This window comes from Desulfospira joergensenii DSM 10085, assembly GCF_000420085.1.
Lineage (GTDB): Bacteria > Desulfobacterota > Desulfobacteria > Desulfobacterales > Desulfobacteraceae > Desulfospira > Desulfospira joergensenii.
Genome location: NZ_ATUG01000001.1, coordinates 1,208,378 through 1,322,934, shown reverse-complemented (window position 1 = coordinate 1,322,934; position 114,557 = coordinate 1,208,378). Strand labels below are relative to the sequence as shown.

Sequence of the window (114,557 nt, the reverse complement as noted above, 5' to 3'; positions counted from 1 at the left end):
TTCCTATCGATCCTTGAGGAAAAGTTCGTGATACTCGTCTTCGGAGAGATGGTTTTTCAGCATTTTGTTGACGAACATATAGATCTCTTCCAGTTCACCGTTGGAAAGCCTGGGCAGAAGCGCCGCCATGAAACTGTCCTCGGAAAATTTCTGGAGGTAGAACATCACGGTTTCTTCGTCGGTGTTCCGATCCATGCCGAAGGCACCGAGTCCCTTGTACTCCTGGATAAAATTATGGGTATCTTTTTTCATTTTGATAAATCTTCAGCCTCGGGGGTGCGGCTTCATTAAAATCTGTTTACGGGTTTTGTCTTGAGCCGGGCCATTCACTGCAGGGAAATTTCAGGCATCAGGATCCAATCCTTTGACGGTGATATAGTAGATGGGACAGGAGGTCCGGTATTTGCAGTAAATTTTCGGATCCTTGCAGTGGAGGCATTCCCGGCACAGATAAGTGTCATATTTTGCACATCGATAATTGGTTTCCCTGTGGGGATGTTTCCTGCATTTTCCCATTCGGTCTCCGGCATTCCTCTTACCCGTGTTTATCTCGGTCAGGAACGGATTTCCATTTAATACCGATTTTTTTACAGAGTTTCAATATGGGATTTTTTTTGTTTTGTCAAAGGAACCCCATTGTTGCAGAGGGGGATTCCATTTACAAACCGGAAATATTTTTTTATACTCAACAAATCAATTCTTAAATGATCCTAATCTGAATAGGCCGGGAGTTTCCATGGATTTTAAAGGTTTTGCAGCACGTCTGGGAATTGAAGAAGAGGATTTTCTGGAGCTGGTCGAACTCTATGTAATGACCTGCCGGGCCGATATTGAAAAAATCAGACAGGGAATCCTTTTGGGTGTTCCGGCAGATGCGGCGGCAGCGGCCCACTCCATAAAAGGGGCCGCCGGCAACCTGGGCTTTGAAGAGATGGCAGGACTGGCCCAAAAAATGGAAATTCAAGCCAGGGCTGGCAGCCTTGAAAATTTCAAGACCTATATTTCAGATCTTGAAAAACAGATAACCGGCCTGGGAAAGGGCTGATGCCGTCCAGGCAGGGAGATTGAACCATGGGAAAGTCGCAGGCCTATACCATACTGGCAGTGGACGATAACCTCATGAACTTAAAACTCATTGAAAAATCCCTTTCCAAGGAAGGGTATGAGGTGATTATTGCAGACAACGGGCCGGAAGCCAGGACCATGGTCGTGGAAAGGCGGCCGGACCTGATCCTTTTGGATATTGAAATGCCTGAAGAGGACGGATTTGAGGTCATCAGGAAGCTGAAGGACAACACGGCCACCAGTACCGTACCGGTTATCTTCCTGACCGGTATCAGTGAGGTGGACGCCAAACTAAAGGGATTTGACCTGGGGGCTGTGGATTATATTACCAAACCCTTTCACCCCCTTGAGGTCCTGGCCAGGGTCAGGATTCATCTCAAGCTCTCCATTGCCACCAATTCCCTGATCCAGGATCAGGCCGGAAGGCTCAGACAGATCACCCAGGCCCAGGCTGCCATGCTGCCCCTGCCCGGGGAATACCCCAATGCCCGTTTCGGTGTCTATTACAAGTCCCTGGAAGAGGCCGGGGGAGACTTTTACGATATCCTGAACATTTCCGAGAATATTACAGGATATTTTGTGGCGGATTCTTCGGGGCACGATATTGAGACCAGCTATATCACCGCATCTGTAAAGGCGCTTCTCGCCCAGAACTGCACCCCGGTTTACTCTCCCATGGAAAGCATGAAGATGATCAACGACGTCATGGTGGAGATCCTGCCGGAAAGCAAATACCTTACCGCCACCTACCTTCACCTGAACCGGTCCACCATGACCCTGACCATCATCAATGCCGGCCACCCGCCTGTGGCCTTTCTACCCCTGGCCGGAGAGCCCTTTCTCATCAAAACCGAGGGGGATATTCTCGGCATGTTCTCCGACGCCAGGTTTGCCAGCCACAGGATCCGGGTAAAGCCGGGGGACCGGTTTTTTGTCTATTCCGACGGGCTGGTGGAGTCGGCTGAAAAGCGTGTAACCTGGGTGAGCGGGGCGGAAAGCCTGGTCTCCCTCTATCCCGGGTTGAGGGGTGTTCCCCTGGACCAGGCCCCAAAGGCCTTGATCCGGGAATTGTTCGGCCCGGACAGCCTGCCCGAGGATGATATCGTACTGCTTTGCATAGAGGTCTAGATTCGATTTCTCCCGGAAGGGAGGAAAAATTAAAGCCGTGAAATATCCGGGTGATGGATATGGCAGATCAATCCAGAAAGATGAAGGTGGTTGAAAAAAGGAACACTCTTTTCATCGGGTTTTCTTCCTGCATGGAGAGCATTGATGAAGTGTGCCGGATCGCCGAGACCTATCTTAAGACAAATATTCCTGAAATTTCATCCCAGATGTTCGCCCTGAATCTGCTCATGCGGGAAGGATTGACAAATGCGGTCCGCCATGGCAATAGAAATGACTCGGGCAAGGATGTGGGGTTTCTGCTCAAGGTCACTGACAAGGCCCTTGTCCATATGGAGATCGAGGATCAGGGTAAAGGATTTGACTGGGGAAAGCAGGAGACTTCTCAGATGGAGGAGGCAGAGGACCATGGCCGGGGAATTCCCATCATGCAGAGCTATGCCACCTGGTACGGGTATAATAAAAAAGGCAATATCCTGTACATCCAAAAAGAGGTGACCCCCTGATCTTAACCTCTCCGTAACCATAATCTAACAAAATTCTAATCATAAAATGATACAAATGCCCGACATTCGATACGGATTAATAAAGGAGATTTCATGACGGCCCACCTGCAAAGAGCCATGCACAATATAAAAAAAGAGATTCTTTCTTTGGGTGCCATGGTAGAAGACCGCTTTAAAAAGTCCATTGAAGCTGTTCAGACGGAAAACCTTCAGCTGGCCCAGTTCATCATTGATACGGATTTTGAAGTGGATGAGAGGGAAATTGAGGTGGAAGAGGAATGCCTGAAAACCCTGGCCCTGTATCAGCCGGTCGCCACGGACCTCAGATTGATTGTGGCGGTGATAAAAATCAACAACGATCTGGAGCGGATTGCAGACTATGCCGTCAATATTGCCAGACGCTTCAGGACCTCCTGGGAGAACCCGAACAAGTTCAAGTATGATTACGCAGCCATGGCGGAACAGGCATCCAAGATGCTGAAAAAAAGCCTGGACGCCCTGGTCAGTATGGATGTGGATATGGCCCATGATGTCCGCAATATGGACAAAGAGGTCAATGCCATGAGAAATGAGGCCTATGATGCCATGAAGGCCAATATCCGGGACAACCCGGACATGGTGGCGGAGATCATAAACATGTACCTGATTTCAAGACATATCGAGAGGATCGGAGACCATACGACCAATATTGCGGAAGAGGTGATTTATCTGATTGAAGGGGAGATCATCCGCCATACCTGAGATATCCACAGGATATCCCTGCTGCGGATCATCCCGCTTTGAAAGACAGGCCAATTTGAAAGTCAATCGCCATGGGGCTCCTGGTTTGAGACGGGCTGTGGTGTATGATTTTCCCATGACAGGATGGAAAAAATGCTGAAAGAAACCATACTCATCGTTGACGATGAAGAAGACATCATTGAATTGATAAAATACAACCTTAAAAGTGAAGGGTACAATATCCTAACGGCCATTACCGGTGAGGAGGCCATCAAAATATCCAAACAGGCCCGGCCGGATCTCATGGTCCTGGATCTCATGCTGCCGGGCATTGACGGGCTGGAAGTGACAAGGTACCTGAGAAACAACGGGGAAACCAAGGATATGCCCATTGTCATGCTCACGGCCAAGGGAGAGGAATCCGATGTGGTCACCGGCCTTGAGCTGGGGGCCAACGACTATATATCCAAACCCTTCAGCCCCAGGGAACTGACCGCCAGAATCCGTGCCATCCTGAGAAGGCGCCAGCAGAAAGTCGTTGAATCCAGGACCCGGGTCAAGCAGGAAGGGGAGATGATCATTGACCAGGCCAAGCATGTTGTCACCATTGAGGGAGAGGTCATTGACCTGACCCTGTCTGAGTTTGAACTGCTCTCCTTTCTGGCGGATAAAAAAGGATGGGTGTTTACCCGGGGCCAGATCGTTGACGCCATTCACGGTGAGAATTATGCAGTGACGGAGAGAAGCATCGATGTTATCATCGTGGGGCTGCGTAAAAAACTTAAACAATACGCAGCCCTCATTGAAACCGTAAGGGGTGTGGGGTACCGGTTCAAAGAATAGATAATGTATACTAAAAAAAAATTGATCTGGCAGATTTTCCCGTCCTTTTTGATTATCATCCTTGTCTCCCTTTTTGTGGAGACCTGGTATTCCACGAATCATTTTAAAACCTTTTTCCTGGAGAATTCCGAAAAGGAACTGACTGTCCGGGCAAAGCTCATCCAGAGCAAATTCGCCCATTTTCTGATCCAGGAGAACCTGCCCAAGGAAGATATTGACCGGCTGTGCAAGGAACTCGGGGCCGATATCGAGACCCGTCTGACCGTAATTTCACCCTCTGGAGTGGTGCTGGGAGATTCCCAGGGCCGCGTGGAGACCATGGAAAATCATTCCGGCCGCCCTGAGATCAGGGAGGCCCTCAAGGGGAAAAAGGGGATGTCCATGCGCTACAGCTCCACCCTGGACAACAATATGATGTATATTGCCCTTCCCATCCTCCAGAACGGAAAACCAAAGGCCGTAGTCCGGACAGCGGTTTCCGTTTCCACCATTGACAAGAACATAAAGGACGTCAGGAACAAGATCCTGTTTGCCATGCTGATCACGGTCATGGCCGCGGCTGCAGCCAGCCTGTATGTCGCAAGAAGGATTATCCGGCCCGTGGAGGAGATGAAGAAAGGGGCCCAGGAATTTGCCAAGGGGAATCTGACCGGGCGCCTGGCTGCGCCGGATACCGAGGAGTTGTCCGAGCTTGCCAGGGTAATGAATACCATGGCCCGGAACCTGGATGAGAGGATAGAGGATTCCATGAACCGGCAGAGGGAGCTTGAGGCGGTCCATACAAGCATGCAGGAGGGGGTGATTGCCATTGACAACGATGAGAGAATCATCACCATCAATGCTGCGGCATCCAAGATCTTTGATTTTCCGGCCTCTCAGTTGAAAAAAAGAAATATCCTGGAGGTGGCCCGGAATTTTGAACTCCAGACCTTTATCCAGAAGGCCCTGGCCACCCACGAGCCCGTGGAGGATGATATCCTGGTTCAGCAGGAAAAGGATCATATCCTGAACATTCACTCCACAGCCCTGTACGATACCCAGGAAAAGCGCATGGGAACCCTGATCATCTTCCATGACATCACCCGGATCCGGCGACTTGAATCCATGCACAAGGCCTTTGCCGCCAATGTCTCCCATGAGCTGAAGACTCCCCTGACCACCATCAAGGGGTTTATTGAAACCCTCCAGGAAATGCTCAAAAAGGATGAAGAGACCCAAAGTTTTTTAAAGATTCTGGAAAAAAACGTCAACCGGATGATCGAACTGATCAACGATCTTCTGGCCCTGGCCAGGCTGGAACGGCTCCAGGGGACCGGGATCGAGTTTGAGGAACATCATCTGTCCGCCCTGATCAACGGGGTGGTGAATATCTGCCGGACCGGAGCAGACAAAAAAAACATCGCCATGGAGTATGCCTGCCCGGAGGATCTCACGGCCATGGTGGATCCCATTCTGATGGAACAGGCCCTGATCAACCTGGTGGACAATGCCGTCAAGTACAGTCCGGAAAAGACAAATGTTCATATTGAGGCAAAGGGAAGGGAAGACATGGTGGAGATCCGGGTCCGGGATACGGGGACCGGCATGGACAAGGAGCATCTGCCCAAGATATTCAACCGGTTTTACCGGGTGGACAAGGCCAGGAGCCGCCATGAAGGGGGGACCGGCCTTGGTCTTGCCATTGTCAAACACATCGTCCAATACCATAACGGCCGGATCGAGGTGCAGAGCAAAAAAGGAATGGGCACCACCTTTACCATCAGCCTGCCGGCCTGATCAATTCCCGTAAAAGATCTCTGCGTTTTTTCCCAGGACCATCTCTTTCTGTTCCCGGGTCAGGCCGGACTGATCCAGGTCGGCATAGTACCGGCCCGGCTTGAGCAGGGGATAGTCCGTTCCGAACAGGACCTTGTCCAGGACTCCGGCCCTTTCTGCCATGTCATAGATGGTGGAATCATAGAGAAAGACCGAGGCGGCCGTATCATACCAGATATTTTTCAGGTCGGCCTTTAATTGTTTTTTCATGACATGATAGAAAAAAATTCCCCCTCCCCAATGGGCCAGGATGATCCGGTTGTCCGGAAAAGTCCGGGCCAGATCGTTTATCTGCTCCAGGGTGACCGGGGTTTTTCCGGGATAGGCATGCCCCAGGGGCTCATTGGTGTGAATCATGCAGGGCAGGTTGCCCCTGGACCTCAGCACTTCCATGACAGGATCAAGGGCTTTCAGGGCAGCCCGGTCAATTCCGGAGAGATAAAAGGCCAGTTCCCCGACCCCGGAAAGTCCGGCATCAAGGCATCGTTCCGCTTCCCGGGCCGCTCCGGTCCAGGCGGTGTCAAAACAGGCAAGCCCCCGGATTCTGTCCGGATATTTCCGGACCGCCTCAATGATGACATCGTTGTTCTGCCTGGCAAGCTCAGGGTTCCGCCAGGGGAACCCCCCCCCCACTGAGATGTCCACTCCCTGCTCATCCATGGTCTCCACCAGCTCGTCGGCAACGGCAATGGAGGCTTTCGGCGAATCGTAGAGGAGTTTGAATTCAGGCTCGCCCTTAAAAAATTGGGACCGGTCTTTTTTGATTTTATCGGGGAATAAATGGACATGGGTATCGATGATCATACGAGGATCTCCCGGGTTCAAGTTGGACTCAAGTCTCAATAATGATTGAAAATCATACCGGATCAATATATATTAATTGTTTTGTTTGAACAAGGAAGAAAAACGATGAAATATTATCCGGTGTACCTTGACCTGAAAGAACGGGAATGCGTTGTGGTGGGAGGGGGCGAAGTGGGTGCCAGAAAAGCCCTGGGTCTTGAAGGCTGCGGAGCCAGGGTCAGAGTGATATCCTGTGAATTTTCAGAGAAGTTCTTCCCTGGAGAGGGATCCTCTCTTCGGCTTGAGAAGCGGCCCTATGAGAAAAAGGACCTGGAAAACGCCTTCCTGGTCTTTGCCGCCACCGACAATGCCGGCCTGAACCGGCAGATCCTGGAGGATGCCAGGCAGATGGGGATACTCTGCTGTCTGGCCGATGCACCGGAACTGGGTGATTTTATCCTGCCGGCGGTCATGGCCCGGGGGGACCTGGTCTGTGCGGTTTCCACTTCAGGGACCAGCCCGGCCCTGGCCAAAAAGATCAAAAAAGATCTTGCCGGAATGTTCGGGCCGGAATACGCTGTTTTTCTGGTTCTCATGGGGAATATCCGGAAACGGCTGCTGGCGGAGGGCCATGACCCGGACCAACACAAGAAGATATTCAGAAGCCTGGTGGAAAAAGATCTGCCGGGCCTGATCGCTGCAAAAGACCGGGAAGGGATCAATTTGATTTTAAAGGATTTGCTGGGCAGGGAATATGATTATCAGAGCCTGGCATCACAGGAGTCTTAAATGGATTTGGAATCAATAAAAATGATGCTGCAGCTGGCATTCGTGCTGTATATAACGGCAACAGCAGGGTATTTGTGCTATCTGTTCAATCAAAAGGACAGGATCCAGAAGGTGTCCTTTTTCCTGCTGGCCTTGGCAGTCCTGATTCATCTCGGGGCAGTGGTCTCCCTGACATCGGCCATCAAGGCTCTGCCCATAAACAACCTTGTACAGAGTCTGTCCATGGCTGCCCTGGCCCTGGGAATCATGTTTTTAATCGTTCAGTATAGATTCAACCTTAAAATCCTGGGTCTGTTTGCCTCGGCCGTGCTGACCCTGACCATGCTGGGGGTGATGGTCATACCGGATACCCCGGTGGCTCCGGACAGACTCCTGAAAGGGTTCTGGCTATACTCCCACATTGTCCTGGTCTTTACCGGGGAGGCTGCCCTGGCCCTGGCCGCCGGAGCCGGACTCCTCTACCTGATCCAGGAAAAGGGCATCAAGGGCAAGAACCCGGGTTTTTTCTTCAGCCGGCTGCCCTCCCTGGATTTTCTGGATAGCGTCAGCTATGCCTGCATCGGAACAGGGTTTGCCCTGCTGACATTTGGTCTGGTCACAGGATTTATCTATGCAAAATCCGTATGGGGGGTTTTCTGGAGCTGGGATATCAAGGAACTCTTTTCCGTAGGCACATGGCTGCTCTACGCGGCCATTCTCCATTTCCGGTTTTATTCGGGGTGGAGGGGCCGGAGGTCGGCCATCATGACCCTGGCGGGATTTTTAGTCATTGTTTTTACTTTTCTGGGTGTCAATATCTTTTTGGGGGGACACCACCAGGGATTTACCAAATAGAATAACCATACTGCCATAAATCTATGATCGCAAAATCAAATATCATTTTAATCGGTGCCAGCCATCAGACAGCACCCGTGGAGCTCAGGGAGAGACTCTCCTTTTCCCAGGAAGAAATCCGGCAGGCCCTTGACCGGTTCAAGCAGGACGGTAAATTAAGGGAAGGGGTTGTCTTTTCCACCTGCAACCGGACCGAGATCCTCTATGTGCCCGGAGGGAATCCGGACCCGGACCGGGACCCTGTGGAAGAGATGATTGATTTCATTGCCGACGCCAAACAGATCGATAAATCAGAGTTTAAACCGGCCCTCTATGTTCGCCGGGGAGATGATGCTGTCCGCCATCTGTTCAGGGTGGCATCCAGCCTGGATTCCATGATGGTGGGGGAACCCCAGATCCTGGGCCAGGTCAAGCAGGCCTATCGTGCCGCAGTGGAGTCCGGGGCATCGGGTGTGCTGCTCAACCGGATGATGCATAAGTCCTTTTCCGTTGCCAAACGGGTGAGAAAGGAAACCGGTATCGGGGACAACGCCGTATCCATAAGCTATGCCGCCATTGAGCTTGCCGGAAAGATCTTTTCAGATCTCTCCTCCAAGAGCGTTATGCTGCTGGGGGCCGGTGAGATGGCTGAACTGGCCGTGGAGCATCTCATCTCCAACCGGGTGAAGAAGATATTGGTGGCCAACCGGACCTTTGATAAGGGGATGATCCTGGCCCAGAAGTTCAGGGGAGAAGCCATCCGGTTTGAGGAAAGGGAGGAGGTGCTCAAGGATGTGGACATCATTATCAGTTCAACCGGAGCAACAGACTACGTTCTGTCCAGGGATCAGGTGAAAAGGGCCATGAAAAAGAGGCATCACCAGCCATTGTTCTTCATTGACATTGCCGTGCCAAGGGATATCGATCCAAAGATCAACGATGTCTCCAATGCCTATGTGTACGATATTGATGATCTGAAAAATATCGTGGAGTCCAATATCCAGCAAAGGGAAAAAGAGACCGTAAAGGCGGAACGTTTTGTTGAAGAGGCGGTCCTGAATTTTCGGAAATGGATGGACAGTCTGGCCGTTGTACCCACCATCAAGGCCATTAACGATAAAATGACCCGGATCGTGAACATGGAATGCGAAAAGACCCTGGCCGGGCTGGACCATTTATCCCCGGAGGATGTCAAGGCCATCCGCCGCATGACCCGGGCCATTGCCTCCCGGGCCATCCATGACCCCATACGATTCCTGCGCCACACCGGCGATCACCGGGACGATTCCCTCTATCTCAACGTGGCCAGACAATTGTTTAATCTGGACATGAAGGAAGAATGAGCCAAGTTTTGCTTTACTTTAGGAGCCAATCTGGTATAGTACCTTTTTGGAAGTTCCGCTAGATTTTAAATGAAGGACAAGGATCATGAAAAAAGAAGATCTGGAATTTTTTAAGTCGCTTTTGACGGACAGGCTGAATGAACTTCTGGTACATGCAGACAGCACAGTAAGTGGGATGACAAAACCCAAAGAGAATTTTGCCGATCCCACGGACCGGGCCTCCCATGAAGCAGAGAGAAGTTTTGAACTGCGCATCCGGGACCGGGAGCACAAATTGATCAAGAAGATAAAAAAAGCTCTGGTAAGAATCGATAACGGCAGTTTCGGCCTGTGCGAGGCCTGTGAGGAAGAGATCACCATCGAACGGCTTAAGGCCAGGCCCGTGACCACCCAATGCATTGACTGCAAGACCAGGGAAGAGGATATGGAAAAGGCCCTGGGTATCTGACAGGCGCTTGCGATCCATTGATTGACCTTCATATACATTCAACTGCTTCAGACGGTTCCCTCACCCCCCTGGAAATCCTGGCCCTTGCCCGGGACAACGGGATCAGGGCCATTTCCCTGACCGATCACGACTCCATAGACGGAATCCTGGAAATCCAGGATCAGATCCAGGACTTTCCCCTGGAATTCATCACAGGGGTGGAGATCTCCTGCGACCCCCCGGTTCAATTCAAGTCCGCCGGCAGCATTCATCTGCTGGGATACGGATTTTCCGTTTACGATAAAGGGCTGAACCGCCTCCTGGAAAGAGCCAAAATTTCAAGGGAACAGCGCAATCCAAAAATCATCAAGGCCCTGAACGATCTGGGAATTGAGATCAGCCTTGCCGAGGTTCAGGAACGGTTCGGTACCGATTTGACCGGTCGTCCCCATATCGCGGAACTTCTCAAGGAAAAAGGGGTTGTGGCCGATTTCCGCCAGGCCTTTGATCTTTATCTGGGCAAGGGAAAACCCGCCTATGTGGATAAGTTTAAAGTCTCCTGTGAAAAGGCCATCCAGGTGATCCTGGGTGCCGGGGGCATCCCGGTCCTGGCCCATCCCGGGCTGCTTGACCTGGGCTCTGACGAGGCCCTGGAAAATTTTATCCAGACCCTAGTTGAGTTCGGTCTCCAGGGAATTGAGGTCTATTATACGGACCACGACCAGAGAACCACTGCCCTGTTAAAATCCCTTGCCAAGGGGAAAAAATTGCTGGTCACCGGAGGATCGGATTTCCACGGCACCTTTAACGCTGGGGTGCACCTGGGTTCCGGGAAAGAGAACATCCGGGTGGAATACGGGCTTTTCAAGAGCCTCACAGACCGGGTCGCATCCATGCGGGCCCTTCATACCCGGCTGGATATACTCGAATCCAACCTGGAATATCAGTTCCTTGACCGGCAGCTGCTGGGCAATGCCCTCTGCCACAGATCCTATTTAAATGAGAACCAGAACACCTGCTCCGGTGACAACGAACGGCTGGAGTTTCTGGGGGATGCGGTTCTGGGCCTGTGCGTCGGTCATATTTTGATGAAGAACAACCCCATGAAAAAAGAGGGGGAACTTTCAAAGCTGAGATCAAGTCTGGTTTCAGAGCCGGCCCTGGCCGACATGGCACGGAAGATCGATCTGGGAAGATTCCTCCGGCTGGGAAAAGGCGAGGCCATCTCCGGGGGCGGAGATAAAAATTCCATACTCTCGGATGCGCTGGAGGCGGTCATTGCCGCCGTTTACCTGGACGCCGGATTTGACCGGGTTTTTGAACTGGTCCAGGGCCTGTTCGGTCCTGCCGTTGATGATGTTCTCTCCTGCCACGATATTCTGGATTACAAGAGCACACTCCAGGAATATGCCCAGGAGACCTGGTCAACCACACCGGTTTACATCGTATCCAGGGAGATCGGGCCGGATCATGACAAGACTTTTGAGATCCGCCTGGAACTGGCCGGACTCAATACAATCGGACTGGGGAAAACCAAAAAGGCGGCGGAACAGGATTCTGCCAGAAATGCCCTGGAACTGATCCGGGAAACTGAGAAAGAACAAGACCCGGGCAAAGTCTGAGACCGGGAACGGAGGGGCGGTTCCAATGGTTCTTTCGGTTCAGGCTTCCAATGCCGTTATGAACGAAAAAAAACCTCCTTTGATAATTCCCATTTTCATCCCCCATTCAGGATGCCCCCATTGTTGCGCCTTCTGCAACCAATCCATGATCACGGGACAGGGAAAAAATCTTCCCGATTCAGGGGAGATGGATCGTATTATCCGTGAGTACCTGGCATATAAAGGGAGCCGCTCCCGGGTGGAACTGGCCTTTTTCGGGGGAAATTTTCTGGGGCTTTCCCCCCGGGAGATTCTTTGGTTCCTGGAGAGGGTCAGGCCCTATATCTCGGAGGGGAGAATTCAGGGGATCCGGTGTTCCACCCGGCCCGATACCATTACCCGCCGGAACCTGGATATCATTGCCTCCCACGGGGTCTCTATGATTGAACTGGGGGTACAGTCCATGGATGATGCCGTGCTTTCCCGGGTCGGGCGGGGCCACACCAGCGATCATACCCGGCAGGCCCTGGATCTTCTCAAGGCCTACGCCATTCCGACCGGGGTCCAGGTCATGATCGGCCTCCCGGGAGAAACCGGAGAGGGAGTGATCCGGGGAATCCGGGAACTGGCCTCTTTTCAGCCCCAAACGGCCAGGATTTATCCCCTTCTGGTGTTGAAGGGAAGCCGGGTGGCAAAATGGCATGCCGCAGGAACATATGTTCCCCTGACCCTGGAACGGGCCGTTGACCAGGCAAAGCAACTCCATCAGATATTTACCCGGGCCGGGGTTGAGGTGATCCGCATGGGACTCCAGGCCTCGGAGATGATGGAGGATAAAACCCAGGTCCTGGCAGGACCCTGGCATCCGGCATTCGGCCACCTGGTCCTGTCATCGTTATTCTTTGACAGGGCCGTCTCCCGGATCCGGGATGTCAGGCCGGACAGGGGGGCCATGGTCCTTAGGGTCCACCCCAGGTCGGAATCCAGACTCAGGGGGGACAAGAATCAAACCCTTGAAAAACTGAAGAAAACATTTCCCCAAATTTCCTTTTCCATAGAGACAAACAGGGATCTGGCCCTTGACGAAATAGAGGTTTCCTGATCCCCCGGGGCATCTCCATGGGTTTGATTTTTCCGGTTTTCCCTCTTTTCCTTGACACCCTGCCGTCCCCATGTGCTAAACTCATTTAAATTTACATTTCGCGAATCAGTTTAGGTATCAGGATCGATCATGAAGAAAATCGGAATCTGTCTCCTGTGGTCTCTCTTTTTTGGGGGAGTCCTGTATCCGGGGCCTGCACCGGCGAATTCGTCCGAACCTCAATTATCCCCGATCCTGAACCTTTCCCCGGATCTGGTCCCGGGGCTGGACGCATTCCGGGCCAGAGAATATGACCGGGCCTATGATCTTCTTTTACGGGCTTTTGAAGCGGAACCGGGCAATTTTCTGGTCAACTTCTATCTGGGCCGGGCCGCTTTTGAGGCAGGCCACTACGAAATGGCGGTCATGGTCTTTGACCGGGCCATGATGCTTCGGCCCCGGGATCCCAGGATCAAGCTGGAAATGGCCAGGGCCTACCAGCGTCTGGGCCTGAACGACATGGCCCGGAGATACTGCCGGGAGGTATTGCTTGCGGATCCGCCCTGGGCGGTGAAGGAAAACATTGAAAGATTTCTGGCCTATATTGACCGTACGGAAAAACGCCATTTCTTCACCGGTTCCCTGGCCCTGGGATTTGACTGGAACGACAATGTATGGTCAAGCCCTTCCTATGAAACCATCAGAATCTTTGGCACGGAGATCTCCCTGGACGGTGTGGCGGCCGGGGAAAAAGAGGATATGATCTATTCGGCCCGGGCCGGACTCAACCATACCTATTCCTTTCCCTATTCCAGGTTAGCCTGGCAGACCCGGGGAAACGCTTACTCGGCCCTTTTTCATGAGCAAAAGGGCCTGAACACCCTTTACCTGGACATTGAAACCGGACCTGAAGTCTTAAAGGAAAAGGGAGTGGCCGGTTTCATGGTAACGGCCGAGTACCTGGATCTGGACCGGTCCAAGTACTCCAGCGCCCTGGGCGCCAGGGCCTATTACCAATTCACGGTTTCCCCTTCAATGGTTCTCATGCCCGGCATTGCATATCAGAGCAGGGCCTTTGAGCGGAATGCCGGCAGGAACTCAGACCACCTGGACCTGACCCTTGGCTCAGCCTTCCGGTTCAGGGGATTCTGGTGGAGCCCCTCCCTGGGATTTGAACATGAAAGTGCGGCAGATGATGAATACTCCTATGACCGGTGGCGTTTTGAGCTGGGGGTCAGCCGGGAAATCCGGGCGGGATTGACTCTCTTCGGGTCCTATGATTTCGAACATACCGACTATGAAGAAGAATCTATTTTTTTTACCCATGCCCGGGTTGACAATACCCATTATCTCGGCCTGGGAATCAGAAAGAGTCTATGGCAATCCCGGGACATGTCCCGCAGTATGAATCTGACATTGGGATATCGATACACCAAGGCAGACTCCAACCTGGATCTGTATGACTATGAGAAAAACAATATTTACTCTTTTATGGAGTACCGGTTCTGATGGGGGGCATATGAAACTCAGATTTTCCTATATGGCAGGGGGACTGATCCTTGGGGGTCTGATTCTGATGTATAGCCAGGTTCTGGGGAAGAGCCTGCCGGAGGATATCGCGGGCAGTGTCGTGGCCCTTCGGGGAAAAGCAACGGCAGCCCTGCCCGGATCTGCTCCGCGCCCCCTTTCCCTCAAGTCTCCGGTCTTTGTCCGGGACATCATTCAGACGGGCCGGGCCCGACTCCAATTGATGTTCAAAGACAATACCCTGATCACCCTGGGCCGGAACTCGGAGATGGTCATCCAGGAGTATCTCTGGAAGAGCGGATCCCGGGATTCCGCCATGCATACCCGGGTAAAGGCCGGCAGTTTCAGGATCATGGGCGGGGCCATCACCCGGGAGGCTCCGGAAAATTTTACCACCCAAACCCCGGCGGCAACCATCGGCATCCGAGGGTCCATGTATGCGGGGCTGGTCCGGGGAAATTCCCTGTCCGTGGTCTTCCAGGGCGGGAGGGGAATCTTTGTGTCCAACGGCCAGGGCCGGGTGAATATCGACATCCCGGGATTCGGCACCCGTGTGGAAGATCCGCAGCAGGCTCCGGAAACCCCTGAGAAATTTAATGAAGAGAGCCTCCAGGAAATCGAAGGAGACCTGGCCTTGCTGGATACCGGTGAGGAGGGGGAACAAAGCCCCGGATCAGAAGGGGAAGGAGAGTCCCTGGCTGCCGATGAAGGGGAATCCGGGGAGTCCGGCCTCCTCTCCTCTGTTCCGGACAGCCCGGATCCCCTTGAATCTCCCATTCCCACAGACATAGACCTGACGACCGACACCCTGCCTGCATCGGGAATATGGATATATAAGGGGAAGCTGACAAGCAATATCGGGGAGATCATCGATGAAACGATTGCTGTCTATATCAACTGGGAGAACCGGAGGGTCATGATCATTGAAAACGACCCGGATCTCGGTTATGGATCTTCCCAGGGATTTGCCATTGGAGAAATCTCAAAGGACGGAAAGATCACCATTTCCCGTATCATGGGGTCGGGTGTCTGGGAAGACATGGGGACGGTGGAGGCCATGACCGGGTCAGGCACGGGCAGTGCAGAGGGGTTGGATTACGGAACAATACAGATGGTTCTGGAAGGATATGACATCAACGTCCAGGACCAGTCTGACCCGTCCAAACAGCGTTTCTGGTCCGATACCCTGGCTGCCGTTGTCTATGATAAAGCAGAGGGGCCCGGCCTTCCGGATACGATCACCTTAAACGGTTTTTTCCTGGGCGTGGGAGAGGACATGGCAGATCCGAATACCGGGAGAACCGCCTTCATGAATTCAGATGCAACAGATTTTCAAATTACCATTGACAGGGTCTCCGGAACCCTTATCGGATCCATGGCCGGTGAGGACTGGTTTAATCCCTCCAACGACATGGACAATATCAGTCTGGGAGGAGACAAAACCAAGTCGGTTTATATCTCCGACGACAAGATGGCCGCGGTTATAGGAGGGTCGCTATCCATCTCTGCCTCCACTGCCGGACTGAAGCCCCACGGAAACTTCATGGTTTCCTCTGCTGAAGCTCCCCTGTCCCAGTACACCACCTGGGGATATTGGGAGATTGCCTATGAAGAACCGGGAAGCAATGAAGATTACCATGTCCATGTGCCCGGAGCCTTCTGGATTGCCGGGGAACAGACCCCGGTCTCAAAGGTGAGCCAGCTCATCGCGGATTCCACCACCCCGGATGGGGTGTATACGGGAAAAGCCCGGGGAGTCCGGTTCAACTCATCCTCACAGATGAGCCAGCTGACCAACGGCAAGACCCAATTGACCATCAAGTTTGATACCAGTGTGAGTAACCCGGTTTCAGGGTTTATCAAATTTGACCAGAAAAATCTTGCTGTTGAAAGCATCCCGGGGGATGTGTTCTCCGATGGAAGCGGGTTCAAGGGAACCGTCAGTACAGCAGGATCCTCCAGGGTGAGGGGCGCCTTTTTCGGAAGCGACGCCCAGGCCATCGGGGGAAATTTCGCTGCGGATATGCCTGACGGGTACAGCTATCAGGGAATTTTCGCCGGGAATCAATAATCCGACTGTGATTCAATTCAAACCATGAAAATCCGAAAAAACAGACTTTTATCCCTTCCCTTTGCGGCAGGATGCATCCTGATCCTGGGCTTTGCCCTGGTATTTTATCTTCTGGGCAGCCAAAAACCGGTTTTTCTTTCCGGTCTGGACAATAAGATCATGGATGTCATGTTCCGCATACGGGGCCCTGTTCCCCACTCCGGCCAGGTGATCATCGTGGATATTGACGAAAAAAGTCTGAAAATGGCGGGCCAGTGGCCCTGGCCCAGGGATATCATGGCGGATCTGATCCGGTCCATCCAGGACAGCGGGGCCAGGGTGGTTGGATTTGATATGGTTTTTCCCGAACCGGACCGGACATCGCCTTCACGTCAGCTTCTCGATCTGAAGCCTGTATTACGGCCCTATCTGTCCAATAAGATTTTTAATCAGATCCTTGAAAATCCGGGCCTGGATCATGATCTTATCTTCGGGGATGCCCTGTCCCGGGGCAGGGTGGTTCTGGGGTACGCCTTTCAGCTCAGGGAGGACAATCTCAAGGCTGTTTCCCAGGTCCCGTTTCCTTCGGCCCGGATCCGGCTGGTTCCTGAAAGTGCCTCATTTGAAAGGCTTGCCCTGATTCCGGCCTACCGCGCCCTGGTCAACGTAGAGGCCCTGGCCACGGCGGAGACAGAAGGCTTTCTCAACGTACTTCCGGACGATTCAGGAACGGTCCGTAAGGTTCCTTTGCTCATGAAGATGGACGGCATCCCCTATCCTTCCCTGGCCCTGGAAACCTGGCGTCTGGGAACCGGGAATTCAGAGCTCGTCATCCATACGGACAGCCGCATAAAAACATCCATGACCCCGGTCCTCGGGGTGGGGGCGGGCAACACCTTTATTCCCACCGGCAACAGCGGCCAGGTCCTGGTCAACCACCGGGGGCCGGTGAATACCTTTGAGTATATCCCGGCCTGGGACCTTTTGGATGGAAAAATCCACCCCGGACTGAAGGATAAATTCGTCCTGGTGGGCTCTTCGGCCACCGGACTGTTTGATCTCAAGGCCACCCCCTTTTCCAGTTCAATCCCCGGGGTGGAGATCAATGCCACCGTCATTGACAATCTGTTAAAAGGGGATCCCTTTGAGTATGATGTCTTTACCGAAATTGCCATGACCTATACCCTGATCCTGGTGGGCGGCATTCTGCTGAACCTGGTGCTCTGTTTTTCAACTCCCCTGCTGAGCGGGCTGGGGGCACTTGTTTTCTTTATCTCCATGTTTACGGGGAATTATTATTATTATTTTCTTGAAAACGACCAGGTCGGGATGAGTTTTCCCTTTCTCATCTTCCTGGTGATTCTGTTCACGGTTTCCATTTTAAACTACGTCAGGGAAGGAAGGGCCAAACAGTATATTCAGAGGGCCTTTTCCCATTATGTGGCCCCGGGGGTGGTAAAAGGCCTGTTGAAAAATCCGGACCGGCTTTCCCTGAGCGGTGAACTCAAGGAGCTGACCGTATTGTTCTCCGATATCCGGGGGTTTACCGGTATGGCCGAGAAAATGGATCCCCAGGTCCTCGGAACATTCATGAACCTCTACCTGACCCGGATGAGCCGGATCATCATGGCCAACAAAGGAACCGTGGATAAATTTATCGGCGATGCCATCATGGCCTTCTGGGGAGCTCCGGGTGAGGATCCGGACCATTCTGCCGGGGCCGTTCACACGGCCCTTTTGATGCAGGAGCATCTCCGGGAAATCAACCGGGATCTCAAGGATCTGGGTATCCCTGACATCTCCATTGGGATCGGCATCAATACCGGACCGGTAAGTGTGGGGAATTTCGGTTCCAGGGACCGGTTCGACTATACGGTCATGGGGGACAACGTCAACCTGGCCTCCCGTCTGGAGGGAATCAACAAGGAATACGGAACAACCATACTGGTCTCGGAGAGTGTAACCCAAAAGCTGTCCGGCCGGTTCTCCTTCCGGTATGTTGACCGGGTCAGGGTAAAGGGGCGGAAAGAATCGGTCCGGATATACGAACCTGGCCTGTCAGAGGTAATTGAATAGATCGCCGCCCCTGGTCTTTTCGCTGCTGTCGCTTCCCGGATCTGGCTTTCATGGGGACGATATCGGACAAATCCGCCTCAAAAGATGGAAAAACTGAGATTTCTTTAATAATATTCTCATTTTAAGGGGATACAGGCTTGATTATATCTGCCCAAGATTGTAAAAGGAAAATGTTATATTTGTGTTAAAACGGTGAATTAGGGGGGCTGATTTCACCGGTATCTGATAAAGGTGAAAAAAATAGTGATTCAGCGGTAGCGGAGCCGGTTTTTTCTTTGGGAGGACCGCTCCGGGTCCGGATATGCAGAAAAGGGATTTCACAGGCGGCATGCCCATGACCCTGTCGGGTTCAGGGAGAATTCACCAGGCCGAGTATGAGGAGAGAAGAGGAAGAAAGCGTGCAGCCAGATTATGAACCAATAAAACAGGTTAAGGTTTCGACATTGATTGTCGACCAGATCAAATCCCATATCGTTGGAGGGAATTTAAAGCCGGGGGATGTTCTGCCCTCGGAAAGGGATCTGATGAAGTCCTTTAACGTGAGCCGGTCTTCTTTGAGGGAGGCGTTGAAGATCCTTGATGCCACCGGATTCATCGAAATCGCCCAGAGGAAGCGGACACGGGTCAAATCCATTGTACCGGACAGCTTTATCGAGCCCATCCGCCCCCTGTTAAAGGAAAATCTTGAAACCGTTCTTGAGGTTCACGATGTCAGAAGATGTCTGGAGTCCTGGAATGCCTATTATGCGGCGGAAAGGGCCACCGAGGAAGATATCGAGGGGTTGAGGCGGAATATTGAATCCATGGAAAAGAAGATCAAGGACAATCAAAGCCTTGTGGACGAGGATGCCGACTTTCACCTGGCCATATCCTCGGCCTCCCATAATAAAATTCAGACCCATCTGATGTACTCCATCTATGCCCTTATCCGGGATACCGTGGGCATCTGCTACGAGACCGACGAAAGCCGGGATATATTGGAGGAGCATCAAAACATATTCAAAGCCATCAAAGACAAAAATTCCGAGCTTGCCCGCCGGATGATGAATGCCCATCTGGACAAGGTCCAGGCAAGGGTTCACCGGTTTTTTAACGATAGAAAAATTTTACATCCCCGCTAGGGCTTTCAGGAACAAAAACGGGAAGCCGATTTGATTTGCCAAAGCTTGGGATTAAAGGGCTAAATTCACGGGCAGTTCTTTTTCAGCCACAACCACGCCGTCTTCATCACAATAGATCCAGTTGCCCGGTGCAATGGTGATCTTGCCGAAATTGACGGGGACATCGATTTTTCCCCGGCCTTTTTTCTGACTCTTTCTGGGGTTGCTTCCCAGGGCCTTGATTCCGAAATCCATTTTCCCAAGGTCCCGGGTATCCCGGACCGCCCCGTTGATGACCACGCCGGACCAGTTGTTTTTCATCCCCAGGGCAGCGATCATATCCCCCATGAGGGCACAGAAAAGAGATCCGTTTCCGTCCACAACGAGCACATGGCCCTGGGCCGGTTCTTCAATGGTTTTTCTTAAAAGGACATTATCCCCATGGCATTGGACGGTTCGGCAGGGACCCCAGAATGCCCTTCGGCCCCCAAAGTTTCTGAACTGGATTTCACAGCTCTGCAGTTGATCCTGGAAATCGTCCATGAGATCGGCAGTTTTCATGGCCCCTCCTTGTTGGGTATCTATCCCTATTTTTTCTCTTCAAAAAAGTTGTGGGTCCGGGACAGGATCTTATCCAGATGCAGGTTCATCTCGCGCCGGGCCTGTTTCTGATCCCTGTCTGTGATGGCCCGGAATATATTTTCATGTTCCTCCAATATGTCCCGGCTTTCGTCGGTCTCGTAGCAGATGCCCACGGTATCCTGGATAAGGGCATAGATGGAGTACATCAGATGGGTCTGGATCTTGTTGTGGGCGGCGGCTGAGATGGCCAGGTGAAACGCGGAGTCCTCCCCGATGAGATTCTGGCCCCGGACCATCTTTTTTTCCATGGATTTCAGGTTCTGCCTCAACCCTTCGATATCCCCATCGGTTGCCCTTTCCGCCGCGTTATAGGCATTCCAGGACTCCAGACATCTTCTCACATCAAGGACTTCCACCACCGTATCAATATCTTCCTTGAGCAGGGGACGCAGGGGTTCGACAAAACTGTCCGGTACAATGGATTTGACCCGGGTCCTCTTTCTCTGGGCGATTTCCACAAATCCGGTGGCATCAAGGATCTTTAATGCCTCCCGCAGGGAGGATCGGCTCACGTTAAAGGACTTCATCAGATCCCTTTCCGAGGGAAGGGGATCTCCGGGTTTTAAATTGCCCTCAACGATGTGGGATTTTATCTGGTCCACAATCAGGGTTGAGATCTTGATCTGTTTGACTGGCTGATAATTCGGTTCTACCATATTATTCCAGTTTGTTTGATAATCGGTTACGTCATTCTCTTCGTGTCCGGGTGAATCCGAACAGGGCTCATAAAAAACAGGCATCCGGGGCAAAAACGGGATCCACCCCGGATGCCGGGATATTACTTGTCGTGTTCAGCCATTTTTTTCAATGTCTGGTACCGTTCCTTGACCTCTTCTTCCATCTTTGCCCTCAGCCTTGCTGACTCTTCGGGAAAGCTTTTTTCAAGGGAGGCGAACCGGTTTTCATCGGACAAAAATCCCTGGAGGGTTCCGTCCGGAGCCTTGGAATCCAGGATAAAGGGGTTTTCTCCCCTGGCCTTTAACCCGGGATTGTACCTGAACATGGACCAGAAGCCTGAATCCACGGCCAGCTTTGCCTCCAGCTGGGTTTTTCCCATACCCTTCCGGATGCCGTGGTTGATGCAGGGGGCATAGCAGATGATCAGGGAAGGTCCGGGGTGGCGTTCCGCCTCCACAAATGCATTTATGGTCTGCTGCTTGCTCGCACCCATGGAAATGGAGGCCACATAGGCATGTCCGTAGGTGATTATCATCCGGGCCAGATCTTTTTTAATGATCTTTTTTCCCGTGGCCGAGTATTTTGCAATGGCGCCGGTGGGCGTTGCCTTTGACGACTGGCCCCCGGTGTTGGAATAGACCTCGGTATCCATGACCAGGATGTTGATGTCGTCCCCGGAGGCCATGACATGGTCCAGCCCCCCGTATCCGATATCGTAGGCCCATCCGTCTCCGCCCAGGATCCAATGGGATTTCTTGACAAAGAGATCCTGATTTTCAAAAATATCTGTGAGCAGATCGTTTGAATTCTCCGCCTTGAGCAGGGTTCTGAGCTGGTCGCCGAACAATTTGGACTCTTCGGCATGGTTCATATTCTCAAGCCAGCCTGCAAGCGCGGTTTTGATCTGGGGAGAAATCTTTGTTTCAAGGGCCTTTCTGACCTTGTCCGCCAGGGCGTTTCTTCGGGTATTATAGGCCAGCATCATGCCGTAGCCGTATTCGGCAGCATCCTCAAAAAGAGAGCTGGCCCATGCCGGTCCGTGCCCGTCACTGTTCACGCAATAGGGTGAAGACGGGGCGGAACCGCCCCAGATGGAAGAGCAGCCCGTTGCATTGGCAATGGTCATTCTCTCCCCGAACAACTGGGTCAATACCTTGACATAGGGGGTCTCGCCACAGCCTGCACATGCACCGGAAAACTCGAGCATGGGTTTGTAAAGCTGGCTGCCCCGGACGGACTCACGTTTCATCAGCCCGGTTTTAAAGGGAATCGTCAGGGAAAACTTATGGTTGGGGACCTGTTTCTCCTTCTGGGTGGGCAAAGGTTTCATCACCAGTGCCTTGCTCTTTGAGGGACAGATGTCCGCACAATTGCCGCAGCCCAGGCAGTCCAGGGAGTTGACCTGGATCCTGAACCGGTATCCGTCGGAAAAGGCCTTTCCCGTGGCCTTGATTGTCTCAAAACTGTCCGGTGCGTTAGCAAGTTCCCCCTCTTTGGCAATAACGGGAATAATGGCTGCATGGGGACAGACAAATGAGCATTGGTTGCATTGGATGCAGTTTTCGGCAATCCATTCCGGCACGTTGATGGCCACGCCCCGTTTTTCGTACTGGCTGGTGGAGTTGGGAAAAAATCCGTCCGGGGAAAAGGCGGAAACCGGCAGGTCATCCCCTTTAAGGGCCTGGATCGGGCGCATGATATTATCCACGTAATCGGTGGCCTTTTCCGGCGGGGCGGGCCGGCCCGAGGCCGTGGCCCATTCCTTAGGGATCGGGATTTCCACAAGACCGCCCAGGGTGGAGTCCACGGCGTTGATGTTCATCTCCACCACCTTGTCTCCTTTTTTCCCGTAGATCTTTTTAATATCCTTCTTAAGGAGCTCAATGGCCCGTTCAAAGGGAATTACATTGGCCAGTTTGAAAAAACAGGTCTGCATGATCATGTTGATGCGGTTGCCCAGGCCCACTTCAGCGGCCAGTTTAACGGCATCGACATTGTAGAACTTCAATTCTTTGTCGTGGAGGATTTTTCTCATATCCCCGGGCAGCTGGGTGTTCATCTCTTCCGCACTCCACTGGGAGTTAAGCAGAAAGGTTCCCCCGGGTTTGATTCCCTCCAGGACCTCATAGATATTGACGTAGGTGGAGTTATGGCAGGCGATGAAATCCGCCTCGTTCACCGAGTAGGTCGACTGAATGGGGGCATCCCCGAATCTTAGGTGGGAGATGGTGATCCCGCCGGATTTCTTGGAGTCATAGGCAAAATAGCCCTGGGCGTATTTATCTGTATTGTCTCCAATGATTCTGATGGCGCTCTGGTTGGCGCCCACGGTTCCGTCGGAACCCAGACCCCAGAATTTGGCACTGATGGTGCCCTGGGGGGCCGCAGTAAATCCTTTTTCCACTTCCAGGGAGAGATGGGTCACATCGTCGGTGATTCCCACAACAAATTGTTTTTTGGGTTCAGCCGCCTTTATATTGTCATACACGGCTTTGACCATGGGGGGAGTGAACTCCTTGGAACTCAAACCGTATCTTCCGCCCAGGATGGTGGGAATTGTTTTCCCGGATTTGATAAAAGCGGCACAGACGTCCATATAAAGAGGTTCGCCCAGGGACCCGGGTTCCTTGGTCCGGTCCAGAACGGAGATGGAAGAAACCGTGGCCGGAAGAGCGTCCAGAAAAGCCTGGTCGTCAAACGGTCTGTAGAGACGGACCTTGACAAGCCCTACGGACTCCCCGTCCTTAACCAGCTTATTAACGGTTTCCTCGATGGTTTCGCATCCGGATCCCATGGCTACAATCACATGCTCTGCCTTGGGATCTCCCACGTAATCAAATAAGCCGTAGGACCGGCCGGTGAGTTTGCCCACCTTTTCCATACAGATCTTTACAATCCCCGGGACTTTTTCATAGTAGGTATTGGCAGCCTCCCGGCACTGAAAGTAGATGTCCGGGTTCTGGGCCGTTCCCCGGGTATTGGGGTTTTCCGGATTGATGGCCCGTTTTTTAAACTCTTTTATCTTTTCCCAGTTGACCAGGGTGGCCATGTCTTCATAATCAATGACCTCGATTTTCTGGATCTCATGGGAGGTCCTGAATCCGTCATAGAAATGCAGAAAGGGAACGCTGGCCTCCATGGTCGCCAGGTGGGCCACCAGGGCGAGATCCATGGTTTCCTGGACCGAGTTGGATGCCAGCATGGCAAAGCCGGTCTGCCGGGCGGACATGACATCGGCCTGGTCGCCGAATATGGAGAGGGCGTGGGCGGAAAGTGCCCTGGCCGTGACATGGAAGACACAGGGCAGCAGCTCTCCTGAAATTTTATACATATTGGGGATTTTGAGCAAAAGGCCCTGGGAAGCGGTAAATGTGGTCGTCACGGCTCCGGCCGTGAGAGCCCCGTGGACCGCGCCGGCCGCGCCGGCCTCCGACTGCATCTGCTTGATGTTCAGGACCTGTCCGAATATATTTTTTCTTCCCTTGGCTGCCCAGGAGTCTGCAATTTCACCCAAAGGGCTTGAAGGGGTGATGGGATAAATGGTGGCAGCTTCGCTCATTCCGTAGGCCACATGGGTCGCCGCCGTATTTCCGTCTATTGTCTGCATCTTTTTATTCATCAAACCACCTTTTGAGATAGATTAACTGCGCGAAGAACTGATGTTGGAGTGCCGGCCGGGAACCCGCAGCTTCGGGTCCAACCGCCCTTGCTGCCAGGAGTCAGTATCAACATTTTCAGCAGGTTCTGCACGAGTCTTTTAAAACCGTTCCCGGCCGGCACTTCATCTAGTCTGATTCACAGGGGTTAAACACTATGTTCCCAGAATTCAATCATCCGCTTTGCCAGAGATTCCCGGTAGGCATCCCAGTCGTGGATCGGTTTTCTGGCCAGTCCCTCTTCAACGGCGGCCTTGGCCACGGCCACGGCTTCCCATTCGATTACCCTGGGGTCAAAGGGCGTGGGCACGATATACTCTTTGCCGAAGGTGAACTGTCTTCCTTCGTAGGCATCATTGACCACCTGGGGAACCGGTTCTTTGGCAAGGGCGGCAAGGGCCCTGGCTGCGGCGATTTTCATCCCTTCCGAGATCCGGGAGGCCCGGACGTCCAGGGCACCCCTGAAGATAAAGGGGAATCCCAGGACATTGTTGACCTGGTTGGGAAAATCAGACCGGCCGGTTCCCATGATGATGTCATCCCGGGTTGCTTTTGCCACGTCATAGGAAATTTCCGGATCCGGGTTGGCCATGGCAAACACAATGGGATCCCGGGTCATGGATTTGAGCATCTCCGGTGTGACCGCATCTTTCTGGGACACGCCCATGAAAACATCCGCCCCGTCCATGGCTTCGGCCAGGGTCCGTTTTTCCGTGTCTGCGGCAAAGAGATCCTTATACTTGTTCATCCCCTGGGTCCGGCCTTTGAAGATGACCCCCTTGGAATCGCACATGATGATATTTTCCTGTTTAACGCCCATGGCCATGAAGAGTTTGGCACAGGAAATTCCGGCGGCGCCGGCACCGTTGAAGACTACCTTGACCTCTTCTATCTTTTTTCCGTTGATCTCCAGGGCATTGATAAATCCTGCCGCAGAGATGATGGCCGTTCCGTGCTGGTCATCATGGAAGATGGGGATATCACACATCTCGATGAGTCGTTCTTCTATTTCAAAGCACTCCGGGGCCTTGATATCTTCCAGGTTGATCCCGCCGAAGGTGGGTTCCATGGTTTTTACCAGGTCAATGATTTTTTCAGGGTCCTGGGTATCCAGTTCAATGTCAAACACGTCAATATCTGCAAAACGTTTAAACAGGATCCCCTTTCCTTCCATGACCGGCTTGCTGGCCAGAGCCCCCCGGTTACCGAGACCCAGGATGGCCGATCCGTTGGAAACCACGCCGACAAGATTTGCCCGGCTGGTGTACTTATAGGCTTCATCGGGATTGGCATCAATGGCCAGTACGGGATTGGCCACCCCCGGGGAGTAAGCCTTTGCCAGATCAGCCGCAGTCTTGCAGGCCTTGGTAGGCACAACCTTGATTTTTCCGCATACAGGTTCCGAGTGATACTTAAGTGAATCACATTCAAAATTACTCATTTTTCTCCTTATAGCTCTTCTTAAGAACTTAATTTCAATAGTCACATGTCAACTTGGGTTTCCGCTCCGTGGTACCGCATCTACATTAAATGCAGGGGAGAAAATTCCATTCATGTTTTAAAGAACGGCTGCTCGTTACAGACCAGCCCCTTCCATTGCCTTTGAACCGGTAACGATCTCGCTGATATGGCAGACCCGGGTACTCAGTCCTTTTCTTCGCACGCCGTGGGAGAGCTGAATCATGCAGGCCGGACAGGAAGTCACCAGAAAATCGGCTTCCGTCGAAGCCAGATTTTCCATTTTCCGGTCCAGCACCTTCATGGACAGTTCATAATGGGTCAAGGCGTATGACCCGGCTCCTCCGCAGCACCAGTCGGCTTCGGGCATTTCCCTGAATTCAATGCCGGGAATCCCTTTCAGGATTTCACGGTTTTCCTTGGAAATCCCCTGGCCCCTTACCGCATGGCAGGGATCATGATAGGTGACCACAACCGGGGTCTGGCGTTCCGGGGAGGAGCATTGGTTGGTAAAGAGAAATTCCACCATGTCCTGAACCTTGGGCATCTGGGTTTTGATCCGGTTCAGGTTGGCCTCATCTCCCTCAAAAACTTTTTCATAGTGCTTTAAAAATCCGGCACAACTTGAACAGTCTGTGACAATGACGTCAAAAGACTGGTCCGCCAGGACATCGAAATTTTTAAGGGCCAGTTTCTGTGCCGCATCAATGTCTCCGTATGTCCAGGGTGGCAGGCCGCAGCAGCAGTTGTTGAGAACCGTGACGCTTTTGCCGATACTCTTGAGAAGTTTGAAACTTTCTTGGCCGGCTTCCTGCTGGATGATATCGATCCCGCATCCCACAAAATATCCGATTTTAAGGGAAGCTCCCTCGCCCTTATACTCGCCGGGCTTAATCTGCCCCCGAAAGGGTTTGGTGGGAAGTTTTTCAACGATGTTCTCGGCCTTGTGCAGATCCCTGCCCAGAACCCGTAAAAGGCCGACGGCCTTGGCCACTTTGGAGAGGCCCGAGTTCTTTCCAAAGGCTGCGGCCCGTGCGGCCATGTGCAGACGGTTGGGATAGGGAAGCAACTGGTCAAACAGCAGTTTGTGAATGGGCTTTCTGCCCACTTTTTCCAGATATTCTGCCCGGCCTTTTATGATGAGGTCGGCCGTGGGCACGGCGCCGAAGCAGTTTGCCGTACAGGCTCCGCATCCCAGGCAGTTGAACAGCGGCTCTTCCAGTTCCTTGCTCCATTCGACACGATCCTCAATAATTCCCCTCATCAGTGCCAGTCGTCCACGGGCAACGCCGGACTCATGGCCTGTTGAGCGGAATACCGGACAGGCCACCTGGCAGAAACCGCATTTGTTACATTGTGAAATTGCGTCGTATTCTTTGGTAATATCCATTAGGGCATCCCCTCCAGTTGGTTTTAAATGTTCATTGCCCCGGTCTTGGGCATACGGCCGGGTGAGAAAAGAGATTCAGGATCCATGGCGTTTTTGATTTTGTGCATCACACCCCATTCCGGCCGGGCGACTTCTCCGTAAATATCCTGTTCCCGGCGGAAACCCTCCGGCGCCTTTTCAAGCTGAATATGGCCGCCCCAGGCCATGGCCTTTTGGGTGGTTGAGGCCCAGTCGCTTGTCCCCAGTGAATCCAGGCCGGCAAAGACCCTGGCGCATCCAAAATCCAGGATCCAGCTTGAGGGCATCAGGGGGGCAATTTCCTTGATCATATCCGGCATCTTCTGGGTGATGCCGGCGGCTTTTAAACCATAGGGGGAGGTTCCCAGGTCCTTGAAAGCCTCTTTCAGGTATCCGTCAACGAGATCATAATCCCGTGATTCCCCCGGGGTCAGCCCGGACCGGCCAAGCAGGCTCTGGCATTTTTCAACCTGGTGTTCGACCACCATGGAAAGGCCTTCAAAACCAACGACAAGTTCCCATTGGTCCGGGAGTTTGCCGGAAGGATCTTCCTTGGGCACCGCAGCGATAAAGGCGGGGAAGAGGTTGGCATTCATGAGTTCAAGGGCGGCATTGGAACAGGCATTCAAATTACCGGTTCCCAGTGCTGACCGGCAGAGTTCGGGCCGGGTACAGACTCTCCAGGTTACCTCGGTGATCAACCCCAGGGTTCCATTGCTTCCGATCATCAGCCGGGTCATATCGTATCCGGCTACATTTTTCACCACCTTGCCGCCGGCGGAGATGATCCTGCCCTGGCTGTCAATAAATTGAAGTCCCAGGGCAAAATCCCTGGGCGCGCCGTAAAACATCCGTTCCGGGCCGGAAACGCCCATGGCGGCAAGGGCCCCAATGGTGGAATCGGCATGGAAACCGGGCGGGCGGACCGGCAGCCACTGATTTTCTTTGGCCAGAAGAGCCTGGAGCTCGCTCACACTCATGCCCGTACCCACGGTGATGAACTGGTTGGCCTTGTCATATTCGATGATATCTTTCATGTCCAGGGTGGAGACCGGGGTCAGGTCCTTGTTTTCAAGGTTGCCGTAATGATTGAAGTGCCCGGCGCCCATGGCCATGACGGATTTCCCCGATGCCGCAGCCGCCTTGACGGCTGCCATGGCTTCCGGAACGCCTTTTCCCGATGCCCCGCCCAGGCGTTTTAAAACAGTGGGCTCACCGGGCGGTAAAGGTTGTCCGGGCGTTTTTCCCAGGGGGATTACCTTATTGGGATTGAGGATATTGTTTGGATCAAAGGCGGATTTGACCGCCCGCTGGGTGTTTAAATCGTCCCCGGAAAAGATCATGTGCATGGCAGGCTGTTTTTCCCGGCCGATGCCGTGTTCGCCGGAGATGGTTCCTCCCAGCTCAACACAGGCGTTCATGATCTCCCATCCGGCCTTGTGAACCTGTTCCAGTTCCTTTGGGTTTCTTGAATCAAACAGGAGCAGGGGATGGAGGTTGCCGTCTCCGGCATGAAACACGTTGCCCACCCTGCATTCGTATCGTTCGGCGATTTCCTTGACCTGTTCCAGGGCCTCGGGCAGACGGGTCCTGGGCACGCAGGCGTCGTTGACCAGGTAATTGGGGGCCAGCCGGGCAATGGCGCCGAATGCACCCCTTCTTCCCTGCCAGAGTCGATCCCTTTCTTCCTGGTTCTTGGCGGTTTTGATGCTTCTACAATTGGTGGCCATGCAGATCTCCTGGATCTGGTCTGCCTGTTCCTTGAGTCCCACGATCATGCCCTCCACCTCAATGATCAGGACCGCGGCGGCATCCGTGGGATACCCGCAGGGGGCATTGGCCTCGACGGCCTCGATAACCGTGGCATCCATCATTTCAAGGGTATTGGGTACAATGCCGGCGGAGATGATCTTGGAGACGGACTGGGCCGCAGACTGGATATCGTCGTAGACGGCCAGCATGGTGATGACGGACTCTGTCTTGGGCAGGGTTCTCAGGGTGAGTTCGGTGATAATGGCCAGCCCGCCTTCGCTGCCCACCATCAGGCCTCTTAGGTCAAACCCCGGAGGATCCAGGGCCGGACCGCCGATCCTTACAATTTCTCCGTCGGCCAGAACCGCTTCCATGCCCAGGATATGGTTGGAGGTCACCCCGTATTTCAGGCAGAGGGGCCCCCCGGAATTTTCTCCTGCATTGCCCCCCAGGGTGGATACCTTCTGGGAGGCCGGATCCGGGGCGTAAAAAGCCCCTACCTTGGCCAGGGCCTGCTGGACTTCCAGGTTGGTCACCCCGGGCTGGACAACGGCATACCGGCTTTCCGGATGAATTTCCAGGATTCTATTGAAACGGGATAAACAGATGACAAGACCCTCGGTAACGGAGATGGTCCCCCCGGACAGATTGGTGCCGAACCCCCTGGGGATAAAGTCCACCCCGGCTTTAATGGCTGCCTTGACCGCCTGGGATACTTCCTCTGTATTGGCCGGAAAGACCACGACCCCGGGATTCCCCTTTACCAGGGAGGCGTCATAGGAGTAGAGTTCAATACCGGTACTGGTCAGGGAAACATGAGATTTCCCGACGATGGATTCCAGTTCACGTATAAAATTTTCATTGACCATAGCTTTTCCTCAACTGGACAGGATGGTTTCACCTGCCTGGATTTTCTTAGAGTTTATTCCACTGAACCGCCAGGAATGCACCCTTGTCCGGGTGATTCCTATTTCCGTTTTCTTCAATTTTAGGGGCATCAGAAATGGAATCCTCCTTTTGAAAATGAATTGCCGTTTTTACGACAGGATCGGCTGGAACAAGGGAGCGCATTTCATCGGGAGATCTGAAAAATATCTCCTGAAACAGGGTATGCCCGTTTTTTGCTTTTTGGCGCCTGCGGTCAGCCCATGGGCTGAGACTGTTAAGGGTTGTCAATACGATGCACCCGCCTTTCCGGGTAACCCGGTTGAGTTCATCAACCGCCTTTTTTGCATCCAGGACAAATTCAATGGCCGTCATGGAGAGAACCTTGTCAAATATTTTATCTTCAAAGGGCAGGGCGCACATGTCTGCACAAATTCCGTTAAAGTTTTTTTCCATGGATCGGTCCACCGCCATCCTCAGCATGGGTTCGGAAAGATCGACTCCCGTAACCCTGGGCCCCCTGGCCATGACATCCCGGGTGAATATGCCGGTTCCGCACCCCACATCAAGTATGGTCTCCCCCGGAAGAGGATCAAGGAGTTCCAGGAGCAGCTCTGATTCGTATTTTTTGATCAACCTGCCCGGAGGAGTCTCAAACCAGGCGTCGTACTTGGTTGTCCATGAATCAAAGAGTGCGAATGATTTTGTTTCCGTCATTTCGGTCAGATGTTTCTCCACATCAGATTCAGATCGCCGCAGAACCCGATCTGCACCTGTGTTTAAGTAACTGAGGTGATTTTACTCTGTAAGGTGGCATTTTTGTCATGCCTGTCATCGATCTTCAGATCAACCACAATACGCCTGGCCCCTTCATCAAGGTGGGCCTGGCGCACTTTTTTGATCAAATCAAACAGGGAGTCGAGATCAGGGGTTTCAATGGCCGTGGAGAGTCCGCCCACACTGTAAGTATAGCCCGACTCCTTAATGACCTGGATCCCTTTTCTCACAAACCTTCCCAGGCTTGTTCCCTCTTCTCCCACCGGGTATACGGATACTTGTGATAAAATCATGATTCCTCGCTTTGGAATTAAAGAAAAAAGGTTTGTTTCCCTATTGGCTCATCCATATACGGATGAATAGTTTCAAGTTTAAGTAATCGGTGGCAGGACCCCGGTCCCAGGATTTCGGGGCCCTGCCATGGTCATAACCGTCCGGAGCTTAGGCGGATTCTGCCGCCTTGATTTCAGCCATGGTGTTCAGGATCTGCATGGCATTCTCATATACAGGGGTATCCACCATTTTGCCAAGATAGGTAACAGCAGCGGAGCCCTTTGCAATTCCCTCTTCCTCAAACACTTTTTTGACCCCTTCGGCCCATTCAATGGCATCGGCGGAAGGAGTGTAAATTTCGTGGGAAGGTACGATCTGGCTGGGATGAATGAGCATTCTTCCTTCATATCCCATCTGGTGGCCTTCTTCGGTGCTCACTTTAAAGGCTTCCTTATCCTGGAAGGCAACAAAGGGGCAGTCAATGGCAACGCATCCGGCGGCCCGGGCGGCAACGGCCGTGTAGAAACGGGCATAGAGCTGCTCCTGTCCCTCGGAGGTCAGGGTTACCCGCATGTCCTTGGTGTAGTCCACGGCACCGAAAATCAGGGAATTGACCCTGGGGCTTGCCGTTGCGGCGGCATGGGCATTGATTACCCCTTTGGCCGTTTCAATGAGCAGCTGAATGGAAACCGAACCCACGGGCATTCCCCTGCGCTGTTCCAGTTCTTCCAGTTTCCAGTCCAGGCGCTGAACATTTTCCGCGCTGCCGCATTTTGCCAGGCATACACCGTCAAGACCCGGATAGACAATGGCTTCAAGGTCGTCGTTGGTCATCTCGGTTTCCCAGTTGTTGATCCGGACATAGAGATATTTTGATTTCATTGAGCTCCGGCTGGAATCCAGATACTCCTTGATCTTTGCCCGGCCTTTGGCTTTTTCCGCCGGGGGTACTGAATCTTCCAGATCCAGGGTCAATATATCGGCTTCCAGTTCCACAGATTTACCGACCATTTTTTCATTATTGCTCGGTACATACATTACAGATCTCATAACTGCCATGATACGCGTCTCCTTTTTATTATGCGTTAATCAGTTCTTTAATTTTGGGGGCAATCTCTTCAGGACTTCCAACAATGTGGGCACCGGCCTCGGTCAATGCCTTCATCTTGCCCTGGGCCGTTCCCCGTCCTTTTTCAACGATGCTGCTGGCATGGGAAAACCGCATTCCCTCAGGGGCCCAGGCCCCTGCGATAAATACAACCAGGGGTTTTGTAAACTCGCCCTTGGCCACACATTCGGCTGCCTCTTCTTCAAGGGTGCCGCCGATTTCTCCGAAAATTGCCACGGCCCGGGTCTGCTCGTCTTTTTCATACATCTTGAGCACATCGGCCATGGTCAGTCCCAGCACAGGCTCCGTGCCGATGTGCATGGCCGTGCTGATGCCGAGACCGGCCACCTTGAGTGCCCAGGGCACGGTGCCGGATTGTCCGCCGCTGCGGGAGATAACCCCCACGGGGCCGGGATCAAACAACGCCCGGGCCCAGTCCAGGCTTCCGCCCAGCCAGCCGATGGCGGCCTTGCCCGGGCTGATCAGCCCCAGGCTGCCGGGGCCCAGAAGTTTGACATCATTGGCCAGGGCATACTGGACCATCTGAATAACATCCTGGACCGGAATCCGTTCCACCGGGGATACGATAAATTTGATGCCGGCGTCAATGGCCTCATAAACGGCGCTTTTCAGGGCCGGGCCCGGAATAAAGGTTACAGCGGCATCAATTTCTCCCACCTGTTTGATGGCCTGCTTGATGGTATCAAACACCGGGATTCCGTGGACCTCAGCTCCGCCGCGGCCCGGGGTCACCCCGGCCACGACCTGGGTACCGTATGCCTTCATGAATTCAGAACGCAGGGAGCCTTCCCTTCCGGTCAGCCCCTGCACGACAACCTTTGTATTTTCATCCAATAGTATAGACATCTTATCCCTCTTAATTTGTTCCGTGTCTCTGCCTGTAAGCGTCAAGTCCTTCGATGGGAGCCTCAATGGTGATGGCTCCGTTGCCCCTGAACCAGCATTCGTATTCGCATGCCAGGCATTCCGTTCCCTTGCGTTCCAGTTCTTCAGCGGAACCGTTTGCACAGACTTTGCCGTCTTTTAATTCAAGAATCCCTCTGCTGAAGGTTTTACAGGCATCCACACAGGCATGGGTGGTGCAGCCCTCACATTTGGATTCATCAATGATAATTTTTATTGTTCTTTCGTTAAATTCCATTTAATTATCCCCCTGTGATACAGACTGGTCCTTTTTGTATTCATCCACCAGGGCCTTGACCCGGCCTGCAATGAACGTGGCGTCATAGACCCGCTCCCGGTCGTAGATTTCAATCCGGGCGTCCAGATCGGCCAGCCCCTCTTTTAAGATTTCCTGGGATTCCTTTTCCTTGTTGCCGCACAGGAGCAGTACCGCCGGAAAGCCCGGTTTCTTGGGCAGCTCTTCCCTCAGGGCCTTGACAAGGCCGTGGGCGTGGTGCCATTGTTCCTGGTTGGCCATCATAAAGCCGGCAAGAAAATAGGCATCAATGCCCGGCTGGGACAGGATCAGCTTTGTGGTCCGGTAGACCTTGGAAGCCGTGGGGTTTCCTGAGGTGTCGGCATAGTCGGCGATCTTCAGTCCCACTTTATTGAGGGCATCCATTCCGATCATGGCGGCACCGCCGCCGATTCCGTGGTATCCCACATAACCGCCCTTGGCCACCACTTCAGGGGGCGTCATTTCAGCTACATAGCTGGTTCCCCTGAAATCGCTGGCTTCAAAGGACCATCCAATGAGATCGAACTCCGTGGGTTCTTTCAGGAATTCTCGACCGATTTTTATTCCCATTTCCGGGTGTCTGAAAAGGGCCTGGTCATCCACGGCCATGCGGCAGTCCGCCGCAATGACCCTGCCGTCGGCCGTCAGCACCAGAGGATTGATTTCCAGGGTCCGGCAGTCCAGTTTCTGGAACATTTTGAAGAGTTTAAAGATGATATCGGCAACCTGCCTTAGGGGCTTGCCCGCAACCCCCATGGAAGCGGCCATATTAAGGGTGTCGTAGGGCATCAGTCCCTTGACCACGTCCACGTTCAGTGTGGAGATCCTGTCGCTGGATACGGATTCAATGTCCATGCCGCCGTCGGGGCTGAACATCAATACCGGTCCGCGGACTTCCTGGGCAGAGTTGATGATGATGCCCACATAGAATTCCTGGACAATGTCCAACTGCTCTTCGACCAGGACCTGTTTCACTTCCAGTCCCTTTATGTCCATTCCCAGGATCTCCCGGGCTCTGGCTTCGGCCTCATCCGGGGTGTCGGCGAATTTGACGCCGCCGGCCTTTCCCCTGCCTCCTGCATGCACCTGGGCCTTGACCATGACAGGTCTTGCCAGTTTTTTTGCCGCTGCCTTTGCCTCTTCAGGAGTGCTGGCAACGATCCCCTCGGGGATGGGGATTTTCGACTGCTTGAAAAATTCTTTTCCTTGATATTCTAGAAACTTTGCCATTTAACCTCCATAACCAAAATATTGATTTTATCCTTGTTTGCTTTGTGGCTGATGAATAATTTGCACCATCCGTTTTTGTCATTGGCAATTTGGATCGATTTTCATCTGGTCTGACCTGATCAAATAAAAAAGCATATTCCCAAATCATTGTCAAATACTTTTTAAAAAAAAGCCAATAAATACCAATATTTTATTTAAAAACGAACGGTTGGATTTCCGGGTCTTCTCCTCCCTTGGTGGTGAGGGCCTTACGATTGGCTGGTCTTACCAGATGAATAATAAGGGGCGTGATCCGGCTTATTTTCCAAGCTCATCCCCCTGCCTGAGTCCGGCGTTTTCCATGAATTCCCGGGCCGGTATCTTCTTGCTTCCCCGGGGCTGAACAACCCTAACGCAGATAGATCCGTCTCCGGTGGCCACGGTGAAAGAGTCGTCCGAAATCAAGATCACCTTCCCGGGATTTCCTGTCCCTGTCCCCTTTCGGGCGTCAAATATCTTACATTTCTCACCTTTAACCCGGGTGACTGCCCCGGGACTCGGGTCGGAACCGCGGATGAGATCATAGATTTTCTGGGTTGAGCAGGTCCAGTCGATGACCGTATCTTTATCGCTGATGACAGGCTGGAAAGAGGCCTTGGTTTCATCCTGGACAAGTGATTTTACCTCTCCTTTCCGAATCTGTTCCACGGCCTGGGCCATCATCCTGACCCCCATGGGGTAGAGTTTTTCAAAATAAAGGCTTTTTACCGTATCATCGGGGGCGATTTCTACTTTTTCCTGGAGAATGATGGGTCCGGTATCCACTCCCGGATCCACAAAGTGGACACTGACCCCGGTTTCGGCTTCACCGTTGATGACGGCCCAGTTGATGGCCGAGCCGCCCCGGTATTTCGGCAGAAGGGAAGGGTGGTAGTTAATGCCGCCCAGGGGGGCAAGGTCAAGCATTTTTTCCGGAACAAAGGCGGTGACAAAGGCCAGCACCAGAAGATCCGGCTGAAGATCTTTCACCCAGGAGACGACTTCAGGCGGTTTGAGCAGCCGGGATTGAAACAGGGGCAGGTCATTTTCCAGGGCCCACTCTTTGACCGGGTTTTTATGGGCCGGGTTGGGGGAGTCGGGGATTGTGATCACCCCGGCGATCTCTTCTCCCTGTTTGATAAGTGCTTTTAGTACATCTCTGCCAAAGGGGGCCTGTCCGATAAAGACGATTCTCATGTTGACCTTCCTTTCTCTTCCTGGAGAATTAAAAACAAAGCCTTGGCAGGATTAATCTGACCAAGGCTTTGTTATCTGTTCTAATCCTGCATGTTAACGACTGCCGCCGGCAGTCCTTTAATGTCCGTAGACCAGATCCGGAAAGTAGGTGATGACGATGGGAAAGAGGACACAGATCGCAAGTCCGATACACTGCATCACCAAAAATACCAGGGAGGCCTTGAAGATGGTACCCATTTTAATATGGGGAGGGGTGACTCCCCGGATATAAAAGAGGGCGTATCCAAAGGGCGGGCTCAAAAAAGACATCTGCATGTTGATCAGATAGAGAACGCCGAACCACAGGGCGATCTGGTTGGGGTCTGGTCCGGGCAGACCAAAGAGTCCCGGAAAGGTAAGGGACTTGATAATGGGCACGAAAATGGGAACTGCCAGAAGCAAAATTCCTACCCAGTCCAGGAACATCCCCAGAATGACCAGAAGGATCATCATAAAGAACAGGATCCCGTATGATCCCAGGCCGGTGCCGAGGAGCATTTCAGTAATAAAGGCCTGGCCGCCCTGGAGAATGTAAAATCCTACAAATACCGAGGCGCCGAACATGATCCAGAGAACCATGGACGAGGCCCGCAGGGTCTGCATGGAAGCTTCCTTCAGGCCGATCAGGGACAGCTTCCCGGAAAGCAGGGCCACAAAAACCGCTCCGCAGGAGCCGATTCCCGCCGCCTCAACCGGAGTGGCAATCCCGCCGAACAGCAGGCCAAGGACCAGAAACACGAGGATGATGGGGGCAATGAGGCTCTTGAGAAGCTTTAATTTTTCTCCAAGGCTGATGCAGTCCTCCGGCGGAATGGCCGGACACAGATCTTTGTTCAGATAAGACCGGACCAGTACATAGGTGACGTACATACCGGACAGAAGCAGGCCCGGTGCCAGGGAACCGATGTAGAGCTCACCCACGGACTGCTGGGCAACCACGGCATAGAGAATGGCCAGAATCGAGGGCGGGATCAGGATTCCCAGGGTGCCGCCGGCCATGATGGACCCAAGGGCGATCTGTTCGTCATAGTCCCTCTGGAGCATGGCCGGAAGGGCAATGATGCCCATGGTCACGACCGCGGCTCCGATTACGCCGACCATGGCTGCAAGGATGGTTGACGCCACAATGGTGGCAGCAGCCAGTCCGCCCCGCAGGCCTCCCATCCACTTGTAAACCACGGAAAACATCTCTTCGATGATGCCGGCCCGTTCAAGCATGGAGGCCATGAATATAAAAAGCGGGATGGCGGCCAGGTCCGAGTTGGTCATCATGGGAAAAATCCGGCTGGGCAGGATATTGAGCATGGCCTGGTCGCCGACCAGGTAGATAAATACAACCCCAAGCCCGCCCGTAACAAATGCCAGGGGAAGTCCCATCATCAGCAGGATGAGCAGGCTGCCGAACATATACCAGGTCAGGTTGGCAATGTCATACCCGGCCAGCATTCCGGCTGTCCGGAAAAGGAATTTTTCATCTCCGTAGGGGTCGTAGAACATGATATTGATCATCTCCACGGCCACAACAAACAGGATTAGAATCGAGACCCCGTATACCACAAAATTCCAGAATTTTCCTCCGGACTTGGTTGCGGCTCCTAACTTGTTTTCTTTTTCAGTTATTACCGTTTCCATCTTATTCACCCCTGCCAAGTTGGTTAAATCGTTTGATATCCTTGTAAAGCTTGGATATGAGGGCCAGAAGCAGCAGGACCGCTCCAATGAACATGGTCATCTTGACCGGGCCGTAGTGAATCTGCCAGGTTTCGACGGATCTTTCTTTCATTAGGAGGGAGTCCATGGCAAATCGCCAGGAGGTCCCCAGGAGGGTGATAAAAAAGATAAAGGAGAACACAGAGGTGAAGATGTCAAGGCCGTGCTGCCCTCTCCTGGGAAGTTTGTTGTAAAGGATGTCCACGGCAACATGGGAACCATGGAGATAGGCATAGGCCCCTGAAATCAGATACTGCATGCCGAAGAGCAAAAAGCAGGACTCGTGAACCCAGATGGTGGGTTTGTTGAAAATATAGCGGGCAATGACTTCAAAACCGTATGCAAAAACGGCGTTGATGGTCCAAAATCCGACGAACATTCCGGTATGTTCGGATATCCAGTCGATGATCCGGGTGATCTTGTTGCTTGGTTCTGGCTCGGTATTTTCGTCCTGGACCGGGGCAGCTGACTGCTTGCGGGCGCACAGAATAATAAATACTATGGGCATCAAGCACAGCCATCCCCAGTAAAACCAATGGGGGAGCACAAACCCAAAATCTATGGTTTCGTTCATTAATCAAAATTCCTCTTTGGTGTTTCATGAAGAGGGGAACCGGGGATGAATCCCCGGTTCCCCTGGCTGGACGCTTTGTTTTTAGATGGATAGGCCCTTGATTTCGTCGGGAGTGACATATCCCATGATATCGTTCATCATGAAATCGAGCTGGAGTTTGAATACCTTGGCTGCTCCGGGGCTTTTCTTTGCCCAGTTGAACCAGATGGGTATGGATGTTCTACGGAATTTTTTCATATCTTCCTGGCTCAACCGGTTAACTGTGCTGCCGGCTTCCTTGAATTTTTTCAAGGCTTCGACGTTTCTCTTCTGGATGCCGGTGTAGTGCTTGTAAGAGTAAGAGCGGACCTCTTCTTCGACCAGGGTCTGCAGTTTCGGATCCAGGCGTTTCCAGGCACCGAGGTTTACCGTAAGGTCCATGAGGTCAACGGGCTGGTAAACGGACATCAGGCCTGGAGGGCCAAACAGGATGTACTTGGTGACCTGGGCAAATCCAAGGTCCCAGTTAACAGCCGGACCCACATAGTCGGCAGCGTCGATAACGCCTTTTTCAAGACCCGGGAAGATGTCTGAACCGGGCAGGCTGACAGTACTGGCCCCGAATGACTGAAAGACTTCGGCAACCATACCGCCGGGGACTCTCAGTTTGAGACCTTTGAAGTCCTCAAGGGTGCTGACCGGTTTTTTGGAGTGAATGATATTGGCGTCATGGTGAATGTGACCGACGTAGAAAAGACCGTGTTTCGCATAGATCTCCCTTGCCAGCCCAAGCATGCCGAGGCTGTCAAACATGGTGTCCCACTGGGCCGGCTGGTCCGGGCCTGCAGGATAGGAAGACAGGAATACCGAGGCGGGAATCTTGCCTGCCCAGTAAAGGGTAAAGGGGTTCATGCCTTGGAGTACACCCATCTTGACCGCTTCGAAAAGAGCGTTGTTGTCCGCTGCAACCGATTTTGCCGGAAAGGGTTTGACCACAAGGGCGCCGTCGGATTTTTCCTGGAATCCGTTGCACCAGCTTTCAAAAAGCGTATACCCGCTGGTGCCGGCATCCCAGACAGACTGGATCTTCCAGACAGTGGTTTTGGCTGCTTTGGCATTTCTGACAAAGGGTCCGACGGCACTGCCGGCGGCAAGTGCTGCCCCCGCAACGGCGGCATTTTTCAGAAAACTACGGCGATCTTTTTTTTCAGTGACGTTTTTTTCTGGCAGGTCCTTTTTCCGATCGTGCTCTTCCATAAATACACTCCTCACATTAAGGGTTTGTGTTTCCAACAACTTAGGCTGAACATATTGGTTGTGCATTCGTCTGTCAGTAAAAAACCAGGGTCACACCCTTATTCATCGCTTGGTCCGACCTGGTACCAAGTAAAATCATATAAAGAGATTCTTGTCAAATACTTTTTTGTGCAAAAACGCAACAAAAATTGAAAAACCTTTAGTGGCAGTGTGTTCGGATTTGAACCCAGGTCGGGGAAACAAAGGGTCATGGAGAAATTGATCTCTGGTCTTACCAATACTTAAAATGGGGAATGGTCTTATGGGAGAGGCCATTCCGTAACTATTGAGGCTGTAAATCTGGTCCAGTGGTTCTGGAATGAATTTATGCCGCCCTGGCACGGAGAACCGGATTTTCAAGATATAAATTATTTTTTAAGCCGGTCGAGAGTTCTTGACTATTTATGGCTCCCAGGTGATCCGACAGGCGGGTCAGAAAATCCCTGTGGTTTCTGCCCCGCCGGTAGACAGGCTCCCTTGGGGGGATGGGCAGGTATTCATCCATCAGGTCAAGGTTGGTGGATCCCAGGATGGAGGCACTGAAAAAGGCCAGGCCTTTAGACCGGTAGAAACAGGAACCGCCTATTTTCCGATTCTCCAGGACAAGGTCTGAAACTCCGTCCGTGTACAGGACAAGTCCGGTGGTCCTGTTCAATCCCCGGATCAGCCAGTTTGTACAGGCGTTGAAAAGGGTCTGTATCCCGCCGAAGCCGGAAACCGGAAAGGCAACGGATACAACAATGGTTTCAGGGTCAAGAAAGACCGTACATCCCCCGCCTCTTCTCCGGTATACCGGGACCTCGTCCCTTGCTGCCCGGTCCAGTCTGATTTCCCGGGAAAGGTCGGATCCTTTCCCGGCCACCAGGGCCGTGTGGGAAAAAGGGGCGCAAAACAGACGGGGGCCCTGCCCGGATTCAACAAAAGAGATCATGGGATCATCCAGGGGAAAGGGCATGGATCGGTCTACCATTACCGCCTCCTCTGTCCCAGATGGACCGAGCCTGTGGCGGCTGCCTCCGCCGCTTCCATCAGGGCCTCGGAAAATGTGGGGTGAGGCTGGATACTGACCATGAGATCTTCCAGGGTGGCCCCCATTTCAATGGCAAGGGTTCCCTGACCGATGAGCTCTGAAGCGTGCTCCCCGGCCATTCCCATCCCCAGAATCAGTGAGGATTCCGGATCCGCCAGGATCTTGACAAAGCCTTGGGTCTTTCCCGTGCTTTTTGCCCGGCCCAGGGCGGTCAGGGGAAACCGGCCCAGGGTAAAGGGGATCTTCTTTTCTTTGGCCCGGCTTTCTGTAAGCCCTGTCCAGGCAAGTTCAGGCCGGGTGAACAGAACCGCCGGGACGGCGACATTGTCAAAGGCCGAGGATTGGCCGGCAATGACTTCGGCCGCCACCTTTCCCTCCCGGGCGGCCTTGTGGGCAAGGGCAGGCCCCGGGGTGATGTCCCCCACGGCAAAGATATGGCCCAGAGAGGTCCGGCACTGGTCATCGGTGTGGATCAGACCTTTGTCATCCCTGTTCAGACCGATGAGATCAAGACCGATGTCATCGGTGTTGGGCCGCCTGCCCGTGGCGGCCAGGACCCGGTCAAAGATCTGGGAAATCGTTTTTCCGTCCTTTTCAAATTCGACCTCAAATCCCGGCCCTTTTCCCACGATGCGGGTGATCTTTGAACCGGTATGAATATCCTTAAAGTCTTTTTCGCACTGATGAAGGACCACTTTGACCAGGTCCGGGTCGGCTCCGGACAGAAGCCGGGGGTTGAACTCCACCAGGGTGACCTCACTGCCCAGGCCGGCATAGGCCTGGCCGATTTCAAGACCAATATAGCCTCCTCCGATCACCAGCAGGGATTCGGGAATTTCCGGCAGGGTCAGGGCCTGGGCAGAGGTCCACAGGTCAAGGTCTTTTTCGGACAGCAGGGACTCGGGAAGAGTATTGATCCGGGAACCCGTGGCAATGACGGCCTGTCTGAACCGGATGCTGGTGTTGGTTCCCTGGACAAAGAGTTTGTGATTTTCGATAAACCGGCCATGGCCTTGGACTACCTGGATATGCCGGTTTTTAAAGAGACTGGAAATGCCCTGGGACAGGTCCTTTACCGCTTCTCCTATCCACTGGCCCAGCCGTTCCGGATCAAACCGGACAGGATCATGGATCACCCCCATGGATTGGGCATCCTTCAGGTTTTCCTTGAGCCCCACGGCATGGATCAGGGTTTTGGAGGGGATGCATCCTTCGGTGAGGCAGACCCCGCCTAAGCCGGGCCGGGCTTCCACCAGCATGACTTCTTTTCCCAGATCGGCCGCCCGGATGGCTGCCGTGTATCCGCCCGGGCCTCCGCCCAGGACCACCAGGTCCGTATCATAGGTCAGTTCTCCGACAACCATCTGCTGCTCTCCTTAAAAGGGGTAAATCCTTCTGTTTAAATTTCCGTCATAAATGTTTTTGGGTCTTCCAGCATGGCCTTGAGTCTGCCAATAAAAAGGGCGGCGCGGACACCGTCGGCCAGGCGGTGGTCAAAACTTAAGGTCACGGGAAGACTTAAGCCCGGTCTGATCTCTTCATCCTTGACCATGGGAATTTTCCTCACCCGGCCCAGGCCCAGGATGGCGGATTCCGGATAATTGATGATCGGAAAAACATGGGTGCCGCCCACGGCCCCCACATTGGTCACGGAAAAGGTTCCCTTGGAAAGTTCTTCCGGGCTGATACTCCCCTCTTTTCCCTTTTGCGCCAAAGCCCGGATTTCCCGGGCCAGGGTGGCGACGCTCTTTTGGTCTGCCTGCCGGATCACCGGAACCATAAGTCCCCGGGGCGTGTCAGCGGCAAAGCCGATGTGATAGAATTTTTTGTAAATGATCTCCATCTTATGGGGATCCAGGCTGGCGTTGAATTCGGGAAATTCCTTGAGAAGAGCGGATACACCCCGGATGACAAAGGCCATGAGGGTGATCTTTTCCTCTTTTGCCCGATCCCGGTTACATGTCTGTCGGATGGATTCCAGCTCGGTAACTTCGATTTCATCCATATGGGCCACATGGGGAATGAGAAGGGAGGAAGTGGTTGTCTTTACGGCTGTTTTCCGCCTCAGGGACCGGATGGGCTCTCTTTCCACGGGGCCTGAATTTTCATAATCCGGCAAAGGCTGGATCTCAAGAAAGGGGATTCCAACTCCCGGATCGGTTGTGACTCCCCGGGGTGATCTTTCTTCCTGATCCTGGGATCCGTCACTGGTTTCCGGTTCACGGGTTTTTCCCGGTTCAAAGGCCTTCAGGTCCTCCCGGGTGACCCTGCCTCCGGGACCGGTTCCGGTTACCCGGTTGATGTCGATTCCCATTTCCCGGGCAACCCGCCTCACCGCCGGGGCTGCCACGGCCCTCTTTTTTTCAGAAGGAGTTTCGGGTTTTTCAGGGCTTTCCGGGGGTTGCTTGGGCGCAGGTTCCGGGGAGGGTGAACTCTCCCGGGACTCTTTGGGTTTTTGGGCCGATCCGGCCTCTTCCTCAATGACCACAAAGACCTCGCCCACCCGGATGATGTCCCCGGGGGAGCCGGTGAGACCGGCAATGGTTCCGGCCCGGGGAGAGGGAATGGTGACCAGGGCCTTGTCCGTTTCCATGTCGCAGAGGGGGTCATCTTCTTTTACACTCTGTCCTTGGCTCACATGCCATTTGATCAGTTCTCCTTCGTGGATGCCTTCGCCAAGGTCGGGAAGCTTGAATTCAAACATGGTCATCTCCTATTCATTGAGGGTATCCAGAACGGCCCGGGCAATCCTGTTTCTGGAGGGCATATAGAAGTTTTCCCGGCCGAAAAGAGGAACCGGGATGTCGTACCCGGTCACCCGGCGGACCGGGGCTTCAAGGTACATCAGGGCCTTGTCGTTGATCCGGGCAATGATTTCCGAGGCCGGACCCAGGGTCTGCTGGGCCTCCTGGACGATAACGCACCGGCCGGTTTTTTTCACCGATTCCACAATGGTCTGGGTATCCATGGGAAATATGCTCAAAAGATCGATGATCTCCGGGTGAATCCCCTTTTCCTGCTCCAGGTCCTTTACGGCCCTTAACACATCCCGGACCATGGCGCCCCAGGAGATGATGGTGATGTCATCTCCCGGTTTCAGGATCTCTGCCCGGCCGAGGGGTTTTTTCTCAGTGGTTTCGTTCACCTCTTCCCTGAAGGAGCGGTAGGAGCGTTTGGGCTCCATGAAGACCACGGGATCCGGGTCCTCAATGGCCGCCGCAAGCAGGGGGCCGGCATTGGACGGACTGGAGGGGATCACCACCTTGACCCCGGCCGTATGGGCATAATAGGCTTCCTTGCTCTCGGAATGGTGCTCCAGGGCCCTGACACCGCCTCCGTAAGGCATTCGGATCACCAGGGGAACGGTGAATTGTCCCCGGGACCGGGTTCTCATCCTTCCGGCATTGCCCTCCAGCTGGTGCATCATCAGATAGGAAAACCCGGAGAACTGCATTTCGATCACCGGCTTGAGCCCGGAAATGGCCATGCCGATGGCCGTCCCCAGGATGGCCGATTCCGCCAGGGGAGAGTCAATGACCCTTTTCCGTCCGAATTTTTCATAAAGTCCCTGGGTGACCCGGAAGACTCCGCCGTTGACTCCCACGTCCTCTCCCATGATCAATACCTTTTCATCGGCTTCCATGACCCTGTGCAGGGTCTGGTTCAGGGATTGTACCATGTTTATCTCAGCCATTTTCCGCCTCCTTTTTCATATCTTCCAGAAAGGCCTGGTGCTGCTCCTCAAGGTCGGGGTCCCGGTTTTCAAATACATAATCAAAGGGGGCTTCGGGTCTGAAGTCCTTCTGGGATTCGAATTCCTTTACAGAGTCGTCAATTTCCTGTTTCAACTCATCTTCCATGGCCTTCTGGCGATCATCGTCCCAGAGCTTTTTCCGGGTCAAATAGATCCTGAACCGGGTCAGGGGATCCTTTTCCTTCCAGGACTCCACCATTTCATCGTCCCGGTACCGTTTGGGATCATCCGCCGTGGTGTGCATGAGCATGCGGAAGGTGAAGGCCTCGATCAGGGTGGGACCCTGGTTGTCCCGGGCCCGGTCGGCCGCCTCTTTTACGGCCCGGTAAACGGCCAAGGCATCGTTTCCGTCCACCCGGATGCCCGGAATGCCGTAAGCTGCGGCCTTCTGGGCAATGGTGGGGGATCCGGTCTGGAACCGGGTCGGCGTGGAAATGGCAAATTGATTGTTCTGGCAGAGAAAGATTACCGGCGCCTTCCACACAGAGGCGAAGTTGAGGGCCTCATGGAAATCTCCCTCGGAGGTGGCTCCGTCGCCGAAAATGGTCAGGGCCACCGTATCCTTTTCCCCCTGGAGCCTGGACCCGTAGGCCAGGCCCACTGCATGGGGAAGCTGGGAGGCCAGGATAATGGATATGGGCAGGGTCCGGGCATTCTGGGTGTTGATTGCCCCCTCTTCAAATCCGTTATAGAGGCGGAGAAGATTCACAAGGGATTCTCCCCGCATGAGGCGTGCTCCGATCTCCCTGTAAGATCCCACAAACCAGTCGGTTTCCTTGAGGGCCAGAACCGGTGCGCAAAATGCGGCCTCCTGTCCCGTGCATGCCGGCAGGGTGCCCAGTCTTCCCTGTCGCTGGAGATTGAGCATCCTTGTATCTGCCATTCTGGACAGGGTCATCTGACGGTAAAGGCCTGTCAGTTCCTCGTCGGTCAGATCCGGTTCAAGCTCCGGATCCACTTTACCCTTTTCATCCAGGATCTGCATGTGAAGAATGGTGAACTTTTCAATTTCTTGTATGGGCATGGGTTTTCTCCTTATCCGCCGGTGTTGTCATTGGAGTTCCGGCGCTTTCCTTTGAACCGCCCCCTTAAATAGGGACCAAGGGGGGCGCAGCCATAAGATAACCATAGAACATAATTTGTAAATAATGAAATCTTAAGCCTTGACTAACAAAATTCAAGGATTAGTTTATTGTATACCGTGCCCGGTTATACAGGATTTTATTCAGCTTAGATTCGCAATATTTTCCGGATAATAGTTTAGACCGGTTCCTGTTTTTTCTGACACATCAACTCCGGGAAGGCTTTTTAACATGAGAACGAAAAATTGAAGGAAATAAAAATGAGCAATATACCATCAAGAGACATAAACGGCAGATGTGAAGGTGAATGTAGAAACCTGGTCAGGGAAGGCGAGGTTGAACGGCAGAACGAACTTAAGGATCATGAGTACAGCGGCAGCCCTTCTTCGAGTCCGGAGTGGACCCGCTCCCGAACCGAACAGCCCGGCATTTACGGCGGCCACGTATAAGCAAACGGCAAGCCCTGGGTGTGAGAGATGGGGCAAGGGGTATGAGAAGGGGGGATCTTTATATCCCGGTTCCCAAACCCCATGGACTCACACCCCAATTCTCCGGACCCTTCAGGATAGATTTATGGAGGGTCCGGAGTTCTATATCCCCTCTTTAAAAAGATCTTCCGAGCCTGTGACCGTATTGGGTTTGGGGGTATGCTCCTGGGGGATGGTACCCTCCTTAAAGCATTCAAAGATGGTTTTCTCTGATTCTTCAATGGGAAGGAGACCTGTTTCTGCATCGATTTTTGCAAATACGATTCCTTCGGGTACGTTAAATGTCCGGGCCGGCTTCCCCTCCAGGGCCTGGCTCATATAGTCCAGCCAGATGGGACTTGCCGCCCTGGAACCGGTTTCCCCTTCCCCCAGGGAGGCTTCCTGGTCCAGCCCTACCCAGACCCCGGTGGTGTACCGTGGGGTATATCCCATGAACCAGGCATCAAAAAGATTGTTTGTGGTGCCGGTTTTTCCTGCCACAGGCCGCTTCAGAGCCCTTATCCTCCATCCTGTTCCCGACTTTACCACACTTTCCATGATACTGGTCATGATATAGGCAGAACTCATGTCAATGACTTTTTTCCGGACCAGTTTGGCTGTTTCCAGTGTCTTGCCGTCCCGGTCAACGATTTTGGTGATGAACACCGGCTCAATAAGATATCCCAGATTGGAGAAGACCGAATAGGCATTGACCAGTTCCAGCAGGGAAACCCCTGATGAACCCAGGGCTATGGACAGGTCCCTGTTAATCTCCGAGGTGATTCCCAGTTTCCTGGAATAATCGATAACATAGTCGATACCGATATCCTGGAGGATTTTTATGGTAACCACGTTCCTGGATTTGACCAGGGCGTCCCGGAAAAGGGTGGGGCCGAAAAATTTTTCCTTGTAGTTGCGGGGCTTCCATACAAAATCCCTTTCCTTGTCCTCGTAGACCACAGGGGAGTCGATGATCACGGTGGCTGCGGTATATCCCTTGTCCAGGGCAGCGGCATAGATGATCGGCTTAAATGCGGATCCGGGCTGGCGCCGGGACTGGTAGGCCCGGTTGAACTGGCTGTCCCTGAAATCCCGTCCTCCGATCATGGTTTTGACATGGCCGGTTTCCGACTCAATACTCAAGAGGGCGGACTGGGCTGCGGGTTCCTGGAACAGGGTGAATTCATACTCATTGTCCTGGACGATTTCATTGACCACCTGTACCCGGATCTCGTCCCCTTGTTTCAGGACCTGGGAGGGTTTTCTGACCTTGGCATTAAAATAGGCAACCCTGGGGTTCGGCTCCCGGGCCCAGGCCATGGTCTCCAGACGGATTCTGCCGTGAAAATTCCCCACCCGGACCAGTACGGTTTTTTCTTCATCATCCACGTTCAGGACAATCCCCGGGTATATTCCGCCTTTTTCCAGAAGGTTTGAACCGATTTTTTCCGCGATGTCCCGGGAAAAGGATTCCACCTGGAGGGAGGGGATATTCCGGAAAGGTCCCCGGTATCCCATCCGCCGGTCCAGCTCGATCAGACCCTTTTTCACGGCTTTCCGGGCGATTTTCTGGAGTTCGATATTGACGGCCGTGTGAATCTGCAGGCCCTGATTGTACAGGGCATCCTCACCGTATATTTTCTCCACGTACCGCCTCACATGCTCGGTATAACAGGGAACCCTTTCTATGAACCAGTTTTTCCTGGGCTTGATGTCCAGCTTGAGATCAATGGCTTCGGTGACCTCCAGGTTGGAGATCATTCCTTCTTCCTTCATCCGGTTGAGGGTATAGATCTGACGCTGTTTGGCCCGGTCCGGAAATCGAAACGGCGAGTACCGGCTGGGCGCCTGGGGCAGGCCTGCCATCATGGCGCATTCAGCCAGGTTCAGGTCCTTGGCATGTTTGCCGAAATAGTTTTCCGATGCCGCTTCAACCCCATAGGCTCCGTGTCCCAGGTAGATCTGGTTCAGGTAGAGAAACAGGATCTCTTCCTTGGTGAATCGCTTTTCGATGCGGTAGGCCAGGACCGCTTCCTTGAGTTTTCTCTTATAGGTCCGCTCCGGGGTCAGGAGAAAGGATTTGGTGACCTGCTGGGTGATGGTGGAGCCGCCCTGGACAATGGTGCCTGCCTTGAAGTTTTTGATGGAGGCCCGGATAATGGACTGGATGTCGATTCCGGGGTGCTCCATGAACCTGGAGTCCTCGGCGGCCACAAATGCGTTGATGAGATTTTTCGGCATGTCCGACAGGGGGATGACGATGCGTCGTTCCTTGTAAAATTCCCCGATTTTCCGGCCGTCATCGGAAAAAACACTGGTGACCGTGGCAGGGCGGTAATCGTTGAGGGTGTTGATCCTGGGAAGGTCCCGGCTCAGGTAGATGTAAAGGCCGGCAAGGCCGCCGCTTCCGAGGATGGCCAGAAGGACCAGTCCCAGAAGGCCCCACTTTATAAAAGAGAGGAACAGGCTGGTCTTTTTTTTCTTTCCCCGGCTTTTCAGAACCTGGGACCTGGTTTTTTTATCTGTCATAGAAGCTATTTGTCATTTTATAATTTGAAATAGGTTCTTATCAAATTGCCTTTCATAAGGCAATAGAATAAGGCTGAAGATTATATTTTGGGATGAAAAACAGGAGGATAGGAGTTGACTTTTTAAAGGATATTGGCTAATTATAGCAGTTTTGGTGAATGGAAATTAAGGAAAGAGATTGGTCATGATATCGCTTGATTTTGAAAAAAACGGGGGCCTGATTCCGGCCATTGCCCAGGATGCCGACACCGGTGAGGTGCTGATGCTCGCCTATATGAACGAGGCTTCCTTTAATGAAACCCTGAAATCCGGAAAGGCCACCTATTACAGCCGTTCCCGGCAGAGTCTCTGGAAAAAGGGAGAGACCTCGGGCCATGTCCAGGTGGTCAGGGAAATCCGGGTGGACTGTGACCGGGACACCCTTCTTTTAAAGGTCGAGCAAAAGGGAGGCGCTGCCTGCCATAAGGGCTATAAATCCTGTTTTTTTTCCAAAGTGGACGGAAATGAATTGAAAATTACAGAATCAAAGGTGTTTAATCCGGAAGAGGTATATAGATAATGGAAAAAATTCTTAAACTGGGTATCCCAAAGGGGAGCCTTCAGAATGCGACAATCAATCTGTTCAAGCGGTCCGGCTGGCAGATCAATGTAGAGGGCAGAAGCTATTTTCCGGACATCAACGATGACAGCATCGAATGCGCCCTGTGCCGGGCACAGGAGATGTCCATCAATGTTGAAAGCGGCATCATCGACGCAGGCCTGACCGGCCTGGACTGGGTGGCCGAGCATGAATCCGATGTCCATGTCGTGGCTGATCTGATCTATTCAAAGGTCTCTGCCCGCCCGGCCCGGTGGGTCATTGCCGTTGCCGGAGATTCTCCGGTGAACACGGTTGAGGATCTGGCGGGGATGACCATTTCAACGGAACTGGTCCAGTTCACCCGGCGGTTTTTCCAAAAGAGAAATATCAATGTAAACGTGAAATTTTCCTGGGGAGCCACCGAAGCCAAAATCGTGTCCGGCCTGGCAGACGCCATTGTGGAAATCACGGAAACCGAGAGCACCATCCGGGCCCATAACCTCAAGGTAATCCACGAGGTAATGGAAACCAATACCCAGCTCATTGCCAATAAAAAAGCCTGGGAAGACCCGAAAAAGAGAGAAAAGATCGAGCAGATCGCCATGCTGCTCCAGAGCGCCCTTGTGGCAGACAAGATGGTGGGCATTAAGATGAATGTGCCGGAAAACAAGATCGCCAGGATCGTGGGACTCCTGCCCAGCCTCAACGGTCCGACGGTTGCTCCCCTGTATCAGTCGGACTGGTTTTCCGTGGAGAGTATTATTGATACCGGATATGTCCGGGATCTCATTCCCAGGCTGCTCAAGGAAGGGGCAGAAGGGATTATTGAGTATCCCCTGAACAAAGTCTTATAGGGGATTGAGCATGAAACCAGCCAAACGGTGCGAAAATATAACCCCCTTTATCGTCATGGATATCCTGGAAAAAATCCAGAAGATGGAGGCCCGGGGCATTGACGTGATCCACATGGAAATCGGGGAACCTGATTTCAATGTGCCTGAATGCGTGAACCGGGTCAGTATTGAGGCGCTTTCCTGTAACGAAACCTCCTATACCCACAGCCTGGGCGATCCGAGGCTCAGGCAGGCCATATCCGATTACTATCAGACCACATACGGGGTCGGGGTGGACCCGGGCCGGATCCTGGTGACCTCGGGCACCTCTCCTGCCATGCTGCTCTTGTTTTCGGCCCTGGTGAATCCCGGGGACGAGATCATTATTTCAGATCCCCACTATGCCTGTTATGAAAATTTCGTCCATTACACCCAGGGGGTTCCGGTCACCGTCCCGGTTTTCGAGGAAGAGGGGTTTGTCTATACCCCGGAGGCCATCCGGGAAAAGATCACTTCCCGGACAAAGGCCATCTTCATCAACTCCCCGTCCAACCCGACCGGCAACGTCATCCCAAAAGAGCGGATGGAAGAAATCGTTGGGGTGGCCCGGGAGCACGATCTCTACATTATCTCCGATGAAATTTATCACGGGCTGGTCTACGAGGGCCGGGAACACTCTATCCTTGAATTTACGGATAAGGCCTTTGTCCTGAACGGATTTTCAAAGCTTTTTGCCATGACCGGGCTGCGCCTGGGGTATCTGATCGCCCCGGAGGAGTTCATCCGGGCCCTGCAGGTGCTCCAGCAGAATTTTTTCATCTGCGCCAATTCCGTTGTCCAGCTGGCCGGGGCAGCCGCCCTGACCCATGCCGGGGAAGAAACGGCCAGGATGAAGGAAGTTTACAATACCCGGAGAAAATATATGATCAAACGGCTCAAGGATATGGGCCTGGGAATCAGTGTGGAACCCACCGGGGCCTTTTATGTGTTTGCCAATGTAAAGCATATTTCAATGGATTCCTATCACCTGGCCTTTGATATTCTGGAAAAGGCCCATATCGGGGTCACCCCGGGCGTTGATTTCGGGGCCAACGGGGAAGGGTATCTGCGGTTTTCCTATGCCAACTCCCTGGAGAACCTGACCATTGGCCTGGACCGCATGGAAGCCTATTTAAAAGACCATACATGAAGATTAAAAACGTCGAGTTCATAAAGAGCGCTGTCAAACCCTCCCAGTATCCGGAGCATGCTTTCCCGGAAATTGCCTTTGCCGGCCGTTCCAACGTGGGCAAATCCTCTTTGATCAATACCCTGATCCAAAGAAGGGATATGGTGAAAACCAGCTCCAAGCCCGGGTGTACCCAGCTCATTAATTTTTTCCGGGTTCTTGCGGATTCCGGTCGGGATTCCGGAGAAGAAATTTGTTTTGTGGATCTGCCCGGGTACGGATATGCCAAGGTTTCCAAAAAGATCAGGGACCAGTGGCAGCCCATGGTGGAGAGGTATCTCTCCCATAGGGAAAATCTCTACGGCCTGATCCTGCTTGTGGATATCCGGCGGGATCCGGGAAAAGAAGAGTCTGACCTGGTCCATTGGCTGGAGTCCCATTCCATGCCCTTTCTGGTGGTCCTGACCAAGGCGGATAAACTTTCAAAAACCCAGCAGAAGAAAAGACTGACCGCCATATGCTCCCAGATGAACCGGGAAAAGGACGGGGTGATTCTCTTTTCATCCAAGACCGGCCTGGGCCGGGAGACGGTCCTGGATGAAATCGTAAATCTAATGGAATGGTACGAGGGATAAAAAGATGCGATCCGGATTCGTAGGCATTATCGGGGCACCCAATGCAGGAAAGTCCACCCTGCTCAACCAGGTGCTGGGTCAGAAGATCTCCATCACTTCAAAAAAGCCCCAGACCACCCGGGACAGAATCGTGGGCATTGTCAACCGGTCCGAATCCCAGATCATATTCGTGGATACCCCGGGGATTCACAAGTCCACCACCCTGCTGAACAAGAGAATTGTGGATCAGGCCCTGCTCGCCCTGGAGGATGTGGACCTGATCCTGTTCATGGTGGATGTCGTATCCAGGAATTACTCTGCGGAAAAATTGATTATTTCCCAGTTACACAAGGTTTCCAAACCTGTAATCCTGGCCATGAACAAGATTGATCTGGCCAAAAAAGCAGACGTGTTCAAACTGGCCGAGGAGTTCCAGGGGCTTTTTCAGTTCCGGGCCGTGATCCCGGTGTCTGCCAAAGGGAATATCCAGGTGGAGAATCTTATCGAAGAGGTGGAAGTCTCTTTGCCGGAGGGGCCCAGGCTCTATCCCGAGGAAACTTTTACCGATATCTCTGAAAAATTCATGGTCAAAGAGATCATCCGGGAAAAGGTCTTCCGGCTCACGGGCATGGAAATCCCCTATTCTTCGGCAGTGACCGTGGACGCCTTTGATGTGGAGAAAAAACTCATTCTCATCCATGCCAGTATCCACGTGGCCAGGGATTCGCAAAAGGGCATCATCATCGGCAAAAAAGGGGCCATGCTGACCCGGATCGGCACCAAAGCCAGGAAGGATATGGAAGAGATGCTGGGGTCAAAGGTCCTTCTCAAGCTTTTTGTCAAGGTGACCAAGGATTGGTATAGCAGGGGGAGAACCCTGGACGAATTCGGATACAAATAGTTTTTGGACGAACTCTCACCCATCTGCGGCGTTGCTTCAAACTTTTGCAATCCTCATGTACTAAAGTACACTCCGGTTTCAAAAGTTCTTGCGCCTTGTATATGGGCAAGATTTCATCCAAAAACCGAGAGAAATTGAAAAGAGAGCAAGGTGTGGATCCTTTCATCGGTTTCATAGACGAAGCCGTCATAAAAAAAGAAAAGGCCAAGGCCAGAACCCTGAGGGCCGGACAGTGGTGGAAGCGGAAACGCTCCGCCGGGATCTGCCATTACTGCCGGAAATCCTTTGCCCCGGCGGATCTGACCATGGATCATGTCATTCCCCTGGCCCGGGGAGGAAAATCCGAGAAATACAATCTGGTTCCCTGCTGTAAGGCGTGCAACACCAAAAAGCGCCAGCTTCTTCCTGCGGAGTGGAAAGAGTATATGGACAGCCTGAATAAATAGGGCGGAAGAAGATCTTCTTCCGCCCTGAATCTTAACCGGAGGATAAGGAGGATATGGAAAAGATTATTTTTTGCTGCAAAGCCTGTGTACGGTCTGGGCATGCCATTCCCCGCGTCCGGAGAAAGTGGGCTGGCCCAGTTCGATGAGACGTTTGGCTACCTGATCAAATGTGGCGCCCTGTTCCCGCATGGAATTAATAATCTCCATGATCTCCTCCCGGCCCATCAGTTTGGTCTCTTTGGGAGTTGTTTCAGGCTGCTGGACAAGAATCTTTTTGGTTTCCGCTTTTTTTCGCCTTCTGAGCACCTGCTTGGCAGGTTTGCGCTTCCTGGGCGTGGGAACCACCGGCGGCTGCGGCTGGATAACCTCCTGAACCGGATCTTCCTCCATTTCATACGGATTTTCGGAAAAGCCCTGTTCCGGATAATTTTCCTCTTCCCTGGAGCTGATATAATGATTTTCAAATTCCTGGACAGGCTCGGTTTCCGGCAGGGGAGGCATGTTCAGGTGATTGACAATGCGTTCAATGGCAATGGCCTGGCGCTCGAGTATCTCAGAGGTTCTCTCCTGGACACCGGCCATGTATTCATGGGTTTTGACCAGGGTTTCAATGTGGCTGGTCAGATTCTCTATGGAATCGGCAAGCATGGCGGTCTCTTCCATGGGAAGCTGATTGCCGCCGCCCGGATGGGGCGGAGATGTCGGCTGCCTTTTCATGGGCGGCTGCTGCTGGTTCCGGGTATAATTGCCTCCATAGGGATGGAATCTGGGGCTGCTGGTATGATGATAGGGGTTGTCGTAGCTTTTTCGGGTTTTGGGTGTACGTTGTTTTTCTGATTGGCCGTTTCGAAGGCTCTGTAGAAAATCATTCATGATAAATTTATCCTCCTTAGGGATTTTGATCGTGGGTGGTCCGGGCCCATTGTTCGGACAATGTCTGCTCGCAAGTGAAGCTCGAGTCTGTTGCAGGTGAATCCGAAAGGATTCAAACGGTGACGCTCTGTGATAATAAAAAAAATTTTTGGTATTTATCCTTTGTTTTTAAGAGTTTGTCAAGACTTTTTTTGTAATGTGTCAACCGCGACAGCAGGGGCTTTCCGTCCCGGGAACCCTATCCCACAGGGTCTGAACTTAGGTTGTCAGACCCCGGCCTTTGTGATAAATTCCCCGGAAAAATGATAATTGCTAGAATAAAATTAAGGATAAACCATGGTTGAAAATAAAAATTATACCACCCCATTTACCATCGATGACCCCGAGGTGATCAAAACGGATCTGCTGGAACCCATTGAATATGCGTATAAATCGAAACGGAGCATTGATATCCGGATCCGCCAGCCCGAATATACCTCGGTCTGCCCCATGACCGGCCTTCCGGACAATGGATGCATCATTATCGAGTATCGGCCGGACCAGTACATCGTGGAGTTGAAATCCCTGAAATATTACCTGCTCCAGTACAGGAATGTAGGCATGTTTTACGAACATGTGGTCAATAAGATCCTGGATGATCTGGCAGGGGTGATCAAGCCCCTGAGCATGAAGGTCACCGGCGAATTCACGCCCAGGGGGGGGATCAGTTCCGTCGCCACTGCGGTTTATGAAAAGGAATGATCTGCAGGCCTGTCCTCTTCTTTTGGCAGGGATTGCCTGAAGGAGAGGATCAGCTCCAGGGCATGGGCCTGGGATTGGATTCCGGACAGTTCCCTCCGGAAGGAGGAGGACCCCGGCAGTCCCTTGACAAACCAGGAGAGTCTGCCCCGGAGCATTTTGCAGGCCGGACCTTCTCCGAAATATTCCACAACCATCCGGGTCAGTTCTTCCATCTTTTCAAAGATCTCTTTTGTCCCGGACCGGGGATATGTTCCGGTGGCCAGAAACTCGTCCACCCGGGAGGGGAGAAAGGGATCGGCCATGGCGGCCCGTCCGATCATGACACCGTCGCACCCGGTCTGGGATATCATCCGGGCGGCATCTTCAACGCTGTTGATATCGCCGTTTCCGATCACCGGGATGGAAATTTTCTCTTTGATCTGCCGGATCAGGTCCCAGTCTGACCTGCCCTTGAATCCCTGGGAAGCGGTCCGGGGATGGATGACAAGACCATCCACCCCCTCTTCTTCTGCCATCCGGGCCAGGTCCAGGGCCTGGCCACCGGACCGGTCCCACCCGGATCGGATCTTGATGGTAAAGGGCAGGCAGGTGGCCCTTCGGACGGCGCGGATGATGCGCCGGGAGAGTTCCGGCTCTTTCATCAAGGCCACACCTGCCCCCTGTTTGATGACCTTTTTGACGCTGCAGCCAAAGTTGATGTCCAGGATATCCGCACTGCCGGTCTGCTCCACGACCCCGGCGGCATGGGCCATGGATTCGGGATCTGCCCCGAATATCTGGACGGACAACGGTTTTTCCTCCTCGCAGGAGGCCATGAGGGTCAGGGTTTTTTCAGAATCGTAAAATATCCCCTTGGCGCTGACCATCTCCGAACAGACCACGCCGCAGCCGCAGCCCTTGACCAGCCTGCGGAAGGGCAGATTGGTAATCCCGGCCAAAGGGGCGAGAAAGGTCTTTCCCTCAATTTTCAAATTTTTTATTTTCATTGGATCCTGTTTTTTTCGTTCGCGTATCCATCCCCGTGTTCGCGTAGCAGAACAGACAATCATGGAAGCAGGGATGGTCTTCATATGAGCCGATGTCAATGGATTTAGTACAGCGGCATCCCAGCTTGGATCTCTGGCCGTAGTCCCGGGCCAGCAAAGGGTTTCCCTTGTAGATCCTCTTCAGGAGAGGGCCGTCAATGCAGGCGTTTTCTTCCATAAAAGGACCTGGACTCTCCTTTTGGTCCGGGACGTTTTCTTGCTTTTCGCTGATTTCCCGGAACAGGCCGGATTCGCAGCACAGGGAGAGCCTGATTTTTCTGGAGCCTAGAAAGGCGGCCATGCGTTCAAGGATCTTGATTTTTTCTTCCTGCCCGGGATCATGAAAGGTGATTTTGGGTTTTCCCCGGGAAATCATCTGGTTCACCCGTCTTTTAACCTTGGCATAGGCGTCATAAAAACTGGTGACGCATTTTGGAATGCCCAGATCGGCTGCTGCATCTGCGATTATGGGGAAGTCCTTAAGATTGTTCTCCATCCTGCCGTCGTCTTTTTTAAAAAAGCAGATGGGGTCAAATCGCCAGGCAATCCTGTCCGGGCCGAACCGCCCGGAGAGGCGGGCGAGCTGGCTCAGCCGCTCCCCAAGGGGAGGAATTCCCGGTTCAAGCACAGTGGATTGAGAGTTGATGGTAAAGTTAAAAAAAAGAGGATAGCCCAGGTCCGTCAGTATCCGGTCTGCCTCCCGGTCCAGGAAAGGTCCGTAGTTTTTTGACCAGAATACAATGGAATGGGTATTGTCCGGGGTGACGCTGACGAATCTTTCTTTCTGGTTATAGGGGTTTTTAATCCTGAAGCCCCCTTTCTGGATCCGGTCCATGAACCAGTCCGTATACCCTCCCGGAATATCGGTCCGCCTGGACGCTGAAATAATCTGATCCCCTGTCCGGCCCATGGAAGGATAAACGCTATTCCTGTTTTTTTTGAAAGTCTGAAAAGGAGATCACCCGGCCGTTCTCGTCCGGGGAGGCGTCCCGGGAAGGACTGTCTTTTTCAGGTTCCGGGTCCTGGGTCTCAGAATTTTCCGGGGCCGGAGAATCATTCATTTTACTGGAAAGGGGCAGTTCCTCCACCGGGCAGACTACTTTTTCCAGTCTCATTCTCTTCTGGTTCATCTGGAATTCCGTACCGTTGATATAATCATCTTTTAGAATCCATACCACGACCTGGAGGGGAATCTGGAGCATGAGCAGCTTGATCTGAAACCAGTCTTTCTTATGGTCCGGGAGAATGCTTTCGATCCTGGCGAAGGAGACAGGAGCATCTTCCAGGTATATGAGCACTAAATCATTGGGTTTTGCCATGGGGCCTCGTTGTTTTTTTCTTGTTAATGGGACAGATATAACATAATCTTTCCTGGACGGAAACCTTAACTCAAAGGCAGCTGTTCCTAAAATATGTCAAACAGGTTTGAACCGGGAAATAGAAAATGGCAGGTGTTTGGTCTGGTCGGGGTTTCGATTTTCATGTCCACCCTGGATTCCAGCATCGTCAATGTGGCCCTTCCCTATATCATGGATGATCTTTCCTCGGATGTCCAGACCATCCAATGGGTGGTGATCATCTATCTTTTGACGGTCTCCTCCCTTCTTCTGACCTTTGGCCGGCTTTCCGATATCCGGGGGCGACAGTCGGTTTATATTGCCGGATTCATGGTCTTTACCCTGGGGTCTCTTTTATGCGGAATCGCACCGGGACCCGGGTTGCTTATCCTGGCAAGGGCGGTTCAGGGGATGGGGGCATCCATGCTCATGGCCTGTTCCCCGGCCCTGATCGTGGATGTATTTGAGAAAGAAGAACGGGGCAGGGCCCTGGGAATGGTGGGAGCGGTGGTGGCGGCCGGGCTGACCACGGGACCCGTGGCCGGCGGTTTGATCCTGGAGTATTTCTCCTGGCGGGTTATCTTTTTTCTCAACCTGCCCATCGGCATCTTTGCCGTCCTGGCCGGATGGCGGATTTTAAACCGGATCTCCCGGGCAAAGGGGAATCAAGAACCCCTGGACAAGGTTGGAAGCCTTATGATGATCTGCATGCTCGGTTTTCTGATCACAGGACTTGCCCGGTCTTCGGACTGGGGATTTTTTTCTTTTAAAGTCGGATTGTGCATGCTCGGGGCCCTTGCCGGGTTTGCCGGATTTGTCCTGAATGAGAGGCAGTCCTCCTTTCCCCTGTTTGACCTGGGCCTGTTAAAGATCCGGCTTTTTGCCCTGCCCCTGGCTTCCGCAGCCATCCTGTTCGCCTCCCTCTTTGTCCTGATCTTCATGATGCCCTTTTACCTGGCCTATCCCTGCGGGTTTTCCGCATCCAGAACCGGGATGGTCATGATCGTCCCCTTTTTGTTTCTCCTGGTGGTTTCTCCGGTATCCGGGGCCATGTTTAACCGGGCCGGATCCAGGCTCCTCTGCACCGCCGGAATGGGCCTCCTGGGCCTATCCCTGTTCTTTTTGGGTTTTCTTGATCCCGGATCCGGGGTGATCCCCGTGCTCTGGCGAATGGCCCTGGCCGGGATCGGAACCGCCCTGTTTATATCGCCCAACAATACGGCCATTATGGGGGCTGTGCCCGCAGACCGAAGGGGAACGGCATCCGGGGCCGTGGCCACGGCCAGGAACCTGGGCATGGTATTCGGGGTGGCCATGGCCGGGGCCCTTTTTTCATCGGCCTTTCCCTTCCAGTCCGGAGGATTTGAAGGCTTTGCCCCCTCAATGATACCCGGGTTCATGGAGGGCTTCAGAAGGGTAATGGCCGCCGGCACTGCCATGGCAGGGCTGGGACTGGTGGTGAGTTTTTTGAGGGGAAGAGAAAAAAATAAGAATGGATAAGTAAGAATGACTTGCAAATTTTTGGAAGTTAGAGAAGGGGGAAAGGATATGACGCCAAAATTATTCAACTATGAGATCCTGGATCAGCCGGAAGTGGTTCAATTTCTTTTTCATCCCAGACCGGAACCGGGATTCAGGCCCCAGGCACCGGACAGGGAGGATTTTTCAATTCCCGTTGCAGACGGAATCGAGGTGGGGGCATCCCTTCATCTGTCGTCTGCCCAGGCCCCGACCCTTCTGTTTTTCCACGGAAACGGGGAAATCGTTTCCGATTACGATGATCTGGGCGGATTTTTTGTGGGCCAGGGCCTGAACTTTTTTGTTGCGGATTACCGGGGGTATGGCAGGTCCACGGGAATGCCCACGGTGTCCTCCATGATGGAAGACAGCCTAAAGGTTCTTGATTTTTTAATTCAAATGAAAAAGCAAAGAAACTTTATGGGAAAGATCTGCGTCATGGGCCGGTCCCTGGGCAGCGCTCCGGCCCTGGAACTGGCCCGTCTAAGGCAGGAGGGCATATCCTGCCTGATCATTGAGAGCGGATTTGCTCGGGTTTCCCCGCTGCTTGAAACCCTTGGCATCCGGCTGCCGGGGCGGAACCCGGAACCCGGGTCTGAGAATGTCCATAAGATAAAGAATTTTTCAAAGCCCTGCCTGATCATCCATGCGGAGTTTGATCACATCATCCCCTTTAGCGACGGTCTGGCCCTGTACGAGGCCTGCCCCTCCCCGGAGAAAACTCTTCTGGAAATCAAAGGGGCCAATCACAATGATATCTTTATCAGAGGAATGACCCCGTATCTTGAGGCGGTAAAACGGATCTGCCGTCCCTGACTACTCACCGGCCAGGGGGACAATAAAAACCGGTACGGATGTCCGTTTCAAGACCTTTCGGACCAGTTTCGAGCCCATGGCCTCTGCCAGGAGCCCCTTCTGTTTGCAGCCCATGACAATGAGGTCGCAGTCTTCGTCCACGGCAGTGGATACCACCTCATCGGCAATGGAGCGGCTTTCGGAGACCAGGATTTTGCCTATGGGAGACTCGGTTTCCAGGGGAGTTTCATCTTCCAGGAATCCTGAAATGGCCTGGCGTATCTTAAGGGCATCCACGTTTTTCCCGATGAGAAGGTTCCGGGCACCGGTTTTGTGTTCGTTTTTGATATTCTTGTACAATTCTTCGCCAAAGGCCATTCTGACTCTTTTTTCCGAACTGGAACTGGCCTCCTCCATGACGTGGAGAACGATGATCTCCGCTTCGGCGTAAACCGCCATGGATGCTGCATAATCAAACACCTGCTTCATCCCCTTTGACAGATCCGATGCGAAAAGTATTTTCTTGGGTTTCTGGATCATTTTAATTTTCTCCGATGGTTGTCGTAAATAGAACTATAAAATTAATATCCTACAGGATCAATTCCCAATGATCAATTCAATTCAACCGGGCAACCTGCCCGGAACTTCAGCCGGCTCATGAAAATCCCTTGGGCCCATCCGAGGCACAGGTCCCGATGCCGGCTCCCATGAAACTTGTGGCACTCATCTTTTTTTGAATGTCCCTGCTGCGGCAGTCCGGGCACTCTATCTTGTCCTTTTCACCGGCAAATACAAGCCTTTCAAACTCTTTTTTACAGGCCTGACAGCGGTATTCAAAAATCGGCATCTCCCCTCCCTGAAAATAATGGTTTGCGCTTTTCTATTTTATCCCCTCCTTGAAATCAGTATAAATGATGATCATTCTTTGGAAAATGTAAAGATAAGGGGGAGACCATGAAAGAACTTTTATATGTGGGCATTTTCATCGCCGTCTACCTGCTGCTTCAGATTGTCATCCTTCCCAGAATGGGAGTGTCCACCTGAATGCGGGATGCCTGTCAGGTGACGGGAAAAAAAGACAAGGCCGGAACAGCAGATATTTTCAACGGGAAAAAGAAAAATTGAAACATTTTAAGGGCTGTTTGGCGGTCTATGAATGATAGATCGGGTGCTGCAGAGGCACTTCCCCGCCATCCATCCGGGGATGGGTTTTGGGTTTGACAGACTGACCTCTCCGGGATATAGTGAAAAGTGTAAACCAACACTTAACACTTTTCAGGATTGGAATTTCAAAATCCATGGCAGATTCATCCCCTGTCTCAAAATCTAACCGGCCCATGCTCAAGATGAAGCAGTTGGTCGAAGCTGCCCAGGTCCCCAAATCCACCATCCTCCTCTATGTCGGCAAAGGCCTTCTGCCGGAACCGGTAAAGACCAGTCCCAACATGGCCTGGTATGATCCTGTCTGTATTGAAAGAATCCGTTTTATTAAAAAGGCCCAGGCCGAACACCGGCTTCCCCTGGCCGCCATTAAAGGATTGATCCGGGAAATGGACCGGGGCCGGGATATCTCACCCCTCCTGGAACTCCAGTCCCTGGTTTTCGGTTCTGCCGGGGAAAAAATGGATAAATCCGCCCTTTGTTCTGCATCGGGGCTTGATCCCGGGGCCGTGGACAGGCTCTGTCGTTTACACCTGCTGATTCCCGTTGAAGAGGACGTTTTTGACGGACATGACCTGGGGGTGGCCCTGTTGGTGAAACAGGGGCTGGATATGGGGATGGATCTCCATGATCTGAAATTTTATCCTGAATTTGCAGAAAAAATCGCCGACACCGAGATCCAAATGAGGGAAAAGTATACAAGGGATCTGGACTTTAAAGAGAACGCCTCCCTCACCCTGGAGCTGACACGGCTGGCCAGGGGGCTTAGGTCCTATATCATCGACCGGACCCTGCAGAAAAAACTGATTGAATTTAAAGGTCTGAAAAAAAACAAGAATCCGAAAAATAATTAACTCTTGGAGGTCCTATGACCGATCCTCTGTTCACCCCCGTTACCATCAATCAACTGTCCCTGGACAACCGGATTTACCTGCCGGCCATGCATCTGGGCATGGCCGTGGATTTTGAGGTTACCGACCAGATTGTCGACTTCTATGCCCGGCGGGCTAAGGGCCAACCTGGAATGATCTGCGTGGGGTATGCCACCGTGGACGATCTTTCCGGAAATACCCAGAACATCGGGGCCCATGACGACCGGTTCCTGCCCGGACTTGAACGGCTGGCCTCGGCCATCCAGGAGAACGGATCCAGGGCCGCCGTCCAGATCAACCATGCCGGCCGGTATAATTTTTCATTTTTCCTCAACGGAAAACAGCCTGTGGCCCCTTCCCCCGTTGCCTCCCGGATGACCCGGGAAATCCCTAGGGAAATGACCCCGGAGGAGATCCAGGAGACGATCAGGGCCTTTGCCTCGGCAGCCCTCCGGGTAAAAAAGGCCGGATTTGACGCCGTGGAGGTCCTGAGCGGCACCGGATACCTGATCAGCGAATTCTTATCCCCCCTGACCAACCAGAGAATCGACGCGTACGGGGGCAGCCTGGAGAACCGGATGCGGTTCGGCCTTGAAGTGATGTCCGCGGTCCGGGAGGCCGTGGGAGAGGACTTCCCCCTGGTCGTCCGTATGAACGGCAATGACTTCATGGAGGGGGGCAACTCCAGGGAGGAACTTAAGGCCTATGCCTCGGCCCTCTCCCTTGGGCCTGCGGATGCCCTCTGCATCAACGTGGGCTGGCACGAGGCCCGGGTTCCCCAGATTGTGGCCCAGGTTCCCCGGGGGGCCTTTGCCTACCTGGCCCGGGGGATAAAAGAACAGGTGGATGTCCCGGTGATTGCCAGCCATCGGATCAATGATCCGGAAACGGCCCGGGAAATGATCCGGGAAGGCTTTTGCGACATGGTGGCCATGGGCCGGAGCCTCATTGCCGATCCCATGCTGCCCCTGAAAGCCAAAGCCGGAAAGGAAAGGGAAATCGTCCACTGCATTGCCTGCGCCCAGGGCTGTTTTGACAATCTTTTCAGCCTCAAGCACGTGGAATGCCTGTGCAATCCCCTGGCCGGCCACGAATGCGGGGAGGCAAAAGAAAAAACCCCCCATCCCAAAAAGATCCTGGTGGCCGGGGGGGGACCGGCCGGCATGACCGCGGCCCTGACCGCCCGCCGCAGGGGGCATGATGTGGTCCTTTACGAGGCGTCCCGCCGCCTGGGCGGCCAGCTCCATCTGGCTGCGGCTCCTCCGGGCAGGGAAGAGTTTGCCCAGTTTGCCGGGGACCTTGAGGTTCAGACGGCCCTTGAAAAAATTCCTGTGGTTCTGAATACCCGGGTTGATCAGGCCTTGATTGAAAAAGAAAAACCCGACGCCGTCATCCTTGCCACGGGAGCCCGGCCCCGGGTCCCGGATATCCCGGGCATGGATCTTCCCCATGTGGCCGAATCCTGGGATGTGCTGACGGACAAAAGGATCACCGGCCGGAAAACGGTGATCATCGGCGGGGGAGCCGTGGGAGTGGAAACCGCACTCTTCCTGGCGGAAAAGGGAACTCTTCCCCCTGATGTGCTCAAATTTCTACTGGTCAACCGGGCCGAATCCTGTGAAGTTCTCCATGACATGGCGGTAAAGGGGAGCAAAGAAGTCATTCTCATCGAGATGATGGAGAAAATCGGCGCCGGCATCGGAAAATCCACCAAGTGGGGCATGATGCAGGATCTGGGGCGTTTCGGGGTGGAGACCCTCACCCGGGCACGGGTGACTCAAATCACGCCGGAGGGTCTGGAGTATGAGCAGGACGGGAAACTCATTTCTCTTACAGCCGATACCGTGGTTGTGGCAGCCGGCTCCGCCTCCCACAACCCCCTGGAATCCCTGGTCAGAAAGATGGAAATTGAGTGTGAGGTGGCCGGGGATGCCGTCAAGGTCGGCACGGCCTTTGATGCGGTTCACCAGGGGTATCAGGCAGCCTTGAACATATAGGGCCGGGCCTGGGAATCATCCTTTATCTTGATTGACGGGCAGGGGAAAATTATTCCAGAGGCCTTCAGGGCATGAATTCCGGGCAGGCCCTGAAAAATTCATCCACCCGGTCTGTATATGCCGTAACCGATGTGGATTTTAGTATTTTTTTCAAGGGTTTCCGGCTGTCCTTAAAGGAGGGGCCCAGAAAATTCCAGAAGCCCTTCATCCTTCCGATGAGATGGCCCGGACCCGAGAAGATCTTTTCATATTCCTTGAAGAGGTCTTCGTGGAATGGAGCCAGCCGGTTCAGCCGATCCGGATTTTCCGGAGCCGTTCCCCGGAGTTCCTCGGCCAGAAAGGGATTGGCCAGGATTCCCCGGCCGATCATGAACCGTCTGACCCTGGGAAACCGGTCCCTGACCCGGAAGAAAGAGTCCCTGTCCGTGATGTCCCCGTTGTAGGTGAATTCATGGCGGCTGCCTTCCATGGCCTTTCCAAAGGCATCCAGGTCGGCATCCCCCTGGTACATCTGGACCCCGGTCCGGGGATGGAGGATGATCTCCTCCAGGTCGTGGTTGTCGAACATGGCGATCAGATTGTGGATCTCATCTCCGGATTTCCGTCCCAGGCGGATCTTCACGGAAAGGGAGGTAGAAATATTGGGGATGATGACGGAAAGAAGCCGGTCAATCTCTTCGGGAAAGAGGAGCAGGCCCGAGCCCCGTTTTTTTTTTGCGATTTTTGAATGGGGGCAGCCCAGGTTCCAGTTGATGCGGTCATGGCCCAGGGCAGCCAGACGATCGGCAAGGAAGATAAAGTCCCCGGCCACATTGCCCAGGATCTGGGGAACCACGGGCAGGCCTGGGTTGAGTTTTGGGTCCACATCCCTGATCCGGGCGGGCTTGAGCCGCTGCTGCCCCATGGTGGATATGAAAGGAGCCACAGCTTCGTCCATGCCGGAAAAATGCCGGGCAAATGTATTTCTGAATATCATGTCCGTGAACCCCTGGAGCGGGGCCAGGATGAGGGTGAAACTTCTATTTTTCATGGTTTCTTATTTTGTCCGGTTTAATCCAGGGGTAAAAAAACTTTGACAAAGCCGGGGGCTATACACTATAGAGTCAAATATTTTGGCCTGATCCTATATACGAGATCCTTTAAGATTGCAAGGAGCATTTACCATTATGAAAGAGCTTTACAGGGAAGTCATCAAGATCAACCAGATGGAAGACAACCATGACAAGGCCGCCAGAGCTGAGATCTTTTTCAAGAAGCTGAATACAATGGCCCTGCCGGAAAAATTCAACTGGGCCAAGGAGATCTTCGAGGATCTTCACGTCAAAGAGACCCCTGACAAAGCCGCATTGATATGGAACGACATTCACACCGGAGAGGCCTGCTCCTTTACCTATCTTCAACTGCTCCAAAAGACCAACAAGCTCATCAACTTCCTTTCCGCCCGGGGGCTGGGCCATAAAAGCAATATGTATCTCATGGCGCCGGTGGCCCCGGAAATCTGGGTGGCCAGTCTTTCCTGCATCAAGGCCGGCATGGTCACCGTGCCCACGGCAACCACCATGACCCCCAGGGAACTGGAGTTCCGGTTCGAAACCTATAAGCCCGATGTAATCCTGGCCGATCCCGACTCTGCCGAACTCATTGACCAGGCAGCAGAGGAGACCGGCATCCATCCCAAGGTCAAACTGGTCCTGGGTGAAAAAGAGGGGTGGACCTCCTTTGAAGAGATCGAATCCGAATCGGATGAGGCCGAGGCTGCCGAAACCCTGTCCGATGAAACCCTGTTCTGCTTTTTTACATCCGGCACCACAGGACTTCCCAAGCGGGTGGGACATACGGCTTCATCCTATCCCGTGGGCCATCTGTCCACCACGGTCATGATCGGGGTTCGGCCCGATGACGTCCATCACAATCTGAGCGCTCCGGGATGGGCAAAATGGGCCTGGTCCAGTTTTTTTGTCCCCTTTAACGTGGGCGCCACGGTTACTGCATTCTATTTTACCGCCCTGGACGGGGAGCAGTACCTGGACGCAGTGGCCGCAAACCGGGTAACCACTTTCTGCGCCCCTCCCACGGCCTGGCGCCTGTTCGTAAACATGAACCTGGAATCCTTTGACCTTTCCTCCCTCCGGCAGTCCATCAGCGCCGGGGAGCCCCTGAATCCCGAGGTGATTACCCGGTGGAAAAAGAGTACGGGCACGGAGATCCGGGATTTTTACGGCCAGACCGAGACCACGGCCATGATCGGCAATCCTCCCTGGATGGCGGGGAATATGCGCTCCGGCTCCTTCGGCCAGCCCTCCCCCATGTACGACGTGACCCTGGCCGATGACGAGGGCAATGAGATCACAGAGCCTGATCAGGTGGGGCATATCGTGATCAAGCTGGAAAAATGGCGGGGCCTGGGCCTTTTTTCCGAGTACATCGGCAACCCCGAGAAGATGAGTTCCGTATTTGTGGACAATTTCTACTATACCGGGGACCGGGCATCCTTTGATAAAGACGGATACTGGTGGTTTGTGGGACGGGCCGACGATGTGATCAAGTCCTCGGACTATCGCATCGGCCCCTTTGAAGTGGAAAGCGCACTTCTGGAACATCCTTCCGTGGCCGAAGCCGCCGTGGTCGGGGCTCCGGATCCCAACCGCTACCAGCTGGTCAAGGCCTATGTCATCCTCAACCCCACCTACGAGGGATCCCGGGAACTGGCCCTGGATCTGTTCAAGCATACCATCAATATCCTGGCCAAGTTCAAGATTCCCAGGATCATTGAATTTGTGACCGAGGTGCCCAAGACCATCAGCGGAAAGATCCGCCGGGTGGAACTCAGGGATATGGAAACAGCCAAATCCGATGGTGAGTCCGGTATTAAAGAGTACTTTTACTGGGATTTCCCGGAACTGAGCTCAAAGAAATAAACCCACACGGGTGTAGTTAACAGGGGGGGATTGCGAACTTTCGTTATCCCCCTTGGTTTATTTTAAAAGTTGGTGGTTTCCCGTTCCCTGGTTTTCAGTTCGGATTGACCTTGGCTCTGCAAGCCCTTTTTTGTGCAATTATCAAAATTTTTCCTCAATTCTGAAATGTCTGACTCGGAGGGGCAAAAGCCTTCATTATCGGCCGGGGCGGACTACGTCTCCGCAGAGTGAAAAATTTTGAGAGCCTCTAAATTCCATTGAGCTGAAGGGGAAAAACTCACTCCGTTCAGACAATTTCCCCTTTTAACCGCACAATTACATTAAGAGGCTCTACAAAATTCCACTCGATGTCTCCGCCGCAGTCCGCCCCGGCCTTCCAGGGATTCGGGCTGTGATGATGATTTCGGATTTTTATAAAAAAAAGGATCGGTAAGATTGTGGACTTTCAAGTTGCCGGCACTCCATCCTCCCTTTGGCCGGTAGCGGTATCTGATCTTCAGTCTTTTTGCAATCGGCTGCAAATTTGGAGACACAATATAAAACGACAGAAAATATGGTAAAGTGTCCCCCCCCCCTTTCCAGGATTCACGATAAGGGTTTTTCCAGGAGAAACACCCTGAGTTCGTCAACCAGATCAATGGGATCATCCGGGATATGGGCAGGCGAGGCCCAGCTTTTCACGCGGCAAAGGAGATCCAGGATTTTCTGGTTATCCGCAGGGCCGGGCAATTCTCGGTTAAAGTCATATTCACACAGGTCCTGGATACTTTCAAAGGATGCTGTTACCTGGAAGTGATCCTCATTCTTTAATGTGAATCGACTGCTCCTGATTGCGGCCTCAGCTGCCTCCAGTGCCTGTGTTTCATCGTCGAATAAATTGAAAAACAGTTCGAACTCCCCTCTGGCATTGGGTTCCACCACCAGGACGTGATTGCCGGGTTTCAGGACCCGGAAGGCCTCTTCCAGAGCAGATGCGCTCTCCTGGTGGTGAAGGGAAAGGGTAAACAGGACTAGGTCAAAGCAGTTGTCCGGGAAATCCAGGGCCTGGCCTGTGCCGGTTTGGAAATTGATTTCAGTGTCCAGCTGTTTTGCCTGTGCAATGCCGGCCGGATCAGGGTCAACCGCAATATAGGAGCCGGAACCCTTGGCCAGGTAAGTGGAAACACTGCCATTTCCACAGCCGATTTCCAGGATGTCCTTACCTGAAAAATCTATCGCGCCGTGCATAAAACGGACTTGGTCTTTATTTTTGTCATATTCCAAGGCGGCTTCCTTTTATGATTTGGGTTTTTCAAAACGGAATAGTTTGTTTTTTCCAGCAAAGATTAGACATTAAAGCCATACTCTTTCATATTTTTTCCAGTATTTTGTTTTTTGTTGAAATGACGTTTAAGCAACCTGCCGGCCTACGCATTTTATATTCGGCACCGGGAGTGTCAGTAAACTATGTGATAATTCAGATTTCATAGTATTTTTTTACATTGCCTCTAATGACTTGAGATGGTTTTGTAAATTGAACGGCAAATTCACTGGCGCAAGATCACGCGCGTCCACATGAAACGCTTGGTTATGCTTTTCCCTTTAATTTCTAATGCGTTCACTCAAGGTGTACAATGAATTCACAACAGGAATCTCCTCTTCCAATTGCTTTAATTATTTCTGTTCGTACAACTCCTTTATGAAATGGAGTAAAAATACTTTCAAACATTCCTGCAGAGCAAAGGCAGAATGTAGGATTAGGTTCAGCCAACCCTGAATTGACTAAATGACAACTGCATTTCTCTAAATTAATTGATATTTTATCTCCCATCATTTTCCAAAAGTCGCTAAGTTTCAAGACTTCCTTTTTTCTTTTATTTATCGCTTCAATCATTTCATTTATGGATTTTGGAGTTTTACCAAAATATTCAATGGTTTCAGCGAGAAATTGCTCTGCACATTTATTACCTGCCGATTTCATGGCCCATCGACACAACTCATCATTACCTGCACTATTTAAGGCGTTGGTGACTCCACTGATCCAATCTTTATTTCGCTTTATTGCAGCATCATTTATTTTTGTTGTCATATTATCTCCTCATTGCAAGTGGGATCAATACCAAACAGTGGGCATTACAACACCATAAAATCGATTTTTGGATTGTCTGAATTTAGGGCACAAATTTCTCCTATGTGGAGATGAAGATGAACACCATTGTCCACACCCATAATCTTTTCGATTATTGTATACAGTTTTTTTACAATGGGAGCAGTTTCGTGTGATGTCATCCTTGAAGAATTCAACCATATTTCCGCAATCCTTACATTTTACATCGAAAATTGCGTCTGATCCCCATTCTTGTGTATTATTTCCTGTACATTTTCTCATATCTTTAATCCTCGATTGTTTAGTGCTCTTTATTTTTGTTCAGTTTAAATATGATCATAATGCAGATTTGAGAAAAACACATCGCCCGTTTGGTGGATATTTTGATAAAATATATAAAGCATAACGCCGCGGTTCACCTGGCGCAGGGGGTTCTATATTTTTCTAAATATTGAAATGTTTCGTTAACCCAAAATGTTTAAGATCGGCTCGGTCCCTGTGATCTGGAGGAATCGCTTGTTACACGATGGTTATTTTATAAAGCCTTTCGGCACATACAATTCGGAACTTGCCCAGGCAATGCCTTGGGCCCTATAGTAGGCACTCTCGATTTCGTACAATTTTGGTTTGTTTGGTGAAGTTAAAGAAACAACAGATTGATACCCGTATAAATAGACTAGAAGCACCATTAGGCCAGACATAGAAAATAATACATTTCCAAGGTTTGCCTTCTTGAAATTGATGTTTCTCTCGTGTTTGACGTCATTGTATTCGTTCCACCATGGTAGACTTTTGTCAATTTTGAAATTATTCCACGGTTCAAATGACAGGTTATACAACGGAATTTTCACTTGGGCCTTGTGAAAGTCCGGAAATTTAGAATTGATGACGCAACGATAAGTGCTCATATTTGGATCGCGGGAACCTTTAGTCTTATCAAATAAGGGAGAATCAGCTTCTTTACAGAGAAGCTTGGCAACCACATCGACTTCTGAACATATCGACAAAAATAGTTTCGCAAACTCAATCGAATAAACTTCGTAGTTATCTTCGCTCAACTCTACAAATCGAGATATTCCAACAAGCTCATCTTCAAGCAACAAGAAATAGTGCCAATGAGGCTGGTTCATTTTTCGATGTCCTGTGTAACATAGATTATATGTATTTACGCAATTTCCCTTTTTTGATCCTGTTCCCAAACCCCATATGTAAAACCTATTGAAAAGTCAAGGAATCTTGCTGATATTGATTATGCGTATTTACATATAATCAATATTTGAAAAGCGTGCGCTTTTATATTTCACGGACTAAAATTTGACGGGTTGGCAGGGACACACTTTGATACTTGTAGTAAACTCCCCAGTGCAACAATCAAAAAAAATCAAGGTCACGCACCAATGGGCACTATTTAAAATGGCGCGAAGCCACCACAATTGTTCATTGTCAATTATTAATTCTTAATTGTGAAGTACGCGGTACTTCAACAACAAATGCCCCCCCTCAATTTTCACCACATCCAGCAGCTCAAGCCGGTGGTCCAGAGCCTCGCTGAACAGGGTCAGGCCCCTGCCGAAGAGCCGGGGGACCAGGGTCAGATGGATTTCATCGATGAGGTTTTCCTTCATGAACAGGCTGTTGATCTTGGCCCCGCCGATCAGGGCGGCGGATTCAAATCCCCGCGCGTTAAGGTCTTCCAGGATCCGGGCCGGAGAGCGGTCCGTGAAGATGAGATCCTTGTCATTGCTTTTCCGGGTTTTATCCCGGGTCATGACGATGTTTTCCCGGCCGGGCAGGGGCTTTCCAATGGTGTCCCAGGTGTTGGAGCCCATGATCACCACCCCGGCCTGCCGGGTGGTCCGGACAAAATATTTTTTATCTGCCTTGCCGCTCCAGTCCACCGGGTGCAGGGAATCCTTGGCAATCATTCCGTCTGCCGTGGCTGCCATTAAGAGGATGAGTTTCATTTTTTTTCCTTTATTCCTTTGGGTATGGAGAGTTCTCTCTTTATATCCCTTTTGAAAATGCATGGCAACTTTCCGGAAAACCCCGGGCTATAGTCATTCTTAAAATATAATTCCGGCTGGTCCGGGAGGAGCAAAGATTTTGCGCTTATTCTCGAAAATCATCCATGATTTTCTCCGAGGAGGGATCCCTTCTCCAGCGGCGTCCTGCCGCCCGAAGGAATCCAATCCGCGAAAACCTCTGCTCCTCCCTGGGTCTGGGCATCCCATTCCCGTAAGAAAACCCCGGGGATGGATGTTGACAAAGCTCAAATCGGATTTAACTTTGGTTAAACAAATAAGGCAAACCTAATTTTGTTGGTTATGTTCAGGCAAAATCACTAAAAAGGAGGATCGATATGAAAGAGACGGAAAGAAGAGTCGCAGAACATAGATGCCGGATAAAAGAACAGACAGACCTGGTCGATGAGATGACCCAGTGTGATGAGTCATCCGATATCCTTGAAAGCAAGTATGAATGCTACTCAAGAAAAACCAAAACCAGCCGTGAAAGCAAGGCCTGCGATCTGTCCTGACCCTTAAAATTTTATCCCAAGATTTGAGGCCCGGAAACGGATGTTTCCGGGTCTTTTATTTTCCCGTCATCTTTGAAGGATCCACCCACTCATGAAAGTCTTTTTTTGAAACCAGCTTAAGCTCTAAAGCGGCCTGTTCCAGAGTCTTGTTCTCCTGGTGGGCCTTTTTGGCGATCCGGGCGGCATTTTCATATCCGATATGGGGATTTAAAGCCGTGACCAGCATGAGGGAGTGGGTGAGATGGGCCCTGATCTTTTCAGGGACAGGCTCCAGCCCGTCCAAACAATGCTCCTGAAAGGAGAGGGCCGCATCTCCCAGGAGCCTGGCGGATTCGATAAAGTTTTTAATGATCACGGGTTTGAATACGTTGAGTTCAAAGTGGCCCGAGGCCCCGCCGATATTGACGGCCACATCATTGCCCATGACCTGGGTGCAGACCATGGTCAGGGCCTCGGCCTGGGTGGGGTTGACCTTGCCCGGCATGATAGAGGAGCCTGGCTCGTTGGCCGGCAGCATCAGTTCCCCCAGGCCGCACCGGGGCCCCGACCCGAGAAGGCGTATGTCGTTGGCGATTTTCATGAGACCGGCGGCCAGGGTTTTCAGACCACCGTGGGCTGAAACCAGTCCGTCATGGGCGGCAAGGGATTCAAATTTGTTGGGGGCCGTGATAAAGTCAAGTTTGGTGAGCCGGGCCACCTGCCGGGCCACGTCTTTGGCAAATCCGTCCGGGGTATTCAGACCCGTTCCCACGGCCGTGCCTCCCAAGGCAAGTTCCTTAAGATGGGCCAGGGTCGCTTCCAGGGCGGCCAGCCCATGATCCAGCATGGAGACATAGCCTGAAAATTCCTGCCCCAGGGTAAGGGGGGTGGCGTCCATGAGATGGGTCCGTCCGATCTTGACAAGGTCTTTCCAGGCCCGGGCCTTGGCGGCAAGCCCGTCCCTGAGCTGCCGGATGCAGGGCAGGGTGTGGCCGGTGAGAAGGGTGAGGGCTGCGATGTTCATGGCCGAAGGGAATACATCGTTGGATGACTGGGACCGGTTCACGTCATCGTTGGGATGGATCCGCCGTTTTCCTTTTCCCAGTTCATTGCCCAGGAGTACATGGGCCCGGTTGGCAATTACCTCGTTGACGTTCATATTGGTCTGGGTTCCGGAGCCGGTCTGCCAGATCTTGAGGGGGAAGTGGCTGTCCAGTTTTCCTTCCAGGACCTCGTCGCAGACCCGGATGATCACGGTTTTTTTGTCTTCCTCCAGCCCCCCCAGTTCATAATTGGTGAAGGCCGCGGCCTTTTTGATGATTCCCAGGGCCCGGATGACCTCCAGGGGCATGGTCTGGTCACCGATTCTGAAATTGTTTAAGGATCTCTGGGTCTGGGCCCCCCAGTAACGGTCGGCCGGAACCCTGACCTCTCCCATGGTGTCGGTTTCTATTCGGGTCTCCATGCGCTCTCCTGATTTCATGCAAAATCCATTTCCACATCCACCTCCCCGCCGCCGGACCGGATGAGTTTGGCGTCCGGGTACTGGCGCTGGAACACGTTGAGCATTTTCTTGTTTTCCGCCAGGGTGGTGGCTATGAATTTTTTATAGTTGTTTTCCCGGGCAATGGATTCAAGGGACTGGAGCAGGAAGGTGGCAATTCCCATGCCGTGGAGGTCTTCCTTGACCAGGAAAGCCACTTCCGCCTCGTATTCCCCGATTTCGGCATAGGAGCCGATGGCCACGATCTGTTTGCGCTTGCCCAGCTGCATGAGGCCGATCAGGGTCATGTTCCTCTGGTAGTCCACCTCGGCCCACTGCCGCTGGAGCATCTCCCTGGAAAAGACCTTGCGCTTGTTAAAGAACCGGTAGTAGATGGAGGTCTCCTGAAGGGAGTAGTAAAAGTGGCGGGATTCAAATTCATCCGAGGGAAAAAGGGGCCGGAACTCCACATTCTTCCCGTTTGGAAGTTTCAGGGAATAGGTATAGGAATCCAGAAAAATCAGGTCCTGGGTGGTGGGGGGGAGTTGGTCCGGGAAGATATAGTGGCGTTTCTTGGCCTCTTCAATCAATCCCTTGCGGAATTTGGGATGGGCGATTTGGGCCAGTTCAATGACCCGCTGGTAAATGCTTTTCCGCCTCATTTCAGCGATGCCGTATTCCGTGACAATGATGTCGATGTCCCCCCGGGTGGTGGCCACGCCCGCCCCTTCACTCAGATGGGGCACGATTCTAGAGACTTTTCCGTCCTGGGCCGTGGAGGGGATGATGATGATGGAAAATCCCCCCTTGGACAGGGCCGAACCCCGGATGAAATCCACCTGGTCGCCGATGCCCGAATAAAAGAGATATCCCTTGGAATCGGTACAGGCCTGGCCGGTGAGGTCCACCTCCAGGGCCGAGGAGATGGAGATGAAATTGTCGTTTTTGGCAATGACATTGGGATCATTCACAAATTCCGAGGATTTGAAATAGAACATGGGGTTGTTGTCCACGTAATCGTACAAGGCCTTGGATCCCATGCACAAAGAGGCCACCACCCGGTCCTGGATATAGTTTTTCTTCCGGTTGGTGATCACCTTCTGCTTGAACAAAGGCAGAAGCCCGTCGGTGATGACCTGGGTGTGTAGGCCCAGATCCTTTTTTTCCGACAGATAGGGAACCACGGCGTCGGGAAGGTGGCCGAATCCGATCTGAAGGGTAGACCCGTCGTCCACCAGCATATTCACGTAGTGGGCGATTCTTTCCACAATGGTTTGATTTTTCAGAACGGACCGGGACTCCAGCAGGGGCTCCTCATATTCCACAATATAATCGAGTTCATCGATGTGGACCACTGAATCCCCCCAGGTCCTGGGCATCTGGGGGTTGACCTGGGCAATGACGATCTCGGCATTTTTCATGCCCGAAAGGGTGATGTCCACGGAAATGCCCAGAGAGCAGTATCCGTGCTCATCGGGCGGGGAGATCTGGATCATGGCCACATCCAGCCCGATCTCCTGGGTTTCAAAGATCCTGGGAATCTGGGAGAGGTAGACCGGGATATAATCGATTTTTCCTTCAAAGGCAGACTGGCGCATGAGAACGGAGATGAAAAAAAGCTTGATGGAAAACCGGGACAGAAAATTGGAATCATTGATATACTGCGCCAGGGTGGAGGAGAGCATCTGGTAGATCACGATGTCCTGGATGGTGCGATCTTCCACCATGGCCTTGATCAGGCATTGGGGCTCGCCGCATCCGGTGCCGATAAAGACCCTGGAGCCGTTTTTGATTTTTTTGACGCTCTTGGCCGGCGTGAGAAGCTTGTCCGGGCATTCCTGACTGAGATCCATGAATTCCTCTCCTGTGTAGACTGACAAGGGAACGATCCCCGGGCCCGGATGCATGTTTAAAAACCGATGCATTTGAAATCGATTCAGGGCCGGGGGCAAAACAGAGTGCGCACCCATTTTAGTAGATCTCTATCAAAGTCCCGGAAAAACGGCAATTTAAAATTTTGTTTTTCCGGCCGGATCAGGGTAAAGGGGTCTTTCCATTGTACAGGGTCACCCCGGGCGGGATCTTGTCCAGGGAAAAACCCTTGGGCTTGGTCATCCTGGGGTCCTCATGGATGCTTTTCATCAATTCCTCCCGATGATCGGGATGGGAGATGGCCGCAATGGCCAGGCCCTTGAACCCCATGGTCAGATCCCTGAGATCGGCAATCCCGTACTCCGTGACCAGGACGATTCCGTCATAGGCCGAAGCGGTCAGGGTAATGCCCGATGGGCAGGCCGGAACGATCTTGGCCTGGCCGTTCCTGGCCCGGGTCTTCATGGCAATGATGGGGGTTCCAAAGGACTTATATGCCAGGGCCCGGACAAAATCGGGCTGCCCCCCGACCCCGCCGTAATACTTCTTGGGATCAATGAAATCAGCCCAGACATTGCCGGTGAGATCCACGCCGATGGCCGTGTTCACCGACAAAAACCTTCCGCAGGCCTGGATGGTGTGGGCGGCATTGGTATACATGCAGGGCCTCATCTGGACCTGGGACCTTCCGTTTACATAGTCGTAGAGCTCCCTGGAGCCCATGACCAGGCTGGTGGTGGAGTAGCCGGTATTGATCTTTTTTCTCTTATTGTTGATGATACCCTTTTTCTGTAGATACATGAGGCCGTCCCCGTAGAGTTCGGTCTGGGCCCCCAGGTCCTTGTACCCGGATCCGGCAATCACCCCGACCACGGCATCCGGGATCTTCCCGATCCCGGTCTGGAGGGTCATCCCGTCCTCAAGAAAATGCTCGGTGATCAGCTCCCCGATCCGTTTTTCCTCATGGCCCAGATTTTCAAAATCCGGGGCGTCAAAGGAGTAGACCGGCTTGATCCCGTCTTTGATGATATAGTCGATGTCTGTTTCCGCAATTACGCTTTGCCCGTGGGTAAAGGGCATGGACGGATCCAGCTCCGCAATGACCAGGGAGGCGCTCTCCAGGGCCGCATGGACGGCATCCACGGAAAGCCCCAGGGAGTATTCCCCGGTCCCGGGGTTTTGGCTCACCTTCATGATGACGAGATCTGCGGCATAGCCGCATTCTTTGCCGATGAGGCGGTCCATGGTTCCCAGGGTGCAGGGCAGGTAATAGGCCCGGCCCTCGTCCGCGGCTTTTCTGACCTCTCCCCCGGAAAAGATGGAATAGGCCTTGACCCGATCCTGGAGGCCCTCTTCCACGTAAGGGATCGGCCCGTGGAGCAGGATATGGAGCATCTTCATAAAGGGCAGCTTCCCGGACTCGGCCTTGATGGCCTCGGTCAGGGCTTCGATACTGGCCGTGGGCGTGGCGGCATTGGACCCGATATAGCAGTTGATGTTTTTCCGGTGCCCCAGATGGGCTTCAATGGTCTCTCCGATCTCTCCGAGTTTGATGATGGCGGGGCTGTTTTTCATATCCTGTCCTCAAAGGGGATTCATTGTTAAGATCATGGGCCTTATCCGTTCCCATACTATAAGAGCAAAAAGAAAGAGGGGCAAGGAGATTCCCTTACAGGACGGTCAAAACCTCCGGGCTCCCATGGTTTTCCGGCCCAGGATTTACAATGATCCCATAAGATTGTAAAAAGAGGGATCATGACAGGAAATTTAAATGAAATCATCATATAAAAACTGGGGGATGATTCCCCGGGAACATGATCTTGCATTTCCCTGCGACCAATGCGGAAAAAATTTTTCCGATACCTATTTCCGGGGGATCACCATCCATGCGGAACCCAAAAGGATTTTTCCTTGGCTCTGCCAGATGAGGGTTGCCCCGTACAGTTACGACTGGATCGACAATCTGGGGCGGAAAAGCCCCCAGAGATTGATCCCGGGCCTGGACCGGCTTGAAATTGGGCAGAAGATCATGTTTATCTTTGATCTGATTGATTTTCAGCAGAACGTCCACCTTACCCTCCGCCTGGACAAAAGATTGCGGAAGGTGTTCGGCGACACCATCATCACTTATATGATTTTCCGGCAAAAGCAGGATGTTTCCAGACTCCTTGTAAAAATTCTTGTCAGATATCCCCGGGGGATTGCAGGGATTTTGCTGGACAAGCTCCTTCCCCCCGGGGATCTCATCATGATGCGGAGGCAGCTGATCAACTTTAAGGGCCTTTCGGAAGAAGGCTCTGCAGGAACAAAGGATAAAGGATAGGACATGGCAGATTCTTTTGATGTTCTCATCATCGGTGCCGGTGCATCCGGACTGATGTGCGCTGCCCAGGCAGGATTTAGGGGAAAAAAGGTCCTGGTCCTGGATCACGGCTCTGCCCCGGGAAGAAAGATCCTCATGTCCGGGGGCGGGCGGAGCAATTTCACCAACACCCAGGTCAGTTCCGGGCATTATCTCTCTTCCAATCCCCATTTTTGTAAATCAGCCATTTCCAGGTATACTTCCCGGGATTTTATCGATCTTGTTGCAAGATACGGCATCTCCTTTGAAGAGCGGAGTCACGGCCAGCTTTTCTGTGTTGAAAGCGCTTCCCAGCTCCTGGATATGCTTCTGGCGGAATGCCGGCAGGCCAAGGTGAACATTCGGATGGACACCCCAGTGGAAAAAATCAAAAGCCTGTTATCTCAAACAGATCCTGAGGATACCCCCCGGTTCCGGATCCATACCGGATCCGGGAAAATTGATACCCGATCCCTGGTCATTGCCACGGGCGGGGTCAGCATCCCGGGGGTGGGGGCCACTCCCTTCGGTTATAAGGTGGCCGAGCAGTTCGGCATTCCCATTGTCCCGGTCCGGCCGGGCCTGGTTCCCTTTACCCTGCAGCCAAAAGATAAAAAAAATCTCCAGCCTCTGTCCGGGATCTCCGTGGATGCAAAGGTGAGCTGTCCATCGGCGGTTTTCACGGAGAAGCTTCTCTTCACCCACAGGGGATTGAGCGGCCCGGTGATCCTTCAGATCTCTTCCCATTGGCAGCCCGGGCAGACCATTTTCATTGATCTTCTGCCCTTTGGCAGCCTGGAAGAGACCTTTAAAAAGGAACAGGGAACCCGGCCCAAAAAACAGGTAAGATCAATTCTTTATGGGAGGCTTCCCAAACGCCTGGTGGATATCCGCCTGCAAGGCTTTCCGGCGGACCGGGCCATCGGCTCCGTCTCCCATGACCAGATCCGCCAGATCGCCTCAGCCTTTCATGAATGGCAGATCAAGCCCGGGGGAACCGAAGGAAATAGAACCGCTGAAGTCACCCTAGGCGGTGTGGACTGCAACCATATCTCATCCAAGACCCTGGAGGCCGGGGATGTCCCGGGCCTCTTCTTTATCGGGGAGGTCCTGGATGTGACCGGCTGGCTGGGAGGCTATAATCTCCAGTGGGCCTGGTCATCCGGGTATTGTGCCGGGCAGTATGTCTGAAGAACATACCGATAGTCCTTTCTCCGCCTTGACAGAAGATCTCCTGACCTGATAGCCTGGACAGCAGTAAGAAACTATGATCCGGCAGGTGATTTACCGTCCGGAAAAGACCTGCGAATATGAAATTCTGAGACAATCCCAAAATTAATTTTGATTCCCTTAAGGTTGACCGCTTGAACTATTCAATCACCCAAAAAATTGGCGGACTTTCCACCATACTGCTTTCCTTCCTTCTTGTTGTAATCCTTTATTCCGTTTTCAAGCTGGACCAGATTGACATGGAGATGCGGGAAGTCACGGAGATTGACCTCCCCCTGACCGAATTGATGAACGAGATTGAACTGCTCCAGCTGGAGCAGCATCTCTGGATGGAGAAGATCCGTGAGAAAAATTCCGGGCTGATCCTGGAGGAAAAGGACAAAACCGATTTCATGGGCCGGTTCAATGCATATTCCCGGAATCTGGGCAAGTATTTTGACAGCATTGTTCATATCATTCAGACGGGCCTGTCATCGGGGCGTATCCGTTTGAAATTTGAAAAACACCGTTCCGTGATCCACTCGGTTATGCAGCTCCATGAGCAGCGGCTCAAATTTGAAAACCAGGTAAAAGAAACGCCATTCAATACCCTGGGAAAAAATTCACGGGAGTGGCTTAATCTGGAGGATCTGGCGGACCGTTTGGATGAGCAGGTAGGGGGATTGCTCCTGGATGTGGAGCATCTGACCCAGGGCATTGCAGAGTATGCCGAGAAACATGAAAGGGAGTTTATGTTCATCAACGCCGCACTTGGGGTCAGCGCACTTTTCATCGGGGTGTATCTGACGATTTGCATCATCCAGACCCTCCGCCGGCGGATCGGGCAGATCCAGGGAGAAATCCAGTCCCTGCAGCATTCCATTACCAGCCGGAAGACCCCGGATAGGAAGAAGCAAAAGAAATCCAGGGAAAAAGATGAACTGGCAGATCTGGAAAAGGCCCTGGAAGAAGTGACGGAGAAACTCTCCAAAGAATTTCTCAACAGGGATGAGGCGGAACAAAAGCTCATGGAACTGGCCACCCGGGACAAGCTGACAGGGGCCTGGAACCGGCACAAGTGGGATGAGCAGCTTCAGGTCGAACTCAACCTGGCGGCCAGGGGAGGCAGGCTGGGAATGCTTTTGCTGGATGTGGATCATTTTAAAGCGGTGAATGACAGGTACGGCCACGATGTGGGGGATAAAGTGCTCAGGGAGCTGGTCGGACAGATGATGAAGCGGCTCAGGGCAGGGGATCAGGTCTTCCGCCTGGGCGGAGAAGAATTTGCCGTCCTGCTCCGCCATATCCGGGAGGAGGGTGCGGTTTCCCTTGCCGACGCCATCCGCTCAAAGATTGAACACTTCACCCAAAAGGGCCTGCCCCGGTTTACCGTCAGTGTGGGCGTAAGCCTCTACCGGGATGGGGATGATGCGGAAACCCTTCTGAAAAGGGCTGACCAGGCCCTTTACCGGGCCAAGGAAAACGGACGGAATCAAGTCGGTTTTGAGTCATTACCCTAGGAAATTTTTTTAGCTTGGCTGTGGGGCTGCAGTTCATTTTATCCTTATCTTTCGGCTATACCAACTTCAATTCTGAAAACATGGAATGAACCCGGCATCGGGATGGATGGAGCATGCGCCGCTGCCAGCCCCATTCCCTCCCGCTGCCTGATCCGCCGGGTTTGCGAGGGGCATAGGCTTTGGGGATCATGCTGAAATCAGTTTTTGTGTTTCGTGTTTTGGATAGATTTTTATTTGCAGGCTGTTAAAAAAGGTGTTATGAGCTTTTGGGTTGAATTGAATCTCATTCCTGTTGGGAAGCGATGAAACATATGAAGATAAGAAAAGCATCCAGTTCTGAAAACATGGAATGAACCCGGCATCGGGATGGATGGAGCATGCGCCGCTGCCAGCCCCATTCCCTCCCGCTGCCTGATCCGCCGGGTTTGCGAGGGGCATAGGCTTTGGGGATCATGCTGAAATCAGTTTTTGTGTTTCGTGTTTTGGATAGATTTTTATTTGCAGGCTGTTAAAAAAGGTGTTATGAGCTTTTGGGTTGAATTGAATCTCATTCCTGTTGGGAAGCGATGAAACATATGAAGATAAGAAAAGCATCCAGTGCAGATAAAGAAAATATTTCAAGGCTCCATATTGCTTCCATCAGGGAATTGTGCGCCAAGCATTATACCCGTGAGCAGTTAAACGCCTGGACCCGTATCCTTACGCCTTCTGTTTACGATCAAGCTTTGAAGGAAAAGATATTTTTGGTTGCATATGATTCACAACAGGATTTACTGGGACTGGGGATTTTAGATGCCGGAAACGCAGAAATCAGCGCAGTTTATATTCATCCCGATGCTGCCGGAAAAGGGATTGGATCGAATCTCCTGAATGAACTTGAGAAGATAGCTCGAAACAGCAATCTTTTTAAAATCACCGTCCATTCCACATTAAACGCAAAAGGCTTTTATATGGCTCACGGATACGCAGAACAAGAATTAACCTTTCACAATTTGCCGGACGGCTCAAAACTTGAGTGCATTCGAATGAACAAAGATCTATTGAAAGATGCCGGATAGCGACAGTGAGAGACTGTAAAAATCTGCCTTCCCCTATGCCCCGCGTTGGGAAAAATAATGAAATATCTCGCCTCCAGATAACAGTCCTGCTGTTACTTAATCGGAACCACAAAAATCTGCTGAATCTTATAAAATAGTCGGTTTGAACCCGGCAACGGGATGGAAGGGGCGTGCAGCTAAATCCCCAACCCCCGTCCTGGGCGTTGGGGAAGCGGAAATCCCCGGGGGTTTTTCCGTCCTGGAACCCCAGGGGATTAACGCCGCTGCCCGCCCCTTCCATCCCGCTGCCGGGTCCGCCGGGTTTGGCGGACTGATAATCCCGGCAGATCATGCTCAGTTCAGTTTGGGTCGTTTCTTTATGGTTTGGTTGAATTTTTATTTTAATTGCAGGCTGTTAGAAAAGGTGTTATGGAACTTTAAATAGAATTGAATCCCATTCTGGTTGGATATTCTTCAATTTTTCATGATATGTGGCTGGCTATACAAATTATGAGTGATATCCGGATCTGAACAATTCCTTGTTGAATTTTGAAAGTAATAAATGAGATCATGAAAGGAGACGAGCCGATGCCAACACCAATATATTACCATTTTAAGCAGCGATTCAATGTACCCGCCCGCAAGGCATTTGAATGGTGTACAACCTATACTCCCGGAGATCATGCCCTCATGGGTGCGAAGGACGCCGGCCGGAAAATCGAGCACATCACCGACCGAACAATCATTTTGACCGATACATTCAGCATCGGAGCTGACAATCAAATTGAAAAGCAAAAGCTCGTACAGATTTATCCGGATATACTATTCTGGACAAATACGCACATTAACGGGCCGGCTATACATTCGCAGTTTATTTATCAAATCACTGCAGAAACAGATAATATCTCAAACCTGGATTTTAGGGGTCTATTCCTTGACTATGGGGACAAAAAGATTAGTGAATCAGATACCGCAAAACTGGTCGAGGAAACCTGCAAAGAGGACGCAAGAGCCTGGAAACTCTTGGCCAAAGCTATGGAACAGGACATTTGTTAATATCACGACGATGTTTTTATCCAAAGGGGTCAAGCCAACGTTTGACCCTTGCTCGAAAATATCTCAACAACGGACATGCTGACGGGCAAGCCGCAGATGTCTAAAGTTCACGGAGGCTGCGCAGCCGTGAATGCGGTGCCCCTGGTCCCGTGGCCTTGCGCCGGAACCAGGAGCTGGACCGGACTCCACACAGCACCAAAATCAAGCGAGGCAACCATGGATAACGAACGGCTTAAAATTTGGATCGGGTTTGTCAAATTTTTATTGGGTACGGTTATTCTTGGTCTTGTGACGACATTTGTAAATAATGAAATACAGAACAGGGAAATTGAGCTCAAAGAGATTGAGCAGCTGGGAAAGTTCATTGATCATGCATTGACGGAGGACGTGGGGGTCAGAAAGAGATTTGCCCATTATTTTTCAAAGGTCACACGGTCTGAGCGGCTTCGGGAGAGGTGGTCGGAATATTATGCTGATGTGGAAAAGGAGTTTCTTGCCACCCAGGAGAAAAAGCAGAAGATCGAAGAGAGGCTGGCATCCAATGAAAAACTTAAACCCGAGGTCCGGGCAAATCTGGTTAAGCAGGCCGCCGTTCTGGAAGAGGCCTTAAAACCGATTCCCTCCCAGAGAGGGGAGCAGGTGCTCCAGGCCCAAAAGATACTCATCGCTCTCGGGTATTCCATTGATTCTGCGGATGGATTTGCCGGCCCCCAGACCCGGTCGGCAGTCAAGGATTTTCAATCCAGATCAGGTCTTCGGGCAGATGGAATGATCGGGGCGGCTACATATGACAGGCTTGTAAAGGAAAGAGAAAATATATTGATCCGGGAAATAAAAGAGAAAATCAAAAAAGAGGGAAAGATCAATAAAATCTCGTTAATCAAATGGATCCGGAGCGAGACCGGCTGGGGCCTGAAAGACTCCAAAGAATTTGTTGACGGTGTGCTGGAGCTTGATATCGAATCTGAAAACAAATAGTTTTTGCACTGGGAAAAACAAAAGGAGTGATAAAATGCGCCAGGTATTCATCGCCTTAATATTCTTATTTTCAATGATTGATTCTGCCTCGGCCCATAGCTGGATGGCTCCGGAAAGTGAAGCGAATCGGAAAAATCCGAATCCGGCTTCTGAAGAGTCCATTAAAAAGGGACAGGATTTATTTACGCTAAACTGCCGGGATTGTCATGGACTATCAGCTAAAGGACTCAGTAAGAATGAAACAGGCTTGTCAAAAGATACGCCTGATCTGCCAAAGCGGTTAAAGACGCATTCGGACGGGGATTTTCACTGGAAAATCATTCATGGGAAAGGGGATATGCCCTCTTTTAAAGATGAGATCCCGGAGAGGGAGATCTGGGATATTGTTAATTATATCAACTCATTAAAATAATCATTATCCTGCCGGTCAAATGTTCTGCCCGATTCTTGGGTGCCGGCTGAATAGCTTCAGGCGTAGGGGGATAAGATGGGTATCGTGAGTATCCTCATGGAACTGGAAGAAAAAGGACTGCAGAACGATGCGGTCCAGATGGATAAATCAAAAAAATATCTGAACATCACAAGGGATACCGGTGAGTTTTTAAGGGTCCTTGTCCGGGCCTCGGGCGCAGGAAAAATTCTGGAGATCGGCACGTCCAACGGCTACTCAACGATCTGGCTGGCCTCATCGGTTCCGGCCGGGGGAAGGGTTACGACCATTGAGCATTCCGAAGTAAAATCCAGGGAAGCCCGGCATAATTTGAAGAGGGCCGGGCTTTTTGAGAAAGTCGTTCTAAAGCAGGGGGATGCCCGGGCATTGCTTCAGGGAATGGAGGAAGAATATGATCTGATCTTCCTGGATGCGGATCGTTCAAAATATATGGACATGGTAAAGGATATCCTCAGGCTGCTGAAACCGGGCGGCCTTATCGTGTGTGACAATGCCGTATCCCATGCATCTGAATTGTCCGGATTCATGGAACATATCCGGTCACTGAAAGGATTTTCAACTTCCCTGGTTCCCGTGGGCAAGGGGGAGTTTCTGGCCCATAAGCCGGTGGAGGCCGGGACGGACTGATCCTCAGCCTTTTCAACTTCTCAGGGCTTGCCCCTGCTTCGGACCATTATCGGCTTTCCAATTCCTCTGCTGAATGGTATGAACAGCCTTTATATTTAAAACCAATTCACTTTCAGGAGTTAAAAAATATGCCAAAGGCCTGTGATTTGAAAAAAGGGCACGTGGTGGAGATCAACGATGAAGCCTTTATCGTGAAACATATTGAGGTCAGGACCCCTTCGGCCCGGGGGGCGGTCACCCTTTACAAGGTGAGATTCAGCAATATCAGGACCAAACAGAAGTACGAGGCCGGTTACAAGGGCAATGACCTGCTCAGCGAGGTCGATCTCCAGCGCAAGCCGATTCAATACCTTTATCCGGACGGGGATTTCCACGTTTTCATGGACAGCCTGGAATACGGCCAGTACATGATTGCAGCCGATGCCATTGAAGATGAGATCGTCTGGCTCACCGACGGGATGGAGGATATCGTGGGGCTGATCATTGATGAGAACATGGTGGCCATTGAGATTCCCAATTCCCTGGTCTTTGAGATCACGGAAACCGCTCCGGGCATCAAGGGGGCCAGCGCCACGGCCCGGACCAAGCCGGCCCTTCTCTCCAACGGGGTGGAGATCCAGGTGCCCGAGTATCTTGGGCCCGGGGAAAAGGTAAAGGTCAATACGGAAACCCGGAAGTTTATGTCCCGGGCCTGAGTCTTTTTGCTCTTAAGGAAATCCCTTACTCCAGCTTCCCTTTTAACATCTCCCCCAGTCCGGCAAAGGGATTGGTGGTGCCTCCTTTGTCTGAAGAGGAATCCGAAGCCGCGTCACCATAGGCATCGGCAACCTGATCCCGGGAGTGTTCATTGTCATGGCAGTAAATGCAGAGCAGCTCCCAGTTGCTGCCGTCGGGCGGATTGTTGTCGTGGTTGTGGTCTTTATGGTGAACCGTAAGTTCCTTCAGACGTTTGCCCTCGAATTCACGGCCGCAGTGGGCGCAGATCCAGGGATAGAGTTTAAGGGCGCGTTCCCGGTAGGTTTTTTCCCGTTCCTGCTGGGTCCTGCGGACCTCTTCAAGTATTTTTTTGCTGTTGTCCTTTGCAGACATAATGGCGGCTCCATGGTTTTGATTCTTTTGAAGGATATAATGCATCAATATTTTGAATCTGACAATACCCGGCAGGGCAGAATCCCGGGAAAAACCGGGCCGGGCTCAAAGAGGTTCTGTTTTTCAGGGCCGGCCTGTATACCCGTTCGGGGAAGGAAGGGATAAATGAGGATTTTACATACCCCCCGCAGATCCGGAGGGATTTTATGATCCCCTGGGAAGAGATCGACCGGGCCAAAGTTCCGGGCCAGGACAATGACCTGGTTCTCCGCCGGCGGGGGGAGGAATTGTCCATCCGGACCGGGGGGACGGAACTGATGAACAGCCGGGTTCACGGATCTGAGGAGGCCCTGGCCGGGCTGGCCCTGGACAGGTTCCCTCAAAGGCCCGGTCTGAAGATCCTGGTGGGGGGGCTGGGCATGGGCTATACCCTGGCCGCGGCCCTGGCACGGGCCCCCAGGGATGCGGAAATCCTCGTGTCTGAGCTGATCCCGGCTGTGGTTTCCTGGAACCGGCTTTACCTGGGTCATCAGGCCGGACATCCCCTGGAAGATCCCCGGGTCCGGGTCAAGCAGGGGGATGTGGCAAAAGAAATCCAAAGAGACAAGGCTGCCTGGGATGCCATTCTCCTAGATGTGGACAACGGCCCTGCCGGGCTGACCCGGAAATCCAACAACAAGCTCTATACCCGGGCGGGCCTTAGAGCGGGTTTTCAGGCCCTGGTTCCGGGAGGGATTCTCGGGGTCTGGTCTGCAGGGGATGACAGAACATTCACCCGCAGACTTGACTCCTGCGGATTCCACACAGAGGTGGTTCCTGTCCGGGCCCGGGCCGGGGGAAGAGGAAGCCTCCACAGGGTCTGGATCGCTGAGAAACCCGGCCCGCCTCCCCTTGGATCTTCGGGTTAAGCGGCTTTTTGTCCCAGGGATTCCCGGGTCTTTGCCACCTCAGAATTCTCCATATACTCATCAAAGGCCATGGACCGGTCGATAAGGCCTTTTGGAGTGATCTCAATGATCCGGTTGGCCACGGTATTGACAAATTCATGGTCATGGGAGGTAAAGAGCACCACCTCCGGGAATTGAACCAGGCTGTTGTTCAGGGCGGTGATGGATTCCAGGTCCAGATGGTTGGTGGGTTCGTCCAGGATCAAAACATTGGACTGGGCCAGCATCATGCAGGAGAGCATACAGCGGACCTTTTCCCCGCCGGACAGGACATGGGTTTTTTTCAGGGCCTCTTCCCCGGAAAAGAGCATCCTTCCCAGAAAGGTCCGGGCAAAGCTTTCCCCCTCCTTGGGCGGGGCAAACTGCAGAAGCCAGTCAATGAGATTCAGGTCCTGGGTGAAAAACTCATTGTGCTCCTTGGGAAAATAGGAACGGCTGATGGTGGTCCCCCACCGAAAGCTGCCCCTGTCCGGTTCCATCTCCCCTCCGATGATCTGGAAAAGGGCGGTTTTGGCCGGGCTGTTCTTTCCCATGAAGGCGATCTTATCCCCCTTGTTCACCGTAAAGCTGACATTGTCCAGAATCTTTTCCCCGTCAATGGTCTTGGAAAGTCCTTCCACTTCCAGGATGATATTGCCGCAGGGCCGCTCCGGGGTAAATCGGATAAAGGGATATTTTCTGGAGGAGACGGGCATGTCTTCGATGGTGAGTTTTTCCAGAAGTTTTTTCCGGGAGGTGGCCTGTTTTGATTTGGAGGCATTGGAGGAGAACCGCCGGATAAAGGCCTTGAGTTCATCGGCCCGGTCCGTGATTCTCTTGTTGTCGGCCTGTTTCTGTTTCAGGTTGAGCTGGCTGGCCTGGTACCAGAAATCATAGTTGCCCACGTAGACCGCAATCTGGCCGAAATCAATGTCTGCAATATGGGTGCAGACCTGGTTCATGAAATGGCGGTCATGGGAGACCACGATGACGGTGTTCTTGAACCGGAAGAGAAAGTCTTCCAGCCAGGCAATGGATCTGATGTCCAGGTTGTTGGTGGGCTCGTCCAGCAAAAGCACATCCGGATTCCCGAACAGGGCCTGGGCCAGTAATACCCGGACCTTTTCGCCCCCTTCAAGCTCCTTCATCTTCCTTGGATGGAGATCTTCCGGGATCCCCAGGTTCTTCAGGAGAACGGCCGCCTCGGATTCGGCCTCATACCCGTTCATCTCCTCGAATTCAATTTCAAGCTCTCCGGACCGGATTCCGTCTTCATCGGAGAAATCGGGCTTGGCATAGATGGCATCCCTCTCCTTCATGATCCGGTAAAGCCTCTCATGCCCCATGATCACGGTATCCATCACGGTGTGGGCATCAAAGGCAAAGTGATCCTGCCTTAATACCGCGATCCTCTCCCTGGGCCCCAGGTTGACGCTGCCCCCGTCCGCTTCGATTTCCCCGGCAAGGATCTTGAGGAACGTGGATTTTCCTGCGCCGTTGGCGCCGATGAGCCCGTAGCAGTTCCCGGGCTTGAACATGATGTTGACCTCTTTGAACAGGATCCGCTTCCCATAGGACAGGGAGATGTTTTCTGCACTGATCATATTTTGTTTTCCTTGTATTCAATAAAAAAACCACAGGAACCTGTCCTGTGGTAAAAAAGCGGACTGCATACTGCCGGTTTTTTGAATGAAAAGCAAGCCTTTTTTCAAGAGCCCGATCCGTACAGATAGATCTTTCCGGGCCGCTGCCCTGGGGATGTTTTTTTAACCCCTCCTATCGGAGCAGAAGCACGGAGGAGTTGTTGACTTTTAAAAGCCGGGAGACTTTGCTGCTGGGGAAGACACTTTCAAAGATGGATTTCTTCCCCATCCAAAGGGCCATGAGTCCCCAGCGGGCCTGCTGGGAAACAAAGCGTTCCAGGGAGGAGAGCTTTACCGTTTCTATGGAAGGATAGATGTTCCGGGCAACGTAATACTTGAGCAGGGCAGAGAGTTTTGCCCCCAGTTTTTTGTCCATTTTTCTGCCGTCCGTCAGCACCACGATTTCCAGACCGGAGTGGAACAGGGTCACCATCTGGTTGATCATTTCAAGGGAGGCCTGGGTGATATTGGTGTGATCCAGGCAGCAAAGAACCCTTCTGATCTTTTTTTCCGCCTTGATGATCAGGACCGAACAATCGGCATTTCTTGCCACTTTTAACGGGATGTCGCCGGCCCCCTGCCAGTCGCATTTTTTTTCACTGCATCCCATGACGATGAGGTCGCTTCCCATCTGCCGGGCTTCTTCAAGGATCTCCTTTGCCGGATCCCCCCGTCTCACCCGGGTTTTGATCTGTTTGCGGATTCCGCCCTGCAGATTTTTGTTGTTCCGGCCCGGAGAATAGGGAAGGGCCTCCGGATCAAAATGATCCATAAAGCTGTTGTGGTATGCCTTTAATGTCGTGTCAATGGCGGATTTTTTTTCCACTCCCAGAATGGTGATATCTGCCCAGGTATTCTCGCCCAGCCGTTCCACCTGGGGCATGGCCGTGAGGCTGTATGGGTGTTCATCCGCGGCAAATAGAATTCTCATTGTTCATCCCTTCATGATAATGTGGATTTCCTGTCCGGGCAGAAGAGCATGGGGCAGGGAGACATGGCCAGCAGCCGGGCCATGGGATCACGGATTTCCGGTACAAAAGAGACCACAAGGGCATAATCCCGGACAAAACCGGTCAGACCGTCCGGGGAGCCCTTGACGGTGCGTACCCGGCCGGCCCTTTGGGCCGGCTTGGATATGCCGGTGCCGAGTTCGGTGAGGAAGTCAGCATCGTTTTCAAGGATGAGGGGTTCATCTGCTGAAGATTCGAAATGGCAGACCAGGATATCCAGGTCCCCCGGCATTTTGTTTAACAGACTGGAAAGCCAGGAAAGCCCCAGGGGCATTGTCTCCGGCGTCCCGATGATCAGGGTCCCGGAGCCCGGAGCCGCCAGATTTTTAACCAGGAGGGCCGGGCAGGGCAGATGCCGGTAGAGGCGTGAATTGAGTTTTTCCAAAAAGAGATCCGGTTCAAAGGAATGAAGCATTCCCTGGATGAAAAAACCGTAATTTCCCCGGCTCAGTTCTTTGAAGATCACCTGGTCCCTGTCTCCGGAAATGATTAGAGGGTCCGAGTCCGTGTAGCAGTAGAGAAATTCTCTTCGGACCATTTTGGCGATTTTGTTTGCGGAATTATCCACCACCACATCTTCCCATTTGTTCCGGACCCATCCGTTGCCCGGGGCCCGCCCGTATTCCTTAAGGTCCGGGATGTGAACAGCCCTCATGGTGAAGGGGATGGATTTTTCCAGCTGGCAGGCATATCTCAGGGCGATCCTGGAAGCCAGGTCATCCTGCACCTCGATCAATACGTCCGGCATCATGTCATTTGCCCTCCATTTCCCGAAATTGCATTAATGGCCAGCGGCCTGTAAGGCCTCTTCAGCATTTTGAACCGCCTGGTGGATCTCCTTTAATTTAAAGGGCTTTGAAATAAAATCAAAGGCTCCCTTGGTCAGGGATTCCCGGGCCACTTCCAGGGTGGCATATCCCGTGATCATGATCACCTTTGTCCGTTCACTCTTTTTTCTTACGGTTTCCAGAACCTGGATCCCGTTTATCTTATCCATCCGGATATCTAAAATGACCACATCAAATTTTTCTTCCTGGATCCGGTCCATGGCCCTGGCCGGGTCGATAAATATTTCCAGGTTGTGACCGTTTTTTTCCAGGGAGGATTTCAACCGTTCCCCCACAATTTTTTCATCATCCAGAACCAGTATTTTAAGTGACATGGCAATCTCCTTTTTTTTATTTCAGGTCCGGGGATAAAACAGGTGATGGGGTTTTGACCACCCGGATGCTTTGTTGAAGTTTTCTGCGCTGGCGGTATGCCCGGATGACGTTGAACAGGATGAGAAGGGTTCCTGTGATGCCGCTGGCAAATAAAAAGAACTTGCTGGTATTGTTAAAGTACACATCCAGGCCGGGATCCATATCGACAAGTCCCAGTTGGCGCAGGTACATGGGGATGGCAATGGCCCGGCTGATTACGCAGAGAAGGATGATCAGGCTGGTGACCAGCCGGATATACCGTTCGTTTACGACTTTAACCCCGTATACGCCCAGGTAGATGCCGACCAGGGAACCCAGGTACATCAGCATGGTCAGCCTGAGATCCACAAATCCCTGGAATGCATAGCTCAAGGCTCCGTAAGCCCCCATGAACATGGCCAGATAGAGTTCCGTTCCTGCGGCAACCGCCGTGGGAACACCGAAAACATAGATCATGGCCGGAACGCCGATAAAACCTCCTACGCCGATGGTTCCGGCAAGGTAGCCGGTGGCGATGCCCACGGGCAGAAGAACCCATAAACTGACCTTGGTATCGGCAACCTTGAAGTAGATCATGGGCGGCAGGTTCAACTTGGAAAGGGCGTCGGCGATTTTTCTGGAGGGACCGGCATCGCCCTCTTCGCCCTTTGATCCCTTGAGGACATCCCACAGCATGGACACGGCCACAAGGGAGAGGATCAAGGCAAATACCAGGCTGATGTAAAGGTTGGCCCCCGCCCCTTTTGAGGCCCCGTGTCCGGTTCCGCCCTTGAACAGGAAACTGTTGATGAGAACGGCCAGCTGGATGCCGACAACCGCCGTAACCAGGACAAAAAGGGCCAGCTTTTTATCCACATTCCCGGCTTCTCCGTGCTTGTGGGAGCCGACCATGGCCTTTCCGAATTTGTGGGTGATGTTGCTGGCAACGGCAATGACGCCTTCAACCCCCAGGTTCATCATACCCGGGGTCATGAAGAATGCGCCGCCGCTTCCGATGAATCCGCTCAAGACCCCCCCGATAAAGCCCAGCAAGACAACCTGGAGGGCGGTTCCGGTACTGATATGGATGAAATTTGCAATGAAATGTTCCATGTTTTCCTCTTTATATCTGCTTAGTCAATATCAATGAGCTTGAGAACCAGCCCGGTTACCGTTCCGTATACATAGGCCACGATGGGAACAAACAGGGCCACCCCGATGGCCGCCGCCCATTTGAACTTGGCGTGAAGGTCTCCGCCCAGGATGTCCAGGATCGGCTTCTGAAAGGTAAAAACCAGTCCGTAGATCAGGAGGGAGGCCAGGGCAAATGTCAGCAGCTTGAGCGCCTGGGCCTTGCCAAAAAGAAACTTGGAGTGGAGTTCCTTTGAGGTGATGACCGGCGCCTTGAGCCTTTCCTTAAGGGTCATGCCCAGCTCTCTTGTCTCACGGGTGGAGGTTTCATGGCCCTTTGAAAGGAAAATGTCGCCCAGAATGATCAAAGAGTAGTTGTTGTTGTCCTTGACCGCATCGATCACATCCCGGCCGCCGCCGGAGACGGAAAAGCCCCCGGCGGAACGCCCGATGGCCACCAGTTCGTCCACGGTCTGCAAAAGGCCGTGATCGTTGACCGCTGGATAGGGGTCGTCGTCTTCCACCCCCCCGGTATAGGCTGCAGGTTCGGCCAGGCCGTTGTTTTCCATGGGGGCCAGCTGGCCCACCTGGCTGCCGCTGGAATCCAGTTGCAGGAGTTCTATGGCCGCCCCCCATCTTTTGGCCAGGGAGGTGACCTGATCAAAATTTTCTCCCCTGGGGTCAAAATTCTCCTGTATCCATAGGATGTTGGTCTCCGCCATGGTGCAGATGTTTTCCCGGCAGCCTTTCAGTCCCCGGAGCGCCTGGGAAATATTGTCTGCGGCAGCCACCTGCCGGGGCATGTAGGTCACGGTTACAACCCCGTTTACGGCCCTGACCCCGAGATCGAGTCCAGAGGTGGCCGGATTCCGGGCCAGGTGGATTTTGGCGTTGGCGGCCAGGCACCGGTCATCCAGTTTCCTGCTGCTTTCCATGGTGGGTTTGAAGACCGGCAGGGCAGCGGTTTCATCTAGGATGGAAGCGGCATTCTCCAGGGTCAGGTGGCTGAGGTTTAAAAACAGGTCGTAGCTGGACGGGTTCTGCAGGCTCTCCTGGTGGATATAATGGACCCATTTTTCAATGTCCTCGTCCAGCTGGTCCAGATAGTCCCTTGCCTTTGCCCTTGTAAGATTGAGATCTCTCATGACATTTTCAACCCGTGTGTCTATAGGGGTTTCCAGCCCGACCCGGATCACTCCGGGAATCCCGGGCAGGAGAAGATGTGCAGCCCTGCCATGGTAAATCAGGCTTTGGCCTTTTGACTGTTCGCAGAGGATCTTGGTGACCAGGGCAAGGTAGAGTCCCTTTTCCCGGGCCAGTTTTTCACTGATCACAGGGGATTTGATAATGGAGGTTTCAAGCCGGCTCAGCCGGATTCCGGTTTCATGGGCCTTCTGGGCCACCAGTTCCCTGCTGTAAAGCGGCCAGTCTGTCTTTTCTGACAGGTTCTGGGCCAGCTTTAGGCCTGAACCGTGGGGCGCACTGGAGATCAATACAATGGACATGTTGCTTCACCTTTTTGCCTTGGGTTAATATGTTATCCTTTTTTCGACCTTTATCACCTGGGCCGTAATTTTTGGTTTCATGCTTCTCAAGACGCTTTCCATGGGCTCGTCTCCCGGACTGATAACGATCAGGCCGATGTGTTCGGCAGCAATAAAATTTGACAGTTCTGTTTTCAACTGACCCTCGGCAAGGTGGAAGGATACGGGAATGCCCTCTTCGCATGCATTTTTAACGATCCTGAGGCAGGCATTTTCAATGGGTGCCGGCTGATCCGGGGCGGTCCCGGCCTCTGTAAAAAAGAGAACAAAGATCTTTGCCCTGACTCTCTCGGCCAGGGCAAAGGAGTGGTATAATGCCTTTAGATCCGAGCTGTGCCTGCAAACGGGGACGAGGATGTTTTCCGTATTCATCGGGTTCCTTTGCTTTTCTTCATCAGGGCCTTGCCACAATCCTACCAAACAAAAGATATGCCATTGATCAAAAGCTCTATGATTACAAGATTTTATTGAATTATGGGGCGGAAAGACAGGCAGGGGATGTTTCATGTTGAAACATGAAATTTGGGAGAAAGGCAAAATTTTTAGCCCAGGGACGGGGGATACAGGGAAAGGGGAAGGGTTTCAATTTGAAACAGAGGTTCAATCCAGGTGAAAGGATTTCATCTTGCGCCACAGGGTGGTCCGCGGCAGTTTCAGGATATCAGCCGCCCGGTTTTTCTGAAATCCTGTTTTTTCCAGGACCTTTAGGATATAGTCCCGTTCCACTTCCTCCAGGGATTTCCATCCGGCGTCATCTTCCAGGCTGGTAAATGTCAGATCGAGAATATCTCCGGGAAGGTCTTTGCAGGAGATCACCTTTTTTTCCGAAAGGGCCACGGCCCGCTCAACGATATTTTCCAGTTCCCGGACATTGCCGGGAAATGGATAGTTCTTCAGGGTCTTCAGGGCGTCGGGGGCGATCCCGGTGATCTGTTTTTTGAACCTGTGGTTGTACCGTTCGATAAAATGATGGATGAGCAGGGGGATATCTTCTTTTCTGTCCCGTAAGGGGGGCAGGGTGATGGATACGACATTGAGCCGGAAATAGAGGTCCTCCCGGAATTTTTTTTGTTCGACCTCCTGTTTGAGATCGCTGTTTCCGGCGGCGATCAGCCGCACATCGACGGGGATGGGCGTCACCCCGCCCACCCGGATCAGACTTCTTTCCTGGATGAACCGGAGCAGCTTGACCTGCATGGTCAGGGGCATGAGCCCCACTTCATCCAGGAAGATGGTGCCTTTGTCCGAAGATTCCAGCAGTCCGATCTTTGTGTCCACCGCCCCTGTAAAGGCCCCTTTTTCATGCCCGAACAGTTCATTGGCGATCAGTTCGTCGGTAAAACCGACGCAGGAAAACCCAATAAAGGGGTTTTCCCTCCTCTCTCCCAGAAAGTGGAGGGCCCGGGCCGTGAGTTCCTTGCCGGTGCCGCTCTCCCCCATGATCAGGACGTTGCAGTTCAGAGAGCAGATCTTTTTAATCAGGGCCATCACCTTCTGCATGGCCGGGGAGTGGCCGATGAGGTACTGCTCCCGGGACTGGGTGAAAAGCGCTTTTTTCAGGGCGCTGGTCTCCCGGATCAGCCGGACAGTTTCAAGGGCTCTTTGGGAAAGAGATGTCAGTTCCTCCGTCTTTACCGGTTTGATCACAAAATGGAAGGCACCGGACTGGATGGCCTGTACGGCCACATCCACGGAACCGTGGCCTGTGATCATGATGACCTGGGTTTCCGGGAATCTTTTTTTGACGGTTCTCAACAGGGTCATCCCGTCTATCCCGGGCAGCTTCAGGTCGCACAGGATCAGATCAAAGGAATGGTCCTGCATTCTTTTAAGGGCGGATTCCCCGTCTGGAAAGGTTTCAATATCAAAGTCGGTTCTCCGGAGCAGCCCTTTTTTAATTTCCCGGCAGGCAATGGGTTCGTCGTCAACGACGGCCACCCTCATGGGGGAATGATTTTTCGGGATTTCCATGCCTAGTTCTTTACAGGAAGGAAAATGGAAAAACAAGTGCCCTTGCCGGGCTCACTTTTTACCGTGATCCATCCGTTATGGCTTTTGATGATATTGTAGGTCACTGAGAGCCCCAGGCCTGTTCCTTCTCCCTCCTTCTTGGTCGTGAAAAACGGGTCAAAGACCAGGTCAAGCTGTTCCTCCGGGATACCGTCCCCGGTATCTGCCACATCGATTCGGATATACCCTTTGTGTGAGGGGTCTGTCTCCACGGTAAGGGTCAGGTCTCCGCCCCGGGGCATGGCCTGGATGCTGTTGAGCATCAGATTGACCAGGGCCTGCTGGAGACGGCTTTGATCGATCCATACCTTTGGCAGATTATCGCAGATTTGTTTATGGAAGGAAATTTGCTGGAGCCGGAGTTCGTTCCCAAGCAATTGTTTTGTTTTATCGATCATTTCAGACATGGAAATGGTTTTAAAATGTCCCTGGTCTGTCCTTGAAAACTCCAGCAAATTCTTTACAATATCGCTGGCCCGATCTGCCTGGGCCATTAAATCTGTGTACAGGGCTTTGCGCTCTTCCGGGGTCAGATTCTCTTCATCTTCGATTAAGGATTCCACCAGCAGGGAGGTATTGTTTATGGGGTTATTGAGTTCATGGGCAATCCCGGAGGTGAATGTGCCGATGGAGGCCATTTTTCTGGACTGCAACAGCTGTTCCTGCCGGGTCTCAATCTCTCTGACCATTTTGTTGAAGGCGAAGATGCACTGGAAGACTTCATTTTCCCCCCGTCCGGTGTAGGATATGGTTTCAAACACACCTTTCCCTGCTTTTTCTACAGCCTCATGCATCTTCCGGAGGGGCTCCAGGATCTCAGTCCGGGACATCTGCATGACCACCAGGATCAGAATGATGAATACCGTACTGAAGACAAAGGGCAGAAACAGCATCTGCCTCAAGACCCGGGTGAGCCGCTTCCGTTTTTCACGGATCAGCCTTTCGCTGAAACCGGTGAGGATCTTCCCCCTGGACTGGAGGGCCTGGGTATGGATCTCTGCCTTTTCTTCAACGGCGATTTCCTGTTCCAGGATGCGGCGGTACTCTTTTAAAGCCAGGCCGCACTCTTCGTATTCCTTCAGGGGCAGGACCATCTTCATCTCCTTTTCCAGCCCGGAAAACAGGGTCTCGGTTTTGGAAAGGTAATGGAGTATCTGCTTGAAGTGGACGGGTTTGCCCGTAAGAAAATAGTTTTTTTCATACCGGCGCAGTTCAAGGACATCGTCTTTAAAGTCGTTGAATTGCTGAATGATCCCGATTTTTTCTTCAAGGATGAAAACGTGGTAGTAGTCCAGGGCGGTGAGCCCGGCTGTAAATGAAAAACAGGCAAGAAAGATCATGATCAATCTGCTTCGGATGGTTTTCATCACATTCTCCTGCAGGGGTTGAGGATTTAAACCAGGGAGCTAAAATTCCGACGCCTTGTTCGACAGGATAAAACGGTAGAAAAGAAAACCTGGTTTGTCAAGGGCTCCTCGCATCGACCCGGGGCAATCGCGTGCAGATTGGCCGGCCGGACCTGAATTGTCAACCGTCCGGGAGGAATGAAGCCCTTGGCGTTAAATTTTTTTGAGTTTTTCCAGCCCGGATTCGGTTCCCAGCAGAATCAGAATATCGCTGTCCTTGAGGATGAAATCCGCACCGGGAATGAATCTGACTCTTTCAGGCACCAATTCCTTGATGGCCACAATCTGGACCCCGTATCGGTTGGTTATGTTGATCTGCTTCAGATTTTTGCCGATAAATTTTTGGGGTACGGCCAGTTCGATGATCCGATATCCCTCCAGAAAGGGCAGGTAATCGATGAGGTTGGGATTGTCCAGGCGTTCGGCCATGGAAACGGCATTGTCCTTTTCCGGAAAGGAGATCTCCTGGATTCCCAGTTTTTCCAGTATTTTCTTATGGGGATCGCTGATGGCCTTTGCCACGATATTCCGGACGCCGGTTTCCTGGAGATTCAAAACCGCCAGGATGGAATCCCCGAGAACGGATCCGATGCCCACCACAGCCGTGTCCACATCTTTGACCCCCAGCTCCTCAATGACGCCGGCATCTGTGGCATCTGCCACCACGGCCCGGGTCACATGATCTTTGATGTTTTGAACCAGGGTTGGATTTTTATCAATGGCCATGACCTCATGGCCTTTCTGATACAGATGGGTGGCCAGATAGTATCCGAAATTGCCAAGGCCGACGACTAAAAATTGTTTCATACTTTTTCCTTTATCCGATCATGATATTTTCCTGGGCATAGGAATACGGTTTTGGGGTTGCTTTTTTGCTGGCGGAAATGGCCACGACCAGAGGACCGAGACGTCCGATAAACATCATCAGAATAAGAATCAGCTTGCCGGGGGTGGAAAACTCCGGGGTGATTCCCGTTGACAGCCCCACGGTTCCGAAAGCGCTGACCACTTCAAACATCACCTCCAGGAAAGCGCCGCGGCTGAGCCGATGGGAAATGTCCCCGATGGCCACCTGCTGGAGCAGAATGATCCCGACAATGATTATTGTCAGGCTGATCATGACCAGGCTGACGGCCTTGGAGATGCTCTCTGCTGATATCCTCCGGTAAAAGACATGGGGATGTTCCTGTCCCCGAAACCGTGAAATCCCAAGGATGACCATGCTGAAAAAGGTGGTCACCTTGATTCCTCCGCCGCAGGATCCGGGCGCCGTGCCGATGAACATCAGCAGAATGGTGATAAACAGGGTTTCGTTGGCCAGGTTTCCGATGTCAACGGTATTGAATCCCGCGGTCCGGGCGTTCACGGCCTGGAAAAATGCAGCCAGGGCCTTATGGGGCAGGGCCATCCCTCCAAGGGTGTTGGACCACTCCAGCAGCAGAATGGCTGCCGTGCTGCCGACAAGCAGCAGCAGGGTGCCGGAGAGGGTGAGTTTGGTATGGAGGCTGAAGTCGGACCAGAACCGCCGGGAAAGGGAAAATTTCTGCCGGATCTCCGCCAGGACCACAAAACCGATTCCGCCGAGAATGATGAGCATGCAGATGTCGATGTTCATGACCCAGTCCCGGCCGAAACCGGTGAAGCTGTCCGGGAAAAGGGAAAACCCGGCGTTGCAGAATGCGCTCACGGAATGAAAAACCGCGTATCCCACGGCCTTGTCCAAAGGCTGAAGGCCGTAAAATCTTGAGAACATGAACAAAGCCCCGATGAATTCGATGGCAAAGGTGAACCGCAGAACATCCTTTACCAGGGATTTCATTCCTTTTCCCTCACCATAGCTGTACGTGTCCCGGATCATCTGCCTTCCGGTCATGCTGACCCGCCTTCCCATGGAGAACAAAAAGGCCGTTGAGAGCACCATGATTCCGATGCCGCCGATCTGGATCAGCCCCAGGATGACGCTTTTCCCGAAAAGCGTAAACGTGGAAGCGGTGTCCGCCACGGTCAGCCCGGTTACACAGACAGCGGACGCGGCAGTGAACATGGCATCGATAAAGGGCAGGCGGCCGGAGACCGTTGAAACGGGTAAAAGCAGCAGAAAGGTGCCCATGAAGATGAGCAGGCCATACATCAGTATGGAGAGCCGGCCCGGTGATTGGGAGATGCTCGCGGCCCAGGTTTTTCTCCGGGGTTTTCTTTTAAAATCCATACTCATTTCAAAACAATAATCAAAAAAAGAAAAAATTCAAATCATTCCCCTGTTTCAGGGCCCCTTTCAGGCGGTTTGGGCCCGGGGCAGTCAAATCTCCAGGTCCATCTGTCTGACCAAACCTCTGAATACTACGCCCGGCAAACAGGAAAATCAAATCCTGAACCCAAAAAAAAAGATCCGTACAAAAGTCCATGACCCTGCCGGGATTTTCCCAGGATGACCGGGCCGGTCCCCGGATCTTTAATTTTGGAAGAGATTTCATTCTTTGCCATGAAGATTCGGGAATGGTAAGATGAGCCTTGGAAAGCCGTCACAGACAATGGAAAAGTGAGACGACCCGACCGTTTTTACGGCTTTTCCCGATGGATGTTTTTCACTTTTCCCCGCAAAGGAGATCCCATGAAGATACTGGTTCTATACTATTCCAAGGGAGGAAATACGAAAAAGCTGGCCCAGTCCGTTTTAGAAGGGGTGAACAGCGTGGCGGGAGTTGAAGGGGTATTAAAAGATACCCGGTCCGTCACCAAGGAGGACTTTCTGGAAGCCGGGGGAATCATTGCCGGATCCCCGGTCTATTTCGGGACCATGGCCGCTCAGCTCAAGCAGGTGTTTGACGATTTTATCTCCACACGGCGGAAAATGGAGGGGAAAGTCGGTGCGGTTTTTGCCACCTCGGGGGATCCCACCGGAGGCAAGGAAACCACCATGTTCTCTATCATCCAGGCCCTGATGATTTACGGGATGGTGATCACCGGAGATCCCATGTCTGCCACGGGCCACTACGGGACGGCCTGTGCAGGGGAGCCCGACGAGAAGACCCTGGAGAACGGGATCAAGCTCGGGCAGCGGGTGGGGGAGCTGGGGTTGAAGCTGAAAGCCTGAAGCCGAAATCCAAAAGCCGCTGGGAAAACACTGCTCCCGGACACAATGTTGCCGAACCTAACCGGTGGTGTCGCTAATCCAGTCGAGATAGGGCGGATATCCGTCCTCAATGGGAACCTTCACAATCTGGGGGACCTCATAGGCATGGTTGTCCCGGATAAAGGTTTCAAGTGTCTTATAGAGCCGGTCCCGGGTTTTCATGACCAGCCGGATCTCCGGCTCCGTGCAGACCTTGTCCTGCCAGGTGTACATGCTGGTGACGGTGCTGAGCTGGACACAGGCGGCCAGACGGTTTTCAATGATTTTGGATGCCAGGGCCCGGGCCTCGTCTTCTCCCGAACAGGTGGCAATGACCATGCAGCAGCTCATTTATCCTCCTTGAAATGTATGGTCCCAAACCGATGGCTTTTCGCTTTGGGCTTTTGACTTTAAGGCTTCATGCTCTTGGGTTCAAAATCAAGGGTGGCAAAATAATCAGCCGCGGTTTCTGCCCTGCGGATGAGATCCACACTGGAATCCTTTCTTAAAAGCAGTTCCTTGGGCCGCAACTGGCCGTTGTAGTTGAATCCCATGGCATGTCCGTGGGCTCCGGTGTCGTGGATGACCAGGATGTCTCCCCGTTCGGTCCGGGGAAGATCTCTCTGAACGGCAAATTTATCGTTGTTCTCGCACAGGGCACCCACCACGTCCACTTTGCCGTTGATGGGCCCGCTTTCTTTTCCGTGGATATGGATGTGGTGGTAGGCGTCGTACATGCCCGGCCGCATGAGGGCGGACATGGAGGCGTCCACGCCCACGTAATCTCTGTATATATTTTTATGGTTGATCACGGTGGTGACCAGGACCCCGTGGGGCCCGGTGATATACCGCCCGCTTTCCATATAAAGCCTGGGCACCCAGCCGTTCCTGTTCTTGAATTTTTCAAAGGAGCGGGTAATGCCCCGGGCCATGGCGCCAAGGTCAAAGGCCTTTGCCTCCGGGGTGTAGGGGATACCCAGTCCGCCGCCGATATTGATGAACTCGAATTGGATTCCCAGGTCGGCATGGAGCTTTTCAACGGTTTCCAGGAGCATGTCCGCGGTCTCCACCATATAGGCGTAGTTGAGTTCATTGGAGGCCAGCATGGTATGAATGCCGAACCGCTTCACCCCCAGCTTCAGGGCCTGTTCATAGGCACCCCGGATCTGGCCGCTGCTGACCCCGTATTTGGCCTCCACTGGATTGCCGATGATGGCATTGCCGGTCCGGCTGGGACCGGGGTTATACCTGAAACAGATCAGATCGGGTGTCTGGGGCAGTTTGGAGATCAGTGAGATATCGTCCAGGTTGAGAATGGCGCCTCCCTGATCCATGGCCGCCCGGAACTGGCCCTCGCTGGTATTGTTGGAGGTAAACATGATCTCTTCGGCCCTTGCCCCCACCTGTCTGGCCAGGACCAGTTCGGGCACGGAGCTGCAGTCGAACCCGAATCCTTTTTCCCGGACCAGTGCCATGACCGTGGGATTGGGCAGGGCCTTTACGGCAAAGTACTCCTTGAATCCCGGGATGGCTTTAAAGGCGGTATTGAGTGTGTCACAGGTGTTCTTGATCCCTGCTTCATCGTAAATGTGAAAGGGGGTGCCAAAGGTGTTGACAATGTCCGGCAGAAGAGGGGACAATCGTTTTTTAAAATCATCTGACATGGGCATGGTTCGGTCTTCCTTATATTATGTTTTTTTCTGCATTCTGTCTCAGGGGGAGTCGGGCAGCATGATTTTTGCACTTTCCTTGAAAGAGGAAAGGACGATAAAGGTTTGGGTGCCCGTAACACCCTCCATGCAGGTGATGTTTTTTCTTAATATCCTTTCCAACTCCTGGTTGTCCGATACCCTGAGCTTTACCATGAGGCAGTCTTCGCCTGCCAGGTAATGGACTTCCTGGACCTGGTCAACGGAGGCCAGTTCCTGTCCGGTTTCCCGTATCCTGGACGGATCCTTCACCCGGACATGGACAAAGGCGATCATGGAGCAGTGGAACATCTCGGGGTTGAGTCTGACCTCGTACCCCTGGATGACCTGCTTTGCCTCCAGCTTCTTGATTCGCTCAAGTACTGCGGACGGGGCCATTCCAACGGTTCTGGCCACTTCCACATTGGGTATTCTCGCCTTTTTCTGAAGGATCTTAAGGATCTCAAGGTCTGTTTTATCCATCCGGGGGTGTGACTCCTGTCTGTTTTTTAAAATTTTAAAGTATAATATTCACTGTAAAAGTTATTGTCAAGAACAATAGTTGGTTTTTTGTTCGCAGTTTAGAATAATATTCATCAAAACCCGGTTATGAACCCGGGTTTATTTTTGTTGATAAAAGCCCTGGTTTCATATACATTTACGAAAGTCTATACCTTAAACCTGAAAATCTTAAGACTTTTTTTGCAATGGATAACCACACAATTAAAATCCTGGTGGTGGATGATGAAGAGGGCATTCTCGATGTGGCCGAAGGCTATTTCCAGAGAAAGGGGTATGAGGTTTATACCGCAGGAAACGGTGTTGAAGCCCTTGATATCATCAAGCGGGTAAAGATCGGCTGCATTTTTACGGATATCAATATGCCCGTGATGGACGGGCTTGAGCTGGCCGAAAGGGTAAGGCATCTGGAAAGCACCCTTCCCGTGGTGGTGATGACCGGGTATCCTTCCCTGGAAAACTCCATCCAGACCCTGAAAAACGGGGTAGTGGATTATCTGATCAAGCCGGTGAACCTGGAACAGATGGAACTCACCCTCCGGCGGATCTTACGGGAGCGGGAACTCTTTGTGGAGAACCTGATCCTCAAGGAAGAGGTGGAACGCCAGGAGCGGCTTAAACAGCTGAACCATGAACTCATTCAGAGGGTAAAGGACGTCAACACCCTGAACCGGGTCATGGAAGATTTTTCCACATTGGATTCCACCCACGGGGTGTATGATAAAGTCGTGGATCTGGGGGTGGAAGAACTCAAGGCTGACAAGGTCTTTTTCCATTTTTATTCGGAAACGGATCATTCCCTTATTCTGATTGCCCAGTCCCCGGTAGAGGGAAAAGATCCCGGGGAATTTGGCGAGTTTGAGGAAGACATCCCCCAAAAGACCCGGGAGTATATCATTGATGCCGTCCAGTCCGATGACAAACCCTTTCTGATATCCGAGTCCAGGGCCAACGACCGGATTGACGACCAGGTCAATTCCTGTATGGTGGTTCCCCTTAAGATAAAGGATAATATCTTCGGGGTGGCCAGTGCATTCATATTTGAGCCGGACCGGTCCTTTAGTGAGAAAGACATCTACTACATGACCTTTATCACCCAGAAGGCAGCATCCGGAATAGAAAACATCGCCCTGTACGGGAACATCATCGAGAACCTGGTCGCCACCCTCCGGGCGTTTGTCACGGCCCTTGAGGCCAGGGATCTTTACACCAAAAAGCATTCTACCCGGGTGGCCAAGTGCGCCCATCTCATTGCCGTGGAAATGGGGTGTAGCCAGGAAGAGCTTGAGATCATCGATTTTGCAGGCAGCCTCCACGACATCGGGAAAATCGGGATCCCCGATGATATTCTTTTGAAACCGGGGAAACTGACCGCTGAAGAGTATGAAAAAATCAAAGAACACCCCGCCATTGGAGCGGATATCGTAGGGAAACTGGGGGTATGGGACCGGGAAATGGAGATCATCCGTTACCACCACGAGAGGTTTGACGGAAAAGGCTATCCAGAAGGGCTGAGGGGAGAGGAGATCCCCAGGCTTGCCCGGATCATGTCCGTGGCCGACTGCTATGATGCCATGGCCTCTGACCGGTCCTATCGAAAAAGAATGGAAACCGACCTGGTATTTCAAATCCTGAGGGAAAATTCCGGGTCCCAGTTTGATCCCGAGGTGGTGGATGCTTTTTTAAAGATTGCAGACAAGGGCCTTCTCCATGATTTTTAATGGGTTGAGTCGCATTTTAAAATATGCTACCTTGATTTCCAGGAATTTAAGAGCATACGGAGTTATTTTGCCATGACCGCTTCAGATGAAAAACGGAGGCACCCAAGGGTTGGATTTTCCACCCGGATCTTGGTTGTTCTCAGTGAGGAAGGCCGGCAGGTCGAGCTGGAAGGCAGTTCAAAGGATTTAAGCCTGAGGGGGGTTTTTGTCAATACGGACAGGCAGTTTGACAAGGGAACTCCATGCTCGGTGAAGATATACCTGAGCGGCGGCATTGAGGAGGTTGAGCTGCTGCTTGAGGGAACCCTGGTCCGGCAGACTGAGAAAGGGATTGGGGTTGTTTTTGATTCCATGGATGTGGATACGTACGCACACCTGAAAAACATTGTGATGTACAACAGTGCAGATGATTCGGCCTGACAGCAACCCGTGTTAAGAGTGATTCAAAATGGATGTAAAACTTGTCAACCCATTCATCAATGCCACCATCAATGTTCTGGAGACAATGGCCTTTGTGAGAGTAACTGCCGGGAAACCCTATGTGAAAACAGATAACCAGGCCGTAGGAGACGTATCCGGCGTGCTCGGGCTTACAGGTGTTGCCAATGGGACCATTTCAGTGACCTTTGAAGAGAATTGCATTCTGACCATTGTTTCCAAAATGTTTGGTGAAACCATGGACAGCCTGAACCATGAAATTGCCGATGCCGTGGGGGAACTGACCAATATGATATCCGGCCAGGCCCGAAGGGAGCTGGAAGATATCGGCAAGGTGTTCAAGGCGGCCATCCCTTCTGTGATTACCGGTCACAACCATAGTATTACCCATTATTCCGATGGGCCTAAAATAGCAATTCCCTTTAATACAGAAGGCGGAGACTTCACAATTGAAGTATGTTTTGAAAGATAGAAAAAGGGTGTTAATGCATATGAAGGAGGAAATGTGGCAATGGACACATCCATCAAGGTTCTGATTGTTGACGACTTTGCTACCATGCGCCGTATTCTGAAGAATATTTTAAAACAACTGGGTTTTAAAAATCTTGTGGAAGCTGATGATGGTACAACTGCCTGGGAAGCCCTGGAAAGTCAGGAAATAGATCTGATCATCTCCGACTGGAACATGCCTAAAATGACAGGGCTGGAACTTTTGAAGAAGGTCCGTGCCAGTTCTCAATTTGCCAAAATCCCTTTTTTAATGGTGACTGCGGAAGCACAGAAGCAGAATGTCATTGAGGCGGTTCAGGCAGGGGTCTCCAATTATGTGGTGAAACCCTTTACTGCCGAGGCCATATCTGACAAGCTTTCAAAGATTTTAAAATAATGACCCCAAACATGACCCAGCCCCAAACCCTTGACCCGGAAGGCTTGGCCAAAGAGGGGTTTGACCGGTCCGGCATCGCCGGAACCAGCAAGGGCTTGCTCAGGGTTCTGGATACGGCCCGCAAGGTTTCCAGATCCGATTCTTCAGTTCTTATCACCGGTGAAAGCGGCACCGGAAAAGAGTTGATTGCCCGGGCCATTCATTTTAACAGCTCCCGCCGCGACGGTCCCATGGTGGTTATCAACTGCGGGGCCATCCCCAGCGAACTCCTTGAAAGTGAACTCTTCGGCCATGAAAAAGGGGCGTTTACAGGCGCACACCGCTCCCGGATCGGCCGGTTTGAAATCGCGGACAGGGGAACCATCTTCCTGGACGAGATCGGAGACATGAGTCCAGAGCTCCAGGTGAAACTGCTCAGGGCTCTCCAGGAGAGGCGGTTTGAAAGGGTGGGGGGAACCCAGACCATTGAAGTGGACATCCGGGTAATCTCAGCCACCAACAAAGATCTTGAAAACGCCATTGAAAAGGGCGATTTCCGGGAGGACCTTTATTACAGGCTTAACGTTATCCCCATCCATATCCTCCCCCTTAGGGAACGCAGGGAAGACATACTGACCCTGGTGGATCATTTCCAGGGCAATCTCAGGTCACGCCTCAGCAATTTTCAGGTGAAAGAGTTTTCAAGTAAAGCTGCCCAGGCACTGGTAAACTACGACTGGCCCGGCAACATCCGGGAATTGGAAAATATGGTTGAGCGGATTTCCGTTCTTGTGGAAAAACAAAGGGTTGAAATCAAAGACCTGCCCGGACGGATCACCCATACCGATTCGGATCAGATTCTGCCCGGCGTGGCCTCTGTTTTTGACAGGGGAATGGGCTTTAACGAGGCGGTGGAACAATACCAGCGGGCCCTGATCTTCCACGCCCTCAATGAAACAGGGTGGGTAAAGGCGAGGGCAGCCCAGCTCCTCAAGATGAACCGGACCACCCTGGTTGAAAAAATTAAAAAAATCGATCTTGAGCCCGAACCGGAGATGCCTGTCTTCTAACTGCTAAATCTCTTTTCTAGAAAAAGCAATTCTTCCCTAGGCTTAATTCTAAGCTTTGATTCTCTTTTCCGATTTGCTATTATTAAGTTTGGACCTGTACCAGGTAATGATGGGAATGGCATATTATTTGCTTTGTTTTTTTCCTAAATTTGTTTTTCCGAGTCAATTTCCCCGGAAGGGCTATTGACATGGTTCCTTGAACCGGATTTTTTATTCAATCCATTGGGAAGAAAAGCATTATGAGAAAATTACATTACAGACTGTCCCAAAAAGGGGTGATAATCCTCCTGATTTTCTATGGGTTCATTTTCATCCCCCGGGCCGCCATGGCTGACCGGGCCACCTTAAAGACCATTTTTATCCGGGAAGATCCCCTGTCCATCGAGTTTTCCGTCACCCGGAAGGTGCCTGTGAAAGTGATTCAGATTGAGAAAAAAGAAGTGCTGGTGGCTTTGAAAAATGTAGATGTCCCAAGGGGTCTGAAGATCAAAGGAAGGAAAGGTCCGGCCATCAGGGATATCAGTATAGAGAGTCTGGAAGGGGATGTGGTGGCCGTGGTTGTCTCTTCCTTTTCCGATTACGGTCCCATCAGCTCCGGGTTTGACAAGGCCGGTTCAAATTTTATCCTTCACCTGAATAAAAAATCCGTTTCCGGATCCAAAAAGCTTCCCCAGGAAGCAGGGAACGAGGCGAAATCCCCGCCAAAAGCGGAAAAACCCGTATCAAATCCGGCTCCTGCACAACCTGCCCCGGAAAAGGTCGGTGAAAAAATGGAGTCCGGGGTCCAGGAAACCCGGTCCCTTGAACAGACCCGGCCTCTGGAAGTTGAAAAACCCAAGGTCCAAAAACCGGCTGCCAAGGGAGCTTCCCTGAAAACCTCTGGGGTCCAAAAAGAGAAAAGCGTCAAAATATCGACACCTCCCCCCTATGTTCCGCCAAAAAGAGAAAAGAGTGAGTACCGGGGAGACATCAGTGACCTTTACCGGGTCATCAACCGCATGGAGTGTGATTCCAGGGAAATTCAGAACGCCATCATATTCATCAAAAAGGATCTCTATCAAAAGGCCTTTGAGCTCCTGGACCAATACGTATTCAATGAAAACCTCAGATGCATTGAACAGGTCCATTTCCTCAGGGCCTTTGCATATTATAAAAGCCTTGAAAAGAAAGATTCCGAGGGGCTGCTGAAAGCGGAGCGGATGTTCCAGGAGACATTGATATCCTATCCCAGATCCCCCCTTGTCCCCTTTGCCTATGCCTCCATCGGAATGATTCATACGGCTTTGAACAACCACTATGCCGCAGAGGGGTATTTCAATATTGTCAAACAGGGGTACCAAGGCTATCCGGGCATGCCCGAGGTCCTTTTCCATCTGGCAGAGATCTACACCAGGCAGGGATACACGGACAAGGCCCTCAGGTATTATAAAGAGGTGTTTGAATCCACCGTTGAAAATTCCTATATCCCGGATGCGGGGTTTGGCTACGGAAGAGCCCTTTTTGCCCAAAAACAGTTTTACAACGCCCTGACCCTGTATAATTATCTGGTCAAGCGGAATGTCAAGCAGGTGTATAAATCCCCGGACCTTCTCCTGCAGATGGGGGATGCCAATTTTGAACTGGGGCTGAGCAAGGCTGCCAGGGAAAATTATATCCGGGGTCTGAATCTTTTTCCGGAGATTCCGGACCGGGACGTCATCCTGAGCAAGGTGGGGGATACCTACGGCCTGGAAAACAACTCTGAAAAGGCCATTAAATTTTATGAGCTGGTCAGGGAAAAATTCCCGGATACCCAAGGGTTTATCAACTCTTCCATTGGAATTGCCCGGTACCTTGAGACAGACCAGGAAAAGATCGATATCTATGAAATGGTCAAAACCAAATTTCCGGAAAACACCTATGCCAGGATTGCCATGATGAGACTGGCGGAGATTTATCAGAAAAACGGAGAGTACAACAAGTGCATCAAGGAGATCGAGGATCTCTTATCCACCCATCCCCGGGGATTGAGATATGAGGCGGTCAAACTCATGCAGAGGGCCTATGAGGCTCTTTTTGAAAAACAGATGAAAGAGGACGGATATACCCGGGTTTTGAATCGGTATGAGGCCGAACAGGTCAAGATCGGCAAAATGGGATCCAGAAAGGTTGAATTCAGTGTGGGCATGGCCTATCTGACGGCCGGACTCCATGAACAGGCATTTAATCATTTGATTAATGCCTATAAACAGTATAAAAGATCAGAAAGATCCCCTGAACTGCTTTTCGGCCTGGGACTGGCCATGGATGAGTCCGGCAGGGACGAGGATGCGGTCAAGTTATTTTCGGGATTTTCAAAACGGTTTCCAAAAAACAGGAAGCGGGTGGAAGCATTGACCAGAATGGGGACCATCTATTTTGAAAAATCAGATTTCAAGCGGTCCGGTGACAGTTTTAAAAGAGCCTATGCCGCATCCAGGGATTATATTGAAAAGGGTGAAATCCTGCTTCTCCATTCAAATGTATACGAGCGGAACAAGGATCTAAAAACCACAGTCAATTTCAGGGAAAAGGCAATCAAGGATTTTGCGGCGGCTCCCGGAAAAAATTACGAAATTTTAACAGAGGCCTATAAGATCTTGGGGGAAACCCGTATCCAGCTGGGCGCCTATGCCCGGGCAGCAGACGCATTTTCCAAGGCCTTAAGTTTTTCAGAAGGGGAGCGGGCCAAGGCAAACCTGGGGTTTCTCCTTGGAGACGCTTACCAGAAGGGCAATATCATGGATAAAGCCAAACAGGCCTTTGAGCAGGTGGCCGATAACTACGATTCGGTCTGGGCCAGGCTGGCCAGGCAGAGGCTGACAACCCTGGACCTGGCCCAAACCGTGCAAAACTCCTGACCAAGGGATATAAGGTAATAGTGCCCGGACATCGAATCTTCATCATACTGGAAAATCCAAAAGAACGGATGGAGTATGTAGAAATGTTTGAGGGCCTGGGTTTTCTGGTGGATGCAGTCCCCGAAGGAAGCCGGGCGGCGGAATATCTGGTTGAAAAAAAACCGGATGTGGTCATTGCCGATGATGCCACCCCGGAATTTTCATCCATAGATTTTTTGAAAAAGAATATTGAAATCCTTCCCTCCTGCAAAACCATTATTCTTTCCCCCGAACCCCAGGTGGATCATGCCGTAAATCTGATGAAAACCGGTGCCCTGGATTACCTGATCAAACCCGTGGACAGACGGCAGATTGAATTGAGCGTCCGGCGGGCCCTGGTACTGGGCAAGCGGGAGGAAACCACCGGAGAACAGGGGAAAAAGACGCCCGGCAGCAAAAGGAAAAAACTGGTTATCATTACGGAAAGCTCCGGAATGAAAGCATTGCTCAAGCTGGCCCAGAGGGTATCCGACTCAAGCGCCTCCGTGCTGATTCAGGGGGAAAGCGGCACGGGCAAGGAGTTGTTTGCACGGTTTATCCATGAAAAAAGTCGGAGAAAACCCCTGCCCTTTATTGCGGTAAACTGCGCGGCCCTTCCTGAAAACCTTCTGGAAAGCGAATTGTTCGGCCATGAAAAAGGAGCCTTTACCGGAGCCATAAGCCGGAAAATCGGAAAATTCGAATTGGCCGATAAGGGGACCCTTTTCCTGGATGAAATCACCGAGATGCAGTTTCATCTCCAGGCCAAGCTTTTAAGGGTACTCCAGGAAAAAGTCGTGGACCGGGTGGGAGGCGTCCAGCCTGTGGAGGTGGATGTGAGGGTGATTGCCACCACCAACCGGAATGCAAAGGAAGCCGTGGAAAAAGGAGATTTCCGGGAAGACCTTTTTTACCGGCTGAATACCATTCCCCTGGTGATTCCCCCCTTAAGGGAAAGGCCCGGAGATCTTGAGCCCCTGTGTGATTTTTTTATTAAAAAATATTGTAAAATTGACGGCATGGATGTCAAGGGAATGACAAACCAGGCCCTGTCTGCTCTTTCCTCCCATTCTTTTTCCGGCAATGTCAGGGAACTTGAAAATATTATCCACCGGGCCGTTCTCCTGGCCGATTCCCCCATGATAGAGACCCGCGATTTGATGATGGATGATATCATGCCCAGGCCGGATGCGGATATTGAGGCCGGTGCCCAGACCGTTTCCTTCCCGGGTACAGGCTCCCTCAGAGAGATGGAACAGAAGATGATCTTCAAGACCCTTGACCAGACCGAGGGCAATCGAACCCATGCCGCCAAGATTCTCGGCATCAGTGTCAGAACTCTCCGGAACAAGCTCAACGAATATAAAGAAAACGTCTGATTCTCAAATCGGCATACAATTTGCATTTCAACCTTTGAAAGGGTCTGGAAAAGGCCCGGATGAGGCAGGCAAACAAAACCGGATGGAAAGATTCCGGTGGTACAAAATCAATTTGAATAGAACCCAAGCTTCAATGGGGGGAACATGGCGGATTCAAGAATTTACGGACACACCCTTAAAACCATGGGAAAGGCCCTGGATATTTCGGCCAAGCGCCATAACCTGGTGGCCGGCAATATCGCCAACATGGATACCATCGGGTACGAACCCAGCGATCTGGATTTTAATAAGACCCTGAAACGGGCCATGGGTGAAAAGGAGCCGGATTATCTTGCCAAGACCCATGAGAAGCATCTCTCCATGAACGATGATGAACCCTTTTCCCTTGAGGGAAAAAACAGCGAGGAAGTGGATATTTACCACCTCGATTCCGTGAATATCGATACGGAGATGATGAACCTCATGGAGAACAATATCAAGTACAAGACCACCACGGAACTTCTTCTCAGGAAGATGAAGATACTGAACTACTCCATAGATGAAGGCGGCAAATAATGTTTGAACAAAAACTGACCCATCTGCGGCGTTGCTGCAGGATTCCAGGATCCCCACGTACTTTTTGTACGCTCCGGTCTTGAAATCCTTTGCGTCTTGCATCCGGGCAAGTTTTCACCCAAACATCAGAATCAGATATGATACAGACAGACAAATAAGGGGATAAACCGAATATGGATTTACTCAATGCGTCGAAAATCAGCGGAACCGCCTTGGCAGCCCATCGCCACAAGCTCAACGTCATTGCAGAAAACCTGGCCAATGTGGACACCACCCGGACGGAAGAGGGCGGGCCTTATCGGCGGAAAATGGTGATATTCAAGGGAGATGATATAGACTCCTTTAAGAGTGTCATAGAAAAGAAGCAGGCCAAAGAAGAGAGCTACGGGATTGAATTCACCCCCATTGAATTTGATTCGGACGAAAAAGAAGACAAGGGAGACGGGGTCAGGGTGGACCAGGTGGTCAGATCCCAGGAGGATTTCAGGCTGGTGTACAATCCGGCCCATCCCGATGCAGATCCGGATACCGGGTATGTGAAAATGCCCAATGTGGATCATCTTACCGAAATCGCAGATATGATGGTGGCCCGGAGAAGCTATGAGGCCAGTGTAACGGCCCTGTCCGCCACCAAGGATATGATCGCCAAGGCCCTTGAAATAGGGAAATAAGTCTAAGGAGGTCCCATGACCGATATGAATGCAATCCAAGGCAGGACCCATTTGAAAACCGAGTCCATTGCCAGCAGAGCGGAAAGGCGGAACCCGGAGTTTTCCCAGCGCCTTAAGTCCGCCGTGCTCGACGTCAATTCAAAACAGCATACTGCCGACCAGTCCGCCGAAGCGGTGATCAAGGGGGAAATGGGCATCCATGAAGGAATGATGGCCATGGGCAAGGCCGACACAAGCCTGCGCCTCCTGGCCCAGGTCAGGAACAAGGTGATGACGGCCTATAATGAGATTATGAGAATGCAGATATAATGGTATTTAACGAAAACTCACCCATAGGGGGCGTTGCCGCTGTGTTTGAATATGGGCTTTCGTTCAAATGCCCGGTTCCGGCCGGTTGTAAATATCTTGTCAGAATGGAGTAAAAAGATTTTATGAATCCCGTCATAGAGAGAATCCTCACCAATTTAAAAGAGATGTCCCTTTACAAAAAGATCAGCCTGGGACTGCTGGTACTGATTCTTATTGCTGGGTTTGCCACCATGTTTATCTGGGCCAACAAGACCAAGTTCAGGGCCGCCTATTCCGGGCTGACAAAGGAAGATGCCGCCGCTGTGGTGGAAAGGCTCAAGGAATCCAATACCCCCTATCGTCTGACAGGAGACGGGACCACCATCATGGTGCCCGAGGAAATCGTCTATGATGTCAGGCTGACCATGGCCAAGGAAGGCATCCCCAAAGGCGGGGGCGTGGGGTATGAGATCTTTGACAAGAGCGAATTCGGCACCACCGAGTTTGTCCAGAAGATCAATAAGAAAAGGGCCCTTCAGGGGGAACTGGTCAGAACCATAAAGGCCTTTGATGAGGTTAACAATGCAAGGGTGATGATCGTTCTGCCCAAGGATTCGGTATTTGTGGAGGAAATCAAAAAACCCTCGGCATCCATTCTCCTGGAACTCAACTCGGATCTGGCCAAGGACAAGGTCACGGCCATTGCCCACCTGGTGGCAAGCTCAATCCAGGATCTGACCCCCAAGCTGGTGACCATCGTGGACACCACCGGTAGAATCCTTTTCGAGGGAAAGTCCGAAGACGAGCAGGCAAGGATCGATGCGGAAAATCTTGCCGATGCCCAGTATCAGTATAAGGTAAGGTTTGAAGAAAACCTTACCCGCCGGGTTCAGACCATGCTGGAAAGGATCGTGGGAAAAGACAAGGCCATTGTCCGGGTGACTTCTGAAATGGATTTTTCCCAGAAAAGTCTGAACGAAGAGATATATGATCCCCTTGAACGGGGGGGAGAGTTCATCAGAAGCCGGAAGAACCGGGCCGAAAAAGTGGTCCAGGTCACCGAGGACATAGGTATCCCTTCCAGTGTCAATCCCATTACCGATGAAAACCAGGGGGAGAAGAGCAACGAGCGGATCAGCAAAAGCGACGACACGGTGAACTATGAAATTTCCAAGCAGGTCATGGCCACCAGCAAACCCATGGCCGTGTTGAAGCGCCTTTCCGTGGCCGCGGTCATTGATGGGACCTATGAATTCCAGGAGGATGAAAACGGCAATCAGAAACGGGTTTACCAGCCCCGGTCCGATGGAGAAATGAAACAATTTGAGAATATCGTGGCCAGGGCCATGGGATACAATGAGGAGAGAAGCGACCAGGTATCCATGGAGTGCTTTCCCTTTGCATCCATTGGCGACCTTGCCCAGGCCAAGCCTGAGCTGACCGGCTGGAAAATGGTCCAGAAAGAATACGGCCGGCTCATTGCCAACCTCCTCCTGGTCCTGATGCTCTTTCTCTTTATCATCCGGCCCATTATCAAGACAGTACGGGATATCAAGGTGACCATAGAGCAGGAGGCCCTGCCCGGTCCCGAGGATATGGAACTACTTGAAGAAGGGGAAAAAGAGCTTAAATTTGAAGAGATGGATGCCCAGCAGCAGCGGGACTACCTGGAACTGATGACGGAATCTGAAAGAGAAAGTTTCCTCCAGACCATGAACGCCACTGAACGGGCCGCCTATGTCGCCAACATGACGGTGAATGAAAAGGCCCGTTATTATGCCAAGAAAGATCTTTTCAAAACCGTGAATATCATCAAAGGCTGGGTAAGTGAATCCAGGGAAGAAGAGGACTAGACATGGCAGATGCATTGAATCCTGAAAACATGGAAGGACGGATGAAGGCCGCCATCTTTCTCATGGTCATGGGAGAGGACTTCGCCACCCAGGTGTTTGAGAAGATGAGCGAGGAGGAAATCGCTGAAATTGCCTTTGAAATGTCTAAAGTCGATCACATCACCCCTGAGATGCTGAAGGCCGTATCCATTGAATTTGTGGAAAAATTTGAAGGCGAGACCAAGATGATCGTAGAGGGGGATGCCTTTATCAAGAACGTTGTGTCAAAGACCCTGCAGGAAAAGCAGGCCAACGCCATCCTGGAGGATCTGGAGAAGAAAAAGCAGGACAAGCCTTTTATCTGGAGCAGAAACATCAATGTGGGAACCCTGGCCGGGTATGTGGAGGGGGAGCATCCCCAGACCATTGCCATGATCCTGGCCCATATGCCCACGGAGATCTCCTCTGAAATTTTAATGAGCCTCCCCGAAGAGAGAAAGGGGGATATCGCCCTGAGGGTGGCCCGGCTGGGCCAGATTTCAGAGGATGTTGTCCGGGATGTGGACAAGGCCCTTAAGATGGAGCTGAGCGGGGCCGTAGGACCCGGAGGCAAGGCCGGCGGGCTCGAAGTCCTGGTGGATATCATCAACGGGGTGGACAAGTCCACCGAGGATGCGGTCATGGAGTTTGTGGAAGAGGATGATGCGGAAATGGCCGCTGAAATCCGGAACCTCATGTTTGTATTTGAAGATCTGACCAATATCGATGATATGGCCATGAGGGAGATCCTTAAAAAGGTTGAGGGTCAGCAGCTCACCTATGCCCTGAAGACAGCCACGGAAGAGATGAAGGATAAGATTTTCTCCAACCTTTCCCAGAGGGCCGGAGAAATGCTCAAGGATGACCTTGAGGCCATGGGACCGGTTCGGCTGACAGAGGTGGAAGAGGCCCAGCAGGCGGTTGTCCGGGCAGCCAAGGAACTGGAAGCCGACGGAACCATAACCCTAGGAAAAGGAAAAGATGATGTCCTTGTCTGATATTGAACAAGAGGGGTTTAAACCCATTGATCTTACCTCCCTTGATACCTTTGACGGTGAAATAGAGGGCAAGGTGGGCGATCCTGATTTTGACCGGTTCAAGCTGCTTTTTGACCCTTTCGAACTGGCAGGGGATGAACCCGTATCCTTTCAGGCCCTCTTCTCCTTTGAGAAACAGGCCAAGGAAGAGCCTTTTGAACCTCTGGTCAAGGCCCGGAAAACCAGGCTGGACCCTCCCGGGGCCGGACCGGCGGATGAGTCCGGGGCAGAAGGGCAGAAAGAGGAAGCCGTCGAAGAGCGATCGCCCGAAGAGCTGGCCATTGAACAGGGCTATCAAGATGGGTTTCAGCAGGGCCTTGCCAAGGGCGAGGAAGAGGGATTTAAAAAAGGAGAGGCCCAGGGGTTTGCCAAAGGAGAGGAAGAGGGGTTTAAAAAGGGGGAGGCAGAAGGCTTTGCCAAAGGAGAGCCGGAAGGGTTTGCCCAGGGTGAAAAACAGGGGATTGAGGCCGGAGAGCAGCAGACCCGGGAACAGGCCGAAAAAATCCTCGACACTTTGAAAGAATCCCTCAAGGGTGTGAATGATCTGCTTGACAATCTTGTGGACAAGCATGAAGAGCAGATCCTGGGCCTGGTTTTTAAGATTGCCGAAAAAGCCGTGCTGGCCTCTGTGGATTCCAATGATGAAGTCGTCAGACTCACCATCCTGGATGCGTTGAAGAGTCTTGCCCGGCCCGAGGAGATCGTACTGAGCATTTCTCCTGAGGATTATGAGTACGTTGAGATGATCAAGGACAGTTTTTTCATAGAGGTGGAGTCTCTGACCCAGGTCGCGGTTCAGTCCGACCCCCTGGTCTCCCGGGGAGGATGCCGGATCGAAACCTCAACGGGATCCGTGTCCACAGACCCTGAAACCAAACTTAAGGCAGTCTATGATGCCCTGATCCAATCGGGGAAGCCAATGTAAAATGGATCCCCTGGATAAAATCGATTTTAAAAAATATATCGGGGCTGTGGAAGGGGCTCCAACCCTGAAGCCCGAGGGCCGGATTTCCCAGGTGGTGGGGCTGATCGCCCAGGGGGACAGCCTGGGACTGGGGGTGGGCAGTATCTGCTCCATTATCAATGACCGGGGAGAAGAGGTCAAGGCGGAGATTGTCGGGTTTAAACAGGAGAAGGCCCTGTTC

General features: G+C 52.2%; 109 protein-coding genes (1 of these 109 cut by a window edge). 55 read left to right on the top strand and 54 right to left on the bottom strand.

Annotated elements, in window-relative coordinates:
- Positions 1-3: 3 nt before the first annotated feature.
- Together F608_RS0106635 and F608_RS36560 are read right to left on the bottom strand one after the other, a co-directional pair.
- Complete coding sequence (locus F608_RS0106635; protein WP_022664836.1) at positions 4-252, bottom strand: hypothetical protein; 249 nt, start codon at positions 250-252, stop codon at positions 4-6.
- 90 nt (positions 253-342) lie between these two features.
- Positions 343-516: a hypothetical protein gene (locus F608_RS36560; protein WP_022664835.1), complete on the bottom strand. Its 174-nt coding sequence runs from the start codon at positions 514-516 to the stop codon at positions 343-345.
- A 220-nt stretch (positions 517-736) separates the two neighbouring features.
- On the opposite strand from F608_RS36560, the gene F608_RS30955 reads away from it, so the two are divergent.
- The 6 genes from F608_RS30955 to pnpS all read left to right on the top strand — a co-directional run bounded on the left by F608_RS30955 (position 737) and on the right by pnpS (position 6,035).
- A complete protein-coding gene (locus tag F608_RS30955; protein WP_022664834.1) occupies positions 737-1,045 on the top strand; it encodes an Hpt domain-containing protein in 309 nt (102 codons plus the stop codon).
- A 26-nt stretch (positions 1,046-1,071) separates the two neighbouring features.
- Positions 1,072-2,193 carry a PP2C family protein-serine/threonine phosphatase gene (locus F608_RS0106620; RefSeq protein ID WP_022664833.1) on the top strand — a complete coding sequence of 374 codons (1,122 nt, stop codon included), beginning with the start codon at positions 1,072-1,074 and terminating at the stop codon, positions 2,191-2,193.
- 59 nt (positions 2,194-2,252) lie between these two features.
- A complete protein-coding gene (locus tag F608_RS0106615) occupies positions 2,253-2,696 on the top strand; it encodes an ATP-binding protein (protein ID WP_027362540.1) in 444 nt (147 codons plus the stop codon).
- Positions 2,697-2,789: 93 nt separating this feature from the next.
- Positions 2,790-3,437, top strand: coding sequence for a phosphate signaling complex protein PhoU (gene phoU, locus F608_RS0106610; RefSeq protein ID WP_022664831.1), 648 nt, complete (start codon positions 2,790-2,792; stop codon positions 3,435-3,437).
- Positions 3,438-3,569: 132 nt separating this feature from the next.
- Positions 3,570-4,259 carry a response regulator gene (locus F608_RS0106605; protein ID WP_022664830.1) on the top strand — a complete coding sequence of 230 codons (690 nt, stop codon included), beginning with the start codon at positions 3,570-3,572 and terminating at the stop codon, positions 4,257-4,259.
- Between the two features lie 3 nt (positions 4,260-4,262).
- A complete protein-coding gene (gene pnpS, locus F608_RS0106600; RefSeq protein WP_022664829.1) occupies positions 4,263-6,035 on the top strand; it encodes a two-component system histidine kinase PnpS in 1,773 nt (590 codons plus the stop codon).
- Here pnpS and F608_RS0106595 read toward each other — a convergent pair whose 3' ends face one another.
- Positions 6,036-6,878 (bottom strand): amidohydrolase family protein, encoded by an 843-nt coding sequence (locus F608_RS0106595; RefSeq protein ID WP_022664828.1) that lies wholly within the window; start codon positions 6,876-6,878, stop codon positions 6,036-6,038. It abuts the gene before it with no gap.
- A 105-nt stretch (positions 6,879-6,983) separates the two neighbouring features.
- Here F608_RS0106595 and F608_RS0106590 point away from each other — a divergent pair, with 105 nt between their 5' ends.
- From F608_RS0106590 to F608_RS30945, 10 genes are all read left to right on the top strand, one after another.
- Complete coding sequence (locus F608_RS0106590) at positions 6,984-7,646, top strand: precorrin-2 dehydrogenase/sirohydrochlorin ferrochelatase family protein (RefSeq protein ID WP_022664827.1); 663 nt, start codon at positions 6,984-6,986, stop codon at positions 7,644-7,646.
- Entirely contained in the window at positions 7,647-8,480 is an 834-nt protein-coding gene (ccsA, locus tag F608_RS0106585; RefSeq protein ID WP_022664826.1) for a cytochrome c biogenesis protein CcsA, read from the top strand.
- A 23-nt stretch (positions 8,481-8,503) separates the two neighbouring features.
- Entirely contained in the window at positions 8,504-9,802 is a 1,299-nt protein-coding gene (hemA, locus tag F608_RS0106580; RefSeq protein ID WP_022664825.1) for a glutamyl-tRNA reductase, read from the top strand.
- Positions 9,803-9,887: 85 nt separating this feature from the next.
- Positions 9,888-10,250 (top strand): RNA polymerase-binding protein DksA, encoded by a 363-nt coding sequence (dksA, locus tag F608_RS0106575; protein WP_022664824.1) that lies wholly within the window; start codon positions 9,888-9,890, stop codon positions 10,248-10,250.
- A gap of 17 nt (positions 10,251-10,267) precedes the next feature.
- The gene (gene rnc, locus F608_RS0106570; RefSeq protein ID WP_022664823.1) at positions 10,268-11,851 is read left to right on the top strand and encodes a ribonuclease III; all 1,584 of its coding nucleotides are present in this window, start codon (positions 10,268-10,270) and stop codon (positions 11,849-11,851) included.
- A 25-nt stretch (positions 11,852-11,876) separates the two neighbouring features.
- Positions 11,877-12,932 carry an elongator complex protein 3 gene (locus F608_RS0106565; protein ID WP_022664822.1) on the top strand — a complete coding sequence of 352 codons (1,056 nt, stop codon included), beginning with the start codon at positions 11,877-11,879 and terminating at the stop codon, positions 12,930-12,932.
- Positions 12,933-13,061: 129 nt separating this feature from the next.
- Entirely contained in the window at positions 13,062-14,420 is a 1,359-nt protein-coding gene (locus F608_RS0106560; protein WP_022664821.1) for a surface lipoprotein assembly modifier, read from the top strand.
- A 10-nt stretch (positions 14,421-14,430) separates the two neighbouring features.
- On the top strand, positions 14,431-16,509 hold the full coding sequence (locus F608_RS0106555; RefSeq protein WP_022664820.1) for a FecR domain-containing protein: 2,079 nt from the start codon (positions 14,431-14,433) through the stop codon (positions 16,507-16,509).
- Positions 16,510-16,533: 24 nt separating this feature from the next.
- Positions 16,534-18,564 (top strand): CHASE2 domain-containing protein, encoded by a 2,031-nt coding sequence (locus F608_RS30950; RefSeq protein ID WP_022664819.1) that lies wholly within the window; start codon positions 16,534-16,536, stop codon positions 18,562-18,564.
- A 398-nt stretch (positions 18,565-18,962) separates the two neighbouring features.
- Positions 18,963-19,685, top strand: a complete 723-nt coding sequence (locus F608_RS30945) for a FadR/GntR family transcriptional regulator (RefSeq protein ID WP_161626828.1) — start codon at positions 18,963-18,965, stop codon at positions 19,683-19,685.
- A gap of 51 nt (positions 19,686-19,736) precedes the next feature.
- Here F608_RS30945 and rraA read toward each other — a convergent pair whose 3' ends face one another.
- The 21 genes from rraA to pdhA all read right to left on the bottom strand — a co-directional run bounded on the left by rraA (position 19,737) and on the right by pdhA (position 45,353).
- Positions 19,737-20,225 carry a ribonuclease E activity regulator RraA gene (rraA, locus tag F608_RS0106540; RefSeq protein WP_022664817.1) on the bottom strand — a complete coding sequence of 163 codons (489 nt, stop codon included), beginning with the start codon at positions 20,223-20,225 and terminating at the stop codon, positions 19,737-19,739.
- A 26-nt stretch (positions 20,226-20,251) separates the two neighbouring features.
- Positions 20,252-20,962: a FadR/GntR family transcriptional regulator gene (locus F608_RS30940; protein WP_161626827.1), complete on the bottom strand. Its 711-nt coding sequence runs from the start codon at positions 20,960-20,962 to the stop codon at positions 20,252-20,254.
- A 122-nt stretch (positions 20,963-21,084) separates the two neighbouring features.
- A complete protein-coding gene (gene nifJ / locus F608_RS0106530) occupies positions 21,085-24,603 on the bottom strand; it encodes a pyruvate:ferredoxin (flavodoxin) oxidoreductase (RefSeq protein ID WP_022664815.1) in 3,519 nt (1,172 codons plus the stop codon).
- A gap of 185 nt (positions 24,604-24,788) precedes the next feature.
- Positions 24,789-26,081 (bottom strand): malic enzyme-like NAD(P)-binding protein, encoded by a 1,293-nt coding sequence (locus F608_RS0106525; RefSeq protein WP_022664814.1) that lies wholly within the window; start codon positions 26,079-26,081, stop codon positions 24,789-24,791.
- Positions 26,082-26,216: 135 nt separating this feature from the next.
- Positions 26,217-27,488 (bottom strand): (Fe-S)-binding protein, encoded by a 1,272-nt coding sequence (locus F608_RS0106520; RefSeq protein ID WP_022664813.1) that lies wholly within the window; start codon positions 27,486-27,488, stop codon positions 26,217-26,219.
- A 23-nt stretch (positions 27,489-27,511) separates the two neighbouring features.
- The gene (locus tag F608_RS34480; protein ID WP_022664812.1) at positions 27,512-30,127 is read right to left on the bottom strand and encodes an FAD-binding oxidoreductase; all 2,616 of its coding nucleotides are present in this window, start codon (positions 30,125-30,127) and stop codon (positions 27,512-27,514) included.
- Positions 30,128-30,173: 46 nt separating this feature from the next.
- Positions 30,174-30,860: a class I SAM-dependent methyltransferase gene (locus F608_RS0106510; protein ID WP_033398078.1), complete on the bottom strand. Its 687-nt coding sequence runs from the start codon at positions 30,858-30,860 to the stop codon at positions 30,174-30,176.
- 62 nt (positions 30,861-30,922) lie between these two features.
- Positions 30,923-31,213, bottom strand: a complete 291-nt coding sequence (locus F608_RS0106505; RefSeq protein ID WP_022664810.1) for an MTH1187 family thiamine-binding protein — start codon at positions 31,211-31,213, stop codon at positions 30,923-30,925.
- Between the two features lie 148 nt (positions 31,214-31,361).
- Complete coding sequence (locus F608_RS0106500) at positions 31,362-32,252, bottom strand: HpcH/HpaI aldolase/citrate lyase family protein (RefSeq protein WP_022664809.1); 891 nt, start codon at positions 32,250-32,252, stop codon at positions 31,362-31,364.
- Positions 32,253-32,271: 19 nt separating this feature from the next.
- Entirely contained in the window at positions 32,272-33,168 is an 897-nt protein-coding gene (locus F608_RS0106495; RefSeq protein WP_022664808.1) for a succinate--CoA ligase subunit alpha, read from the bottom strand.
- A gap of 10 nt (positions 33,169-33,178) precedes the next feature.
- Positions 33,179-33,463, bottom strand: a complete 285-nt coding sequence (locus F608_RS0106490) for a hypothetical protein (RefSeq protein WP_022664807.1) — start codon at positions 33,461-33,463, stop codon at positions 33,179-33,181.
- Positions 33,464-34,732 carry an ATP-grasp domain-containing protein gene (locus F608_RS0106485; protein ID WP_022664806.1) on the bottom strand — a complete coding sequence of 423 codons (1,269 nt, stop codon included), beginning with the start codon at positions 34,730-34,732 and terminating at the stop codon, positions 33,464-33,466.
- Positions 34,733-35,029: 297 nt separating this feature from the next.
- Entirely contained in the window at positions 35,030-35,947 is a 918-nt protein-coding gene (locus F608_RS0106480) for a methionyl-tRNA formyltransferase (RefSeq protein WP_022664805.1), read from the bottom strand.
- Between the two features lie 117 nt (positions 35,948-36,064).
- On the bottom strand, positions 36,065-37,618 hold the full coding sequence (locus F608_RS0106475; protein WP_022664804.1) for a TRAP transporter large permease: 1,554 nt from the start codon (positions 37,616-37,618) through the stop codon (positions 36,065-36,067).
- Between the two features lies 1 nt (position 37,619).
- Positions 37,620-38,270 carry a TRAP transporter small permease subunit gene (locus F608_RS0106470; RefSeq protein WP_022664803.1) on the bottom strand — a complete coding sequence of 217 codons (651 nt, stop codon included), beginning with the start codon at positions 38,268-38,270 and terminating at the stop codon, positions 37,620-37,622.
- Between the two features lie 81 nt (positions 38,271-38,351).
- Complete coding sequence (gene dctP, locus F608_RS0106465) at positions 38,352-39,506, bottom strand: TRAP transporter substrate-binding protein DctP (protein WP_022664802.1); 1,155 nt, start codon at positions 39,504-39,506, stop codon at positions 38,352-38,354.
- 364 nt (positions 39,507-39,870) lie between these two features.
- Entirely contained in the window at positions 39,871-40,515 is a 645-nt protein-coding gene (locus F608_RS0106460; RefSeq protein ID WP_022664801.1) for a lipoate--protein ligase family protein, read from the bottom strand.
- Complete coding sequence (lpdA, locus tag F608_RS0106455) at positions 40,515-41,939, bottom strand: dihydrolipoyl dehydrogenase (protein ID WP_022664800.1); 1,425 nt, start codon at positions 41,937-41,939, stop codon at positions 40,515-40,517. Before lpdA ends, F608_RS0106460 begins: the two co-directional genes overlap by 1 nt.
- A gap of 35 nt (positions 41,940-41,974) precedes the next feature.
- Complete coding sequence (locus tag F608_RS0106450) at positions 41,975-43,279, bottom strand: dihydrolipoamide acetyltransferase family protein (protein ID WP_022664799.1); 1,305 nt, start codon at positions 43,277-43,279, stop codon at positions 41,975-41,977.
- A gap of 9 nt (positions 43,280-43,288) precedes the next feature.
- Entirely contained in the window at positions 43,289-44,269 is a 981-nt protein-coding gene (locus tag F608_RS0106445; protein WP_022664798.1) for an alpha-ketoacid dehydrogenase subunit beta, read from the bottom strand.
- Positions 44,262-45,353: a pyruvate dehydrogenase (acetyl-transferring) E1 component subunit alpha gene (pdhA, locus tag F608_RS0106440; RefSeq protein WP_022664797.1), complete on the bottom strand. Its 1,092-nt coding sequence runs from the start codon at positions 45,351-45,353 to the stop codon at positions 44,262-44,264. The genes F608_RS0106445 and pdhA overlap by 8 nt, the downstream gene beginning before the upstream one ends.
- Before the next feature lie 318 nt (positions 45,354-45,671).
- Between pdhA and F608_RS36125 the strand changes: the two genes are divergently transcribed.
- Positions 45,672-45,860: a hypothetical protein gene (locus tag F608_RS36125; protein WP_153307455.1), complete on the top strand. Its 189-nt coding sequence runs from the start codon at positions 45,672-45,674 to the stop codon at positions 45,858-45,860.
- A 141-nt stretch (positions 45,861-46,001) separates the two neighbouring features.
- On the opposite strand, the gene F608_RS0106435 is transcribed toward F608_RS36125, so the two are convergent.
- A complete protein-coding gene (locus F608_RS0106435) occupies positions 46,002-48,407 on the bottom strand; it encodes a penicillin-binding protein 1A (RefSeq protein WP_022664796.1) in 2,406 nt (801 codons plus the stop codon).
- A 184-nt stretch (positions 48,408-48,591) separates the two neighbouring features.
- On the opposite strand from F608_RS0106435, the gene hisI reads away from it, so the two are divergent.
- The 6 genes from hisI to F608_RS0106405 all read left to right on the top strand — a co-directional run bounded on the left by hisI (position 48,592) and on the right by F608_RS0106405 (position 52,949).
- The gene (hisI, locus tag F608_RS0106430) at positions 48,592-48,966 is read left to right on the top strand and encodes a phosphoribosyl-AMP cyclohydrolase (RefSeq protein ID WP_022664795.1); all 375 of its coding nucleotides are present in this window, start codon (positions 48,592-48,594) and stop codon (positions 48,964-48,966) included.
- Positions 48,966-49,841, top strand: a complete 876-nt coding sequence (gene hisG, locus F608_RS0106425) for an ATP phosphoribosyltransferase (protein WP_022664794.1) — start codon at positions 48,966-48,968, stop codon at positions 49,839-49,841. Before hisI ends, hisG begins: the two co-directional genes overlap by 1 nt.
- Positions 49,842-49,851: 10 nt before the next feature.
- Entirely contained in the window at positions 49,852-51,009 is a 1,158-nt protein-coding gene (locus F608_RS0106420) for a pyridoxal phosphate-dependent aminotransferase (RefSeq protein WP_022664793.1), read from the top strand.
- Positions 51,006-51,623 (top strand): ribosome biogenesis GTP-binding protein YihA/YsxC, encoded by a 618-nt coding sequence (gene yihA / locus F608_RS0106415; RefSeq protein ID WP_022664792.1) that lies wholly within the window; start codon positions 51,006-51,008, stop codon positions 51,621-51,623. Before F608_RS0106420 ends, yihA begins: the two co-directional genes overlap by 4 nt.
- 4 nt (positions 51,624-51,627) lie before the next feature.
- Positions 51,628-52,503, top strand: a complete 876-nt coding sequence (era, locus tag F608_RS0106410; protein ID WP_022664791.1) for a GTPase Era — start codon at positions 51,628-51,630, stop codon at positions 52,501-52,503.
- Positions 52,504-52,655: 152 nt separating this feature from the next.
- Positions 52,656-52,949 (top strand): HNH endonuclease, encoded by a 294-nt coding sequence (locus F608_RS0106405; protein ID WP_027362531.1) that lies wholly within the window; start codon positions 52,656-52,658, stop codon positions 52,947-52,949.
- Positions 52,950-53,012: 63 nt separating this feature from the next.
- Here the strand turns inward: F608_RS0106405 and F608_RS0106400 are convergent, their stop codons facing one another.
- On the bottom strand, positions 53,013-53,822 hold the full coding sequence (locus tag F608_RS0106400; protein WP_022664789.1) for a hypothetical protein: 810 nt from the start codon (positions 53,820-53,822) through the stop codon (positions 53,013-53,015).
- 336 nt (positions 53,823-54,158) lie between these two features.
- Here F608_RS0106400 and queF point away from each other — a divergent pair, with 336 nt between their 5' ends.
- Positions 54,159-54,563, top strand: a complete 405-nt coding sequence (gene queF / locus F608_RS0106395; RefSeq protein WP_022664788.1) for a preQ(1) synthase — start codon at positions 54,159-54,161, stop codon at positions 54,561-54,563.
- Here queF and dusB read toward each other — a convergent pair.
- The 3 genes from dusB to F608_RS0106380 are packed head-to-tail and all read right to left on the bottom strand — an operon-like array spanning position 54,548 to position 56,907.
- Positions 54,548-55,549, bottom strand: a complete 1,002-nt coding sequence (gene dusB / locus F608_RS30930; RefSeq protein ID WP_022664787.1) for a tRNA dihydrouridine synthase DusB — start codon at positions 55,547-55,549, stop codon at positions 54,548-54,550. The two genes, queF and dusB, sit on opposite strands and share 16 nt — an antisense overlap.
- Positions 55,524-56,498, bottom strand: coding sequence for a DUF1848 family protein (locus F608_RS30925; RefSeq protein ID WP_022664786.1), 975 nt, complete (start codon positions 56,496-56,498; stop codon positions 55,524-55,526). Before F608_RS30925 ends, dusB begins: the two co-directional genes overlap by 26 nt.
- Before the next feature lie 13 nt (positions 56,499-56,511).
- Positions 56,512-56,907 carry a hypothetical protein gene (locus F608_RS0106380; protein WP_022664785.1) on the bottom strand — a complete coding sequence of 132 codons (396 nt, stop codon included), beginning with the start codon at positions 56,905-56,907 and terminating at the stop codon, positions 56,512-56,514.
- A gap of 93 nt (positions 56,908-57,000) precedes the next feature.
- Between F608_RS0106380 and F608_RS0106375 the strand changes: the two genes are divergently transcribed.
- Both F608_RS0106375 and F608_RS0106370 read left to right on the top strand, forming a co-directional pair.
- On the top strand, positions 57,001-58,425 hold the full coding sequence (locus F608_RS0106375; protein ID WP_022664784.1) for an MFS transporter: 1,425 nt from the start codon (positions 57,001-57,003) through the stop codon (positions 58,423-58,425).
- 48 nt (positions 58,426-58,473) lie between these two features.
- A complete protein-coding gene (locus F608_RS0106370; RefSeq protein WP_022664783.1) occupies positions 58,474-59,259 on the top strand; it encodes an alpha/beta hydrolase in 786 nt (261 codons plus the stop codon).
- Here the strand turns inward: F608_RS0106370 and F608_RS0106365 are convergent, their stop codons facing one another.
- Positions 59,260-59,778 carry a universal stress protein gene (locus F608_RS0106365; protein WP_022664782.1) on the bottom strand — a complete coding sequence of 173 codons (519 nt, stop codon included), beginning with the start codon at positions 59,776-59,778 and terminating at the stop codon, positions 59,260-59,262.
- Positions 59,779-59,893: 115 nt separating this feature from the next.
- Positions 59,894-60,085, bottom strand: coding sequence for an FmdB family zinc ribbon protein (locus F608_RS0106360; RefSeq protein WP_022664781.1), 192 nt, complete (start codon positions 60,083-60,085; stop codon positions 59,894-59,896).
- 451 nt (positions 60,086-60,536) lie between these two features.
- On the opposite strand from F608_RS0106360, the gene F608_RS34475 reads away from it, so the two are divergent.
- Positions 60,537-61,253 carry a MerR family transcriptional regulator gene (locus F608_RS34475; protein WP_022664779.1) on the top strand — a complete coding sequence of 239 codons (717 nt, stop codon included), beginning with the start codon at positions 60,537-60,539 and terminating at the stop codon, positions 61,251-61,253.
- A 14-nt stretch (positions 61,254-61,267) separates the two neighbouring features.
- On the top strand, positions 61,268-63,268 hold the full coding sequence (locus tag F608_RS0106340) for an oxidoreductase (protein ID WP_022664778.1): 2,001 nt from the start codon (positions 61,268-61,270) through the stop codon (positions 63,266-63,268).
- A 64-nt stretch (positions 63,269-63,332) separates the two neighbouring features.
- On the opposite strand, the gene F608_RS0106335 is transcribed toward F608_RS0106340, so the two are convergent.
- Positions 63,333-64,298, bottom strand: a complete 966-nt coding sequence (locus tag F608_RS0106335; protein WP_022664777.1) for a tRNA dihydrouridine synthase — start codon at positions 64,296-64,298, stop codon at positions 63,333-63,335.
- Positions 64,299-64,434: 136 nt separating this feature from the next.
- Here F608_RS0106335 and F608_RS0106330 point away from each other — a divergent pair, with 136 nt between their 5' ends.
- Complete coding sequence (locus tag F608_RS0106330; RefSeq protein ID WP_022664776.1) at positions 64,435-66,186, top strand: acetate--CoA ligase; 1,752 nt, start codon at positions 64,435-64,437, stop codon at positions 66,184-66,186.
- Between the two features lie 585 nt (positions 66,187-66,771).
- On the opposite strand, the gene F608_RS34470 is transcribed toward F608_RS0106330, so the two are convergent.
- The 4 genes from F608_RS34470 to F608_RS0106310 all read right to left on the bottom strand — a co-directional run bounded on the left by F608_RS34470 (position 66,772) and on the right by F608_RS0106310 (position 70,236).
- Positions 66,772-67,449, bottom strand: a complete 678-nt coding sequence (locus F608_RS34470) for a class I SAM-dependent methyltransferase (protein WP_022664775.1) — start codon at positions 67,447-67,449, stop codon at positions 66,772-66,774.
- A 334-nt stretch (positions 67,450-67,783) separates the two neighbouring features.
- Positions 67,784-68,254, bottom strand: coding sequence for a methanogen output domain 1-containing protein (locus F608_RS0106320; protein ID WP_022664773.1), 471 nt, complete (start codon positions 68,252-68,254; stop codon positions 67,784-67,786).
- Positions 68,255-68,802: 548 nt separating this feature from the next.
- Positions 68,803-69,402, bottom strand: a complete 600-nt coding sequence (locus tag F608_RS30910; RefSeq protein WP_022664771.1) for a hypothetical protein — start codon at positions 69,400-69,402, stop codon at positions 68,803-68,805.
- 327 nt (positions 69,403-69,729) lie between these two features.
- Positions 69,730-70,236, bottom strand: a complete 507-nt coding sequence (locus tag F608_RS0106310) for a dihydrofolate reductase family protein (RefSeq protein ID WP_022664770.1) — start codon at positions 70,234-70,236, stop codon at positions 69,730-69,732.
- Between the two features lie 395 nt (positions 70,237-70,631).
- On the opposite strand from F608_RS0106310, the gene F608_RS36120 reads away from it, so the two are divergent.
- Entirely contained in the window at positions 70,632-70,808 is a 177-nt protein-coding gene (locus tag F608_RS36120; protein WP_022664767.1) for a hypothetical protein, read from the top strand.
- A gap of 55 nt (positions 70,809-70,863) precedes the next feature.
- On the opposite strand, the gene fumC is transcribed toward F608_RS36120, so the two are convergent.
- From fumC to F608_RS0106280, 3 genes are all read right to left on the bottom strand, one after another.
- Positions 70,864-72,252: a class II fumarate hydratase gene (fumC, locus tag F608_RS0106290; protein WP_022664766.1), complete on the bottom strand. Its 1,389-nt coding sequence runs from the start codon at positions 72,250-72,252 to the stop codon at positions 70,864-70,866.
- Between the two features lie 14 nt (positions 72,253-72,266).
- Positions 72,267-74,123: a bifunctional acetyl-CoA hydrolase/transferase family protein/GNAT family N-acetyltransferase gene (locus tag F608_RS0106285; RefSeq protein ID WP_022664765.1), complete on the bottom strand. Its 1,857-nt coding sequence runs from the start codon at positions 74,121-74,123 to the stop codon at positions 72,267-72,269.
- A gap of 181 nt (positions 74,124-74,304) precedes the next feature.
- Positions 74,305-75,717, bottom strand: coding sequence for an acetyl-CoA hydrolase/transferase family protein (locus tag F608_RS0106280; RefSeq protein ID WP_022664764.1), 1,413 nt, complete (start codon positions 75,715-75,717; stop codon positions 74,305-74,307).
- A gap of 196 nt (positions 75,718-75,913) precedes the next feature.
- On the opposite strand from F608_RS0106280, the gene F608_RS0106270 reads away from it, so the two are divergent.
- From F608_RS0106270 to efpL, 9 genes are all read left to right on the top strand, one after another.
- Positions 75,914-76,465, top strand: a complete 552-nt coding sequence (locus F608_RS0106270) for a hypothetical protein (protein ID WP_022664762.1) — start codon at positions 75,914-75,916, stop codon at positions 76,463-76,465.
- 3 nt (positions 76,466-76,468) lie between these two features.
- Positions 76,469-77,674: a BaiN/RdsA family NAD(P)/FAD-dependent oxidoreductase gene (locus F608_RS0106265; RefSeq protein ID WP_022664761.1), complete on the top strand. Its 1,206-nt coding sequence runs from the start codon at positions 76,469-76,471 to the stop codon at positions 77,672-77,674.
- Positions 77,675-77,847: 173 nt separating this feature from the next.
- Positions 77,848-79,212: a GGDEF domain-containing protein gene (locus tag F608_RS0106260; protein WP_022664760.1), complete on the top strand. Its 1,365-nt coding sequence runs from the start codon at positions 77,848-77,850 to the stop codon at positions 79,210-79,212.
- A gap of 575 nt (positions 79,213-79,787) precedes the next feature.
- The gene (locus F608_RS0106250; RefSeq protein ID WP_161626826.1) at positions 79,788-80,270 is read left to right on the top strand and encodes a GNAT family N-acetyltransferase; all 483 of its coding nucleotides are present in this window, start codon (positions 79,788-79,790) and stop codon (positions 80,268-80,270) included.
- 549 nt (positions 80,271-80,819) lie between these two features.
- Entirely contained in the window at positions 80,820-81,305 is a 486-nt protein-coding gene (locus tag F608_RS0106245; RefSeq protein ID WP_153307454.1) for a hypothetical protein, read from the top strand.
- 96 nt (positions 81,306-81,401) lie between these two features.
- Positions 81,402-82,283, top strand: a complete 882-nt coding sequence (locus tag F608_RS0106240; protein ID WP_161626825.1) for a peptidoglycan-binding protein — start codon at positions 81,402-81,404, stop codon at positions 82,281-82,283.
- Between the two features lie 34 nt (positions 82,284-82,317).
- Complete coding sequence (locus tag F608_RS0106235; protein ID WP_022664755.1) at positions 82,318-82,695, top strand: c-type cytochrome; 378 nt, start codon at positions 82,318-82,320, stop codon at positions 82,693-82,695.
- Positions 82,696-82,770: 75 nt separating this feature from the next.
- Positions 82,771-83,361: an O-methyltransferase gene (locus F608_RS0106230; RefSeq protein ID WP_022664754.1), complete on the top strand. Its 591-nt coding sequence runs from the start codon at positions 82,771-82,773 to the stop codon at positions 83,359-83,361.
- Between the two features lie 128 nt (positions 83,362-83,489).
- Positions 83,490-84,056: an elongation factor P-like protein EfpL gene (gene efpL, locus F608_RS0106225; protein ID WP_022664753.1), complete on the top strand. Its 567-nt coding sequence runs from the start codon at positions 83,490-83,492 to the stop codon at positions 84,054-84,056.
- 25 nt (positions 84,057-84,081) lie between these two features.
- On the opposite strand, the gene F608_RS0106220 is transcribed toward efpL, so the two are convergent.
- The gene (locus F608_RS0106220) at positions 84,082-84,450 is read right to left on the bottom strand and encodes a YajD family HNH nuclease (RefSeq protein WP_022664752.1); all 369 of its coding nucleotides are present in this window, start codon (positions 84,448-84,450) and stop codon (positions 84,082-84,084) included.
- A 206-nt stretch (positions 84,451-84,656) separates the two neighbouring features.
- Between F608_RS0106220 and F608_RS0106210 the strand changes: the two genes are divergently transcribed.
- On the top strand, positions 84,657-85,358 hold the full coding sequence (locus F608_RS0106210) for a polyamine aminopropyltransferase (protein WP_022664750.1): 702 nt from the start codon (positions 84,657-84,659) through the stop codon (positions 85,356-85,358).
- Here the strand turns inward: F608_RS0106210 and F608_RS0106205 are convergent.
- The 11 genes from F608_RS0106205 to F608_RS0106150 form a co-directional block, all read right to left on the bottom strand.
- Positions 85,355-86,980, bottom strand: coding sequence for an ABC-F family ATP-binding cassette domain-containing protein (locus F608_RS0106205; RefSeq protein ID WP_022664749.1), 1,626 nt, complete (start codon positions 86,978-86,980; stop codon positions 85,355-85,357). The genes F608_RS0106210 and F608_RS0106205 overlap by 4 nt on opposite strands.
- A gap of 172 nt (positions 86,981-87,152) precedes the next feature.
- The gene (locus F608_RS30905; protein ID WP_022664748.1) at positions 87,153-87,950 is read right to left on the bottom strand and encodes a universal stress protein; all 798 of its coding nucleotides are present in this window, start codon (positions 87,948-87,950) and stop codon (positions 87,153-87,155) included.
- Positions 87,951-87,961: 11 nt separating this feature from the next.
- Positions 87,962-88,780 (bottom strand): hypothetical protein, encoded by an 819-nt coding sequence (locus tag F608_RS0106195; protein WP_022664747.1) that lies wholly within the window; start codon positions 88,778-88,780, stop codon positions 87,962-87,964.
- Between the two features lie 30 nt (positions 88,781-88,810).
- Positions 88,811-89,191 (bottom strand): response regulator, encoded by a 381-nt coding sequence (locus F608_RS0106190; protein ID WP_022664746.1) that lies wholly within the window; start codon positions 89,189-89,191, stop codon positions 88,811-88,813.
- A 16-nt stretch (positions 89,192-89,207) separates the two neighbouring features.
- A complete protein-coding gene (locus F608_RS0106185; RefSeq protein ID WP_022664745.1) occupies positions 89,208-90,323 on the bottom strand; it encodes a sulfite exporter TauE/SafE family protein in 1,116 nt (371 codons plus the stop codon).
- Positions 90,324-90,343: 20 nt separating this feature from the next.
- Positions 90,344-91,846 (bottom strand): cytidylate kinase-like family protein, encoded by a 1,503-nt coding sequence (locus F608_RS0106180; RefSeq protein WP_022664744.1) that lies wholly within the window; start codon positions 91,844-91,846, stop codon positions 90,344-90,346.
- Positions 91,847-91,870: 24 nt separating this feature from the next.
- A complete protein-coding gene (locus F608_RS0106175) occupies positions 91,871-92,257 on the bottom strand; it encodes an adenine nucleotide alpha hydrolase family protein (protein ID WP_022664743.1) in 387 nt (128 codons plus the stop codon).
- A gap of 228 nt (positions 92,258-92,485) precedes the next feature.
- Positions 92,486-93,856 (bottom strand): sigma-54-dependent transcriptional regulator, encoded by a 1,371-nt coding sequence (locus F608_RS0106165; RefSeq protein ID WP_022664740.1) that lies wholly within the window; start codon positions 93,854-93,856, stop codon positions 92,486-92,488.
- 2 nt (positions 93,857-93,858) lie between these two features.
- The gene (locus F608_RS0106160; RefSeq protein WP_022664739.1) at positions 93,859-95,262 is read right to left on the bottom strand and encodes a sensor histidine kinase; all 1,404 of its coding nucleotides are present in this window, start codon (positions 95,260-95,262) and stop codon (positions 93,859-93,861) included.
- Between the two features lie 192 nt (positions 95,263-95,454).
- On the bottom strand, positions 95,455-96,108 hold the full coding sequence (locus F608_RS0106155) for a potassium channel family protein (protein ID WP_022664738.1): 654 nt from the start codon (positions 96,106-96,108) through the stop codon (positions 95,455-95,457).
- Positions 96,109-96,118: 10 nt separating this feature from the next.
- Positions 96,119-97,510, bottom strand: a complete 1,392-nt coding sequence (locus F608_RS0106150; RefSeq protein ID WP_022664737.1) for a TrkH family potassium uptake protein — start codon at positions 97,508-97,510, stop codon at positions 96,119-96,121.
- 402 nt (positions 97,511-97,912) lie between these two features.
- Here F608_RS0106150 and F608_RS0106140 point away from each other — a divergent pair, with 402 nt between their 5' ends.
- Positions 97,913-98,395, top strand: coding sequence for a flavodoxin family protein (locus F608_RS0106140; RefSeq protein WP_022664735.1), 483 nt, complete (start codon positions 97,913-97,915; stop codon positions 98,393-98,395).
- Between the two features lie 57 nt (positions 98,396-98,452).
- Here F608_RS0106140 and cutA read toward each other — a convergent pair whose 3' ends face one another.
- From cutA to F608_RS0106125, 3 genes are read right to left on the bottom strand one after another with little or no spacing between them, the layout of a single operon-like run.
- Complete coding sequence (cutA, locus tag F608_RS0106135; protein ID WP_022664734.1) at positions 98,453-98,764, bottom strand: divalent-cation tolerance protein CutA; 312 nt, start codon at positions 98,762-98,764, stop codon at positions 98,453-98,455.
- A gap of 59 nt (positions 98,765-98,823) precedes the next feature.
- A complete protein-coding gene (gene lysA, locus F608_RS0106130; protein WP_022664733.1) occupies positions 98,824-100,083 on the bottom strand; it encodes a diaminopimelate decarboxylase in 1,260 nt (419 codons plus the stop codon).
- A 42-nt stretch (positions 100,084-100,125) separates the two neighbouring features.
- Entirely contained in the window at positions 100,126-100,584 is a 459-nt protein-coding gene (locus F608_RS0106125; RefSeq protein WP_022664732.1) for an Lrp/AsnC family transcriptional regulator, read from the bottom strand.
- A 224-nt stretch (positions 100,585-100,808) separates the two neighbouring features.
- On the opposite strand from F608_RS0106125, the gene F608_RS0106120 reads away from it, so the two are divergent.
- The 14 genes from F608_RS0106120 to F608_RS0106055 form a co-directional block, all read left to right on the top strand.
- A complete protein-coding gene (locus F608_RS0106120; RefSeq protein WP_022664731.1) occupies positions 100,809-102,341 on the top strand; it encodes an HD domain-containing phosphohydrolase in 1,533 nt (510 codons plus the stop codon).
- A 72-nt stretch (positions 102,342-102,413) separates the two neighbouring features.
- Positions 102,414-102,761, top strand: coding sequence for a PilZ domain-containing protein (locus F608_RS0106115; RefSeq protein ID WP_022664730.1), 348 nt, complete (start codon positions 102,414-102,416; stop codon positions 102,759-102,761).
- A gap of 28 nt (positions 102,762-102,789) precedes the next feature.
- A complete protein-coding gene (locus F608_RS0106110; protein ID WP_022664729.1) occupies positions 102,790-103,251 on the top strand; it encodes a chemotaxis protein CheX in 462 nt (153 codons plus the stop codon).
- A 39-nt stretch (positions 103,252-103,290) separates the two neighbouring features.
- The gene (locus tag F608_RS0106105) at positions 103,291-103,665 is read left to right on the top strand and encodes a response regulator (protein ID WP_033398069.1); all 375 of its coding nucleotides are present in this window, start codon (positions 103,291-103,293) and stop codon (positions 103,663-103,665) included.
- A complete protein-coding gene (locus F608_RS37450) occupies positions 103,665-104,714 on the top strand; it encodes a sigma-54 interaction domain-containing protein (RefSeq protein ID WP_051148504.1) in 1,050 nt (349 codons plus the stop codon). Before F608_RS0106105 ends, F608_RS37450 begins: the two co-directional genes overlap by 1 nt.
- A 239-nt stretch (positions 104,715-104,953) precedes the next feature.
- The gene (locus F608_RS0106095; protein WP_022664728.1) at positions 104,954-107,593 is read left to right on the top strand and encodes a tetratricopeptide repeat protein; all 2,640 of its coding nucleotides are present in this window, start codon (positions 104,954-104,956) and stop codon (positions 107,591-107,593) included.
- Positions 107,594-107,661: 68 nt separating this feature from the next.
- Entirely contained in the window at positions 107,662-108,990 is a 1,329-nt protein-coding gene (locus F608_RS0106090) for a sigma-54-dependent transcriptional regulator (protein WP_244154247.1), read from the top strand.
- A 144-nt stretch (positions 108,991-109,134) separates the two neighbouring features.
- Positions 109,135-109,545: a flagellar basal body rod protein FlgB gene (gene flgB, locus F608_RS0106085; RefSeq protein ID WP_022664726.1), complete on the top strand. Its 411-nt coding sequence runs from the start codon at positions 109,135-109,137 to the stop codon at positions 109,543-109,545.
- Between the two features lie 173 nt (positions 109,546-109,718).
- The gene (gene flgC, locus F608_RS0106080) at positions 109,719-110,216 is read left to right on the top strand and encodes a flagellar basal body rod protein FlgC (protein ID WP_022664725.1); all 498 of its coding nucleotides are present in this window, start codon (positions 109,719-109,721) and stop codon (positions 110,214-110,216) included.
- A gap of 15 nt (positions 110,217-110,231) precedes the next feature.
- Complete coding sequence (fliE, locus tag F608_RS0106075; RefSeq protein ID WP_022664724.1) at positions 110,232-110,525, top strand: flagellar hook-basal body complex protein FliE; 294 nt, start codon at positions 110,232-110,234, stop codon at positions 110,523-110,525.
- Positions 110,526-110,647: 122 nt separating this feature from the next.
- Positions 110,648-112,357, top strand: coding sequence for a flagellar basal-body MS-ring/collar protein FliF (gene fliF, locus F608_RS0106070; protein ID WP_022664723.1), 1,710 nt, complete (start codon positions 110,648-110,650; stop codon positions 112,355-112,357).
- A gap of 2 nt (positions 112,358-112,359) precedes the next feature.
- Positions 112,360-113,373, top strand: coding sequence for a flagellar motor switch protein FliG (fliG, locus tag F608_RS0106065; protein WP_022664722.1), 1,014 nt, complete (start codon positions 112,360-112,362; stop codon positions 113,371-113,373).
- Positions 113,357-114,337 carry a FliH/SctL family protein gene (locus F608_RS0106060; protein ID WP_084680997.1) on the top strand — a complete coding sequence of 327 codons (981 nt, stop codon included), beginning with the start codon at positions 113,357-113,359 and terminating at the stop codon, positions 114,335-114,337. Before fliG ends, F608_RS0106060 begins: the two co-directional genes overlap by 17 nt.
- A 1-nt stretch (position 114,338) precedes the next feature.
- A protein-coding gene (locus F608_RS0106055) for a FliI/YscN family ATPase (protein ID WP_022664720.1) crosses the window boundary here: on the top strand, positions 114,339-114,557 show its 5' portion. The gene runs 1,122 nt beyond the window's last position; 219 of the gene's 1,341 nt are visible here — the first part of the coding sequence; the start codon lies at positions 114,339-114,341; its stop codon lies off the right edge, out of view.

What these genes read in the sequence shown, in the direction of transcription:
- F608_RS0106500 (WP_022664809.1), bottom strand. Translation starts at nt 32,252, where the DNA reads ATGGCAGTTATGAGATCTGTAATGTATGTACCGAGCAATAATGAAAAA.
- F608_RS0106245 (WP_153307454.1), top strand. Translation starts at nt 80,820, where the DNA reads ATGAAAGGAGACGAGCCGATGCCAACACCAATATATTACCATTTTAAG.
- F608_RS0106280 (WP_022664764.1), bottom strand. Translation starts at nt 75,717, where the DNA reads ATGAAAAACAGCCCCGCCATCATCAAACTCGGAGAGATCGGAGAGACC.
- F608_RS0106205 (WP_022664749.1), bottom strand. Translation starts at nt 86,980, where the DNA reads ATGATCAGTGCAGAAAACATCTCCCTGTCCTATGGGAAGCGGATCCTG.
- F608_RS37450 (WP_051148504.1), top strand. Translation starts at nt 103,665, where the DNA reads ATGACCCCAAACATGACCCAGCCCCAAACCCTTGACCCGGAAGGCTTG.
- F608_RS0106105 (WP_033398069.1), top strand. Translation starts at nt 103,291, where the DNA reads ATGGACACATCCATCAAGGTTCTGATTGTTGACGACTTTGCTACCATG.
- dctP (WP_022664802.1), bottom strand. Translation starts at nt 39,506, where the DNA reads ATGGAAGAGCACGATCGGAAAAAGGACCTGCCAGAAAAAAACGTCACT.
- F608_RS0106120 (WP_022664731.1), top strand. Translation starts at nt 100,809, where the DNA reads ATGGATAACCACACAATTAAAATCCTGGTGGTGGATGATGAAGAGGGC.
- F608_RS0106480 (WP_022664805.1), bottom strand. Translation starts at nt 35,947, where the DNA reads ATGAGAATCGTCTTTATCGGACAGGCCCCCTTTGGCAGAGATGTACTA.
- F608_RS0106505 (WP_022664810.1), bottom strand. Translation starts at nt 31,213, where the DNA reads ATGATTTTATCACAAGTATCCGTATACCCGGTGGGAGAAGAGGGAACA.
- efpL (WP_022664753.1), top strand. Translation starts at nt 83,490, where the DNA reads ATGCCAAAGGCCTGTGATTTGAAAAAAGGGCACGTGGTGGAGATCAAC.
- F608_RS0106095 (WP_022664728.1), top strand. Translation starts at nt 104,954, where the DNA reads ATGAGAAAATTACATTACAGACTGTCCCAAAAAGGGGTGATAATCCTC.
- F608_RS0106320 (WP_022664773.1), bottom strand. Translation starts at nt 68,254, where the DNA reads ATGACAACAAAAATAAATGATGCTGCAATAAAGCGAAATAAAGATTGG.
- nifJ (WP_022664815.1), bottom strand. Translation starts at nt 24,603, where the DNA reads ATGAATAAAAAGATGCAGACAATAGACGGAAATACGGCGGCGACCCAT.
- F608_RS0106635 (WP_022664836.1), bottom strand. Translation starts at nt 252, where the DNA reads ATGAAAAAAGATACCCATAATTTTATCCAGGAGTACAAGGGACTCGGT.
- dusB (WP_022664787.1), bottom strand. Translation starts at nt 55,549, where the DNA reads ATGAAAATAAAAAATTTGAAAATTGAGGGAAAGACCTTTCTCGCCCCT.
- F608_RS0106110 (WP_022664729.1), top strand. Translation starts at nt 102,790, where the DNA reads ATGGATGTAAAACTTGTCAACCCATTCATCAATGCCACCATCAATGTT.
- F608_RS0106125 (WP_022664732.1), bottom strand. Translation starts at nt 100,584, where the DNA reads ATGGATAAAACAGACCTTGAGATCCTTAAGATCCTTCAGAAAAAGGCG.
- F608_RS0106090 (WP_244154247.1), top strand. Translation starts at nt 107,662, where the DNA reads ATGGAGTATGTAGAAATGTTTGAGGGCCTGGGTTTTCTGGTGGATGCA.
- F608_RS0106420 (WP_022664793.1), top strand. Translation starts at nt 49,852, where the DNA reads ATGAAACCAGCCAAACGGTGCGAAAATATAACCCCCTTTATCGTCATG.
- fliG (WP_022664722.1), top strand. Translation starts at nt 112,360, where the DNA reads ATGGCAGATGCATTGAATCCTGAAAACATGGAAGGACGGATGAAGGCC.
- F608_RS0106265 (WP_022664761.1), top strand. Translation starts at nt 76,469, where the DNA reads ATGGCAGATTCTTTTGATGTTCTCATCATCGGTGCCGGTGCATCCGGA.
- F608_RS0106490 (WP_022664807.1), bottom strand. Translation starts at nt 33,463, where the DNA reads ATGGAATTTAACGAAAGAACAATAAAAATTATCATTGATGAATCCAAA.
- ccsA (WP_022664826.1), top strand. Translation starts at nt 7,647, where the DNA reads ATGGATTTGGAATCAATAAAAATGATGCTGCAGCTGGCATTCGTGCTG.
- F608_RS0106330 (WP_022664776.1), top strand. Translation starts at nt 64,435, where the DNA reads ATGAAAGAGCTTTACAGGGAAGTCATCAAGATCAACCAGATGGAAGAC.
- F608_RS0106310 (WP_022664770.1), bottom strand. Translation starts at nt 70,236, where the DNA reads ATGAAACTCATCCTCTTAATGGCAGCCACGGCAGACGGAATGATTGCC.
- F608_RS0106060 (WP_084680997.1), top strand. Translation starts at nt 113,357, where the DNA reads ATGATGTCCTTGTCTGATATTGAACAAGAGGGGTTTAAACCCATTGAT.
- F608_RS30905 (WP_022664748.1), bottom strand. Translation starts at nt 87,950, where the DNA reads ATGAGAATTCTATTTGCCGCGGATGAACACCCATACAGCCTCACGGCC.
- F608_RS0106520 (WP_022664813.1), bottom strand. Translation starts at nt 27,488, where the DNA reads ATGGATATTACCAAAGAATACGACGCAATTTCACAATGTAACAAATGC.
- lpdA (WP_022664800.1), bottom strand. Translation starts at nt 41,939, where the DNA reads ATGGTTGTCGGAGAACTGACCTATGATACGGACCTGGTGGTCCTGGGC.
- F608_RS36120 (WP_022664767.1), top strand. Translation starts at nt 70,632, where the DNA reads ATGAAAGAGACGGAAAGAAGAGTCGCAGAACATAGATGCCGGATAAAA.
- F608_RS0106525 (WP_022664814.1), bottom strand. Translation starts at nt 26,081, where the DNA reads ATGAGTAATTTTGAATGTGATTCACTTAAGTATCACTCGGAACCTGTA.
- F608_RS0106140 (WP_022664735.1), top strand. Translation starts at nt 97,913, where the DNA reads ATGAAGATACTGGTTCTATACTATTCCAAGGGAGGAAATACGAAAAAG.
- F608_RS0106365 (WP_022664782.1), bottom strand. Translation starts at nt 59,778, where the DNA reads ATGATCCAGAAACCCAAGAAAATACTTTTCGCATCGGATCTGTCAAAG.
- hisG (WP_022664794.1), top strand. Translation starts at nt 48,966, where the DNA reads ATGGAAAAAATTCTTAAACTGGGTATCCCAAAGGGGAGCCTTCAGAAT.
- F608_RS30910 (WP_022664771.1), bottom strand. Translation starts at nt 69,402, where the DNA reads ATGAACCAGCCTCATTGGCACTATTTCTTGTTGCTTGAAGATGAGCTT.
- F608_RS0106190 (WP_022664746.1), bottom strand. Translation starts at nt 89,191, where the DNA reads ATGTCACTTAAAATACTGGTTCTGGATGATGAAAAAATTGTGGGGGAA.
- phoU (WP_022664831.1), top strand. Translation starts at nt 2,790, where the DNA reads ATGACGGCCCACCTGCAAAGAGCCATGCACAATATAAAAAAAGAGATT.
- F608_RS0106615 (WP_027362540.1), top strand. Translation starts at nt 2,253, where the DNA reads ATGGCAGATCAATCCAGAAAGATGAAGGTGGTTGAAAAAAGGAACACT.
- F608_RS0106335 (WP_022664777.1), bottom strand. Translation starts at nt 64,298, where the DNA reads ATGAAAAATAGAAGTTTCACCCTCATCCTGGCCCCGCTCCAGGGGTTC.
- F608_RS36125 (WP_153307455.1), top strand. Translation starts at nt 45,672, where the DNA reads ATGAGCAATATACCATCAAGAGACATAAACGGCAGATGTGAAGGTGAA.
- pnpS (WP_022664829.1), top strand. Translation starts at nt 4,263, where the DNA reads ATGTATACTAAAAAAAAATTGATCTGGCAGATTTTCCCGTCCTTTTTG.
- F608_RS0106460 (WP_022664801.1), bottom strand. Translation starts at nt 40,515, where the DNA reads ATGGTAGACCGATCCATGCCCTTTCCCCTGGATGATCCCATGATCTCT.
- F608_RS0106270 (WP_022664762.1), top strand. Translation starts at nt 75,914, where the DNA reads ATGAAATCATCATATAAAAACTGGGGGATGATTCCCCGGGAACATGAT.
- era (WP_022664791.1), top strand. Translation starts at nt 51,628, where the DNA reads ATGCGATCCGGATTCGTAGGCATTATCGGGGCACCCAATGCAGGAAAG.
- F608_RS0106165 (WP_022664740.1), bottom strand. Translation starts at nt 93,856, where the DNA reads ATGGAAATCCCGAAAAATCATTCCCCCATGAGGGTGGCCGTCGTTGAC.
- F608_RS0106180 (WP_022664744.1), bottom strand. Translation starts at nt 91,846, where the DNA reads ATGTCCATTGTATTGATCTCCAGTGCGCCCCACGGTTCAGGCCTAAAG.
- fumC (WP_022664766.1), bottom strand. Translation starts at nt 72,252, where the DNA reads ATGGAGACCCGAATAGAAACCGACACCATGGGAGAGGTCAGGGTTCCG.
- hisI (WP_022664795.1), top strand. Translation starts at nt 48,592, where the DNA reads ATGATATCGCTTGATTTTGAAAAAAACGGGGGCCTGATTCCGGCCATT.
- F608_RS0106240 (WP_161626825.1), top strand. Translation starts at nt 81,402, where the DNA reads ATGTCTAAAGTTCACGGAGGCTGCGCAGCCGTGAATGCGGTGCCCCTG.
- F608_RS0106230 (WP_022664754.1), top strand. Translation starts at nt 82,771, where the DNA reads ATGGGTATCGTGAGTATCCTCATGGAACTGGAAGAAAAAGGACTGCAG.
- dksA (WP_022664824.1), top strand. Translation starts at nt 9,888, where the DNA reads ATGAAAAAAGAAGATCTGGAATTTTTTAAGTCGCTTTTGACGGACAGG.
- F608_RS0106340 (WP_022664778.1), top strand. Translation starts at nt 61,268, where the DNA reads ATGACCGATCCTCTGTTCACCCCCGTTACCATCAATCAACTGTCCCTG.
- F608_RS30925 (WP_022664786.1), bottom strand. Translation starts at nt 56,498, where the DNA reads ATGGGCCGGACAGGGGATCAGATTATTTCAGCGTCCAGGCGGACCGAT.
- rraA (WP_022664817.1), bottom strand. Translation starts at nt 20,225, where the DNA reads ATGAAAACTGCCGATCTCATGGACGATTTCCAGGATCAACTGCAGAGC.
- F608_RS0106485 (WP_022664806.1), bottom strand. Translation starts at nt 34,732, where the DNA reads ATGGCAAAGTTTCTAGAATATCAAGGAAAAGAATTTTTCAAGCAGTCG.
- F608_RS36560 (WP_022664835.1), bottom strand. Translation starts at nt 516, where the DNA reads ATGGGAAAATGCAGGAAACATCCCCACAGGGAAACCAATTATCGATGT.
- fliE (WP_022664724.1), top strand. Translation starts at nt 110,232, where the DNA reads ATGACCGATATGAATGCAATCCAAGGCAGGACCCATTTGAAAACCGAG.
- F608_RS0106620 (WP_022664833.1), top strand. Translation starts at nt 1,072, where the DNA reads ATGGGAAAGTCGCAGGCCTATACCATACTGGCAGTGGACGATAACCTC.
- F608_RS0106115 (WP_022664730.1), top strand. Translation starts at nt 102,414, where the DNA reads ATGACCGCTTCAGATGAAAAACGGAGGCACCCAAGGGTTGGATTTTCC.
- F608_RS0106235 (WP_022664755.1), top strand. Translation starts at nt 82,318, where the DNA reads ATGCGCCAGGTATTCATCGCCTTAATATTCTTATTTTCAATGATTGAT.
- lysA (WP_022664733.1), bottom strand. Translation starts at nt 100,083, where the DNA reads ATGCCCATGTCAGATGATTTTAAAAAACGATTGTCCCCTCTTCTGCCG.
- F608_RS0106555 (WP_022664820.1), top strand. Translation starts at nt 14,431, where the DNA reads ATGAAACTCAGATTTTCCTATATGGCAGGGGGACTGATCCTTGGGGGT.
- F608_RS0106285 (WP_022664765.1), bottom strand. Translation starts at nt 74,123, where the DNA reads ATGGATCTCAGTCAGGAATGCCCGGACAAGCTTCTCACGCCGGCCAAG.
- F608_RS0106160 (WP_022664739.1), bottom strand. Translation starts at nt 95,262, where the DNA reads ATGAAAACCATCCGAAGCAGATTGATCATGATCTTTCTTGCCTGTTTT.
- F608_RS0106445 (WP_022664798.1), bottom strand. Translation starts at nt 44,269, where the DNA reads ATGGCTGAGATAAACATGGTACAATCCCTGAACCAGACCCTGCACAGG.
- F608_RS0106435 (WP_022664796.1), bottom strand. Translation starts at nt 48,407, where the DNA reads ATGACAGATAAAAAAACCAGGTCCCAGGTTCTGAAAAGCCGGGGAAAG.
- F608_RS0106210 (WP_022664750.1), top strand. Translation starts at nt 84,657, where the DNA reads ATGATCCCCTGGGAAGAGATCGACCGGGCCAAAGTTCCGGGCCAGGAC.
- F608_RS0106150 (WP_022664737.1), bottom strand. Translation starts at nt 97,510, where the DNA reads ATGGATTTTAAAAGAAAACCCCGGAGAAAAACCTGGGCCGCGAGCATC.
- F608_RS30940 (WP_161626827.1), bottom strand. Translation starts at nt 20,962, where the DNA reads ATGGTAGAACCGAATTATCAGCCAGTCAAACAGATCAAGATCTCAACC.
- pdhA (WP_022664797.1), bottom strand. Translation starts at nt 45,353, where the DNA reads ATGCCCATACAAGAAATTGAAAAGTTCACCATTCTTCACATGCAGATC.
- flgC (WP_022664725.1), top strand. Translation starts at nt 109,719, where the DNA reads ATGGATTTACTCAATGCGTCGAAAATCAGCGGAACCGCCTTGGCAGCC.
- F608_RS0106400 (WP_022664789.1), bottom strand. Translation starts at nt 53,822, where the DNA reads ATGAATGATTTTCTACAGAGCCTTCGAAACGGCCAATCAGAAAAACAA.
- F608_RS30950 (WP_022664819.1), top strand. Translation starts at nt 16,534, where the DNA reads ATGAAAATCCGAAAAAACAGACTTTTATCCCTTCCCTTTGCGGCAGGA.
- F608_RS0106510 (WP_033398078.1), bottom strand. Translation starts at nt 30,860, where the DNA reads ATGACGGAAACAAAATCATTCGCACTCTTTGATTCATGGACAACCAAG.
- queF (WP_022664788.1), top strand. Translation starts at nt 54,159, where the DNA reads ATGGTTGAAAATAAAAATTATACCACCCCATTTACCATCGATGACCCC.
- hemA (WP_022664825.1), top strand. Translation starts at nt 8,504, where the DNA reads ATGATCGCAAAATCAAATATCATTTTAATCGGTGCCAGCCATCAGACA.
- F608_RS0106380 (WP_022664785.1), bottom strand. Translation starts at nt 56,907, where the DNA reads ATGGCAAAACCCAATGATTTAGTGCTCATATACCTGGAAGATGCTCCT.
- F608_RS0106590 (WP_022664827.1), top strand. Translation starts at nt 6,984, where the DNA reads ATGAAATATTATCCGGTGTACCTTGACCTGAAAGAACGGGAATGCGTT.
- fliF (WP_022664723.1), top strand. Translation starts at nt 110,648, where the DNA reads ATGAATCCCGTCATAGAGAGAATCCTCACCAATTTAAAAGAGATGTCC.
- F608_RS0106155 (WP_022664738.1), bottom strand. Translation starts at nt 96,108, where the DNA reads ATGAAACAATTTTTAGTCGTCGGCCTTGGCAATTTCGGATACTATCTG.
- F608_RS0106375 (WP_022664784.1), top strand. Translation starts at nt 57,001, where the DNA reads ATGTCAAACAGGTTTGAACCGGGAAATAGAAAATGGCAGGTGTTTGGT.
- F608_RS0106175 (WP_022664743.1), bottom strand. Translation starts at nt 92,257, where the DNA reads ATGAATACGGAAAACATCCTCGTCCCCGTTTGCAGGCACAGCTCGGAT.
- flgB (WP_022664726.1), top strand. Translation starts at nt 109,135, where the DNA reads ATGGCGGATTCAAGAATTTACGGACACACCCTTAAAACCATGGGAAAG.
- cutA (WP_022664734.1), bottom strand. Translation starts at nt 98,764, where the DNA reads ATGAGCTGCTGCATGGTCATTGCCACCTGTTCGGGAGAAGACGAGGCC.
- F608_RS0106560 (WP_022664821.1), top strand. Translation starts at nt 13,062, where the DNA reads ATGAAGAAAATCGGAATCTGTCTCCTGTGGTCTCTCTTTTTTGGGGGA.
- F608_RS0106195 (WP_022664747.1), bottom strand. Translation starts at nt 88,780, where the DNA reads ATGATGCCGGACGTATTGATCGAGGTGCAGGATGACCTGGCTTCCAGG.
- F608_RS34480 (WP_022664812.1), bottom strand. Translation starts at nt 30,127, where the DNA reads ATGGTCAATGAAAATTTTATACGTGAACTGGAATCCATCGTCGGGAAA.
- yihA (WP_022664792.1), top strand. Translation starts at nt 51,006, where the DNA reads ATGAAGATTAAAAACGTCGAGTTCATAAAGAGCGCTGTCAAACCCTCC.
- F608_RS0106370 (WP_022664783.1), top strand. Translation starts at nt 58,474, where the DNA reads ATGACGCCAAAATTATTCAACTATGAGATCCTGGATCAGCCGGAAGTG.
- F608_RS0106605 (WP_022664830.1), top strand. Translation starts at nt 3,570, where the DNA reads ATGCTGAAAGAAACCATACTCATCGTTGACGATGAAGAAGACATCATT.
- F608_RS0106475 (WP_022664804.1), bottom strand. Translation starts at nt 37,618, where the DNA reads ATGGAAACGGTAATAACTGAAAAAGAAAACAAGTTAGGAGCCGCAACC.
- F608_RS0106185 (WP_022664745.1), bottom strand. Translation starts at nt 90,323, where the DNA reads ATGGAACATTTCATTGCAAATTTCATCCATATCAGTACCGGAACCGCC.
- F608_RS34475 (WP_022664779.1), top strand. Translation starts at nt 60,537, where the DNA reads ATGGCAGATTCATCCCCTGTCTCAAAATCTAACCGGCCCATGCTCAAG.
- F608_RS30955 (WP_022664834.1), top strand. Translation starts at nt 737, where the DNA reads ATGGATTTTAAAGGTTTTGCAGCACGTCTGGGAATTGAAGAAGAGGAT.
- F608_RS0106565 (WP_022664822.1), top strand. Translation starts at nt 11,877, where the DNA reads ATGGTTCTTTCGGTTCAGGCTTCCAATGCCGTTATGAACGAAAAAAAA.
- F608_RS0106595 (WP_022664828.1), bottom strand. Translation starts at nt 6,878, where the DNA reads ATGATCATCGATACCCATGTCCATTTATTCCCCGATAAAATCAAAAAA.
- F608_RS0106220 (WP_022664752.1), bottom strand. Translation starts at nt 84,450, where the DNA reads ATGTCTGCAAAGGACAACAGCAAAAAAATACTTGAAGAGGTCCGCAGG.
- F608_RS0106470 (WP_022664803.1), bottom strand. Translation starts at nt 38,270, where the DNA reads ATGAACGAAACCATAGATTTTGGGTTTGTGCTCCCCCATTGGTTTTAC.
- F608_RS0106360 (WP_022664781.1), bottom strand. Translation starts at nt 60,085, where the DNA reads ATGCCGATTTTTGAATACCGCTGTCAGGCCTGTAAAAAAGAGTTTGAA.
- F608_RS0106250 (WP_161626826.1), top strand. Translation starts at nt 79,788, where the DNA reads ATGAAGATAAGAAAAGCATCCAGTGCAGATAAAGAAAATATTTCAAGG.
- F608_RS0106450 (WP_022664799.1), bottom strand. Translation starts at nt 43,279, where the DNA reads ATGTTTGAATTCAAGCTTCCCGACCTTGGCGAAGGCATCCACGAAGGA.
- F608_RS0106495 (WP_022664808.1), bottom strand. Translation starts at nt 33,168, where the DNA reads ATGTCTATACTATTGGATGAAAATACAAAGGTTGTCGTGCAGGGGCTG.